At 64.2% G+C, this 115343-nt stretch carries 101 protein-coding genes, 1 other RNA gene and 1 riboswitch (1 of these 103 running past the window's edge); of the genes, 34 read left to right on the forward strand and 68 right to left on the reverse strand.

What is annotated here, in order from left to right:
- Positions 1-129 precede the first annotated feature (129 nt).
- The 4 genes from RN01_RS09995 to RN01_RS10010 form a co-directional block, all read right to left on the reverse strand.
- A complete protein-coding gene (locus RN01_RS09995) occupies positions 130-939 on the reverse strand; it encodes an META and DUF4377 domain-containing protein (protein ID WP_024569589.1) in 810 nt (269 codons plus the stop codon).
- Between the two features lie 139 nt (positions 940-1078).
- Positions 1079-2353, reverse strand: a complete 1275-nt coding sequence (waaA, locus tag RN01_RS10000) for a lipid IV(A) 3-deoxy-D-manno-octulosonic acid transferase (RefSeq protein WP_024569590.1) — start codon at positions 2351-2353, stop codon at positions 1079-1081.
- Entirely contained in the window at positions 2353-3444 is a 1092-nt protein-coding gene (gene waaC / locus RN01_RS10005; protein ID WP_024569591.1) for a lipopolysaccharide heptosyltransferase I, read from the reverse strand. Before waaC ends, waaA begins: the two co-directional genes overlap by 1 nt.
- Positions 3425-4810 (reverse strand): phosphomannomutase/phosphoglucomutase, encoded by a 1386-nt coding sequence (locus tag RN01_RS10010; RefSeq protein WP_017514901.1) that lies wholly within the window; start codon positions 4808-4810, stop codon positions 3425-3427. Before RN01_RS10010 ends, waaC begins: the two co-directional genes overlap by 20 nt.
- Before the next feature lie 211 nt (positions 4811-5021).
- On the opposite strand from RN01_RS10010, the gene RN01_RS10015 reads away from it, so the two are divergent.
- From RN01_RS10015 to RN01_RS10040, 6 genes are all read left to right on the forward strand, one after another.
- Positions 5022-6191 carry a glycosyltransferase family 4 protein gene (locus tag RN01_RS10015; protein WP_024569592.1) on the forward strand — a complete coding sequence of 390 codons (1170 nt, stop codon included), beginning with the start codon at positions 5022-5024 and terminating at the stop codon, positions 6189-6191.
- 1 nt (position 6192) lies between these two features.
- Complete coding sequence (locus tag RN01_RS10020) at positions 6193-7518, forward strand: exopolysaccharide biosynthesis polyprenyl glycosylphosphotransferase (protein ID WP_011517290.1); 1326 nt, start codon at positions 6193-6195, stop codon at positions 7516-7518.
- Positions 7518-8681 carry a glycosyltransferase gene (locus tag RN01_RS10025; RefSeq protein WP_029700118.1) on the forward strand — a complete coding sequence of 388 codons (1164 nt, stop codon included), beginning with the start codon at positions 7518-7520 and terminating at the stop codon, positions 8679-8681. Before RN01_RS10020 ends, RN01_RS10025 begins: the two co-directional genes overlap by 1 nt.
- Positions 8681-9931, forward strand: a complete 1251-nt coding sequence (locus RN01_RS10030) for a lipopolysaccharide biosynthesis protein (RefSeq protein WP_024569594.1) — start codon at positions 8681-8683, stop codon at positions 9929-9931. The genes RN01_RS10025 and RN01_RS10030 overlap by 1 nt, the downstream gene beginning before the upstream one ends.
- The gene (locus RN01_RS10035) at positions 9928-11022 is read left to right on the forward strand and encodes a glycosyltransferase family 4 protein (protein ID WP_017514612.1); all 1095 of its coding nucleotides are present in this window, start codon (positions 9928-9930) and stop codon (positions 11020-11022) included. Before RN01_RS10030 ends, RN01_RS10035 begins: the two co-directional genes overlap by 4 nt.
- Positions 11023-11119: 97 nt before the next feature.
- A complete protein-coding gene (locus RN01_RS10040; protein WP_024569595.1) occupies positions 11120-11977 on the forward strand; it encodes a hypothetical protein in 858 nt (285 codons plus the stop codon).
- A 109-nt stretch (positions 11978-12086) separates the two neighbouring features.
- On the opposite strand, the gene RN01_RS10045 is transcribed toward RN01_RS10040, so the two are convergent.
- The 15 genes from RN01_RS10045 to rfbB form a co-directional block, all read right to left on the reverse strand.
- The gene (locus RN01_RS10045) at positions 12087-14039 is read right to left on the reverse strand and encodes a nucleoside-diphosphate sugar epimerase/dehydratase (protein ID WP_024569596.1); all 1953 of its coding nucleotides are present in this window, start codon (positions 14037-14039) and stop codon (positions 12087-12089) included.
- A gap of 196 nt (positions 14040-14235) precedes the next feature.
- Positions 14236-14829, reverse strand: coding sequence for a sugar transferase (locus RN01_RS10050; RefSeq protein WP_017514196.1), 594 nt, complete (start codon positions 14827-14829; stop codon positions 14236-14238).
- On the reverse strand, positions 14829-15992 hold the full coding sequence (locus RN01_RS10055) for a DegT/DnrJ/EryC1/StrS aminotransferase family protein (RefSeq protein ID WP_017514195.1): 1164 nt from the start codon (positions 15990-15992) through the stop codon (positions 14829-14831). Before RN01_RS10055 ends, RN01_RS10050 begins: the two co-directional genes overlap by 1 nt.
- On the reverse strand, positions 15989-16618 hold the full coding sequence (locus RN01_RS10060; RefSeq protein WP_017514194.1) for an N-acetyltransferase: 630 nt from the start codon (positions 16616-16618) through the stop codon (positions 15989-15991). Before RN01_RS10060 ends, RN01_RS10055 begins: the two co-directional genes overlap by 4 nt.
- 22 nt (positions 16619-16640) lie before the next feature.
- A complete protein-coding gene (locus RN01_RS10065; RefSeq protein WP_024569597.1) occupies positions 16641-17861 on the reverse strand; it encodes a glycosyltransferase family 4 protein in 1221 nt (406 codons plus the stop codon).
- A gap of 18 nt (positions 17862-17879) precedes the next feature.
- Complete coding sequence (gene wecB, locus RN01_RS10070) at positions 17880-19010, reverse strand: non-hydrolyzing UDP-N-acetylglucosamine 2-epimerase (protein ID WP_024569598.1); 1131 nt, start codon at positions 19008-19010, stop codon at positions 17880-17882.
- Between the two features lie 18 nt (positions 19011-19028).
- Entirely contained in the window at positions 19029-20156 is a 1128-nt protein-coding gene (locus RN01_RS10075; RefSeq protein WP_024569599.1) for a capsular polysaccharide biosynthesis protein CapF, read from the reverse strand.
- A gap of 4 nt (positions 20157-20160) precedes the next feature.
- Positions 20161-21204, reverse strand: coding sequence for a polysaccharide biosynthesis protein (locus tag RN01_RS10080; RefSeq protein ID WP_017515153.1), 1044 nt, complete (start codon positions 21202-21204; stop codon positions 20161-20163).
- A 57-nt stretch (positions 21205-21261) separates the two neighbouring features.
- Positions 21262-22080, reverse strand: a complete 819-nt coding sequence (locus tag RN01_RS10085; RefSeq protein WP_024569600.1) for a glycosyltransferase family 2 protein — start codon at positions 22078-22080, stop codon at positions 21262-21264.
- A gap of 100 nt (positions 22081-22180) precedes the next feature.
- Positions 22181-23524, reverse strand: a complete 1344-nt coding sequence (locus tag RN01_RS10090; RefSeq protein ID WP_039016667.1) for an O-antigen polymerase — start codon at positions 23522-23524, stop codon at positions 22181-22183.
- 73 nt (positions 23525-23597) lie between these two features.
- A complete protein-coding gene (locus RN01_RS10095) occupies positions 23598-24899 on the reverse strand; it encodes a flippase (RefSeq protein WP_017511657.1) in 1302 nt (433 codons plus the stop codon).
- 24 nt (positions 24900-24923) lie between these two features.
- Positions 24924-25475 carry a dTDP-4-dehydrorhamnose 3,5-epimerase gene (rfbC, locus tag RN01_RS10100; protein WP_017511658.1) on the reverse strand — a complete coding sequence of 184 codons (552 nt, stop codon included), beginning with the start codon at positions 25473-25475 and terminating at the stop codon, positions 24924-24926.
- Complete coding sequence (gene rfbA, locus RN01_RS10105) at positions 25472-26350, reverse strand: glucose-1-phosphate thymidylyltransferase RfbA (protein WP_024569042.1); 879 nt, start codon at positions 26348-26350, stop codon at positions 25472-25474. The genes rfbC and rfbA overlap by 4 nt, the downstream gene beginning before the upstream one ends.
- 11 nt (positions 26351-26361) lie before the next feature.
- On the reverse strand, positions 26362-27279 hold the full coding sequence (gene rfbD / locus RN01_RS10110) for a dTDP-4-dehydrorhamnose reductase (protein WP_017511659.1): 918 nt from the start codon (positions 27277-27279) through the stop codon (positions 26362-26364).
- Positions 27269-28333 (reverse strand): dTDP-glucose 4,6-dehydratase, encoded by a 1065-nt coding sequence (rfbB, locus tag RN01_RS10115; RefSeq protein WP_017511660.1) that lies wholly within the window; start codon positions 28331-28333, stop codon positions 27269-27271. Before rfbB ends, rfbD begins: the two co-directional genes overlap by 11 nt.
- Positions 28334-28567: 234 nt before the next feature.
- Here rfbB and RN01_RS10120 point away from each other — a divergent pair, with 234 nt between their 5' ends.
- Positions 28568-29428: a symmetrical bis(5'-nucleosyl)-tetraphosphatase gene (locus RN01_RS10120; RefSeq protein ID WP_017511661.1), complete on the forward strand. Its 861-nt coding sequence runs from the start codon at positions 28568-28570 to the stop codon at positions 29426-29428.
- Positions 29429-29471: 43 nt separating this feature from the next.
- Here the strand turns inward: RN01_RS10120 and RN01_RS10125 are convergent, their stop codons facing one another.
- From RN01_RS10125 to RN01_RS10160, 8 genes are all read right to left on the reverse strand, one after another.
- On the reverse strand, positions 29472-30668 hold the full coding sequence (locus RN01_RS10125; RefSeq protein WP_017511662.1) for a hypothetical protein: 1197 nt from the start codon (positions 30666-30668) through the stop codon (positions 29472-29474).
- A 221-nt stretch (positions 30669-30889) separates the two neighbouring features.
- A complete protein-coding gene (locus tag RN01_RS10130; RefSeq protein ID WP_024569043.1) occupies positions 30890-31726 on the reverse strand; it encodes a 1-acyl-sn-glycerol-3-phosphate acyltransferase in 837 nt (278 codons plus the stop codon).
- 36 nt (positions 31727-31762) lie between these two features.
- Positions 31763-33037 (reverse strand): dihydroorotase, encoded by a 1275-nt coding sequence (locus RN01_RS10135; protein WP_024569044.1) that lies wholly within the window; start codon positions 33035-33037, stop codon positions 31763-31765.
- Between the two features lie 41 nt (positions 33038-33078).
- Positions 33079-34050, reverse strand: a complete 972-nt coding sequence (locus tag RN01_RS10140; RefSeq protein WP_008646281.1) for an aspartate carbamoyltransferase catalytic subunit — start codon at positions 34048-34050, stop codon at positions 33079-33081.
- A gap of 50 nt (positions 34051-34100) precedes the next feature.
- Positions 34101-34625 (reverse strand): bifunctional pyr operon transcriptional regulator/uracil phosphoribosyltransferase PyrR, encoded by a 525-nt coding sequence (gene pyrR, locus RN01_RS10145; RefSeq protein ID WP_011517314.1) that lies wholly within the window; start codon positions 34623-34625, stop codon positions 34101-34103.
- On the reverse strand, positions 34622-35059 hold the full coding sequence (ruvX, locus tag RN01_RS10150; protein ID WP_017511665.1) for a Holliday junction resolvase RuvX: 438 nt from the start codon (positions 35057-35059) through the stop codon (positions 34622-34624). The genes pyrR and ruvX overlap by 4 nt, the downstream gene beginning before the upstream one ends.
- A complete protein-coding gene (locus tag RN01_RS10155) occupies positions 35052-35624 on the reverse strand; it encodes a YqgE/AlgH family protein (protein ID WP_008646285.1) in 573 nt (190 codons plus the stop codon). The genes ruvX and RN01_RS10155 overlap by 8 nt, the downstream gene beginning before the upstream one ends.
- Before the next feature lie 96 nt (positions 35625-35720).
- Complete coding sequence (locus tag RN01_RS10160; RefSeq protein WP_017511666.1) at positions 35721-36428, reverse strand: pseudouridine synthase; 708 nt, start codon at positions 36426-36428, stop codon at positions 35721-35723.
- A gap of 65 nt (positions 36429-36493) precedes the next feature.
- On the opposite strand from RN01_RS10160, the gene RN01_RS10165 reads away from it, so the two are divergent.
- Complete coding sequence (locus RN01_RS10165; RefSeq protein WP_017511667.1) at positions 36494-38035, forward strand: deoxyribodipyrimidine photo-lyase; 1542 nt, start codon at positions 36494-36496, stop codon at positions 38033-38035.
- A gap of 84 nt (positions 38036-38119) precedes the next feature.
- On the forward strand, positions 38120-39346 hold the full coding sequence (locus tag RN01_RS10170; protein ID WP_039016668.1) for an acyltransferase: 1227 nt from the start codon (positions 38120-38122) through the stop codon (positions 39344-39346).
- 85 nt (positions 39347-39431) lie between these two features.
- Here the strand turns inward: RN01_RS10170 and RN01_RS10175 are convergent, their stop codons facing one another.
- Genes RN01_RS10175 through hemC form a run of 3 tightly spaced genes read right to left on the reverse strand, consistent with a single transcriptional unit; the run spans position 39432 to position 43724 of the window.
- Positions 39432-40622: a heme biosynthesis protein HemY gene (locus RN01_RS10175; RefSeq protein WP_024569046.1), complete on the reverse strand. Its 1191-nt coding sequence runs from the start codon at positions 40620-40622 to the stop codon at positions 39432-39434.
- 5 nt (positions 40623-40627) lie between these two features.
- On the reverse strand, positions 40628-42709 hold the full coding sequence (gene hemDX / locus RN01_RS10180) for a fused uroporphyrinogen-III synthase HemD/membrane protein HemX (protein WP_024569047.1): 2082 nt from the start codon (positions 42707-42709) through the stop codon (positions 40628-40630).
- 10 nt (positions 42710-42719) lie between these two features.
- Positions 42720-43724: a hydroxymethylbilane synthase gene (hemC, locus tag RN01_RS10185; RefSeq protein ID WP_024569048.1), complete on the reverse strand. Its 1005-nt coding sequence runs from the start codon at positions 43722-43724 to the stop codon at positions 42720-42722.
- 124 nt (positions 43725-43848) lie between these two features.
- On the opposite strand from hemC, the gene ppc reads away from it, so the two are divergent.
- The 4 genes from ppc to RN01_RS10205 all read left to right on the forward strand — a co-directional run bounded on the left by ppc (position 43849) and on the right by RN01_RS10205 (position 51008).
- On the forward strand, positions 43849-46896 hold the full coding sequence (gene ppc, locus RN01_RS10190; RefSeq protein WP_024569049.1) for a phosphoenolpyruvate carboxylase: 3048 nt from the start codon (positions 43849-43851) through the stop codon (positions 46894-46896).
- A gap of 228 nt (positions 46897-47124) precedes the next feature.
- Positions 47125-48534, forward strand: a complete 1410-nt coding sequence (gene argH / locus RN01_RS10195; RefSeq protein WP_008646292.1) for an argininosuccinate lyase — start codon at positions 47125-47127, stop codon at positions 48532-48534.
- Between the two features lie 207 nt (positions 48535-48741).
- Positions 48742-49284: a TRAP transporter small permease subunit gene (locus RN01_RS10200; RefSeq protein ID WP_008646293.1), complete on the forward strand. Its 543-nt coding sequence runs from the start codon at positions 48742-48744 to the stop codon at positions 49282-49284.
- Positions 49284-51008: a TRAP transporter large permease subunit gene (locus RN01_RS10205; RefSeq protein WP_008646294.1), complete on the forward strand. Its 1725-nt coding sequence runs from the start codon at positions 49284-49286 to the stop codon at positions 51006-51008. Before RN01_RS10200 ends, RN01_RS10205 begins: the two co-directional genes overlap by 1 nt.
- Positions 51009-51143: 135 nt before the next feature.
- Here RN01_RS10205 and RN01_RS10210 read toward each other — a convergent pair whose 3' ends face one another.
- The 14 genes from RN01_RS10210 to apbC form a co-directional block, all read right to left on the reverse strand.
- Positions 51144-53408, reverse strand: a complete 2265-nt coding sequence (locus RN01_RS10210) for an arginine/lysine/ornithine decarboxylase (protein ID WP_008646295.1) — start codon at positions 53406-53408, stop codon at positions 51144-51146.
- Between the two features lie 159 nt (positions 53409-53567).
- Positions 53568-54134 (reverse strand): dCTP deaminase, encoded by a 567-nt coding sequence (gene dcd / locus RN01_RS10215; protein ID WP_008646296.1) that lies wholly within the window; start codon positions 54132-54134, stop codon positions 53568-53570.
- A 147-nt stretch (positions 54135-54281) separates the two neighbouring features.
- Entirely contained in the window at positions 54282-55118 is an 837-nt protein-coding gene (locus tag RN01_RS10220) for a formate dehydrogenase accessory sulfurtransferase FdhD (RefSeq protein WP_017512789.1), read from the reverse strand.
- Between the two features lie 62 nt (positions 55119-55180).
- Complete coding sequence (locus tag RN01_RS10225; protein WP_011517328.1) at positions 55181-55756, reverse strand: superoxide dismutase family protein; 576 nt, start codon at positions 55754-55756, stop codon at positions 55181-55183.
- A gap of 97 nt (positions 55757-55853) precedes the next feature.
- Positions 55854-57047: a formate dehydrogenase subunit gamma gene (locus RN01_RS10230; RefSeq protein ID WP_024569051.1), complete on the reverse strand. Its 1194-nt coding sequence runs from the start codon at positions 57045-57047 to the stop codon at positions 55854-55856.
- 19 nt (positions 57048-57066) lie between these two features.
- Positions 57067-57300, reverse strand: coding sequence for a hypothetical protein (locus RN01_RS10235; protein ID WP_024569052.1), 234 nt, complete (start codon positions 57298-57300; stop codon positions 57067-57069).
- Positions 57297-57977 carry a formate dehydrogenase FDH3 subunit beta gene (gene fdh3B, locus RN01_RS10240; protein ID WP_024569053.1) on the reverse strand — a complete coding sequence of 227 codons (681 nt, stop codon included), beginning with the start codon at positions 57975-57977 and terminating at the stop codon, positions 57297-57299. The genes RN01_RS10235 and fdh3B overlap by 4 nt, the downstream gene beginning before the upstream one ends.
- Positions 57978-57991: 14 nt before the next feature.
- A complete protein-coding gene (locus tag RN01_RS10245) occupies positions 57992-61063 on the reverse strand; it encodes a molybdopterin-dependent oxidoreductase (protein WP_024569054.1) in 3072 nt (1023 codons plus the stop codon).
- A gap of 72 nt (positions 61064-61135) precedes the next feature.
- Positions 61136-61351: a hypothetical protein gene (locus RN01_RS10250; protein WP_008651781.1), complete on the reverse strand. Its 216-nt coding sequence runs from the start codon at positions 61349-61351 to the stop codon at positions 61136-61138.
- Positions 61352-61491: 140 nt separating this feature from the next.
- Positions 61492-62133 (reverse strand): molecular chaperone, encoded by a 642-nt coding sequence (locus tag RN01_RS10255; RefSeq protein WP_024569055.1) that lies wholly within the window; start codon positions 62131-62133, stop codon positions 61492-61494.
- A 57-nt stretch (positions 62134-62190) separates the two neighbouring features.
- Entirely contained in the window at positions 62191-64371 is a 2181-nt protein-coding gene (locus RN01_RS10260; RefSeq protein ID WP_017511875.1) for a 4Fe-4S binding protein, read from the reverse strand.
- A gap of 103 nt (positions 64372-64474) precedes the next feature.
- Positions 64475-65095, reverse strand: a complete 621-nt coding sequence (locus tag RN01_RS10265) for a DUF3306 domain-containing protein (protein ID WP_024569056.1) — start codon at positions 65093-65095, stop codon at positions 64475-64477.
- Between the two features lie 9 nt (positions 65096-65104).
- Complete coding sequence (locus tag RN01_RS10270; protein WP_011517337.1) at positions 65105-65641, reverse strand: DUF3305 domain-containing protein; 537 nt, start codon at positions 65639-65641, stop codon at positions 65105-65107.
- Between the two features lie 18 nt (positions 65642-65659).
- On the reverse strand, positions 65660-66748 hold the full coding sequence (apbC, locus tag RN01_RS10275; protein ID WP_017511873.1) for an iron-sulfur cluster carrier protein ApbC: 1089 nt from the start codon (positions 66746-66748) through the stop codon (positions 65660-65662).
- Positions 66749-67101: 353 nt separating this feature from the next.
- Between apbC and RN01_RS10280 the strand changes: the two genes are divergently transcribed.
- Both RN01_RS10280 and metG read left to right on the forward strand, forming a co-directional pair.
- Positions 67102-67737, forward strand: a complete 636-nt coding sequence (locus RN01_RS10280) for an OmpA family protein (RefSeq protein WP_008651772.1) — start codon at positions 67102-67104, stop codon at positions 67735-67737.
- Between the two features lie 345 nt (positions 67738-68082).
- Complete coding sequence (metG, locus tag RN01_RS10285) at positions 68083-70155, forward strand: methionine--tRNA ligase (protein ID WP_017511872.1); 2073 nt, start codon at positions 68083-68085, stop codon at positions 70153-70155.
- Positions 70156-70227: 72 nt separating this feature from the next.
- Here metG and bamE read toward each other — a convergent pair whose 3' ends face one another.
- The 3 genes from bamE to RN01_RS10300 are packed head-to-tail and all read right to left on the reverse strand — an operon-like array spanning position 70228 to position 76930.
- The gene (gene bamE, locus RN01_RS10290) at positions 70228-70776 is read right to left on the reverse strand and encodes an outer membrane protein assembly factor BamE (RefSeq protein ID WP_008651770.1); all 549 of its coding nucleotides are present in this window, start codon (positions 70774-70776) and stop codon (positions 70228-70230) included.
- Between the two features lie 50 nt (positions 70777-70826).
- The gene (locus RN01_RS10295) at positions 70827-74999 is read right to left on the reverse strand and encodes a translocation/assembly module TamB domain-containing protein (protein WP_039016669.1); all 4173 of its coding nucleotides are present in this window, start codon (positions 74997-74999) and stop codon (positions 70827-70829) included.
- Positions 74999-76930: an autotransporter assembly complex family protein gene (locus tag RN01_RS10300; protein ID WP_024569058.1), complete on the reverse strand. Its 1932-nt coding sequence runs from the start codon at positions 76928-76930 to the stop codon at positions 74999-75001. Before RN01_RS10300 ends, RN01_RS10295 begins: the two co-directional genes overlap by 1 nt.
- Positions 76931-77087: 157 nt before the next feature.
- On the opposite strand from RN01_RS10300, the gene RN01_RS10305 reads away from it, so the two are divergent.
- The 3 genes from RN01_RS10305 (at position 77088) to panC (ending at position 79211) form a co-directional block, all read left to right on the forward strand.
- Positions 77088-77279, forward strand: coding sequence for a DUF3460 family protein (locus RN01_RS10305; RefSeq protein ID WP_017514885.1), 192 nt, complete (start codon positions 77088-77090; stop codon positions 77277-77279).
- A 22-nt stretch (positions 77280-77301) separates the two neighbouring features.
- On the forward strand, positions 77302-78207 hold the full coding sequence (locus tag RN01_RS10310) for a ScpA family protein (RefSeq protein ID WP_024569059.1): 906 nt from the start codon (positions 77302-77304) through the stop codon (positions 78205-78207).
- 161 nt (positions 78208-78368) lie between these two features.
- A complete protein-coding gene (gene panC / locus RN01_RS10315) occupies positions 78369-79211 on the forward strand; it encodes a pantoate--beta-alanine ligase (RefSeq protein WP_024569060.1) in 843 nt (280 codons plus the stop codon).
- 104 nt (positions 79212-79315) lie between these two features.
- Here the strand turns inward: panC and RN01_RS10320 are convergent, their stop codons facing one another.
- Entirely contained in the window at positions 79316-80497 is a 1182-nt protein-coding gene (locus tag RN01_RS10320) for a PepSY domain-containing protein (protein WP_017514317.1), read from the reverse strand.
- A gap of 135 nt (positions 80498-80632) precedes the next feature.
- Here RN01_RS10320 and RN01_RS10325 point away from each other — a divergent pair, with 135 nt between their 5' ends.
- Positions 80633-81208 (forward strand): GNAT family N-acetyltransferase, encoded by a 576-nt coding sequence (locus tag RN01_RS10325; RefSeq protein WP_035834616.1) that lies wholly within the window; start codon positions 80633-80635, stop codon positions 81206-81208.
- Here the strand turns inward: RN01_RS10325 and RN01_RS10330 are convergent.
- Together RN01_RS10330 and RN01_RS10335 are read right to left on the reverse strand one after the other, a co-directional pair.
- Positions 81180-81842 carry a ParA family protein gene (locus RN01_RS10330; RefSeq protein ID WP_017514315.1) on the reverse strand — a complete coding sequence of 221 codons (663 nt, stop codon included), beginning with the start codon at positions 81840-81842 and terminating at the stop codon, positions 81180-81182. The genes RN01_RS10325 and RN01_RS10330 overlap by 29 nt on opposite strands.
- 128 nt (positions 81843-81970) lie before the next feature.
- Entirely contained in the window at positions 81971-83422 is a 1452-nt protein-coding gene (locus RN01_RS10335) for a cobyric acid synthase (protein WP_024569061.1), read from the reverse strand.
- Positions 83423-83701: 279 nt separating this feature from the next.
- Between RN01_RS10335 and cobU the strand changes: the two genes are divergently transcribed.
- The 4 genes from cobU to RN01_RS10355 are packed head-to-tail and all read left to right on the forward strand — an operon-like array spanning position 83702 to position 87206.
- Positions 83702-84292 carry a bifunctional adenosylcobinamide kinase/adenosylcobinamide-phosphate guanylyltransferase gene (cobU, locus tag RN01_RS10340; protein WP_024569062.1) on the forward strand — a complete coding sequence of 197 codons (591 nt, stop codon included), beginning with the start codon at positions 83702-83704 and terminating at the stop codon, positions 84290-84292.
- Positions 84289-85269: an adenosylcobinamide-phosphate synthase CbiB gene (gene cbiB, locus RN01_RS10345; protein ID WP_017514846.1), complete on the forward strand. Its 981-nt coding sequence runs from the start codon at positions 84289-84291 to the stop codon at positions 85267-85269. The genes cobU and cbiB overlap by 4 nt, the downstream gene beginning before the upstream one ends.
- Positions 85266-86297 (forward strand): threonine-phosphate decarboxylase CobD, encoded by a 1032-nt coding sequence (gene cobD, locus RN01_RS10350; RefSeq protein WP_017514845.1) that lies wholly within the window; start codon positions 85266-85268, stop codon positions 86295-86297. Before cbiB ends, cobD begins: the two co-directional genes overlap by 4 nt.
- Before the next feature lie 6 nt (positions 86298-86303).
- Entirely contained in the window at positions 86304-87206 is a 903-nt protein-coding gene (locus RN01_RS10355; RefSeq protein WP_024569063.1) for a cobalamin-binding protein, read from the forward strand.
- Between the two features lie 10 nt (positions 87207-87216).
- Here RN01_RS10355 and cobC read toward each other — a convergent pair whose 3' ends face one another.
- Genes cobC through RN01_RS10390 form a run of 7 tightly spaced genes read right to left on the reverse strand, consistent with a single transcriptional unit; the run spans position 87217 to position 94095 of the window.
- A complete protein-coding gene (gene cobC / locus RN01_RS10360) occupies positions 87217-87804 on the reverse strand; it encodes an alpha-ribazole phosphatase (protein WP_017515556.1) in 588 nt (195 codons plus the stop codon).
- Positions 87789-88568 (reverse strand): adenosylcobinamide-GDP ribazoletransferase, encoded by a 780-nt coding sequence (locus RN01_RS10365; protein ID WP_017515555.1) that lies wholly within the window; start codon positions 88566-88568, stop codon positions 87789-87791. The genes cobC and RN01_RS10365 overlap by 16 nt, the downstream gene beginning before the upstream one ends.
- A gap of 16 nt (positions 88569-88584) precedes the next feature.
- Complete coding sequence (cobT, locus tag RN01_RS10370; protein WP_024569065.1) at positions 88585-89655, reverse strand: nicotinate-nucleotide--dimethylbenzimidazole phosphoribosyltransferase; 1071 nt, start codon at positions 89653-89655, stop codon at positions 88585-88587.
- Between the two features lie 23 nt (positions 89656-89678).
- Positions 89679-90308, reverse strand: a complete 630-nt coding sequence (gene cobO / locus RN01_RS10375; RefSeq protein WP_024569066.1) for a cob(I)yrinic acid a,c-diamide adenosyltransferase — start codon at positions 90306-90308, stop codon at positions 89679-89681.
- A complete protein-coding gene (locus RN01_RS10380) occupies positions 90305-91114 on the reverse strand; it encodes an ABC transporter ATP-binding protein (RefSeq protein WP_017512420.1) in 810 nt (269 codons plus the stop codon). The genes cobO and RN01_RS10380 overlap by 4 nt, the downstream gene beginning before the upstream one ends.
- Positions 91111-92118 (reverse strand): iron ABC transporter permease, encoded by a 1008-nt coding sequence (locus RN01_RS10385; RefSeq protein ID WP_017512419.1) that lies wholly within the window; start codon positions 92116-92118, stop codon positions 91111-91113. The genes RN01_RS10380 and RN01_RS10385 overlap by 4 nt, the downstream gene beginning before the upstream one ends.
- 18 nt (positions 92119-92136) lie before the next feature.
- Entirely contained in the window at positions 92137-94095 is a 1959-nt protein-coding gene (locus tag RN01_RS10390; protein WP_024569067.1) for a TonB-dependent receptor domain-containing protein, read from the reverse strand.
- Positions 94096-94229: 134 nt separating this feature from the next.
- Positions 94230-94492: riboswitch (cobalamin riboswitch) on the reverse strand.
- Positions 94493-94698: 206 nt separating this feature from the next.
- On the opposite strand from RN01_RS10390, the gene RN01_RS10395 reads away from it, so the two are divergent.
- The 5 genes from RN01_RS10395 to RN01_RS10410 all read left to right on the forward strand — a co-directional run bounded on the left by RN01_RS10395 (position 94699) and on the right by RN01_RS10410 (position 97328).
- Entirely contained in the window at positions 94699-95019 is a 321-nt protein-coding gene (locus RN01_RS10395) for a hypothetical protein (RefSeq protein ID WP_008644078.1), read from the forward strand.
- On the forward strand, positions 95016-95339 hold the full coding sequence (locus RN01_RS10400; RefSeq protein ID WP_017512417.1) for a cell division protein ZapA: 324 nt from the start codon (positions 95016-95018) through the stop codon (positions 95337-95339). Before RN01_RS10395 ends, RN01_RS10400 begins: the two co-directional genes overlap by 4 nt.
- Positions 95340-95684: 345 nt before the next feature.
- Positions 95685-95902: non-coding RNA, 6S RNA (ssrS, locus tag RN01_RS32960), on the forward strand.
- Positions 95903-95975: 73 nt separating this feature from the next.
- On the forward strand, positions 95976-96455 hold the full coding sequence (locus RN01_RS10405; RefSeq protein WP_008644085.1) for an EVE domain-containing protein: 480 nt from the start codon (positions 95976-95978) through the stop codon (positions 96453-96455).
- A gap of 183 nt (positions 96456-96638) precedes the next feature.
- Positions 96639-97328: an SIMPL domain-containing protein gene (locus tag RN01_RS10410; RefSeq protein ID WP_017512416.1), complete on the forward strand. Its 690-nt coding sequence runs from the start codon at positions 96639-96641 to the stop codon at positions 97326-97328.
- A 73-nt stretch (positions 97329-97401) separates the two neighbouring features.
- Here RN01_RS10410 and RN01_RS10415 read toward each other — a convergent pair whose 3' ends face one another.
- The 5 genes from RN01_RS10415 to RN01_RS10435 all read right to left on the reverse strand — a co-directional run bounded on the left by RN01_RS10415 (position 97402) and on the right by RN01_RS10435 (position 103147).
- Positions 97402-98955 (reverse strand): malonyl-CoA synthase, encoded by a 1554-nt coding sequence (locus RN01_RS10415; RefSeq protein WP_017512415.1) that lies wholly within the window; start codon positions 98953-98955, stop codon positions 97402-97404.
- Between the two features lie 115 nt (positions 98956-99070).
- Positions 99071-99853: an enoyl-CoA hydratase/isomerase family protein gene (locus RN01_RS10420; protein ID WP_017512414.1), complete on the reverse strand. Its 783-nt coding sequence runs from the start codon at positions 99851-99853 to the stop codon at positions 99071-99073.
- Positions 99853-100863, reverse strand: a complete 1011-nt coding sequence (locus RN01_RS10425; RefSeq protein WP_008644089.1) for a tripartite tricarboxylate transporter substrate binding protein — start codon at positions 100861-100863, stop codon at positions 99853-99855. The genes RN01_RS10420 and RN01_RS10425 overlap by 1 nt, the downstream gene beginning before the upstream one ends.
- A gap of 118 nt (positions 100864-100981) precedes the next feature.
- Positions 100982-102403 carry a malonyl-CoA decarboxylase domain-containing protein gene (locus RN01_RS10430; protein ID WP_024569068.1) on the reverse strand — a complete coding sequence of 474 codons (1422 nt, stop codon included), beginning with the start codon at positions 102401-102403 and terminating at the stop codon, positions 100982-100984.
- 42 nt (positions 102404-102445) lie between these two features.
- Complete coding sequence (locus tag RN01_RS10435; RefSeq protein WP_017513946.1) at positions 102446-103147, reverse strand: GntR family transcriptional regulator; 702 nt, start codon at positions 103145-103147, stop codon at positions 102446-102448.
- Positions 103148-103938: 791 nt separating this feature from the next.
- Between RN01_RS10435 and RN01_RS10440 the strand changes: the two genes are divergently transcribed.
- Together RN01_RS10440 and RN01_RS10445 are read left to right on the forward strand one after the other, a co-directional pair.
- Positions 103939-105009 (forward strand): YjgN family protein, encoded by a 1071-nt coding sequence (locus tag RN01_RS10440; RefSeq protein WP_017513945.1) that lies wholly within the window; start codon positions 103939-103941, stop codon positions 105007-105009.
- A gap of 34 nt (positions 105010-105043) precedes the next feature.
- A complete protein-coding gene (locus RN01_RS10445; protein ID WP_017513944.1) occupies positions 105044-106069 on the forward strand; it encodes a M48 family metallopeptidase in 1026 nt (341 codons plus the stop codon).
- A gap of 68 nt (positions 106070-106137) precedes the next feature.
- Here the strand turns inward: RN01_RS10445 and lgt are convergent, their stop codons facing one another.
- Together lgt and RN01_RS10455 are read right to left on the reverse strand one after the other, a co-directional pair.
- On the reverse strand, positions 106138-106950 hold the full coding sequence (lgt, locus tag RN01_RS10450; RefSeq protein ID WP_017513943.1) for a prolipoprotein diacylglyceryl transferase: 813 nt from the start codon (positions 106948-106950) through the stop codon (positions 106138-106140).
- Positions 106951-107002: 52 nt separating this feature from the next.
- A complete protein-coding gene (locus tag RN01_RS10455) occupies positions 107003-107953 on the reverse strand; it encodes a LysR family transcriptional regulator (protein ID WP_008644095.1) in 951 nt (316 codons plus the stop codon).
- A 129-nt stretch (positions 107954-108082) separates the two neighbouring features.
- Here RN01_RS10455 and ilvD point away from each other — a divergent pair, with 129 nt between their 5' ends.
- Positions 108083-109756, forward strand: coding sequence for a dihydroxy-acid dehydratase (gene ilvD, locus RN01_RS10460; RefSeq protein WP_024569069.1), 1674 nt, complete (start codon positions 108083-108085; stop codon positions 109754-109756).
- Between the two features lie 103 nt (positions 109757-109859).
- On the opposite strand, the gene RN01_RS10465 is transcribed toward ilvD, so the two are convergent.
- The 3 genes from RN01_RS10465 to RN01_RS10475 are packed head-to-tail and all read right to left on the reverse strand — an operon-like array spanning position 109860 to position 112363.
- Positions 109860-110354: a hypothetical protein gene (locus RN01_RS10465; RefSeq protein ID WP_017512937.1), complete on the reverse strand. Its 495-nt coding sequence runs from the start codon at positions 110352-110354 to the stop codon at positions 109860-109862.
- Positions 110351-110785 carry a DNA polymerase III subunit chi gene (locus RN01_RS10470; protein ID WP_008644100.1) on the reverse strand — a complete coding sequence of 145 codons (435 nt, stop codon included), beginning with the start codon at positions 110783-110785 and terminating at the stop codon, positions 110351-110353. The genes RN01_RS10465 and RN01_RS10470 overlap by 4 nt, the downstream gene beginning before the upstream one ends.
- Positions 110786-110830: 45 nt before the next feature.
- Complete coding sequence (locus tag RN01_RS10475; RefSeq protein WP_017512938.1) at positions 110831-112363, reverse strand: leucyl aminopeptidase; 1533 nt, start codon at positions 112361-112363, stop codon at positions 110831-110833.
- A 164-nt stretch (positions 112364-112527) separates the two neighbouring features.
- Here RN01_RS10475 and lptF point away from each other — a divergent pair, with 164 nt between their 5' ends.
- From lptF to RN01_RS10490, 3 genes are read left to right on the forward strand one after another with little or no spacing between them, the layout of a single operon-like run.
- Positions 112528-113646 carry an LPS export ABC transporter permease LptF gene (gene lptF / locus RN01_RS10480; RefSeq protein ID WP_017512939.1) on the forward strand — a complete coding sequence of 373 codons (1119 nt, stop codon included), beginning with the start codon at positions 112528-112530 and terminating at the stop codon, positions 113644-113646.
- Positions 113643-114806 (forward strand): LPS export ABC transporter permease LptG, encoded by a 1164-nt coding sequence (lptG, locus tag RN01_RS10485; protein ID WP_017512940.1) that lies wholly within the window; start codon positions 113643-113645, stop codon positions 114804-114806. The genes lptF and lptG overlap by 4 nt, the downstream gene beginning before the upstream one ends.
- Before the next feature lie 2 nt (positions 114807-114808).
- Positions 114809-115231, forward strand: coding sequence for a sirohydrochlorin chelatase (locus RN01_RS10490; protein ID WP_017512941.1), 423 nt, complete (start codon positions 114809-114811; stop codon positions 115229-115231).
- A 65-nt stretch (positions 115232-115296) separates the two neighbouring features.
- Here the strand turns inward: RN01_RS10490 and cobA are convergent, their stop codons facing one another.
- Positions 115297-115343 carry the final stretch of a uroporphyrinogen-III C-methyltransferase gene (gene cobA / locus RN01_RS10495; protein WP_008644105.1) on the reverse strand. The gene runs 718 nt beyond the window's last position, so the window shows 47 of its 765 coding nt (coding positions 719-765); the start codon falls outside the window, past its right edge; it ends in the stop codon at positions 115297-115299.

Consider the following 115343-nt stretch of genomic DNA (forward strand, 5'->3'; position numbering starts at 1 on the left):
AGTGTCCAGTTTGCGCTGGAATGGCCGTCCAGATTGCCGTGGAATCAGTGTCCAGTTTGCCGTGGAATGGGTGTCCAGTTTGGCGCGGAAAACGCAAGCAGGCGTCTCGTCCGACCGGCCCTGAGCCAATCACTTTGGCCGCGAGCGCTCTTCCACATCCAGCAATTGCCAGCGGATCGACGAGGCATCGGCAGGTGGATTCGGCACCTGATACTCCCGCACGCGCAGCTTGTAGCTGACGCCGGGCTCGAAATCGAGCCCCTCGATCGCCCCGTACCAGAGCTGCCAAGGGGCATCAGGTGACTCGCGCCAGCGATAGCACTGCATCTTGCCCACGCCCGAGCATTCCACTCGCTGCGAATCGATATAGACGATCTTTTCCTTGCCGGATGCCGCATCGATCTTCGCACCGCGCCGGCCCACGCCTTCACGCTCGACGAACTGCAGCAGATCACCATCGGCCGTCTTCCAGACGATCTGCCGCCCGGTGGAGCCTGCCGACGGCTGCGTGCCGACCGTGGTGAACGGCGACGCCATCGCCTTGAGCAGCGCCGATTCGAGCTCCATGCGCGGCCCCGGGCAAGCCATTCGCGTGCCGGCGATGCGATCAAAGCGAATGCCGGTGCTGGTCTTGCCGTAGCCGCCCGTGAAGCGGTTGCAGCCGCTGGTGCCGCTTACCGTGCCTTGCGGGGAATCGATGCCGTCGTTGAAGTCGAAGATGATCGGCTGACCATTGTCGCCGTGGGGAATATCGCGCAGCGTGCCATCGGGACGCTGCCACCGCACGAGTTCCCAACGGCTCGGACCGCTCGAGCGCGTTTCACTGAGGCTGGTATTGGCCGATGGTGTATCGGGAGGTTGGCCGCTAGCGCAAGCTGACATGATGGTGGCGGAAGCAAGGGCCAAAGTCATGGCCAGGGGACGAAGAATCTTTTGCATGGGTCGACTCCTTTGCTTGAAACGCCTGCGGCTCGAATGCTTGCGTTCTCTCGCCGTATGGGAGACATACGGGAGAGGACGCAAGCGCTTGAAGAGCCTCAGGCAACACTCAGTCTAGTGGAACGGCGCTTACGCCGCATCAGCGCAACACCGGTGCCAGCGCGCCCAGCGTGCGTGCCGTCGCGCCACGATGGAGGCCGGCGAAGGTCAGCGCGTGCTCGCGCATGTCCGCAAGCCGCGTTGCGTCACCGAGGGTGGCAGCAGCGGCAACCATCAGTTCGTCCGCATCGGCCACGCGCTGGCACGCGCCCGCGGCAATCGCGTCCTCGGTCGCCTGCGCGAAGTTGAACGTGTGTGGTCCCATCAGCACCGGCGTGCCCACGGCGCAGGCCTCGATCAGGTTCTGACCGCCGAGCGGGATCAGGCTGCCGCCGATATACGCGATGTCCGAGGCGGCGTAGTACATCGCCATCTCGCCCATCGAATCACCAAGCACGACGTCGGCAGTAATCGGCGCCGACAGTTGCTCAATATCGAGCGCGCTGCGCCGCTGCACGCTGAAGCCGGCGCGCGTCGCCATCGTGGCCACCTCGTCAAAGCGCTGCGGATGACGCGGCACCAGCAGCAATGCGGGGCGATCCGTGCCCGGCCAGCGCGAGAATGCCTCCAGGATCAACGGCTCCTCGCCCTCGCGCGTGCTCGCGGCCGCCAGCACATGCCGGTTGCCGAAGGCCTGCCGCAGAAGCTGTCCGCGTGCCACGCCGGCCTCAGGCGGTTGCATATCGAACTTCAGGTTGCCCGTGACCTGCACCGACTTCACGCCCAACGCTCGATAGCGTTCGGCGTCGCCAGCGGTCTGGGCCAACACCATTGTGAAGTCGTTGTACAGCGCTGCGGCGGCACTGCCGAATCGCGCGGTACGCCGATAGCTGCGCGGCGACAGCCGAGCGTTGACCAGGAACAGTGGCACGCCCATGCGCCGCGTGACGTGCACCAGATTCGGCCAGACTTCCGTTTCCATGATCAGGCCGGCATCCGGCTGGAAGTAGGCCAGAAAGCGTCGGACCAGCCAGGGCAGGTCATATGGCAGGTAGCACTGCTGGACGCGTGGGTTGGCACCGTAGAGCTGCGCGCCAGTCTGGCGACCGGTCGGCGTCATGTGCGTCAGCAACAGCCGGTGCCGCGGATAGGCCGCCAGCAGCGCGTCGATCAGCGGTTGCGCCGCCCGCGTTTCGCCAACGGACACCGCGTGGACCCACAGCCATGGGCCGGCAGCCGATAGATCTCCATAGCGCCCCAGCCGCTCGCCAACATGCTGGATGTAGCCCGACTCCTTGCGCGAACGCCAGACCAGCCGCAGCAACGCCAGTGGCAAGATCAGCAGCCACAGCAACGAGTAGACGAAACGCAGCATCAAGCAGTCACTCCGCGCACGCGGATCGCTGCGTCATGGACTTCATCGACGGTCGGCACGATGCCATCGTCACCGACATTGGCAATGCGGTCGGACCAGTAGCCCTCGGTTTTCCAGCGCCATGTGGCCGTGTAGATCTCGACGGTCGGACGGCACAGGGCGGCGGCGATATGCACGAGCCCCGTGTCGACGCCGATGACAACCTCGGCGCGATTGATCAGCCCGAATCCCTGCATGACCGAGAAGCGCGGCAGGACGCGCGCGCCGGGAATACCCGCTGCCAGCGCCTCGGCGTCGCGGCGCTCCGCCTCACTGCCCCAGGGCAGCAGCACAGTCAGCCCCTCCGCTTCGAGCCTCCGCCCCAGCGCGTGCCAGTTCTCCACCGCCCAGCGCTTCTTCGCGCCAGCCGTTGCATGGAAGCAGACCGCGTAACGCGCGGGCAGGTCCGCCCACAACGGATCATCGACGCTCAACGTATTGGCCGCGGGGCCGAAGAAGCGTGGCGGCTCGGGCGGGGTAATGCCGGTCAGCGCGGCGCCAAGCAGACGCGAGCGCCGCACCGAGTGAGTCTGGCGCGGCACCTTGATGGGGGCCGTATAGAACAACCGGGCGGCTGGCTCGTAGCCCGATCCCTGCGTGGCATTGCCCAGGCCAATCACCGGCGCCCCGGCCACACGCGCGGCGGTGCGAGCCACGATGGCGGTCTTCAGGAGCCCCTGCGTCTCGAGCACGGCGTCATAGGGCCTCGCCTGGATGGCATCGCGCAGCGCGCCAATCTCCGCCCAGGTCTCGCCGCGCCAGAAGCGCTTGCGCCAGCGGCGCAGCGCGAACGGAATCACGCGGCCCACTTCGGGCAGCAGCCGCACCAGATCAACATAACCTTCCTCGACCACCCAGTCGATCTCGGCATCGGGCCAGCGCGCGCGCAGATCGTGCACGAGCGGCATGTTGTGCACCACGTCGCCCAGCGACGACACCTTGACGATCAGGATACGAGGCCGCGCGGGCAGCCCAAACGGAGACACCGCCGCTTGCGGCGACGGTGTCTCCTGGTTCGATACCTGCACGATGTCAGAACGGGAGCTTCGCATCCGGTTTCTCAGCCAGAATCACACGCTTGAATTCGGCCTGGATACGGGCCAGCGCGGCATCGTTGTCGGCCTCGAAACGCATCACCACCACCGGCGTGGTGTTGGACGGACGCGCCAGGCCAAAGCCGTCCGGATACTCGACGCGAACGCCGTCGATCGTGATGACTTCCTTCGCGCCGTCGAACTTCGCATTGGCGCGGATCTTGTCGAGCAGCGTGAACGCCTCGCCCTCGGCGCACTTTAGCTGCAGCTCGGGCGTGCAATTCGAATTCGGCAGTGCGTTGAGCACGGCGCTGGCGTCGGCGTGGCGCGACAGGATCTCGAGCAGCCGCGCGCCCGTGTACAGGCCATCGTCGAAGCCGTACCAGCGATCCTTGAAGAACACGTGGCCGCTCATCTCGCCGGCGATCGGCGCGCCCGTTTCCTTGAGTTTGGCCTTGACCAGCGAATGGCCCGTCTTCCACATCAGCGGTTCGCCGCCGTGCTGGCGGATCCACGGGGCCAGCTTGCCCGTGCATTTGACGTCGTAAATCACCTGCGCGCCGGGATTGCGCGAGAGGATCTCCTGCGCGAACAGCATCAGTTGCCGGTCCGGGAAGATGACTTGCCCGTCCTTGGTGACCACGCCCAGGCGGTCGCCGTCACCATCGAATGCCAGACCCAGCTCGCAATCCGTGTCGCGCAGGCACTGGATCAGGTCCTGCAGGTTCTCCACGTGGGCGGGATCGGGATGGTGGTTCGGGAAATGGCCGTCGACATCGCAGAACAGTTCGGTCACTTCGCAACCGAGCGCGCGGAACAGGTCGCCCACGAACGCGCCGGCCACGCCGTTGCCGGCATCGAGCGCGATCTTCATGGGGCGCGCCAGCTTCACATCGCCGACGATGCGGTCCAGGTATTGCTGGCGCACATCGACGAGCTTGTAGCCGCCATTACCCTTGGCGAAGTTGCCCGCCTCGATGCGTTGGCGCAGCGCCTGGATCTGCTCACCGTAGATCGCCTTGCCGCCGAGCACCATCTTGAAACCGTTGTAGTCGGGCGGGTTGTGGCTGCCCGTGACCATGATGCCGGACGTGGCGCGGCGGCCGTCCAGCTCGATATTGGTGCCGAAGTAGACCATCGGCGTGGCAACCATGCCCAGATCGATCACGTCGAGCCCGGCGGCGCGAAGGCCTTCGACGAGCCCTCCCAGCAGATCGGGCCCGGACAGGCGGCCGTCACGGCCGACCACCACGGCCCGCTCGCCTTGCTCGGCGGCGGCAGAGCCAAAAGACAGGCCGATGAAGCGGGCCACTTCGGGGGTTAGCGTCTTGCCAACGATGCCTCGGATGTCGTAGGCCTTGAAGATCGAAGGTTCAATTTGCATATGGCTTCCCATGTCTGAAGTTCACGGTGCGATACCGACCGGCAACAGCTAGCCGGACGGGGCGCGGGCAGGGCGCCAAAAACTCGTATTGTGCCGGATTGCGAAGTCAGCGCCAGTTTATAATCCCTCGATCACCCAAACCCGGGCGATCCGTGCGCCACGCCACGGATCTGGCAACGCCCGTTCTTGGCCATGTGCGGGGCGCTTGCCAGTGCTTCTTTACCAACTTTTTCCCGCGTTCGTGCAGAACCTGCCCTCCCCCCGGCCCCGCGTCGCGTACGTCATTACCAATACCGAGATTGGCGGGGCGCAGTCGCATGTCGCAGACCTGCTGCGCGCACTGCGCGGCCGGATCGACGCCACCGTACTGGCGGGCGGGGATGGCCCCCTGTTCGCGACCGCGCAGGCCGCTGGCGCCGAAACCGTCCGGCTCTCGCTGCTCGACAATGCCATGTCGGTAGGCAAGGCCATCGCCACATTTCGCCAACTGAAAGCCGCCCTGCGCCACGCGGCGCCGGACCTGATTCACGTCCATAGCGCCAAGGCAGGCGCGCTGGGACGGATTGCCGCGTGGATGCTCGGGGTGCCCGTTGTCTACACGGTCCACGGCTTCGCGTTCAAGCCAGCGGCCCCGCTGCACCGGCGCATGGCCGCACGCATCGCGGAGTGGTGCCTTGCGCCGTTGACCACGCGGCTGATCTGCGTGGCCGACTCGGAGCGTGCCCTGGCCGCGGCGCTGCCATTGCCGGCGGCACGTGTCTGCGTGATCCACAACGGTATTCCCGACACCGGGGCTCGCGCAGAACCAGGTGGGCCGCTACGCCGCATCGTCATGGTGGCGCGCTTCGCCGCGCCGAAACGCCCGGACCTCGTCATCCGGGCCTTTGCCCGTGCAAACCTGACCGATTGTGAACTGGTGATCGCCGGCGATGGCCCCACCCGCGACGCCATGCGCCAGCTTGCCGACGAACTGGCGCCTGGGCGTATCCGCCTGCCAGGAAACGTCGACGACATCGCCAGCCTGCTGGCCTCGGCACAGATCTTCGTATTGGCCTCCGACCATGAGGGACTGCCAGTCTCGATTCTCGAAGCGATGCGGGCCGGGCTCCCGGTGATCGCATCGGATTTGCCCGGTATTCGGGAGGAGTTCGGCAAGGCGCAGGCTGGCCTGCTGGTGCCTGGCAATGATGAAGCTGCGATGGCCGAAGCCTTGAGCACCCTTGCCCGCGCCCCCGCCAAGCGGACGGCTATGGGCCAATCGGCCCGGGCGCGCTGGAGCGAGGCGTTCGGCGTTGACACCATGGCCGACGCCACCTGGCAGGTTTACCAGCGTGTGCTCGGGCCGGGGCAGACAGCCGCGATGCCGGCCGGGGGTGCCTGAGATGAGCAACAAGCAAGCCCGCCTCACCCATTCTCAGCGAAGCCCGGCCGCGAACACGCGCGGTTCCGAAACCGTGCGTCGCGCCAGCCGGATGCTGTCCTGGGCCCTGGTCGGCCTGGTGCTGTTCGGCATCAATACCGTGGCGGCGGAATACCTGCACCACTCGGGCATCGTGACCTACGTGTTCACGCGCACCCTGCTGTGGGCGATCGTCCCCTACCTGTGCACGTTCGTGCTGCTGCATCGGTCGTTGCATCTTCCGGCAATCGAAGGCAACAGCCTTGTCGGCATGTCCGCGACGCTGCCTTTCGGCCTGCTGCTGATCGTCTTCGCCGCGTTCCATATCGAGTATTCCCGCGGCGCCCTGCTGGTCGGCTATATCACGACGCTGGTGTGGAGCGGCATCGGCTACCGGCGCTTCGTGCAGAACTACGTGCCGGTGTTCGGCTATACCGATCCGCGCACGCTTGAACAGCTTGAAGAAGTCCTGGCCATGCCCGGCGCCACGCCACCTACCCCCACCCGTTTCGAGTTCATCCATGCCATCGAGGATGCCGTCCATTGCGATGGCCTGATGCTGGACCGATCCGCCACGGCGGACCCTGAGCGGACGCGCGCGCTGGCGCGCCTGAAGCTCAGCCATGTGCGCATGTATTCGGTGGAACGGGTTGGCGAGATGCTCACGGGCCGCGTTGGCCTCGATCACATCGACGAGAATTTCCTCGACGACTATGCGCGCCACTATCTCTACGGATACGTGAAGCGCCTGGTGGACATCGCCGCCGTGCTTTGCCTGGCGCCCCTGGCGTTGCCGCTCTCCGCGCTGACGGCGCTGGCGATCCGGCTGGAATCCACGGGGCCGGTCCTGTTCCGGCAGGCGCGCGTGGGCCGCTTCGGCGAACCATTCACGATGCTCAAGTTTCGCAGCATGAGCGTGCAGCCCGACGCCACCGCCCAGTTCGCGCAACGCCACGATCCGCGCGTGACACGCGTGGGCCGCGTGATCCGCAAGTACCGTCTGGACGAACTGCCGCAGCTCTGGAACGTGCTGACCGGCGACATGAGCCTGATTGGGCCACGCCCGGAACAGGTGCCGATGGTCGACATGTTCGCCGACACCATCGCGTACTACCCGTACCGCCATCTGGTTCGCCCCGGCCTGTCGGGATGGGCTCAAGTTCAGCAGGGCTATGTCGGCACGCACGCGGAAACGGTCACCAAGCTCAGCTACGATCTCTACTACGTCAAGCATTGCTCCTTCGCACTCGACCTGCTGATTGCCGTCAAAACCGTGCGCACGCTGCTGACCGGGTACGGAGCGCGTTGATGGCAGGCATGACCGGGGATACCCCACTCACCGGCGCTCCGATGCGCATCCTGCTGGTTACAACCGGCCTGAAGATGGGCGGCGCCGAGCACCAGGTAATAGCACTCGCGCGCGCATTCCTGGCCTATGGCCACGCGGTGGCCATCCTGAGCCTGTCGCCGGGCCGCGAGATCGACGTGCCCGCCGATGCGCACGTCGTCGAACTGAGCATGAGCAAGACGCCGGCCGGCATGGCACGGGCGCTCTGGCAGGCACGCGGACTGGTCAAGTCGTGGCGACCGGACGTGATTCACGCGCACATGATTCACGCCAACGTCTTCACGCGCCTGCTGACTCGAGTCGTCCAGTGCCCGCCAGTGATCTGTACCGCGCACAGCTTTCGTGAAGGCGGCCGCCTGCGGATGATCGCGTATCGGCTGACCGACCGATGGAGCGCGTTGACGACCCACGTCAGCGAGGACGGGCGCGAAGGCATGGTCGCCTCGGGTGCCGTGCAAGCTGACCGCATCACGGTGATGCCGAATGGCATCGACATCGAACGGTTTCGGCCCTCGGCGGCGTTGCGGGGCAGCACGCGCGCGCGTCTGGGCATCAGCGCTGGCACAAGGCTGGCCCTGAATGTCGGGCGACTGGTCCCGGAGAAGGCACAAGCGCTTCTGCTGCGCGCCTTCGCGCAGATCGACCCCGCCACGCTTCCGGTCCACCTGCTGATCGCCGGTGGCGGCCCACTCCATCAGGCCCTGGCCGAGCAGATCACGGCGCTGAACCTGAATTCGCGTGTCACGCTGCTGGGGCCACGCAGCGACGTGCCCGCCCTGCTCAACGCAGCGGATACGTTCGTGCTCTCATCCGACATTGAAGGACTGCCGATGGTGCTCGTGGAAGCGCTGGCCAGCGGCTGCCCCGTGGTAGCCACCGATGCACCCGGCGTTCGGGAAGTCGTGCATGACCAGGGGACCATCGTGCCGCGCGACGACGCGACAGCGCTGGCCGTCGCGCTGGATGCAGCGCTGCGCCACGGGCGAGGTTCGTCCGCGGACGAAGCCGCACGCCGGGCCGCAATGATCGCCAGGTTCTCGATCGACGCCGTGGCGCAGCGCTGGCTGGAGATCTACGCCGGCCTCGCCGGCACGGCCCCCTGCCCCCACGTGGAGGCCGCCTGATGCGCCGGCGCGTGGCGGGCAATCTGCTGTGGATGTTGGCCGAACGCGGCTTCCAGATCGGTATCGGCATCGCCGTGGTGGCCATGCTGGCACGCGCGCTTGGACCGGCGGGATTCGCACACTTCCAGTACGCGCAGTCGATCGTGCTAATTGCCGCATCCTTCGCACTGGTCTGCGGCGCTGAAGTCGTGGTGCCGAGGCTCGTAGCCTCACCGGCACCGGCCACGCAGCACGCACTGCTTGCACACGCCTTCGTGCTACGTCTGGCCGGTGGCGCCATCGGGTACCTGCTGATGTGTGCCTACCTTGGCATCACCTCCCCTGGCCCAGAGGTATGGCACGCAGCGCTTTGGCTGGGCATCGCCATCCTCCTGCGCGAGCCGTTTGGCGTGGTGACAGCCTGGATGCAGTCCCACACCAACAACCGACCCGGCACGCTATTCAGCCTGGCCGCGCTGGCAGTCAAGGCTATCCTCGTGGGAAGCCTGTTTGCCGCCGGCGTTCACAAGATCACCGGCTACGCCGCCGCTTTCGCCATCGAGGCGATCATTCTGGCTGTGCTGCTGACGAGTTACTACTTCGTGCGCGTGCATGATCGCGATTTCGCCTGGCAAGCCCCGCAGGCGCAAGATCTGATCACGAGCGGCGCCCTGTTCTGGATCAGTTTCATCCTGATGATGGGCGCGCGCCGGGTGGACCAACTTGTACTCCAGCCAGCGGTGCCACCCGCCGATTTTGGCGCCTATGCCGCGTGCATGCAGATCCTCGACAACTTCACGATGGTGGCAAGCATTCTGGTGGCTGGCATCGCGCCGGCCTATGTCTATGCGAAAGCCGCCTATGCGGAAGCACATGCCAACATCGGCCGCATCGCGCTGGGCATCGCCGTGCTGGGCCTTGTCGGCGGCATGGCCATCGCTGGCTGCGCGCCCTGGATCGTGCGACTGCTCTACGGCAACGCGTTCGAGGCCACCGTGACACTGCTACGTGTGGCGGCCGTGGCTTCGACACTCGTGTTCGCCGACGTCGCGCTCACGCTGCTTGCGGTCTATCTGCGCAGGCCGCGCTGGGTCGCCATCAAATGGGCGCTGGTGTTTGGCGCCACGCTGACCTTCGATCTCATCGTCATCCCGCGCTACGGCAGTTGGGGAGCGATCGCGGGCTATGCATTGGGCAACGGCGTGGCCGTGCTGGTCGGCCTGACCCTGTGGTGGCGGCACCGACCGGCGCCCGAGGTGGCATCCATATGAGTACGCCGCTGCCGACCATCTGCTTCCTGACCGGGACGCTGAATGCCTTCGCTGGCGCGGAACGCATGACCGCGGTCATCGCCAATGCGCTCGCGGAACGCGGCTATCGCGTGTTCGTCCTGAGCCTGTGGGACCGGACCAGCGTGTTCCCGCTGCACGAAAGCGTGCAGCACCACGCGTTGTTCGAGCAGCGACCGTCGTTCAAGCGTGCCTACGTATCCACCGTGCTCGGGATTCGACGCTTCGTACGGGAACATGGTATCGACGTGCTGATCGAGGTTGACACCATGCTGACCCTGTTCACGCTGCCGGCGACGTCAGGCATGAAGGTGCGCAGGATCGCGTGGGAGCATTGTCATTTTGATGAGGATCTCGGGAGAAGGGCGCGAAGGGTGGCGCGGTGGTTGGCGGCTAAGACGAGCAGCTCCGTTGTGGTGTTGACGGAGCGGGACAGGCAGCGATGGCTAAATGCTCTCGGTCAGCACTGTCGGATTGCAACCATCGGCAATCCGTTGCCTTTTGCATTCCCTGCGGAGCCCGCGCCACGCCATAGCCGGGTCGTACTCGCGGTCGGCCGGCTCGTACGCGCGAAAGGCTTCGATGTTCTGCTCGATGCCTGGGCCCGCGTGGCACCGGCGCACCCGGATTGGCGACTGGTCATCGTCGGGGAAGGCGAAGAACGGGACGCACTGGAGGCGCAGGTACGAAGCCTTGCGCTCGGCCATTGCGTCGACCTGCCCGGCGCCAGCCCGGAGATCGCCAGCTACTATGGCGAAGCCTCGATCTTCTGTCTCAGTTCGCGCTATGAAGGGTTCGGCCTGGTGCTTATGGAGGCGATGGCATTTGGATTGCCAGTGGTGTCGACGAATTGCGAAGCCGGGCCCAAGGCGTTGATTCGGGACGGAGTGAATGGGCTTCAGGTACCGACTGAAGACGCGCTAGCGCTCGGTGCAGCATTATCGCGACTGATGCAGGAGAAGCATCTGTGCGAGGCGCTTTCGTCGCGGGCTCGGGATGATGCACGCCGCCACAAAATCGACGCCATTTGCCCGCTGTGGCAAAACCTGCTGGGTGATATACAGGCTGTGTAACTATTGGTAGCATTTCAAAACATGACCGCCGAGGGGTTGGCGGCAGTAGTCGCGCTAGAATGGTGAAACTCTAAGAGTCCCCCACTGCACGCCACAAATGCCCATTGCAAACTCGAATGCTTTCCCGGACGCTTGGCGCCTCTCCCCTAAATCCATAAAGTTGATTGGCCTGGCAGGCGTAATCGGCGCATTGTGCGGGTTCGCGGTGTTTCATTTTGTTCCACCCCGCTGGACCGCCAGAATCACCGTGCAGGTTGGGCAGATATCGAGCCCCGAGGGTGGCGCCGTGACAAGCCGGCTGGTGGAAAATCAGCTGACGGCGGTGGATCGCTACAATCTGCCCTCATCCCGCCTGAAGGTGCTCAACGAGCTTGGGCTGCAGGCGGGCAGTGACAGTAAGGAATCCAGGCTGATTTTCGAATCATTGCTCGGATCGCCAGGCAAAGGCCCCAATCTGATCAATTTGCAGGTTTCCGCCTACTCACGGGAACAGGCAGTGGCCGCCATGAGTTCTTCGGTCAAATTGCTTGCTGCGGAGCATCAAAAGTTGCTCGCACCGTCGATTAGCAGAATGAGCGGCGATCTCGCCAATCTGACAGACAAACTGAAGGCCGCGGAAAGGGATTATGCCAATAGCTATGCCTGGCTGGTGGCAAATGCAAAACAGAAAAATGATCCCATTAACAGTGTGCGGGATGTGCAGTTGACCAATTTGACTATGCTTGCAGACAGGCAGTCAGTTGAATTGCGGCACAGGATTATGCAATTTCAGGAGGCTCTGGACCCCACATCGAGCTATCCGACGCGACCAATGGGGGAGATTTTCGCCCCCGACCGCCCCAGCACCCCCGGCTGGGCGGTATTTGTCGCAGCCGGCGCCGTCTTTGGTCTGGCACTGGGAACCCTGCTGGTCGTCCAGCGGTTGGCAAGTCGGGCGAGGAAGCCGGACCTCTGAACTAGGCAGATCGTGAAGCGCCCGGCGCCGCGTCGGCACGCGCGACGCGGCGCACCAAGCTGGTTTCGCGCGCCAAAACGCGCGAAACCAGCGGACTCCACGACTCCCCTTACACCAGCAAGGCGTTCGCAGCCTTGCCCTCTGCCTGCGGACCATATCCGTGGACCTGACGGCCCAGGATTTCCTTGATCTGCTTCTCGTCGCTCTGGTCGGCCGCCACGCGCATGGATGCAAGCACGGGCGCAAATTCCGGCCACGGCACGTAATCCTCTCGCGCCTTCATGATCCGCTCATGGGCCGTACCTTCGGGGTTATCGCCGATCAGCAATTCTTCATAGAGCTTCTCGCCGGGGCGCAGACCCGTCACGCGGATCTCGATATCGCCATCCGGATGCTGATCGTCGCACACCGTCATGCCGGAAAGCTGAACCATGCGTCGCGCCAGATCCATGATCTTGACAGGCTGGCCCATGTCCAGAACGAACACCTCGCCGCCGTGCGCCATGGCGCCAGCCTGCAGCACCAGCTGGGCAGCCTCCGGGATGGTCATGAAGTAACGCGTCACCTTCTCGTGAGTCACCGTCAATGGTCCTCCTTCGAGCAACTGACGCCGGAAAAGCGGTACCACGCTGCCGCTGCTACCCAGCACATTGCCGAAGCGAACCATGGCGAACACCGTATGGTTGTGGACCACACCGTTTGCCTGCCCATCCATCAGGCCAAAATCCACGGCCTGACTGGCCGCAATTGCCTGCAGCACAAGTTCGGCCATCCGTTTGGTAGCGCCCATGACATTGGTCGGACGGACAGCCTTGTCCGTGGAAACCAGCACGAAGGACTCGGCTCCGGTCTCCATTGCGGCACGCGCCGCATTCAGCGTGCCATACACATTGTTCAGTACGCCTTCTGACGGATTGCTCTCCACCAACGGCACATGCTTGTACGCTGCCGCATGAAAAACCGTCGCCGGACGATAGAGTTCGCAGATCTCGCGCAGCCTGCCGAGATTGCCCACGCTACCCAGCAGGGGTACAACTTCCACCGCAAGCGCATGCTCGGCACGCAGTCCTTCGAGTTCCCGATGGACGGTGTAAAGACCAAATTCGTTATGCTCTACCAGCAATAACCTTGCGGGATTCTCCAGCAGGATCTGCCGGCAGAGCTCGCTGCCGATACTGCCACCGGCGCCGGTAACGAGCACGGTCTTGCCAGCGAGGTTGCGCGCCAGCAGTTCGGCATCAGGTGGCACTGGAGCGCGCCCAAGCAGATCCTCGATATCGAGTTCTTGAAAATCATGAACGGTGACACGCCCGGAAGCCAGGTCAACCATGCCCGGCAGCGTGCGCACGTGCACGGGGAGTTCGCGCAGCCGCGCAATGATCGCATTGCGCCTGGACCGGTCCAGGGACGGCATGGCCAGCAAAATGTCGGTGATGTCCAGACGCTCGATCGCATCAGGTACATCCTCCGGACTGAGAATGTCCACCCCGTTGATATGCCCGCCGACCTTGGTCTTGTCATCGTCAACGAAGCCCAGCAAGACAAATTGCCGAACCGCACCAAGTGCCGATGCGGTCTGCACACCGGCTTCGCCGGCGCCATAGATCAGCAGACGGCCTTCGGCATGCCTGGACTTGCCCGACCAGCCCTCCAGCCAGAACTTGGCCACTGCGCGGCTGGCTCCGACCAGAAGAAAGAACAGCATCGGCTGAATCAGGCCGACACTTCGTGGCACGCCATCCAACTTGAGGAGCAGAAGCAGGCCGAAGAACGTCACGCCGTAGATGCCGACGGCCTTCGCGGTACTGGCCAGCGCCGCCATGCCGGTGTACCGGAAGATCGCGCGATACAGACCAAAGTACACGAACAACGGGAAAGCAAGCACTGGCGCCAGCAGGTAGACATATTTCTGCTGGAACTGCGGTAGCCCGGACTGGTCCAGGCGCAAGTAAAAGGAAGCCCATACCGCTATCAGCGAAAGGACAAGATCCAGCGTTACCACCACGAAACGCTTGACCGGACGCGTCAACTTCAACAACGGTTGCGTGAATTGATTGGTCATAACTCATTCAAGGCAAGCGCAGCATTGCGAGCCTCTGTTGAACCTGCTCCATGTTGTGACTGCCAAGGCACCGGGGAGCAGCCAGTGACGCACGTGTGTGTGCGCCAACCTTTGCATATAGCCATCTCCAGAAGCGCGGTCTGTCGTCTTCGCCACACTTCTCGATGGTTCTTACCGGTTGGATCGAATCCTTCCTCTATCGCACCAGGCTCTTGATTGTCGAGACAATGACCCACAAGTCTCCAAAGAACGAGCGTTCCTTGACGTACTTGACGTAGTAGCGAAGCTTGATGGGGAGTACCTCGGTAATGTAGGCCTGCTGCGGATCCTTGGCTGCCCCAAGAATCTCGTTCTCGTCCTTGAACTCGATCGACGCCCAGTCAGTGATCCCCGGCCTCACGGAGAGGACGATCTCGCGCACATCCGCGGGGTAGCAGTCCACGTACCGGGGAACTTCCGGCCTCGGGCCGACCAGGCTCATGTCTCCCGCCACCACATCGATCAGCTGCGGCAGCTCATCGAGCTTGTACTTGCGCAGCACTGTGCCAACCTTGGTCACACGCCGGTCGGCGCCCACGGTGATCTGCAGGCCCTGCCGCTCCGCATCCGTTACCATCGTCCGGAACTTGTGAATGCGGAACAGGCGCCCGTACCGGCCGACGCGCTCCTGCCGGAAAAAGACCGGCCCCGGAGATTCCAGCTTGACGAGCAAGGCGAGCGCAAGCAGCAATGGCGCCAGCACCAGGAGCCCCAGAGCGCTGGCGACAAGATCAAAAATCCGCTTGGCCATTAACGTAGCGCTTCTTTCACCGCACTCACGACACGACGGACATCGGCCTCGGTCATCCGCGTGTACAACGGCAACGAGACCGTGTGCTCATAGATTCGCTGGCTGGCCGGGAACATTTCCGGTGTGAGCTTGTAAGTATCACGCCAGTAGGGGTGCAGGTGCATCGGGATATAGTGCACGCTGCAGCCGATGCCTTGAGCGAACATGCGCTCGATGAACTGGTCGCGGCCCACCTTGACCGTGTCGTCGAGTTGAATCACATACAGATGCCACGAGTGAACGTCACCGGGGGCGGCATGGGGAGGACGGACGATAGGCAGATCCGCCAGCAGCTCGTCGTACAGTCCGGCGACCCAGGAGCGCTTCTCGTGGAAGGTGCGGGCCTTGCGGAGTTGATGAATCCCCAGGGACGCGGCGATATCGGTCATGTTGTACTTGAAACCGGGCGCAACGATTTCGTAGTACCAGCTCGGGGCCTTCGACGTGAACCGGTCGAATGCGTCGCGGTTGATGCCATGAAGTCGCATCACACGAGCGCGCTTGGCGAGCTCGGGATCGCGAGTCACCAGCATGCCACCCTCTCCGGTCGTGATGGTCTTGTTGGCATAGAAGCTGAATACCGTGACGTCGCTGTCCAGCGTGCCAATCAGCTTGCCACCACACGTAGTGGGCAATGCATGAGCGGCGTCCTCCATCACCCGCACGCCGTGCTTGCGCGCAATCGCCAGCAACTCCTCCATGTCGGCTGAGCGGCCCGCGAAGTGAACGGGGATGATCGCCTTGGTGCGCGGTGTGATGGCCCGCTCGGTCGCGGCAATGTCGATGCAGAGCGTCTTCGGATCAACGTCCACAAAAACAGGATCCGCGCCCAGATAACGAATGATCTCGGCCGACGCCGTAAACGTATGCGTGGTGGTAATCACCTCGTCACCAGGGCCCACGCCCAGCGCTTCTAGACCCAGATGCAGACCTGCGGTCGCCGAATTGACGGCGATGGCTTCCAGCCCGCCGCCGAGGAACTCAGCAAAATCAGCCTCGAACTGGCGGGTCTTCGGGCCAGTCGTTACCCAACCCGAGCGCAACGCGCTCACGACTTCCGCAATTTCCTCTTCGCCGATTTCCGGAAGCGCAAAAGGCAGAAACTCCTGCTTGACGTCAGTCATTGTTCACCCTTGTAGTCTTGTGTGGGGACACGAATATGCTTGCCCATCAGCAGCATCGGCCGAGCGCCATCCTGCCGAAACTCGGTTCGCACTTCGTAGCCGTTCTTCTTGTAAAAACCAATCGCACGGTCATTGGCATCGGCATCCGTGGTCAACACAACCGCTTCCGCCCCTTTGACCAGTGCCTGCTTTTCGAAATCTCCGAGCAGATCATTGGCCAGGCCTTTCCCTTTCTCTTCGGGCAGGATGCCAATGCTCCTCAGCACGGCCGAGTTATCCGGGTATTCGGGTTGTCCCCGTCCGGAAAACAACTGGCCAAAGATGCGCCTTGTTACCTTGATAGGATTCCGCAAGACTGCGGGGACCAGCGCCGCAACAAAGCTTGGAAAGTACCTTAATGCCAGGCTCCGGTCACCTTCCGATCGCTTCAATGAACCCACGGCAAACCCCTGCAGCCGCCCGCCATCTTCCGCGATGACGAAAACACTACCCGGCTGACTGAGAAATGCACGATACATTACCGTCAGGAACGGACGCCCCAAGGAACTCAGGAAGAAGCCCGGAAAGGCCGCCAAGTGCACCTCGACCACCTGGCTCAAATCATCGGCTTCGGCCAAACGACGCATACTGAATTACCCTCTCTGATAACTAGGCGTTCTCGACAATTTGCCTGAGCATGGAGTCTACCTGCCTGACTCCGTTCTCCATACTCATTTTATCCGTGTAGTAATCGCGTCCGCGGCGCCCCATTTCATCGAGCTCCACACGTGGCAACGCGGACATTTTCAAGACCGCTTCGGCAAGCTTCCGTGGCTGGCAGGGCTCGACAACCACACCCGCCTGCGCATCGGCGACGATGTCAGCCGCCTCGCCCTTTACCGCCATCAGGATTGGCCGCCCGGTCTTCATATAGGCCTGGGTCTTGGACGGAATCGTGATTTCGAACACCTTCGCATCGGCCAGATGAACAAGCAGAACATCGGCCGCTGCAAGGATGCCACTTACCTTATCCACCGTCACTTGAGGCAGAAAACGGACATTGCTCAGACCGAGTTCGGAGGCCTGGCGCTTCAGTGCATCGCACTCCACACCAGCGCCCAGGAACACAAAGCGGATCCTGTCCATGCCCTGCTTCTCGACCAGTGCCGCGGCATCGACGACATGGCTCAGCGCCTGAGCTGCCCCCATATTGCCGGCATAGAGAACATTGAAGTATCCCGGATCGAGAACCGGCTCCTCCGGCTCAGCCACTGCCGCCGTCCGCCCCTCGTCGCACCAGTTGAAGATGCGCTTGATCTTGTCGCGCGGCGTCTTCTTGGATTCGAGTGCCCGCTGATAACCGTCCGACAGCACCACGACACGTGCGGCACTGCGGTAAATGAATCCGCAAAGCCGGTCGACGAATCGTGTGATGCGCCCTTCCCGAACCATGCCGGTTGCCACCAACGCTTCCGGCCAGAGATCCTGGACGTCATAGACGAACGGCGTCTTCCGGAAAAAGCGCACCAGCATTGCGGCGAAGCCCACGATAACCGGCGGATAGTAGGCATAGATAACGTCCGCCTTCCTTGCGAAAAACAGCGCATGGCATGACGACACCACGCCAAACGAGGCATAGCTGAGCATGCGCTTCACCGCCGACCGGCCATGGCTGATGATCGTCGGCAACCGCACGATCCTCACCCCGTCGATCTCCTCGACCTGATGCCATCGCATCCGGTATCCGGGGAAGATCTTGCCTCCCGGATAACTCGGAAACGTTGTAATCACTTCAACCTCGTGGCCTAACGCCTGTAGCCGCTTGGCAAACTCCAGGCCTTTGATTGAGTTTTCAGGGTCGAACAGCTGCGAAACGAACAGGATTCGCAAGACGGTCTCCTTTTCGCTTCAGTATTTTTTCCAGACGACGCGGTTCACATAGTCCGTGTAGCTATGAATGATCCGCACGACCTTGTCGGAGACGTTCGGCATGCTGTAATCGGCCACCTGGCGCAGCAGACGTGTCTCGCCGCGCGGCTGCGTCTGCAGCACTGCCAACCCCTGCATGACGCGATCGACCGAGAGGCCGGTCATCATCACGGCAGCCTCTTCCATGCCTTCCGGACGCTCGTGCGCCTCACGCAAGTTAAGCGCCGGAAAATTCATGATCGACGATTCCTCGTTGATCGTGCCGCTGTCCGACAGTACAGCCCGCGCCGAACACTGGAGCTTGTTGTAGTCCGTGAAGCCCAGTGGCTTCAGCAGGCGCACATTCCCATGAAACTTTGCACCCATGGCATCCACGCGCTTCTGGGTGCGCGGGTGCGTGGAGACGATCACGGGGAGGTCATAGTGCTCGGCAACGGTGTTGAGCACCTGAACCAGCTTGCCGAAGTTGATATCGGAGTCAATATTCTCTTCGCGATGCGCGCTGACCACGAAGTAGCCATTCTCCTGCAGGCCAAGTCGCGCAAGTGCATCGGATTTCTCGATACCTGGCAGGTAATGGGCGAGCACCTCCGCCATTGGACTGCCGGTCTTGATCACCATGTCTGGTGGCAAGCCCTCTCGCAGCAGATATTCTCGCGCAATCGAGCTGTAGGTCAGATTGATGTCGGCCGTGTGGTCCACGATGCGGCGATTCGTTTCCTCGGGCACGCGCAGGTCGAAGCAGCGGTTACCCGCTTCCATATGGAAGATCGGAATCTTGCGTCGCTTGGCCGGGATGACCGACAGGCAGCTATTGGTGTCACCAAGCACGAGCAGTGCTTCCGGTTTCTCCACCGCAAGCACCTCATCCATGGAAATGATGATCTTGCCGATGGTTTCCGCGGCCGTGCCGCCCGCCGCATTGAGAAAATGGTCGGGCTTGCGAATACCGAGATCGTCAAAGAAGATCTGGTTCAGTTCATAGTCGTAGTTCTGCCCCGTGTGCACGAGCAGGTGATCGCAGTGTTCGTCCAGACGCGCAAGCACACGCGACAGACGGATGATCTCGGGTCGCGTACCGACCACGGTCATGACTTTGAGCTTCTTCATCAGCGTCGAATATTCAATTCAAAGGGGACAGGCAAACGTGTCCGGACGTTGCCGGTCGAACACCTCATTTGCCCAGAGCATGACCACCATCTCGTCCTGCCCGATATTGGTGATGTCGTGCGTCCAGCCTGGGACGGTTTCCACGATTTCCGGCTCCGCACCCGTCGTCACCAGTTCATGCGCCTCGCCAGTCTGCATGTGCCGGAATTTGAAGCGCGCCTGGCCCTTGATCACCAGGAACTTCTCCGTCTTCGTGTGATGGTAGTGCCCGCCACGCGTGATTCCCGGGTGAGCCGTGAAATACGAGAACTGGCCACTATCGGAGGTCTTGAGCATTTCGACGAACACGCCGCGCGGATCGCCGTACTTCGGCACCGGATAGGAGAACGTATCCACCGGCAGGTAACTGACATAGGTTGCGTACAGCGCACGGATCAGGCCGGTACCTACTCGATCGATCGTCAAGGTATCACGGCTATCGCGGAATCCCTGGATGCGTTCGGCAAGCTCACCCACCGTGGTGGAGTACTGCGGCGCGACGAGCGCAAATCCCTCCGCATCCACCTGAGCATCGGCGCCATCCAGCAATTGCAGGAAGCGTTCGATGACATCATCAACGTAGACCAGCGTAACGGGCGCCGCCGGATCATTGATCTGGATCGGCAGACCGCGCGCGATGTTATGGCAGAACGTGGCCACTGCCGAGTTGTAGTTCGGCTTGCACCACTTGCCGAACACATTGGGCAGGCGGAATACGTGAACAGGGATTTGCTGGCTGCGCAGTGCTTCGAACAATGCCTGTTCGGCTGAGCGCTTGCTCAGTCCGTAGGGATTATCTCGCGCTGCCTGGGTGGACGACGCGTAGATCACCGGAACCTTGCGCCCCGTGGATTCAGCCTCGGCACGGATCGCCTGCGCCAGGATCTGTGTCAGGTCGGCATTGCCCGTCACGAACTCCTGCGGGTCCTGCGGCCGATTGACACCCGCGAGGTGAAACACGAACCCGACCTCACGCAGCATCGCGGGCAGGTTGGCAGGATCATCGTCACGCGTGAAGGTCACCACCTCCACATCCTTGCGCTCGGACAGATGCAGGCGGAGATTCTTGCCGACGAAACCGTTGGCTCCGGTAATCAGTACCCTCATCGTCTCACTCCTCGGCAACAGCGTGTTCGCCACGGGCGATGCGTTGCATGAAGTCCAGCTTCAGGAGCAGCGTCTTCATGCCTTCAACGTCCAAGCGGTTCGTGTTGTGCGAGTTGTAGTCTTCACCATGCAGGCTTTGGGTAATGCGTTGCTCACCCTCTTCCACGAACTTCGCATAGTTGAGATCGCGGCCATCCGGCGGTACACGGAAGTAATCGCCCATGTCTTCGGCGCACGCCATTTCTTCGCGGCCGAGCAGGGCCTCGTACAACTTCTCTCCGTGACGCGTCCCGATAACGTGAACGGGATGCTCGGGCTTGCCCATCAACTCGAGAATGGCGCGGGTCAACACCTCGACCGTGGCGGCCGGCGCCTTCTGCACGAAGATGTCGCCGTTGTTACCGTGCTCGAAGGCATGCAGCACCAGGTCGACAGCGTCCGCCAGGGTCATCATGAAGCGGGTCATGGTGGGATCAGTCACCGTAATGGGCTTGCCCGCGAGGACTTGCTCAACGAAGAGCGGTATCACGGAACCACGCGAAGCCATGACGTTGCCATAACGAGTACCGCAGATGACAGTGTTGGTACCCTCCAGGTTACGGCTCGCCGCAACCATGACCTTCTCCATCAGCGCCTTGCTGATGCCCATGGCATTGATCGGATACACCGCCTTATCGGTACTCAGGCAGACGACGCGCTTCACCCCTGCATTCACCGCGGCGGTCAGCACATTTTCGGTACCAAGCACGTTGGTGCGCACGGCTTCCATCGGATGAAACTCGCAGGACGGAACCTGCTTCAGTGCTGCCGCATGAAAGACAAAGTCCACGCCACGCATGGCGGACTCAATGCTCCGCGCATCCCGAACATCGCCGATATAGAACTTCAGTTTCGGGTTGTTGTAGCGTTTCCGCATGTCATCCTGCTTCTTTTCATCGCGGCTGAAGATCCGGATCTCAGCGATATCGGTAGAAAGAAAGCGTCGCAGCACGGCATTGCCGAAAGAGCCAGTTCCGCCGGTAATCAGGAGAGTATGACTGTTGAGCATCTTGGAATTTCGTAAGGGACTTGCGTAATGGTTCTTGAGGGCCTGGAATTACCAAGATCAAAGGAACGACCGGTACTTCGGATACGAGGCCTTTGCGAAATCGTATGTTTTCTTCGAAGGCAACTTGGATAGTGTGGCACTTTCGGCATGATGCACGACTACGTTCGAGTCGTAGAACATCCTGCCGCCAACCGCCACCAATTGGCCAGCCAGCAGCGCCTCCTCACCGTACAGGAACACCGAATCATCAAGCCGGTCGTAGTGCTTGAAAAAGCCGGGCCTCAGAGCGTAGACCGCGCCAATACCCATGTAGACAAAACAGGACTCGTGCGCGGCAAGATTTTTTCTCCCACCCTTCAGCGACTTGAGGAAGTTCGCCCCCCAGGTAAGGAAGCGGGCAACCCGGTAGTCGAGGTAGTAAAGGCGATACAGAAATTTCCGCGTCGCCGGTACACGCGTGATGCAATGCGGATTCTGGTGATAGCCATCCTTCGTGATGACGTTCGGTGCGACTACCAGCGTGTCATCGGTGTACACACCCGCGGCGAGCTTTTCGAGAAAGTCCTCGTCAAAAGTCAGGTCATTGTTCCCGACGATGACGCAATCGTACTTCCGCGGATCAATCGCGGCCAGACCAAGGTTAAGCCCGCCGAAGTATCCCAGATTGACATCGGAGCGGATCACCTTCGCGTCTTCCCACGCCTCCCGCACAAGTACCTTGAGCGACTCGTAGTCGCTCGACTCCGATGCATTGTCGACGATGATCGCCTCAACCATCCCAGGTCCGGCCCTCTCGCTCAGGCTTCTAACGCTCGAAACAAACTTCGACGTAACCTGCGAGCCGTTGTAATTGACACAAATAAACGCGCATTTCATATTCTTACCCCTCACTTCGGTCCATCGCGCCTTTCAGCCGTCCAAACATCCTGTCTCCTGGCCTGACTGCAGCGCCTCAAAGGACAACCGACCAGCAATCTCAACCACCAACCTCGCCTACGCGGGCATGCTTCGCGCTCAGCCGAACATTGAAGTAGATCGAAAGGAATGCGACCAGCATGATGAACGATGCCGGAACGGAAGCCCACGTGAACGTGCTGATCACGAACGATTGATATGCAAATCCAAAAAAATAAACAAACGCCACCACAAAAAAGGCACCATTAGCCTTTCTGTAGAGCCCGAAAGATATCCAATTACAGAAGAACCCCGCAAACCAGCCGACCAGCAGCGAACCAGCGAGTGAAAAGTCCGTAATCAGCCCCCGAAAGGCGGTATAGATATTCGTAACCAGCAGGCCTTGATAGTCGTACACCTCTTCGTACACACCAAGAGGCACCGGCCGATCATCACCAAGCATACGAAAGAAGGACATAAAGCTGTAAAAGCCATATGTGGAATCGCTTCGATCGTACGGGACCATCGAATAGTCGAAATACCTCCCGGAAAACCAGTCAGCAAACCCGTATAAGTGTCCCGACGAATACGAAAGCAGGTATTCCCAGAGCGTGTGAAAGATGGAGCCAATGCCCCCTTCCCGGTCGACGCCACGGGACAGGAAAGTCACCATTACCAGCGCAAAACAGGCGAGCCCCCATTTCGCGAGAATCCGCCCCGACTGCTTGTCAATCAGGTAGTACTGCTTGTCGTAGACTCGGGTCACCAGAACGGCGCCAAGAAACATCGCCAGAGACAGAAGGAAAGGCCCTTTCGCGCTCTGCGTGATCATCAGCAGCAACACGGGGGCAAAGGTCGCGCATAGCACGACCCCTCGCAGCCGTCCGCCACGCGCGGCGCCCCAAACCAGTCCTCCCAGGACAATCACGAAGAAATTGAGCAGCACCCCAAGCTTCGAGTAGATGTTCTCCGTCAGAGCGTTGGCATAGCGTAGTGCCGCATAACTGCCCGCGAACTCGAAAATATTACCGTTGAACTCCACACCCTGAAGCCGCATTCCCTGGAAGCTGCACAAGATTGTAAGTACCGACGATACCAGCAGTACCTGCACAAGAAACCGGGAGCCAAACGCGGCGTGAGCCGATACCTTGTTCCTGTTGGCGTGCAAGGCCGCATCCCAGTTGAAGAACACCACACTGGAAGCAAACAGCACATTGAACAGGACAATATAAAAGATCGCGCCAAGATTAATCGGCACGTCCCACGCGAAGACCAGTGGGAATGCCGTGTAGGCGAACCAGAACAATGAAAAGATACTTGCCGCATTGATCCACGAGCCAACAATCCGCTTCGAAGCAATCGCCACCAACAGCAGCAATGCCGCTCCGCCAAGGGCTACGCTCTTCATCATGAAGATCCACATCATGTGTCTCCTCAGACTGCGTCTCTAAGGACGCAAGAGTGCCATCCAGGCGCCGTTAGCACGCGGATCTGCCGGTTCATAACGCGCCCTTGCGGGTCGCCCAGCCTCGACCCGAGACATTGAGCGCCTGTCGTGCGAACCAGTTGAAGACCAGAAAATCGACAATCACCCGCAGCGACCATGCCATTGCAGCGCCGGTAATACCGAACGCCTTGGACAGGCCAACGATCATGAGAATGTAAAGCGGCAACTCGATGAGATGCGATACTGCCGCCAGCTTCGGCCTCCCGACAGCGTGGAGCAATGTCATCGGCATTTGCGCAAGAGAGTTGAACCAGAGTCCCAGGCACAGAACCAAGACAATGGTTTCCGAGGAAGCGGCGAAGGCCGGCGAGATCCAGATGGACAGGACTGGCTTTGCCAGAAGCGCGCACGGCACCAGGATCAGGAACATTGCAACGCCAATGCGCTTCATGTTCCGATGGTACAAATCGGCCAGATCCAGCGAAGAGGACATGCCCGCCATTCTCGGCAGGAGCGCTGTCGCAAGTGCCGCGGGAATGATCAGTAGCCGCTGCAAGCCTTCCTGCGGAATGGCATAAGCAGCCAGATCATGGGCACCAATCACCGCCGAAATAAAGAAGCGGTCGCCAAATACCATCAATGGACTGACAATACCGCTGATCGTCACCCAGACACCAAATCCCAACAGCGGCCGGATATCGCTCGAAGTGACATCAAATCGCGCGTCAATGTGATGGCGCAGCAGAAAGAACGCCAAGCCGCAAACCACCAGGCGGGCAAACACCAGGCCTGTGGCGATGTAATACAGGTCTGCCTTGCCCGCCATCACCACCGCTGCCGGCACGAGGAACATCAACGCGCCCAGGATAACCCGCGTCACGTTCGACGGAGCGAAGTGGCCAAAGCCTTCAAGCGCGCCTCGCAAGCCGCTTGTCACTGTCGTGGGCAAGATTCCAATAGCCGTGATGGCAAATGCCACTTTGGCATCTGCCTGCGTCAAGGCCGAAAGCTTGAACCATGTTCCCGAGAACGGCGCCACCACGAAAAGAACGATCAGACACCCGACCAGCCCTGTGACCGTGGTGATAACAAGGCCTGCCTTGATAACCCGGCGGATCGCGGCTGCGCTATTGTTGTTCTCGTCGGCCAGCCGCCTGCTGACTTCATAGGTCAGGGCGCGCCCGACACCAAAGTCGAAGAGGCCAAAATACCCGATCAACCCCCAGATCAGCGTCAGTACTCCGAATTTCTCGGCCCCGAGCGTCTTGAGCAGAAAAGGGATGGTAATGGCGGCCGCAAGCAGCGGGACGCCATTGCCAATCAGGTTGTAGAGCGTATCTCGTTTAAGCGACATGTGGAGCGCCAATAATTCTCGATCTTAAATATCCTGGAGTCGCCCCCCCTGTTTATCCTTCTCCGATAACTGGGGAACATCGATCTGATACTTCGCAAGCGGCCATTCGATGCCGACCTCCGGATCACTCCATGAAATGCAGCGCTCATGCTGCGGCGCGTAATAGTCCGTCGTCTTGTACAGGAAATCCGCAGTATCGCTCAGCACCACAAAACCGTGAGCAAAGCCCGGCGGCACCCAAAGCTGCCGATGATTATCCTCGGTCAACTCCACGCCAACCCATACCCCAAACGTGGATGACCCCTTGCGGATATCCACCGCGACATCGAAGACGGCGCCGCGCACAACTCGCACGAGCTTTCCTTGCGGCTGAACAACTTGGTAGTGTAGTCCGCGCAGCACGCCCTTGGCGCTACGGCTGTGATTATCCTGGACAAATTCCAGGTTCACGCCGGTCGTATCGGCAAATGCCCGCTGATTGAAACTCTCGAGAAAAAAGCCGCGCGCATCACCAAAGACCTTCGGTTCGATGATAAGGACCTCGGGAATGGCCGTTTTGGTAACAGTCAGGCTCATTTGATTGCCTCCGAAGTAATTTGCTGAAGGTATCTTCCGTAGTCATTCTTGGCCAACGGCGCAGCCAGTCGGGCGACCTGCTCGGCACTGATCCACTTGCTGCGGTAAGCGATCTCTTCGGGACACGCCACCATCAGGCCCTGCCGGTTCTGCAACGTGGCAATGAAGCTGGCTGCCTCCAACAGGGAATCGTGGGTTCCGGTGTCCAGCCACGCATACCCGCGCCCCATGATTTCGACGTCCAGTTGCGCCATCTCCAGATAGCGCTTGTTGACGTCCGTGATTTCCAGTTCACCGCGTGCCGATGGCTTGATATCGGCGGCGATATCGCAGACCTGGCGGTCGTAGAAGTAGAGTCCCGTTACCGCGTAGCTAGAACGCGGCTTGAGCGGCTTTTCCTCAAGCGATACGGCGCGGAAATTGGCGTCGAACTCGACTACGCCGTAACGTTCGGGGTCGTGAACGTGATACGCGAACACCGTTGCACCGCTGTCCTGGGCAGAGGCCCGCTCGAGCTGGCGCACCAGATCATGCCCATGGAAAATGTTGTCCCCGAGAATCAGGGTGGCGGGATCATTGCCGATGAAGTCGCGACCGATAATGAACGCCTGCGCCAGCCCGTCCGGGCTCGGCTGCACCGCGTACTGCAGATTGATACCCCAGTCGCTGCCGTCCCCGAGCATTGCTACGAAACGCGGCGTGTCTTCGGGCGTTGAGATGATCAAAATGTCCCGGATCCCCGCAAGCATCAGCGTGGACAGGGGATAGTAAATCATCGGCTTGTCATAGACCGGCAGGAGCTGCTTGGAAACAGACCGCGTGATCGGATACAGGCGGGTACCGGAGCCGCCGGCGAGAATGATGCCCTTACGCATGGTGTCCTGACTCAGGGAAGGATCTGGTCAAGCAGGAAACGAACGCCCTGCTGCCACTCCGGGAGGTGAATGCCAAAAGTTTCGCGAAGCTTGCGCGTATCCAGTCGCGAGTTTAGTGGCCGCGGAGCCGGCAACGGATAGGCCGTGGCCGGAATTGGCTCGATGCTGGCGGGGTTCACCTTGAGCGCCACGCCCTTCTGTGCGGCGTAGGTGAGCACTTCCGTCGCATAGCCGTGCCAAGTGGTCTCGCCCGCCGCAGCCAGGTGATAGATGCCGGCCGGAAAGGCACTGCGCTCGCCGAACAGCCAGTGACGTGCCACGATTTGCGCCGTCACATCTGCAATCAGTGATGCCGTGGTCGGAGCGCCAAACTGATCGGCAATCACGCGCAAGCTATCGCGCTCGCGCCCGAGCTTCAGCATCGTCTTGGCGAAGTTGCCTCCATGGGCGCCCGCTACCCAACATGTGCGCAAGATAATCGCAGTAGCGCCCGATGCCATGACCGCCTGCTCGCCAGCCAGCTTGCTCTTGCCATACACGGACTGAGGATCGACGGCGTCGGTTTCCATATAGGGGGCATCGCCATGTCCACCGAAAACATAGTCAGTGGAGTAGTGCACCAGTAGGCTACCCAACATCCTAGCCTCCTCGGCAAGCACGCCAGGCGCTTCGCCGTTGATGGCGAACGCTGTCCCCTCGTCGGTTTCGGCCTTGTCCACTGCCGTATAGGCGGCCGGATTAACTATGACGTCTGGCCGGATCTCGCGCACGATCCGACTGATATCGTCCGGGCGAGTCAGGTCACATACGGCGCGATCGAGCGCAATCACGCGACCGAGAGGGGCCAGACTGCGCTTAAGTTCGAATCCGACCTGCCCGTTACATCCCGTCACAAGCACGGTGGGCGTCTTGGGTGCCTCAGGCTGCATATTGCTTGGCCACCCAGTTGCGGTATTCACCGGAAATCACATCTTGCACCCAGGCCTGATTGTCCAGGTACCACTGGACCGTTTTGCGCAGCCCACTCTCAAAAGTCTCGGACGGCTTCCAGCCCAACTCGCGTTCCAGCTTGCGCGCATCGATCGCATAGCGGCGATCATGGCCGGGGCGATCCTTCACGAAGCTGATCTGATCGCGATAGGAACCGTTGGCCTTGGGCTTGAGCTGATCGAGCAGATCGCAGATCGTGTGCACAACGTCCAGATTGGTCATCTCGTTCCAGCCGCCAACGTTGTAAGTTTCGCCAAGGCGACCGAGCGCCAGCACCTCGCGAATGGCACTGCAGTGATCCCCAACGTACAGCCAGTCACGCACGTTCTGGCCATCACCGTAGACCGGCAAAGGCTTGCCCGTGAGCGCATTGGTAATCATTAGCGGGATCAGCTTCTCGGGGAAGTGATACGGGCCGTAATTGTTGGAGCAGTTGGTCGTCAGGACCGGCAGACCATACGTGTGGTGATAAGCGCGGACCAGGTGGTCGGAGGCAGCCTTCGAAGCGGAATACGGGCTGTTCGGCGCGTACGCGGTAGTTTCGGCGAATTGCGGATCGGCTGGACCGAGCGAACCGAATACCTCATCAGTGGAAACGTGCAGGAAACGGAAGTCCGTCCTGGCCGAACCTTCCAGGCCGCTCCAGTAGGCACGCACGGCTTCGAGCAGCGTGAAGGTGCCAACAATATTTGTCTGGATGAATTCGGCCGGACCGTGGATGGATCGATCCACATGGCTTTCGGCCGCGAAATGCACCACTGCGCGCGGCTTGTACTCCGTTAGCAACCGGTCAAGGGCGTCTCGGTCGCAGATATCCGTCTGCGAGAATACGTGACGGGTATCGCCATCCAGCGACGACAACGTCTTGCGATTGCCCGCGTACGTCAGCTTGTCGACATTGACGACGCCGTCCGCTCCCGGCTGGGCCAGCCAGTTGAGCACGAAATTGGCGCCGATGAACCCCGCTCCGCCAGTGACAAAAATGTGCGACAAACTCTTACTCCCTTTTACCTATCAACGTATCCGCGTTCCCGACAAAAGCCACCGCGCCGCTTGATCCCCAGGAAAAGCGGTCATTTATAAGTCTTTCTTGAAGTGGCGGTATTCTAGTGGCGGTATTCTATCTGACCCGCAGTCGGCTCCCGAGACCTTCGGACAACTTTTTGTAGCGCCGTGTAACTATTTACGCAACCCACTGGGAAAATCCACTCAAATGTCTGCAACAGCATGCAATACCCCATAGCCGGCGATTACCACCCATGCTCCACACCAGTTGCCATTGGTGATCTTCAAGGCTGCGCGCCATCGCTTTTCGAGCTTCTGGAGCGCCTGCCGCACGACGCACCGCTCCGCCTGGTGGGCGACCTGGTCAATCGTGGGCCCGCCTCGCTTGAAACCCTGCGCACCATCATGACCATGGGCAGCCGGGTGCGCACGGTGCTAGGCAATCACGATATCCACCTGCTTGCAGTTGCTGCCGGCGTTCGCAAAAAGGGCAAATCGGACACGTTCGACGACATCCTGAGGGCACCAGATAGTGAAGCATTACTCACATGGCTGCGCCATCAACGACTGGCAATCCGTGAGGACGATTTCTTGATCGTGCATGCCGGCATCTTGCCGCAGTGGGACGCCGACCAGGTGATCGCGCTCGCCCAGGAAGTCGAAGCCGAATTGCAGGGGCCCAATTGGCGGGAGTTTCTCTCCGGGGTGTTCGGCAACACCGCTGTCAGGTGGCGCGACGACCTGATCGGCATCGAACGGCATCGGGTCATCGTCAACGCACTCACACGCCTGCGCTACTGCTCCGCGGAAGGCGTCATGGACCTCAAAACCAAGGAAGGACTGGACAGCGCACCGGAGGGTGTCATGCCGTGGTTTGATGTCCCAGGCCGGCGCACTGCCGACGTGACAGTGGTCTGCGGGCATTGGTCGACGCTGGGGTTGGTGATGCGTCCCAACCTGATCGCACTCGATACTGGCTGCGTCTGGGGAGGCAGGTTGACCGCCGCGAAGCTGGCCGCCCGGCCCGAACTACGGACGATCATTCAGGTCGACTGTCCGCAGTACCAGGATCCACTTGCCTGAGCCAAGCCCCCGGTAGCCGGGGGCATCTAAACCGCAACAGTCCTTAAATCTGCACACCAGGCTCGACGAGCCCACCGACAGAACGTTTGCTCCTTCGCGCCTTCATCCAGCCCAGCACCGCCAACGCCGCAGCTGCGAAAACCCCACCGAATACCAGCGAGAAGACCAGCATCATCAGATTCCCCGGACCCGTACGGCGGTCGGGCACAGACGGGCCTGAGACGAAGCGCGCACTCACCAGGTCCTTCGTCTGCAGTGTCTCCGCCAGCAGGTCGATCTTGTTGACGACTTCGCGAGCGCGGTCGTCGTCGAGATTCACATCCTTGAACGTTTCCGCCCGCAAGCTCCTGAAGTCATCCAGCAACTCCTTACCTGACTTCACGGAGGGATTGAGCTTCTCGGCGCCCGCATAGAACTTGAGCCGCAGATCATTCTGCGCTTCGTCGCGTTCCAGCGAGGCCAGCTCATTGCGGATATCCACAATGCTCGACTCCACGCCCACAAGCTGCATCATCGGTGACAAATAACGCGCGCCGTCGGTGTCGGAGGATAGCAGCTGTCGCGACTCGTACTTCGACGCATCGGGATACTTGGCGGCAATCTCCTTCAGCGCACTGAGCTTGCGTGCGGCCTCTTCGAGTTCTACGCGCTTGGCGATCAGCTTGTTATCGAGCTTCTGCTTCTCTGCCCTGACTTCCCCGGCTCGCTGATGGATGTTGTCAAGCAAGTCCTGACGAAGCATCGTGTCCTTGAGGTAGTCACCCATCAGACTCACACGTGCCGCGGCATCGTCCGGCGTCGCACCGGCAAAAGTCATGGAGAAGCCCAGGATGTTGGAATCCAGCGGAGTTTTTAGATCGGCGAGGAACCTGAGGTCGTCCTTCGTATAAGGCAGGACAACCTTCACTTGCCTTTGCATGAGCCCCGGACCGATGGCATGTGCCAGGTACACCGCGTTCGGGGAGTCCGTCAGCTTGTTGGCCCGCAGGAAGCGCTGGAAGCTTTCCTTGTCCTCAAAGGTCGTACGCTGGGCATTGAAATCCGTCAGAGGCCGGGACGCCCGCAGGAAGCCCTCGCTCTGATAGTGGCGAAGAAGGTATGACATCAAGGCAAACAATGCCAGTGAAGCCAGAGCCATCGTCAACAGGAACGGTTTCCTGTTTGCGGAGATCCAGCGGACGATCGACTTTGCCAATGGCGACCAATTCACCGCCTGACTAAACTCTTCCTTCTGACCCATCACAAAACCCTGTATCGCTTCTCGCCGAAACCCCGAACTATCGACTGCCGCCAGCCAATCTCGCGATGCGCCGCTAGCAGCGAAATCAAGTCGCGACAATAAGATTTCAGCGAAAAATTACAAAGCGTAACAATACACGAAGTGCATCAGCAGGGTTTTCATCTATTTACCCCTCGACAGAAGGGCTAGTGGAATCAAAGATTATCTGAAACCGGTACAAGTCAGTGGCCTGCGGCAGGCGCGGCGCCCGTCATCAGGACCGGCGGCGTTGCCGCGACTGGCAGGGAATGAAATGCCTCGGCAGCACCGTGGGCCGCCTCATGCGCGCCCTCCACCAGATGCGTCACCACCTCCCGCGCCGACTCCGCCAGCTCCCTTCGTCCGGCTGAAGCAGCATGCAACTGCGGCCCGATCACCAGCCTCGCCTTGATCGGTGGCGACTTGAGAATAGCGTTCAGGCACTGCACCAGCGATATGTCGTCGATGTAGGCCGGTGCCAGCGTCGGCTTGCCAGTTGCGGCGTCCAGGTAGGACAACCCTACCGGCTGCACCGGCAGTTTCCCGGCCACTGGCGCCTGCATCAAATTCGCGTGAAACGGCAGCACCTTGCTGCCATCGGTGGTCGTGCCCTCGGGGAACACGCACACCAGGTCGCCTTGCTGCATCACTTCGGTGATGTGGTGGAGCACTCGGTGCGCGTCGCGCTTGCGGGCGCGCTCGATAAAGATCGTGCCGGTCTTGTCGCACAGCCAGCCAACTACGGGCCAGTTGCGGATCTCCGACTTGGCGACGAAGCGCACGGGCTGCCAGCTATGGATGACATAGATGTCGAGCCACGAGATATGGTTCGACACCAGCATTGCGCCTTTGGGGGCCGCCTGCCCTGGCGCCAGGCCCAAGACTTCCACCTCGATGCCGCAGATGGCCAGGAGCTTGCGGGACCATGCTCGGATCAGACGTTCGCGCAGACGCGCGCTCGCCCACGGAAAGACAGTGGCACAGAACAGCATCCCACGCAGCAAGTGAAATGCCAGCCGCGCCTTGCGTAACCAGATCATCGTCGACCCCGTGTTGCCTCGATGGTGCCCGGCCTGTCAGCGCTGCTCGTAGACGACCTGGCCGCAGACCAGCGTCGTACGCACGCGCCCTTCCATCTCGTAGCCGAGCCACGGCGAGTTCTTGCCCTGACTCTTCAACACGCTGCGCTCCACCTTCCAGAGTTGCTTCGGGTCGAACACGCACACGTCGGCCATGCTGCCCGTGGTCAGCGATCCCGCATTCAAGCCGATAACCCGCGCGGGTTCACTGGTAATGCGAGCCAGCGCGCGCACGAGCGGCACCTTGTGCTCGCTGGCCCAGCGCAGCGTCAGCGGCAGCAGCAGTTCCAAGCCTGTAGCGCCCGGCGAGGCCTCGGCGAAAGGCAGGAGCTTTTCGTCGTCGTCCACCGGGGTGTGATCCGAGCAGAGTGCGTCGATAGTGCCGTCGGCCAGCGCGGCAACGATTGCGTCGCGATCGCGAGCGCCGCGCAGCGGCGGCGTGAAGCGCATCTGGCTATTGAAGAACCCAATGTCCATGTCGGTCAGCGACACGTGATGGATGTTCACGTCGCACGTGACCGGCAGGCCTTCCTTGCGTGCCTGACGCACGAGTTCCAGCCCGGCAGCGGACGACAAGCGGCACAGGTGCACGCGTGCGCCCGTGGCACGTATCAATTCGAAGATCGTGTGCAGACGCACGGTCTCGGCGATGACGGACACGCCCGACAGACCCAGGCGCGACGCCACGGCACCACTCGCGGCAACGCCTCCGCCGAGGAACGGATCCTCGGGGCGCAGCCACAGCGTGAAGCCGAATGTCTGCGCGTATTGCATCGCGCGTTGCAGCACCTTGGTGTCATGGATGGGCGCCTCGGCCTGGCTGAAGCCGACACAGCCGGCCTCGGTCAGTTGGCCCATCTCGGTCAGCGCGTCGCCCTTCAGACCGACGGTCAAGGCACCCAGCGGGTACACATGCGTCTGGTTGAGCTTGTGAGCGCGGAACTTGAGCATCTCCACCAGCCCCGGCTCATCGAGTACCGGGTCGGTGTCAGGCGGGCAGACCAGGCTGGTCACGCCACCGGCAGTGGCGGCGGCCAGTTCGGATTCCAGCGTCGCCTTGTATTCGTAGCCCGGCTCGCGCAGGCGGGCGGACAGGTCGACCAGCCCCGGGCACACGATCATGCCGCGGGCGTCGATGGTCTTGTTGGCATGGAAGTCAGCGGGCGCGCGGCCCACGCCGACAATCTTGCCGGCGGCGATGTACAGGTCCTGTTCGGCGTCGACGTTCGCGGCCGGGTCGATCAGGCGGCCACCCTGGATATGGATCTTCATGTTCTGTCGGTGTGTGCTGTTCGTTGTATCCGGGGTCCGGCTCAATCGTTATTACCCGCCACGATGCCCATCACGGCCATGCGTACGGCGATGCCGAACGTCACCTGGTTCAGGATCACCGATTGCGGACCGTCTGCCACGGCGGAGTCGATCTCCACGCCGCGGTTCATCGGGCCCGGGTGCATCACAATGGCATCAGGCTTGGCCAGCGCCAGGCGCTCCGGGGTCAGACCGTAGGCCTTGAAGTACTCCTGTGCCGACGGCAACAACGCGCCGGTCATCCGCTCGTTCTGCAGGCGCAGCATGATCACGACGTCCACGCCCTTCAGGCCCTCTTCCATGTTGTGGAAGACCCGCACACCCATCTGCTCCAGCCCGGACGGCAGCAGCGTGCGCGGCCCGATCGCGCGGACTTCCGGCACGCCCAGCGTGGTCAGCGCGTGGATGTCCGAGCGCGCCACGCGCGAGTGCAGGATGTCGCCGACGATCGCCACCGTCAGGTTCGTGAAGTCCTTCTTGAAATGCCGGATCGTATACATGTCCAGCAGGCCCTGCGTCGGGTGCGCGTGGCGGCCATCGCCGGCGTTGATCACGTGCACGTGCGGGGCCACGTGTTCGGCGATCAGGTAGGGCGCGCCCGAGCTGGCGTGGCGCACCACGAACATGTCGGCCGACATCGCCGACAGGTTGTTGATCGTATCGAGCAGCGATTCGCCCTTGCTCGTGGACGACGCATTGATGTTCAGGTTCAGCACGTCCGCCGACAGCCGCTTGGCCGCGATCTCGAACGTCGTGCGAGTCCGGGTGGAGTTCTCGAAGAACAGATTGAACACGCTCTTGCCGCGCAGCAGTGGCACCTTCTTGACCTCGCGGTCGGAGTCGGAGAGCGATACGAACTGGCTGGCGGTATCGAGGATGTGCGTGATCATGTCACGCGACAGCCCCTCGATCGACAGCAGGTGCTTCAGTTCGCCGTTCTTGGTGAGCTGCGGGTTGCGAAACGTCTTGGTCATGGCAGGTCGGGCGCGGGTTCTATCTGTGTGGTACTTGCGTGCTTGCGGGTTCAGCTACGGACTTCAGTGGCAAAGGCAAAGCGGGTGTCCGCACCCTCGCCCTGGCGCGACAGCACCAAGGTCTTGTCCTGGGGCAGCGCGACGGTAACAGCGGCAAATTCGGCGGCGATCGGCAACTCCCGGCCACCGCGATCGGCCAGCACGGCCAGCGCCACGCGGGCCGGACGGCCGTAGTCGAACAGTTCGTTGACGGCGGCGCGAATCGTGCGCCCCGTGGCCAGCACGTCGTCGATCAGCAGAATATTGCGGTCTTCCACCTCAAACGGGAGCGTGGTCGACTGCGCTTGGCTGTGCAGGCCCTTCTTGGCATAGTCGTCGCGGTGAAAGGCCACGTTGATCACGCCGTGCCCGCCCAGTTGCAGGTCGGACGCCAGCCGCTCGGCGATCCAGGCGCCTCCGGAGTAGATCCCCGCGACGGACCAGCGCGCACGCTCGCTGGAGGGCATCAGGGCCTGGGCCTGGTCGCGCAGCGCGTGATACAGCGCCTCGGCGTCGGGTGTAGAGGTCTGGGTCATAGCGGGAGTTCGTCGAAATACTGTTGCAGGATGATCCGGGCTGCCTCGGCGTCGAGCGCGCCTCGCTTGGCGCCCGCCATGGCGGCGGCGCGCGAGGAGTAGCGTTCGTCCACCCATTCCACGGGCAGATTGAAGCGTCCGTTCAACTGGTTGCCAAAGCGGCGCGCAAGCCGCATCGAGGGCTGTTCCTCGTCGTCGGGGCCAGCTTCCGGATTGACCGGCATCCCGACCACGAGTCGCACCGGCGTCCACTGGCGAATCAGTTCGCCAACGGCGTCGAAGCGGGCCTCGACCGTCACATTCGGAAGGATCGTAAGTGCGCTGGCTTGCCGGGTGATGAAATTACCGAGCGCCACGCCGATTTTTTTCTCGCCATAGTCGAAGGCAAGCACCGTGCCGTCGAGGGGCGTCTCGCGCCCCAGCTGGTCAGGCATGTCCCGCGTCACCCGAAAGCATCGAGATGTCGATGCCGAGCAGGCGAATGGCCGCTGCAAAACGTTCCTCGGGGGGCACGCTGAAAATGATCTCGGGATCGGCCTGAACGGTCAGCCAGCCATTGCGGCTCAGTTCGTCCTCGAGCTGGCCGGCGCCCCACCCCGCGTAACCGAGCGTGAGCAGGAACCGGTGCGGGCCGCTGCCGTTGGCCACGGCTTCGAGCACGTCCTTGGAGGTGGTCATTTCCAGCCCGCCGGGCACCGCCAGCGACGACACATAGATGCCGACCGGGTCATGCAGCACGAAGCCGCGTTCGGTCTGCACCGGGCCGCCGAAATAGACCGGCTGATGGGCAACTGGCTGGATTTCGAGCTTGAGATCGATCTTGTCGAAAAGCGTGGCCATGTCGATGTCGATCGGCCGGTTGATCACCAGGCCGAGCGCGCCGCGCTCGTTGTGCTCGCAAAGATAGACGACGGAACCTGAAAACGTCGGATCGGCCATGCCGGGCATGGCAATCAGGAACTGATTGGTGAGATTGATTGGAGCTTCGGACGTCGCCATGGCTTGCATTCTACCAAATCACCGCAGCGACTTCCCGTAAAACTTCGGCGTCCGGCGACATGCCGCAGTGCAACATTTATTGCTGCCTCAACGCCCTCACCCGCGCAGCGCGGCCAGGTCTTCGGGCGTGAGCCAGCGCCATTCTCCGGGGCCCAGCGCGGGGTCGAGCACCAGTCCGCCGATCGCGCTGCGATGCAACGCGGTCACGTGGTTGCCCACCGCGGCGACCATCCGCTTGACCTGATGGTACTTGCCCTGCAGCAGCGTCAGACGCAGGCTGCGCTCGCCGGTCGCTTTGCACGCATCGGCGGCAATCGGCGCCGGTTCGTCGTCGAGCTTCACGCCAGTGCGCAACGCTTCCACCTGCTCCGGCGTAACCGGGTCGAAGGTCGTCACTTCGTAAATCTTCGGCACCTGCTTCTTCGGCGAGGTCTGGGCGTGGATGAACTGGCCGTCGTCGGTCAGCAGCAGCAATCCGGTGGTGTCGTGATCGAGCCGCCCCACAGCCTGGACCTCCCGCTGGCGCAGCGGTACCGGCAGCAGGTTGTACACACTTGGATGATGGCGCGGACGCTGGGAGCATTCGTAGCCCGTCGGCTTGTTCAGCATCACGTAGGCCTTGGTGCACGCCAGCCACTCCTCGCCGTCGACCATCAGGCGCAGCCCGTCCACCTCGAAACGCGCACCCGGGTCCTCGCAGAGTTCACCGTTGACCTCGACCAGCCCGGCTGCCACCAGATCGCCGCAATAGCGGCGGGTGCCGAAGCCTTGGGATTGCAGGATGCGGTCGAGTGTCGTGGCCATGGGAATATCTTTCTGCTGCTTGGATGGGACTGCTGGAGTTCCGGTTGCTATGTTAGGTTACGGCGATGTCTGGATCGCCCTCCCCCGAATCTGAAGCCGACGCCGCGCGCCTGCCTTACCGGATCGACCGGAATTTTACCCGCGGCCTGGTCTGGCTCCGGCGCGACTTGCGCACCGATGACAACGCGGCGCTGCATTATGCCCTCAAGCACTGCCGGCAGGTATGGTGCGTGTTCGTGTTCGACCGGGAAATCCTGGCGCCGCTGCTGGCGCGGGGGCTGCATGCCGATCGCCGCGTCGAGTTTATCCTGCGTTCGCTGGAGCCATTGCGCCGGGCGCTGGAAGATTCGGGCGGCGGCCTGATCGTGCTCGACGGCACCGCGCGGCAGGCAATTCCGAGGCTGGCCGCAGAGCTTGAAGTGGAGGCCGTCTTCGCCAACCATGATTACGAGCCGGCCGCCAACGATCGCGACGAAGCCGTGCGCCGGACGCTAGCCGCCGACAGCCGGGTGCTGCTCACGTTCAAGGACCAGGTCATCTTCGAACGCGACGAGATCCTGACTGGCCAGGGCCGCCCCTTCAGCGTGTTCACGCCCTACAAGAACGCCTGGCTGCGCACGGTGCGGCCGTTCGACCTGCGGCCATATCCGATCGGGAAACACCTGGAAGCGATTGCACCTGTTCCACAACGGTACCGGGGGCAATTGCCGACGCTGGCCGACCTCGGTTTCACTGCCACCAACCTGGCTGGGATCGCCATGCCCACGGGCAGCGACGGCGCTCACGCGCTGTTCGACGAATTCCTGTCCCGCATTGGCGACTACGGCCGTCGGCGCGATTTTCCGGCCGTGCGGGGGCCAAGCTATCTCTCGGTTCACCTGCGCTTCGGCACGATCTCGATCCGCACACTCGCCCGCGCCGCGCATGACGCCATGCTGCGCGGCGGTGCTGCGAGCGAAGGCGCAGGCGTCTGGCTCTCGGAACTGATCTGGCGCGACTTCTATTTCATGATCCTGCATCACCATCCGCGCGTGGCGGAAGGTAAGTCGTTTCACGCCGAATACGATGCGCTGCGGTGGATCGCGCCGGCCACGGGCGACCGGCACTTCGCAGCCTGGTGCGACGCGCAGACCGGCTATCCGCTGATCGACGCAGCGATGCTCCAGATCCGCCAGAGCGGCTACATGCACAACCGCCTGCGCATGGTGACCGCCAGCTTCCTCGTTAAGGACCTGGGCGTGGATTGGCGCCGTGGCGAACAGTACTTCGCCGACCAGCTCAACGATTTCGACCTTGCCGCCAACAACGGCGGCTGGCAGTGGGCGGCCTCGACGGGTTGCGACGCGCAACCGTACTTCCGTATCTTCAATCCGGTCACGCAGTCGGAGAAATTCGATCCGCAGGGGCAGTTCATCCGGAAGTACCTGCCGATGCTGGCCGCGCTGCCCGACAGGTACATCCATGCGCCGTGGACGGCACCCAATGAGGTGCTACGGGCAGCGGGAGTGACACTTGGAAAAGACTATCCACGCCCGATCGTTCAGCACGATGTGGCGCGGAAGGAAGCGCTCGAGCGGTACGGTGTGGTGAAGAGCGCGAAAGCGTGAGCATATGAGCACTTACGTCCCACCTCGGCCAATGGCGCGGGAAAGGGCAGTGGCATAATCGCGCCTTTCCCCCCGACTGATCAAATGGACCTCTACTCGATCTGGCCCAGTGCTGCCGTCATCGCCCTCTGCCTCGCCCTGGTCTGGCCAAAACGGTTGTGGAGGTTTCTGGATGATCCGCCGTCGGGGCAAGGGCAACGGTATGTCACCGTCGATGGATTGCGAGGATTCCTTGCACTCGCGGTGGTCTTGCATCATTCCGTCATCAGCTATGGATTCCACCAGACCGGGGAATGGAAGCTGCCGCCTTCGTCCTTTTACTCGATCATCGGCCAAGTCGGGGTTTCGATATTCTTCATGATCACGGCGTTCCTGTTCTGGGGACGCCTGCTAGATCAAGGGAAGCGGCTCGACTGGTTCGCGCTGTACGTCAACCGCTTCCTGCGCATTGCGCCACTCTATTGGGTGGTGGTCGCACTGATGCTGCTGGTGGTCGCCATCAAGACGGGTTTCACGCTGGCGGTGCCCCCTTCGGAACTGGTAAAGCAGGTCTTCCAGTGGGCGCTGCCGGCCATCGTGAGGGGCATGCCGCCGGTCAATGGCTATCAGCAGACCTTCACGATCACGGCGGGGGTCACATGGACGCTCTACTACGAGTGGATGTTCTACTTCTCCCTCCCGTTCCTTGCGATTGCGGCGATCAAGCGCTCGCCGCTGGCTTTCGTGCCGGCGTGTATCTGGATCGTCTTCGTCATGCCGGAAACGCTGTCCAGTGCGTTTGCCCGTAACCTTGTGGCGATGTTTGTCATGGGCATGGTGGCGGCAAGCCTTGTGCGGCGCTCACCAGGTTTCCGTGGCGATAGCGTGCTGAAATCGGCCATCGCTGTCGCCCTGCTGGCGTTTCCGCTCCTGACCAGGTCCACGGCCTACGAATGGGTATCCATCCTATCCTTGGGCGCGTTTTTCATCCTGGTCAGCAGCGGGGCTTCGTTGTTCGGATTGCTTGCATCAAGAAGCGCCGTTCGCCTGGGCAGCGTGAGCTACGGAATTTATCTCCTCCAGGGGATCGTCATTACCGTGCTCCATTCGCCGCGCGTCCTGGGCGCGTTTGCCAGCAAGGGGCCGGAGCAGTTCTGGCTGACAACCATCGCGGTTGGACTTGTGCTGGTGTGCGTCGCCGCAGCGTCCTATCACTTCGTCGAAAGGCCGTGCATCCGCTTGGGCAAGAAAATCGGGAAAGCTCCCGAGTCCGCGCGACAGACACACGTCGAAATGGGTGACGGCACGCCTTCCGACAAGGCACGGTGCTAATGGCGAAGCCCGTTTTCACTCTGCCACCTGCCCCACACATCCAGGCAGGCGTGGTTGCCAGCCGAGAGGCCGCTCCCCTGCCTCATCAAGCCGCCAGCATCGCACCTTCACGATAGTGCCGCTGCGCATCCTCGGCGCGGTCGGTTTCTTCGAACAGCCGTGCCAGCGCCAGATGCGCGCGAATGCAGATGCGGCGTTGCGCGTCGCGATCCGCATACTTCAGGGTGCGTTCGAAGTTCGATTGCGCCTTGCCCCAGAGCTGTTCGCCCAGGCACAGCACGCCAAGCGTGTAGTACAGGTCGGCATCGGTCGGGTGATCAACCAGCCATTTCTCGGCCTGCTGGATCTGCGGCAGCGCCTTGCCCGGCTCCGCGCAGTCGGCGTAGCGCTGCACCAGCCGGCTGTCCCAGTTGACCTTGAGTGCTTCCTCGACGATGCGGCGTGCCTCGTTCTGCTTGCCGAGCGACGAGAAGTAGCGCGCCCCCAGTTCGGCGATGCGCACCGCGTGGCGTTCATCGGCCGTCAGCGAGCGCCAGAAATGAAACAGCGCCTCGGCATCGTGGCGGCGCTCCTCGAGCATCGCTTCCACGGCCATCTGCTTCAGGCGCAGCGCCAGCACCGGGTGCAGCGCGTTGCGCTTCTCCAGCGAGCGCGCCAGTCGCAGGACCTCGCTCCAGTTCTTCAGATGCTGATGCGCGCGCAGTGCGATACGCTGCACGTGGATCTGGCGGCCACCCTTTTCCTGCAACTGGGCGATCGTCGCCAAGGCACCTTCGGCGTCGCGCGCGTCGACCAGCAGTTCGGCCATCGAGACCAGTCGCGCCTGTTCGCGCTCGGGGTCGGTGACCTGCGCCATCCAGGCGTCGCGGCGTTCCGACTCCTGCATCCGGTGCGCGGCACGGGCGCCCACCAGCGCGGCGGTTTGCGCCTGCTCTGGCCACGCCTGGGCCTCATGGGCGGCGCGTTCGGCACGGGCAAAACGTCCCGCGAACAGATTCTCGATCGACTCGCGCATGGCCGCCTGCGCCTTGCTCATGCGGCTGCGCTCGCGATAGGCGGCGGCACGCTTCGGCATCTCCGACAAGTGCCGGAAGGTCGAAAGCACCGTCCAGACGATGAAGAAGGCCAGTAGCAGCAACGCCAGCGTCAGGTTCAGCGACATTTCCACCCGGTACGGCGGATAGAACAGCACCACATTGCTCTGGTTGAACTGTGTAAACAGTGCCAGGCCGACGGCGCCGCCGAATAAAACAGCTACCCAGAAAAGGAGTCGCATGACGGCTACTCCTTCTTCAGGGCGTGCAGCGCGCCGAGGCTCTCCGCCATCGTCGGCAGGGATACCGTCACCGCGCTGGCCTGGGCCTGCTTGAGCATCGTCAGCACGCCCTGCACACGGCGCGAACGGGTATCGCAATAGCGCGCGATCATGCCCTGCGCGGCGGCGAGGTCGTTCCGGAAGACCGGTTCGTTACGCGACAGTAGCGCCAGCCGCGCATTGAGCAGGCGCAGCTTGATGTTCTCGCGCAGGAACCAGCCCTGGTCACCGGAGAGCAGCAGCGCGTTGGTGTCATCGACCTTGCGTACGCGGATCACCTGGCCAAGCTCGTCAAGCACGTACGTCCACAGTCGCGACACCATATTGCCACCCGTCGCGCTGGCAGCCGCGGGGGTCGAGGCGCCCTTCGGTGCGGCCGGTGCCGGCTTGTTGCCCTCGCCAGGCGTGCGGTCGAGCATCCGCTCGCCCGACAGCAGCGGCAATGAATCGATCTGGTTAATCGCCTCGTCAAGCTTGATCGCCGCCCCGGTCAGGTCGGTATCCGGCACGGCCTTCATCCGACCGATATCCCGCGCAATAGCGCGGCGAAGCTGGTTGTATTGCGGCTTGTCCGAGCGCGCCAGGCGCGCGTCGGCGCTTTGCAGCGCGGCCAGCGCCACCTGCACGTTGCCGGTGAGCTGAAGCTGCTGGCCGGCGTTGGTCAGCAACTGCTGGATTTCGGCGATTTCCCAGTCGTCGCGGTTGCGCATCAAGTCCTGATAGACCTGTTCCAGCGCGGCCTGCTTGTCGCGCGTCTCCGTGATTTGGCCGTCGAGCGCGCCCACCTTGCCCTGCAACGCCTTGACCGTCTCCTGCGCATCGCGCGACAGCACCCGCGTTTCCTGTACCAGCGTGTCCGCGCTCTGCTGGCGGCGCGCCAGTTCCTGGGTCAGATGCTCGACCCGCATCTGCAACCACCAGAAGCCCCCGGCAATGGCGACCACCAGCACGGCGACAAGCAGCCACCATGGACTCATTCGGCGCGCGGGTGCCACAAATGCGCCGGACATGCCGGAACTACCGGGGTTACCGCCCGGATTCGGCGAGGGGGACGTGGTGTCTGTCGTCACGCGTTCGACTTTGGTTGACGTGGGTTCCTTGGGTGCCATTGGCGCCGGTGTCGGCTCCGGTTCCGGCTGCACGACCACCGGAGCGGGTGCAGGCGATACGGGGGCAGGCGCTGGCGTGGCCGGCCCAGCATAGGCTTCGCCCCATTGCGTGCATGCGGCCAGCAGCCCGGCATCTCCGGGCGCGGCGGGCAGCACGTGGGCAAATCCCAGCGACTGAGCCTGCGCGGCAATTCTCGCATGTGGTGCGATGCACTGCATCTGCTTCAGACGTTCGTGTTCCTGAGGCGACAGATGCAAACGCGCCAGCCCGTCCAGGTTGCGAACGGCTTCCGAACTGGTCAGCAGCCACGCGTACGGCGGCGCATCGGGCTTGAGGCTGTCGCGCACGGCCTGCCATTGCATGCCGCTCGGCTCGGGCAGCGTGCGACTGTAGGCTTCCACGGCTTCGACGGTCGCGCCGGCGTCGCGCAGACGATCGGCCAGCCATTCGCGCCCGCCGCTGCCCCGGATGATCAGGACCTTGCGGCCGGCAAACGCGCCCGGCGAGGTGTCGAGTTCGGACCAGAGCGCCTCTGAATCGAAGCGCGCTGCGTCGCCGGCCGTGTCATTGCCCTGCGCGCCAGCAGGCGCGATCACGCGATACGCGGGCGGGGCGATACCCCGTTCCGCCAGCGCGACCACGCTCGATGGCCCCACCACGGCCACCGGCACGCTTTCCGGCCACCGGGCTCCGCCCGGGGCGTTCTGGACCTGGGCAAGGGTGTCCAGTCCATAGGACACCGCGTTCGGGCTCACGAACACCACCAGCGCGTAGTCCTCGATCCGGCCAAGCGCGGCACGCAGCGGCACGTCATCGGCTGCGGGCCCGATCGCCAGCAGCGGGAAACTGAGCACGTCGAGACCCGCGGCCTGTAACGCTTCGGTCAGTTGCCGGGACTGCCCGGCGGGTCGTGTTACTACGACGGTCGGGCGAGGCATTGCGGGTTCCTCAAGCAGGTCCGGCGGCGGAGTCCGTGGAAAGCGCGGCCAGCACGCCGTCCGCGCCCTGGGCCAGCAGATCGCCGGCGACGGCGGTTCCGATCGCTTCGGCGTCGGCTACCGTGGCGACGGGTCCCGTGGCATGGGCACGCACCTGACGCGAACCGTCGGGCAGCGCCACGAAGGCGTCGAGTTGAAGACTGGCGTCACGCCAGCGCGCGTGCGCGGCCAGCGGCACCTGGCACGAGCCGCCCAGGCGGCGCGAGACGGCCCGTTCGGCCGATACGGCGAGCAGCGTGGGCAGATGGTTCAGCGGTGCCAGCCATTCGGCCAGTTCGGGACGATCCGCACGGATCTCGATGCCCAGGGCGCCCTGTCCGGCCGCCGGCAGCGAGCTTTCCGGCGCGATCAGCGCGCGGATGCGATCGCCCAGGCCCAGTCGCTTGAGCCCGGCCGCAGCCAGAATGATGGCGCCGTACTCGCCACGGTCCAGCTTGCCCAGGCGCGTGTCCAGATTTCCCCGGAGCGGCTTGATCACCAGATGCGGAAAGCGACTGCGCAGCGCGGCTTCGCGGCGCAGGCTCGAAGTGCCCACCACGGTTCCGGCCGGCATCTCTTCGAGCGAGGCGAATTGCGCCGAAACCAGCGCATCGCGCGGGTCCTCGCGCTCCATCACCGCCGTCAGCGTGAAGCCTTCGGGCAGCTCCATCGGCACATCCTTGAGCGAGTGAACGGCCAGGTCGGCGCGTCCCTCGGACATGGCGACCTCCAGCTCCTTCACGAACAGGCCCTTGCCGCCTACCTTGGACAAGGTCCTATCGAGAATTTGATCACCCCTTGTCGTCATGCCGAGAATGGACACATCGCAGGAGGGATAGTATTGTTGCAACGCAGCACGAACATGTTCAGCCTGCCACATCGCCAGCCGGCTTTCGCGCGAGGCGATGACCAGCTTGTGCGGCATGCTGCTTGACACTGCAGCGGACGAAGAAGACGGATTGGCGGGTGCTTGCATCCGCGCATGTTAGCACGCAGGCTGGTAGCCTCAGGCCCCTGATAAGCCGTAAAAGTACGATCCGGCAAGGCTTTGCGGCCGGTCAATATAGAAAAGCTACGAAGCGATAAAGAGGAGATTGTTGATGACGCAGCCTGCTGCGCGCCCCACCGGCCGTTCACGCTCTACCGGCCGCAAGTCTGTTACGCCAGCCTCAGGCCAGCTTGACCCCGAAGGCGCATCCCCCAAGACCCCGAAAGCCACGAAAACCACGAAAACCACGAAAGCCCGCTCCAAAGCGGCAGCCAGGCCCAAGCTCGCTGTCGTGGCCGCCGAGGGCGCCACGGCAACCGCCGCGGCCACCACTACCCCCGCCCGCCGCACCGCCGACAAGGACCTGCCGCTGCGCGAGGACATCCGCTTCCTCGGCCGTCTGCTGGGCGACTGCGTGCGCGAGCAGGAAGGCGATGCCGCTTTCGACCTGGTCGAGACGATTCGCCAGACCGCCGTGCGCTTCCGGCGCGAGAACGACCGCGCCGCCGGCACCGAACTCGACCGCCTGCTGAAACGCCTGTCGCGCGACCAGACCAATTCGGTGGTGCGCGCCTTCAGCTACTTCTCGCATCTGGCCAATATCGCCGAAGACCAGCACCACAATCGCCGCCGCCGGGTCCACGCACTGGCCGGATCTCCGCCGCAGCCGGGCAGCCTGGCTCGTGCGCTGCAGGCCATCGACGCCGCCGGCGTGACCGGCAAGCAACTTCGCGAATTCCTCGACGACGCATTGATCGTGCCGGTACTGACCGCGCACCCGACCGAAGTCCAGCGCAAGAGCATCCTGGACGCGGAGCGCGAGATCGCCCGCCTGCTGGCCGAGCGCGACCTGCCGATGACCACCCGCGAGCGCGACCACAACACGGCCCAACTCCGCGCACGCGTGACCACGCTGTGGCAGACCCGCATGTTGCGGAACACGCGCTTGATGGTGGTCGATGAAATCGAGAACGCGCTCTCGTACTACCGCACCACGTTCCTCCAGGGTATTCCGCGCCTGATGGCCGAGCTGGAGGAAGACATCGCCGAAGTCTTCCCGCGCCGTTCCAAGACCGGCGCCACGCCCGCGCCGCTGGCGCCGTTCCTGCAGATGGGCTCCTGGATCGGCGGCGACCGCGACGGCAACCCCAACGTCACGGCGGAAACGCTCGAGCACGCGGCGCGCCAGCAAGCCACCCTGCTGTTCGACTGGTACCTCGATGAACTGCACGCGCTGGGCGCCGAGCTGCCGCTGTCGTCGCTGATGGTCGATGCCAGCCCCGAACTGCTGGCGCTGGCCGAAGCCTCGCCGGACCACTCCGAACACCGTGCGGACGAACCCTACCGCCGCGCGCTGATCGGTATGTACGCGCGCCTGGCCGCCACCTCGCAGTTGCTGACTGGCCATGTCGCGCAACGCCATCCGGTGGCCGACGTCGCTCCCTACGAGAACGCCGAAGCATTCGCAGCCGACGTGCAGATCGTGGTCGATTCGCTACGCACCCATCATGGCGAGGCGTTGGCGCGCGGCCGCGTCGACGCGCTGGTGCGCGCGATCGCGGTCTTCGGCTTCCACCTGGCCTCGATCGACATGCGTCAGGTATCTGACGTGCACGAGGCCGTGATCGCCGAACTGTTCGCGACGGCCGGCATCGAGTCCGACTACGCTGCACTGCCGGAAGCGCGCAAGCTGGAACTGCTGCTGGCCGAACTGCGCCAGCCGCGCCTGCTGACGCTGCCGTGGCACGACTACTCGGAACAGACACGCAGCGAACTGGCGATCTTCGCGATGGCCCGCGACCTGCGCGCCCGCTATGGCGCCCGCATCGCGCGCAACTACATCATCTCGCACACCGAGACGCTGTCCGACCTGATCGAGGTGATGCTGCTGCAGAAGGAAGCCGGCATGTTGCGCGGCACGCTGGGCAGCAAGACCGATCCGGCGCGCATGGAGCTGATGGTCATCCCGCTGTTCGAGACCATCGAGGATTTGCGCAATGCGGCCGGCATCATGGAGTCGCTGCTGGATCTGCCGGGCTTCGATTCGGTGATCGCCCACCATGGCGTCGAGCAGGAAGTGATGCTCGGCTATTCGGATTCGAACAAGGATGGCGGTTTCCTGACGTCGAACTGGGAGCTCTACAAGGCCGAACTGGCACTGGTGAAGCTGTTCGAGGAACGCCGCGTGAAGCTGCGCCTGTTCCATGGCCGGGGCGGCACGGTGGGTCGCGGCGGTGGCCCGACCTATCAGGCCATCCTGTCGCAGCCACCCGGCACCGTGAACGGCCAGATCCGCCTGACGGAACAGGGCGAAATCATCAACAGCAAGTTCGCGAATGCCGAGATCGGCCGGCGCAACCTGGAAACGGTGATCGCTGCCACGCTGGAAGCCTCGCTGCTGCCCACCCAGAACGCGCCGAAGGACCTGGCGACGTTCGAAGGCGTCATGCAGCAGCTGTCCGACCATGCGTTCTCCGCGTACCGTGACCTGGTCTACGAGACCCCGGGCTTCAAGGACTACTTCTTCGCCACGACCCCGATCACCGAAATCGCGGACCTGAACCTCGGATCGCGGCCGGCATCGCGCAAGCTGATGGACAAGAAGCACCGCCGCATCGAAGACCTGCGGGCGATTCCATGGGGCTTCTCGTGGGGTCAATGCCGTCTGCTGCTGCCGGGCTGGTTCGGCTTCGGCAGTGCCGTGCAGGCCCTGCTGGACGCCGCACCGGACGAGAAGTCGCGCAAGGCCACGGTGGCCACGCTGAAGCGGATGGTGAAGTCGTGGCCGTTCTTCAGCACGCTGCTATCGAACATGGATATGGTGCTGGCCAAGACCGACCTGGCCGTGGCGTCGCGCTACGCGGGGCTGTGCGAGGACACCGCGCTGCGCAAGGCCGTGTTCTCACGCATCAGCGCCGAATGGCACCTGACCAGTGACATGCTCGGGCTGATCACCGGCCGGCAGGAACGGCTGGCTGACAATCCGCTGCTGGCGCGCTCGATCAAGAACCGCTTTGCCTACCTGGATCCGCTGAACCACCTGCAGGTGGAACTGCTCAAGCGGTACCGGGCCGGCAAGGATGGCGACGACGTGCGCGTGCGACGCGGAATCCACCTGACGATCAACGGGGTGGCGGCCGGGTTGCGTAATAGCGGTTGATCCGTCGCCGACATGTGCTGTATCCGCCGGTTTTCTCCCTTCTCTCGCAGGCGGGAGAAGGGGCGGGGGAGAGGGTGCGGCGGCCCTGAATGCGGCTAACGTGCCTTGCACGGCCTGCCCTCTCCCCTGACTCCTCTCCCACGTGTGGGAGAGGGGAACCGGTCCGCAGCAGTTCTGCCCGCCTCTGGCGATATAATCGCCGTTTCCGATTTTCCGCCCTGCCCCGCCATGACCTCCCAACTAGCCAAGAAAGGCGAAGCCTGGTCCGCCCGCTTCTCCGAACCGATGTCCGATCTGGTGAAGCGTTACACCGCGTCGGTCTTCTTCGACAAGCGCCTGGCGCTGTTCGATATCCAGGGCTCGCTGGCCCATGCGGCCATGCTGGCAAAGCAGGGCATCATCGCCGAAGCCGACCGCGCCGAGATCGAGCGCGGCATGACGCAGATCCGCGGTGAGATCGAGTCCGGCGCGTTCGAGTGGAAGCTGGACCTCGAAGACGTGCACCTGAACATCGAAGCGCGCCTGACCGCCCTGGTGGGCGACGCCGGCAAGCGCCTGCACACGGGCCGTTCGCGTAACGACCAGGTGGCCACCGACATCCGCCTGTGGCTGCGCAGCGAGATCGACAGCATCGTCGGCCTGCTGGGCGACCTGCGCGGCGCGCTGCTCGACCTGGCCGAGAAGAACGCCGACACGATCCTGCCCGGCTTCACCCACCTGCAGGTGGCCCAGCCGGTCACATTCGGCCATCACCTCATGGCCTATGTGGAAATGTTTACGCGCGATGCCGAGCGCATGGCCGATTGCCGCCGCCGCGTGAATCGCCTGCCGCTGGGTGCCGCCGCGCTGGCCGGCACCAGCTATCCGATCGACCGCGAGTTCGTGGCCGCGCAACTGGGCTTTGACGGCGTGTGCCGCAACTCGCTCGACGCCGTGTCCGACCGCGACTTCGCGATCGAATTCCTGGCTGCCGCGTCGCTGATCATGACGCACGTCTCGCGCTTCTCTGAAGAACTGGTGATCTGGATGAGCCCGCGCGTCGGCTTCATCGACATCGCCGACCGCTTCTGCACCGGCAGCTCGATCATGCCGCAGAAGAAGAACCCGGACGTGCCCGAACTGGCCCGCGGCAAGACTGGCCGCGTGTACGGCCACCTGACCGGTCTGCTGACGCTGATGAAGGGCCAGCCGCTGGCGTACAACAAGGACAACCAGGAAGACAAGGAGCCGCTGTTCGATACGGTCGATACCGTGGTCGATACGCTGCGCATCTTCGCCGACATGGTGCCCGGCATCAGCGTCAAGCCGGACAACATGCGCGCCGCCGCGCTGCAGGGCTACGCCACCGCCACCGACCTGGCCGATTACCTGGTCAAGCGCGGTCTGCCGTTCCGCGACGCGCACGAGGCCGTGGCCCACGCCGTGCGCGCCTGCGACGACCGCCACTGCGACCTGGCCGACCTGACCGTCGAGCAACTGCGCGAAGTCTCGGGTCTGGGCGACAAGGCCTCGCTGATTGGCGACGACGTACACAGCGTGCTGACGCTCGAAGGCTCGGTGGCATCGCGCAACCATATCGGCGGCACCGCGCCGGATCAGGTACGCGCCGCCATCGCCGCCGCACGCAAGGCGCTGTAAGTTTCGCGTAAGTCTCTGTCGTAAAAAAGCCGCTGTGCCGTCAGGCCAGCGGCTTTTTTGTTTCCGGTTTTCTCCGCCCGGCCAAGCGCGGGAAAGGACGGAAAGAGAAGAAAACCCACGCCATGTCCGCCTGTTAGGACAATCCCCTAGCGCCCTTACAAATTGTGACAGATACACTATTTGGCGCAAAAACCGGGGAGACAACCCATGAATTACTTGCTTGGTCTGTCACGACAGATCGACAGGTTGAATCAGCATACGGGCAGGCTTGCAAACATCATGATCCTGCTGTCGTGTCTGATCAGCGCAGGTAACGCCCTGCTCCGCTACGGCTTCAACCTCAGCGACAACTGGCCACTGGAGTTGCAGTGGTACATGTTTGCCATCGCCGTCATGTTCGGCGCGTCGTACACGTTCCAGCGCAATGAGCACGTGCGTGTGGATCTGATCTACGGCAGCGTGTCCGAGCGTGCGCAGCACTGGATCGACATCTTCGGCATCGTCGTTTTCCTGCTGCCCTCCACGATCCTGTTCACGTGGCTGTCGTGGGAATCGCTGTTCCTGCCTTCGTGGCGCATCCTCGAGCAATCGGGCAATTCGGGCGGCCTGCCCCGTTATCCGATCAAGCTCGTCGTGCCCATCGGCTTTGCCCTGCTCACGCTGCAGGGGATTTCCGAACTGATCAAGCGCTTCGCCGCCCTGCAGGGCCTGCTGCGCATCGAATCGAAATACGAAAGGCCGGTGCAATAATGATTCCATTGGAATATATGCCGCCGCTCATGTTCGGCGGCCTGGTGGTATTTATGCTGATCGGGTTCCCGGTCGCATTCTCGCTGTCGGCCGTGGGTCTGGCCTTCGGCTTCCTGGCCATCGAATGGGGCTACTTCCCCGTACAGTTCCTGCAGGCCGTGCCAAGCCGCGTGTTCGGCAGCGTGCTGTCCAATGAACTGCTGCTGGCGATCCCGTTCTTCACCTTCATGGGCGCGATCCTGGAGAAATGCGGACTCGCGGAGGACATGCTCGACTCGATGGGCCAGTTGTTCGGCCCGGTTCGTGGCGGCCTGGGTTACTCGGTCATCATCGTCGGCTTCATCCTGGGCGCGATCACCGGCACGGTGGCGGCGCAGGTGATCGCCATGGCGATGATCTCGCTGCCCGTAATGATGCGCTACCGCTACAACATGAAGTACGCCACGGGCGTGCTGGCCGCATCGGGCACGATCACGCAGCTGGTGCCGCCGTCGCTGGTGCTGGTGGTGCTGGCCGACCAGCTGAAGACCCCGGCCGGTAGCGCCGACGTCGGCAGCATGTACCTGGGCGCCTGGGGCCCGTCGGTGATCCAGATCGCGCTGTTCGCGCTCTACACCTTCGTGCTGACCCGCATCAAGCCAGACTGGCTGCCGCCGGTGCCGGAAGAAGCGCGCACGCTGCGCGGCTGGGCGCTGTGGCGCACGTGCCTGCGCGGCATCATCCCCTGCGCCGTGCTGATCTTCCTGGTGCTCGGCACGATCATGCTTGGCATTGCCACGCCGACCGAGTCCGGAGCGATGGGCGCGGTTGGCGCGCTGGTGCTGGCCGTGATCCGCGACAAGGGCTTCAACAAGATCGACCGCAACATCTATCGGCTGGGCCTGTTGGCAACGCTGGTGGCCGCCGCGGTGGGCGTCTTCGCGTTCGGCTCCCATGCATTCCGCATCCCGCTGGCGATTGCCTACCTTGTGGTGTTGTGGCTCCTGATCCGCGCCGGCCAGCTTACCGACCTGCGGCTGCTGATCGTGGATGCCTACCAGTCCACCGCGCGCATCACCGCCATGGTCGTGTTCATCCTGATCGGCTCCACCTGCTTCTCGGTGGTGTTCCAGGGCGTGGACGGCGGCGCATGGGTGGAACACCTGTTCACGTCGCTACCAGGCGGCTGGATCGGCTTCCTGATCGTGGTGAACCTGTTCATCTTCTTCCTGGCGTTCTTCCTCGACTTCTTCGAGATCGCGTTCATCGTCGTGCCGATGCTGGCACCGGTTGCGGTCAAGGTGCTGGCCCCGGTAGTGGCCGATTCGATGGGCGGCAACCCCGAAGCCGCCGCCACGGCCGCGCTGGTCTGGTTCGGCGTGATGCTGTGCGTGAACATGCAGACGTCGTTCATGCACCCGCCGTTCGGCTTTGCGCTGTTCTACCTGCGCGGCATCGCCCCGAAGGAAGTCAAGAGCTCGGACATCTACTGGGGTGCCCTGCCGTGGGTGGGCCTGCAGCTCGTCATGGTGCTGCTGGTGATGTTCTGGCCGGGCATGGTGACTGGCCTGCTCGACAAGGGATCGCTCAAGCACAGTAATTCCGCCGAGGTCAGTATCCCGCTTGGCGGACAGGACGATGGCAAGCCCGGGGGGGCGTCCTCGCCCGGCACGCTGGAGTTGCCGAGCGGCGGCGACTCGAGTGAACCGGTGGCGCCTTCGTTCCAGTTCGAGAAAAGCAAGTAGCTGGATTGAAGTGGGGCTGGAGGGTGATGCGCTGACCCTCTCCCTCTCCCCACAGATCACGCAAGACACAAAAAACCCCCGGCCTCACGGCACGGGGGTTTTTGTTTGGATCGAATGAAGCCTAACTGTGAAGCCTTACTGCTTCACGCAATCCACGAAGTATGCCTTCTGGCCATCGACCTCGTCCTCGACCAGGCCGTGGATGTCGGTCTCGAAGCCCGGGAAGAGCTTGTTGAACTCGCGTGCGAACTTCAGGTACTTCACGATCGTGCGGTTGAAGCGCTCGCCCGGGATCAGCAGCGGAATGCCCGGCGGGTACGGCGTCAGCAGGATCGCGGTCACGCGGCCTTCCAGTTCGTCGACGGGCACGCGCTCGATTTCGCGATGCGCCATCATCGCCCAGGCATCCGACGGCTTCATCGCCGGCTCCATGTCCGACAGGTACATCTCGGTGGTCACGCGCGCCACATCGTTGGCCTTGTAGACGCTGTGGATCGCGTCGCACAGGTCACGCAGGCCCAGTCGCTCGTACTGCGGGTGCTTGCCCACGAACTCGGGCAGCACGCGCCACAGCGGCTGGTTCTGGTCGTAGTCGTCCTTGAACTGCTGCAGCTCGGTCACCAGCGAGTTCCAGCGGCCCTTGGTGATGCCGATCGTGAACATGATGAAGAACGAGTACAGACCCGTCTTCTCGATGATGATGCCGTGCTCGGCCAGGTACTTGGTGACGATTGCCGCCGGAATGCCGCGCTCGCTGAACTCGCCGTCCACGTCGAGGCCCGGGGTGATGATCGTGGCCTTGATCGGGTCCAGCAGGTTGAAGCCATCGGCCAGATCGCCGAAGCCATGCCAGCGCTCGTTGGCCTTGAGCATCCACTCTTCGCGGTCAGGAATGCCGTCTTCGGCCAGCGCGTCCGGGCCCCACACCTTGAACCACCAGTCGCCATTGTTGGCGACGTCGTAGTCGGCTTCCACCTTTCGCACGGCACGGCGGAAGTCCAGCGCTTCCTGGATGCTTTCCTCGACCAGCGCGGTGCCGCCCGGCGCTTCCATCATCGCTGCGGCCACGTCGCACGAGGCAATGATCGAGTACTGCGGGCTCGTCGAGGTGTGCATCAAGTACGCCTCGTTGAAGCGGTAGCGATCCAGCTTGCGCGTTTCCGAATCCTGCACGAGGATCTGCGAGGCCTGCGAAAGGCCGGCCAGCAGCTTGTGCGTGGACTGCGTGGCGAACACCAGCGCATCCTTGCTGCGCGGACGGTCACGGCCGATCGCGTGCATGTCGCGATAGAAATCGTGGAACGCCGCGTGCGGCAGCCATGCCTCGTCGAAATGCAGCGTGTCGATCTCGGACGTCAGCATTTCCTTGATCTGCTCGGCGTTGTACAGCACGCCGTCGTACGTACCCTGCGTGATCGTCAGGATGCGCGGCTTCTGGTTCTTCGCCTTGCTCGCGAACGGATGGTTCTCGATCTTCCTGCGGATCGTCTCCGGGTCGAACTCGCTCTTCGGAATCGGGCCGATGATGCCGTAGTGGTTGCGCGTCGGCATCAGGAACACCGGAATTGCGCCCGTCATCATGATCGCGTGCAGGATCGACTTGTGGCAGTTACGGTCCACCACCACGATGTCGCCCGGCGCCACGTTGGCGTGCCAGACCATCTTGTTCGACGTCGACGTGCCGTTGGTCACGAAGAACATGTGGTCGGAATTGAAGATGCGCGCGGCGTTGCGCTCCGACGCCGCTACCGGGCCAGTGTGGTCCAGCAGCTGGCCAAGTTCCTCGACCGCGTTGCAGACGTCGGCGCGCAGCATGTTCTCGCCGAAGAACTGGTGGAACACCTGGCCCACCGGGCTCTTCAGGAACGCCACGCCACCCGAGTGCCCCGGGCAGTGCCACGAGTACGAACTGTCCTGCGCGTAGTCGATCAGCGCCTTGAAGAACGGCGGGGCCAGCGAATCCAGGTAGACCTTGGCTTCGCGGATGATGTGGCGCGCCACGAATTCGGGGGTGTCCTCGAACATGTGGATGAAGCCGTGCAGCTCGCGCAGGATGTCGTTCGGAATATGGCGCGACGTGCGCGTCTCGCCATACAGGAAGATTGGCAGATCCGTGTTGCGGCGACGCACTTCGGTCACGAACGCGCGCAGCTTCTCGATGGCGGCCGCTTCGGGCTGGTCGTCGGCGCGCACGAACTCGTCGTCGTCGATCGACACGATGAACGTGGATGCCCGGCTGGACTGCTGGGCGAACGACGTCAAGTCGCCATAGCTGGTCAGACCCATCACTTCCATGCCTTCATTCTCGATGGCCTCGGCCAACGCGCGAATGCCCGAGCCGGAGATGTTCTCGGAGCGGAAGTCTTCATCGATGATGATGACGGGGAAGCGGAATTTCATCGGGCATCCTTGATGATCGTGCTTGGAAAGAACTTGAGCCACATGGCCGGCGGGGATTTCCCCGCAAACGGCGGCATGTGGCTCTTTCGTCAGGTCTGGCGCCTGACCGGTTCATGGCCGGCGGCGCCCCCGGCGACGGACGCCGGCATTGTAATGCGATCAGGTCTTCGGCAGTGTGACACCCTGCTGGCCCTGGTACTTGCCACCACGGTCGGCATACGAGGTCTCGCAGATCTCGTCGCTCTCGAAGAACAGCACCTGCGCGCAGCCTTCACCGGCATAGATCTTGGCGGGCAGCGGCGTGGTGTTGGAGAACTCAAGCGTCACATAGCCTTCCCACTCGGGTTCGAACGGCGTCACGTTGACGATGATGCCGCAGCGGGCGTAGGTGCTCTTGCCCAGGCAGATCGTCAGCACGCTGCGCGGAATCCGGAAGTATTCCATCGTGCGGGCCAGCGCGAACGAGTTCGGCGGGATGATGCAGACATCGCCCTTGAAGTCCACGAACGACTTCTCGTCGAAGTTCTTCGGATCGACGATCGTGCTGTTGATGTTCGTGAAGATCTTGAATTCGTCGGCGCAGCGGATGTCGTAGCCGTAGCTCGACGTGCCGTAGGACACGATCTTGCGGCCGTCCGACTCCCGTACCTGGCCGGGCTCGAACGGTTCGATCATGCCGTGCTGCTCCGCCATGCGGCGGATCCACTTGTCGGATTTGATGCTCATAAAGGCGTGGGCGGAAAAGTCGGGCGGCAGGCTGCCGCAAAAGTCGGGCGGCGGGCTGCCGCTGGAATGGGGCGCATTGTACAACCAATCGCTTCTGGCGCTCTTGTTCCGGCTTCTGTTGCGATCTGGTGCCGCGCAGCGGAATTCCTAGACCGCCGGCGCCAGCGCTTCGGCCGGTGTGTGGAGGAACCGCTTCCGCCCCGTGTAGAGCAGGAAATGCTTGCCGGTGCAGCGCGCGAATAGCGTCATTCCGACACGCTTGGCCATCTGGTAACCCATTTGCGTCACACCCGAACGCGATAACAGGAACGGAATGCCCATCTGGGCGCCCTTGATGACCATTTCCGACGTCAGTCGGCCCGTGGTGTAGAAAATCTTGTCGGCGCCGCTCATGTCCTCGAGCCACATCCACCCGGCGATGGCATCCACGGCGTTGTGGCGGCCCACGTCCTCGACGAAGGTCAGCAACTCGCTGCCCCGGAACAAGGCGCAGCCGTGAACCGAGCCGGCCTGCTTGTAGACCGATTGCTGAAGCCGGATGGTATCGACGATCGCGTACAGCGTTTCCTGGTCGAGCCGGGCGTCCGGGGGCAGCGCGATGGTGTCGACCTCGTCCATCAGCGAACCGAACACCGTGCCCTGCCCGCAGCCCGTGGTCACCACGCGGCGCGCGGTGCGCTCCTCGATGCGATCGACCCCCGAACGGGTGGTCACGGCCACCGACTCGGTTTCCCAGTCCACCTGGACCGAAGCAATCTGCTCGATCGACTCCACCAGTCGCTGATTACGCAGATAACCCAGAACGAGATGCTCCGGCGCGCCGCCCAGCGTCATCAGCGTGACCAGCTCGCGTTTGTCCAGATAGACCGTCAGCGGGCGCTCGCCTGGCAGCCAGGCCGGACGTTCCCTGCCTTGCTCGTCGAGGACAGCCACCTCTTCGATCAGGGGTACGCTGGCATGGGTCAGTTCGGGGCGCAGGGACATGTGGGAGGCGGGCTGGCCCTTCCGAAGGTCGGGCCAGCTACAGCGGAAGCTATCTGGAGGAATCAGGAGGCGGCGATCACACCGCAGGCGATGCGGCCGCCCGAGTTGCCGGTGGGCTGGGTGCGGTAGTCGTCGGCATCCTTGTGGACAACGACGGCGCGGCCAACCACGCTGTTCGGGCCAGGTGCCACGGTCACGTCCGGCATGATGAACTGGACGCGCGCGTTGCCGCTGGAGTCCGCGACGAGGTTGTTCATGTCGCCGGCATGATGATCGGGCATCGTCATCTGGCCGTGCGGCTTGCCCGCCGGATTGAAGTGTCCACCCGCGCTCATCGCGTCGGGCGCGGAGCAGTCACCCTTCTCGTGGATATGGAAGCCATGTGTCGTGCCTGGCGGCAGGCCGGTCACCGATACCACCACCATCACGCCACCGCCCGCCTGCTGGTCGAACGTGACGCGTCCCGCGGTATTCGTGCCGCTCTTGGGGCTCAGCGCTGCGGCGGCCTTCGTGGACGCGCTGGTTGCCGCCGTGCCACTGCTGCTACTGCTGCTGGACGAACCCCAGCCCCAGCTCGAGCAACCCGCCACAGCCAGTGCGGCAGCGCCCATCGTCAAACCGAAAAGTACACGTTTCATGCCGAGCCCTCCTCTTGCGGTTAAAAGCCCGGGCGATTGTACGCCTGACCCGCACACACGACTGCCGCAAACCGCAATCCCGTGCCAATACGCATGATCAAGCCTGCCCCGGACGCTGGCGGGTACGGCCCGCGTCCTCCGGCGGCGTGGAACGCTGCGCGGGGATCTTGCCGGCCTTGATATCGTCGTACCAGTGCTCGTGGTGCTCCTGGGCCCAGGCCTCGTCCACGTAGCCATCACGCATGGCGCGATAGGCCCCCTCCATGCCGATCGTGCCCATGTAGATATGGCCGCAGGCCAGCGCGATCATCAGCACCGCGGCGATCGCGTGGATGACGTTGGCGATCTGCATCGTGGCGCGGTAGTACTCCAGGCCCGGCACGATCATGTCGAGCACCCACCCCGACGCAGACAGGATCAACCCGAAAAAGACCAGTCCGATCCAGAACCAGAGCTTTTCGCCGGCGTTGAAACGGTGACTCGGCACGTGGCTGCCCGTGAGCAGCCCTCCTGCCCGCGCGATCCACGTCAGGTCGTCGCGGCTGGGCAGGTTGTCGCGCACGAAGAGCACGAAGGCAACGACGATCGCGACCGTGAACACCGGCCCGCTCAGGTTATGCAGGTTCTTGAGGATGTATGTGAGCCATCCGAACAGCGTATGGCCGAAGATCGGCAGCAGGACGTGCTTGCCAAACAGGATCACGAGGCCCGAGATCGCCAGGATCGAGAACGAGATCGCCATGGTCCAGTGCACGATGCGTTCCAGCGGCGTGAAGCGTTCGATCATGCGGCCGGTGCGCGGTGTCTTGAGCGGAATCGTGCCCCGCCAAGCGAAGAACGCCAGGATCGCCAGCGGCACGATCAACACCAGCCAGCCACCCCACACCGTGATCACGCCATTGCGGAACAGCCGCCACTTCTGGCCCGTGCGCTGGATCAGCACACCAGCTTCCTTGGCCGGCAGGCTGCTGTAGTTCGGCTGGTCGGAGTTCACCTCGCGCCAGACCGGCGCATTGTTGCCCGGCTGCGTCTGCGAACGTTCCTGCTGGGCGCGCGCCTCCGCGGCCATGTCGCGGCGCGGCACATTGAAGATGTTCTCGCTCGCAATGCCCGCGAACGGCTGCGCGGGGTGCGTGGCCGGATTGTTCGCGTTATCGGACTGCGTGGCGGCCTGCGTGGCGGCCTGTTGCGCCTGCGGTGCCGAAGCTGGCGCCTGCGCGAACGCGCCGGCCATCGCCAGCGTCATCAGCGCGCCGGCTAGCCACCGTCCTGTACGTGAAAGCCGCGTCATAAGCCCTCCTTGCCGGCGCTCACGGCGTCTTGTTGTACTCGTTCTGGTACTGGTTGCGCTCATGGATCTGGCGCACCCAGCTATCCCTGTCGCCTGGCGTCCATCCCTTGGCGACGAACGGATCGCCGGGGGCGCCCTGCCATGCCGGCGTATCCGATTTCTTGAACGAAGCGGTCGATGTCTGCGCCTTCTCGCCGCAGCCGGCGATCAGCAGGCCCGCAACGCTCAGGGCAATCAGTAGCGCGCGGTTCATGATGCGCTCCCCTCGCTGGCTGGCGCGGCGGGCGCCGTGGGTGCGCCACCCGGCGCCGCGGGCGGCGTGCCCGCTGCCGGCTGCGCCTTGACGCCGCCATAGGCCGTGCCCCAGCCGAAGACGTCGCCGCCCTTGCCGCGCTTGATCACGCGATTGCGCAGGATGTCGGCAATCACGTCGCCATCGCCGCCGAGCAGCGCCTTGGTCGAACACATTTCCGCGCACAGCGGCAGCTTGCCTTCGGCCAGGCGGTTGCGGCCGTACTTCTCGAACTCTGCCTCGCTGCCGTTGGCTTCCGGGCCGCCATTGCAGAACGTGCACTTGTCCATCTTGCCGCGCACGCCGAAAGTACCTTCGCTCGGGAACTGCGGCGCGCCGAATGGGCAGGCGTACGAGCAGTAGCCGCAGCCGATGCAAACATCCTTGTCGTGCAGCACCACGCCGTCCTCGGTGCGATAGAAGCAATCGACCGGACAGACCGCCATGCACGGCGCATCGGAGCAATGCATGCACGCCACCGAGATCGACTTTTCCGCGCCGACCACGCCGTCGTTGACCGTCACCACGCGGCGCCGGTTCACACCCCAGGGCACCTCGTGCTCATTCTTGCAGGCGGTGACGCAGCTATTGCACTCGATGCAACGCTCGGCATCACAGATGAATTTCATGCGGGCCATTTGCGTCTCCGTCCTTATGCGAACCGTTCGATCTGGCAAACGGTGGTCTTGGTTTCCTGCATCATCGTCACCGAGTCATAGCCGTAGGTGGTGGCGGTGTTCACCGCCTCCCCGCGCACGATCGGCATGGCGCCCTCCGGGTAGTAAGGCTTGAGATCCTTGCCCTGCCACCAGCCAGAGAAATGGAACGGGATGAACGCCGTATCCACGCCCACGCGCTCGGTCACCAGCGCGCGCACCTTGATCCTGGCGCCGGTCGGCGTCTTGACCCAGCAGTAGTCACCGTTGCGGATGCCGCGTTCCGATGCCGCCTTCGGGTTGATCTCGACGAAGTTCTCCTGCTGCAATTCGGCCAGCCACGGGTTCGAGCGCGTTTCCTCGCCACCGCCCTCGTACTCGACCAGACGGCCGGAGGTCAGGATGATCGGGAATTTCTCGTAGACCTTGTTCTCGATGTTGCGCTGCTGCACGGTCTTGTAGAGCGTGGGCAAGCGCCAGAAGGCCATCTTGTCATCGTGGGTCGGGTACTTGGCGACCATGTCCGGGCGCGTCGAGTACAGCGGCTCGCGGTGTTGCGGGATCGGGTCCGGGAAGTTCCAGACCACGGCCCGCGCGCGGGCGTTGCCGAACGGATGGCAGCCGTGGTTCTTCATCACCACGCGCTGGATACCGCCCGACAGGTCGGTCTTCCAGTTCTTGCCATCGGCCGCCTTCTTCTCGGCGTCGGTCAGTTCGTCCCACCACCCGAGCTTCTTGAGCAGCACCGCGTCGAATTCCGGATACCCGGTGGTAATGTCCGCGCCCAGCGAGTGCGATCCATCGGCCGCCAGCAGACTCACGCCATCGCGTTCCACACCGAAGTTGGCGCGGAAATTGCCGCCGCCATCCATCACGTTCCTGCTGGTGTCGTAGAGGTTCGGCGAGCCCGGGTGCTTCAGCTCCGGCGTGCCGTAGCACGGCCATGGCAGGCCGAAGTAATCACCGGTGATGTCATAGCCGGTGACCGGGTCCTTGCCACCCTTGCAGCGCAACGAGCGCACATCGAACATGTGCATATTGCGCATGTGGGCCTTCAGCCGCTCGGGTGACTGGCCCGTGTAGCCGATGGTCCAGTTGCCGGCGTTGATCTCGCGCAGGATCGATTCGGTCTCGGGCTCCCGCCACGTGCGCCCGGCGCGCTTGACCTCGACCAGCTTGTAGTTCTTCGACAGTTCGTTGGCAAAGCCCAGCTTCTCGGCGAACGCCTGCATGATCGCGTGGTCGGGCATCGACTCGAACAACGGCTCGATCACCTTCTCGCGCCATTGCAGCGAACGGTTCGACGCCGTGCACGAACCCGAGGTCTCGAACTGTGTGCAGGCCGGCAGCAGGTACACGGCACGGTTCGGGTTGGGGGTATCGCCTTCGGTCGCCGGCATGTTGGCCATGGCGGCCGTGGCCGACGGATACGGGTCGATCACGACCAGCAGGTCGAGCTTGTCGAGCGCGCGCTTCATCTCCAGGCCGCGCGTCTGCGAGTTCGGCGCATGACCCCAGAAGAACACGCCACGCACGTTGTGGTCCTGGTCGATCAGTTCCGGCTTCTCGGTGACGATGTCGATCCAGCGCGACACCGTGGTGCCGGACTTCTCCATCATCGCCTGCGAGGCGAACTGCTTCTTGATCCACTCGTAGTCCACGCCCCAGACCGTCGCGAAGTGCTTCCACGCGCCGGCAGCCAGGCCGTAGTAGCCCGGCAGCGAATCCGGGTTCGGCCCCACGTCGGTGGCGCCCTGCACGTTGTCGTGGCCACGGAAGATGTTGGCGCCACCACCCGACACACCGATGTTGCCGAGCGCCAGTTGCACGATGCACGACGCACGCACGATGGCGTTGCCGATCGTGTGCTGCGTCTGACCCATGCACCAGACCAGCGTGGACGGGCGGTTCTTCGCCATCGTCTCGGCCACGTACCGGACTTCGGCCTCGGGCACGCCGCAGACTTCCTCGACCTTGTCCGGCGTCCACTTGGCCAGCACTTCCTCCTTGACCTTGTCCATGCCGTAGACGCGGTCGGCCAGGTACTTCTTGTCTTCCCAGCCGTTCTGGAAGATGTGGTACAGCACGCCGAACAGGAACGCGATATCGGTGCCCGAGCGGATGCGAACGTAGTGATCGGACTTGGCCGCCGTGCGCGTGTAGCGCGGGTCGACCACGATCACCTTGCAGCCGCTCTCCTTGGCGTGGAGCAGGTGGAGCATCGACACCGGATGCGCCTCGGCCGCATTCGAACCGATATACAGCGCCGCCTTGGCGTTCTGCATGTCGTTGTACGAATTGGTCATCGCACCGTAGCCCCAGGTGTTCGCCACGCCGGCCACGGTGGTCGAGTGGCAGATGCGCGCCTGGTGGTCGGTATTGTTGGTGCCGAAGAACGAGACCCACTTGCGCAGCAGGTAGGACTGTTCGTTGCTGTGCTTGGACGAGCCGATGAAGAACAACGAATCCGGTCCGGTTTCCTGGCGGATCTGCTTGAGCTTCGCGCTGATCTCGTCGAGCGCCTGATCCCAGGAGATGCGCTGGTACTTGCCGTTGACCAGCTTCATCGGGTACTTCAGCCGGTATTCGCCGTGACCATGCTCACGCAGCGCGGCGCCCTTGGCGCAATGCGCGCCCAGGTTGATCGGCGAATCGAACACGGGCTCCTGCCGCACCCACACGCCGTTCTGCACCACCGCGTCGACCGCGCAACCCACCGAGCAATGGCCGCAGACAGTGCGGCGCACGACGATATCGCCCTTGCCGCCTGCGCCGCCCTTGCCGTCGTCGGCATCGGCGCGACGCATCATCGTCAGTTGCGTGGCGGCCAGCCCCGCGCCCACGCCGATGCCCGAACGCTTGAGGAAGCTGCGGCGGTCCATGGTCGGCATGGCGCCGGCCAGGCCTGCGGCAAGGCGCGCGGACAAGCGTCCGGATGACTGGGACTGGGATTGCGAACTGGAATCAGCGAGCCGGCTGGTGAGCCGGCCGGTCTGGCCTTGGTCCGCGCGATGGTTGGCGCCGTCGTTCGCGCCATTGTTCGCACGTTTGCGGGTCAGGGGGGTCATGGCTTGCCTCGATCAGAGCGGTTGGCGTGTGCGACAACTCGGGCGCGCGCCAGCACGCCCGGGGCAACATGCCTAAACCAGCGTGGTCCGGTAGTACTTGCGGATATGGGCGGAGACCCGGTAGCCATCACTGCCCGGCGCGGGATCGGCGGGCTCGGCCTTGGCGGCGACGGCCTCGGCAAGCGCGGGCTGTCCGCGCGTGGCCACAACGGCGGCGCCGGCTGCGGCAACCACGCCGGCACCTGCCAGAAAGGTGCGACGTGCGACCCGGGGTTGTTTATCTTCCATGAGGACTCCTCGGCTATGCCGTACCGATGGATGATTTATTTATGACGTGTTTTGCATATTCTAGTTGCAACACCACCGAATGACCACGCGCGCGGCCGCAAAATCGGTAAATATCGGACAAACCCCGACCGCGCCCCCGCTCAGTGCATCTCGAGCGCGACAGCCTCGACGCTGCAAAACGCGCGTAACAGTCCTGCGGCACTGCGGTAGAAGCGGGCCTGCGGATGGTTCTCGAGGGCGTCACACAACCGGTCCACCCAAGGCTGCAGATGCCGGGCGAAGAAGCGTTGCTGCTCGCCGAGGTTCGACACCGCCAGGTCATCGCCGGCCACGAGATAGCGCATCACCTCGCACAGCGCGGCCACGTGGTCCTCGGTTTCGCTGACGTTATCGTGCCGCGTGAGCCCGTAGCGGGCCAGATCGTCACGCAATGCCACCAATGGCCGCTCGTTGAGAAAGCCGGCCTGATAGAACGAGCCGTAGAGAAAGATCTCCTGCTTGCCGACGCCGACGAACAGCTGGGCGTATTCGTCCGCGGCTTCCGCGGCGGTCGTGATCGATGCTGCGTCGCACAACGCATTCCACGCGCGACCGAGCACGGTATCGGCATCTGCACCTGACGCGCGATTGGCCGCGATATGGTGCAACAGCGTCGCATCGGGCGCCTGATAGAACAGCGTGGCCAGCAGACCATAAAGATCGGCGCGCGCGGTGTCCTCAGGATCGGGCTCGCCGTGCGCCGGCGCCTGGGCGGTAAGCTGAATCGGCTGGAAATCGCTCATATTGTGATGCATCCCTTCCGTTTATCCCTTCTGTCGGGCTCTATGCCGTGCGCTGCCCTATTGCAGCGTCGCGCCCGTGGCTGCGCCGCTATCCTTTTCCACCATGTCGATGACCCGGCAGTCGCTGCACATCTTCAGCCGCTCAGCCGCCGCACCGGCAAACGCCGGGTGGCCAGCCAGTCGGACCAGCATGGATTCCACCATCTGCGCCGTGCCAAATGGCTTGCCGCAACGGACGCAATGGAACGGCTGGGTCTCGTTGAGCGTGACGGGCCGGCGCGCGGCATCGCCCGCCAGCAAACGTGGCACCAGCGTGATTGCGTCCTCGGGGCAGGTCTTCTCGCACAGCCCGCACTGCACGCAGTTGCGCTCGACAAAGGCCAGCACGGGCCGCTCGGCGTTGTCGCGCAGTGCCTGCGTCGGACACGCGCCCACGCAGGCCATGCACAGGGTGCAGCGGGCGGTGTCGACCTGCACGGCCCCAAGCGGCGCGCCCGCAGGCAGCGCCATCGTTTCGGCGGGCACCGGAGCATTGCGCGCCAGGTGATCCACAACGAAATCCAGGGTCTCGCGCTTGGCCAGCGCGGCGCGGAATCCCGCGACGGGCAGCGGGCTCAGCGGTTCGGCCGACGTGGAAATTGCGCCCAGCCCCACATCGAGCCCGGCAACGTCGCTCGCCTCGACCAGCGCCAGCCGCTGGCCACGATAGCCGAAGCCTTCCAGGATCGTCCGGGCCACGGCCATCTGCTCGCGCAGCGCCGCACGGTATTGCGGCGCTTCGTCGCCAGTCAGCAGCACTGCCACGCCGCCCGCACCCCAGCACAGGGCAGCCAACCACAACTCGATGCCCGTCGAGGCAGGATGGAATGCCGAAACCGGAATCACGTTCGGCGGCACGCCCCGTGCCTGGCCGGCCCGCGCGGCGCGACCCAGCGCAAGGATGGCTGGCGTACCGTGCTCCGCGCCGTGGATCAGCAATACGGCATCACGGCCGCCGGCACGGCTGTAAGTGGTCACCAGCGTGCGCAGGCGTTCGCCAAACGTCTCCGGGCCAGGGTAGCCATAGCTGATGGCACCGCTCGGGCAAACCGTCGTGCACGCGCCGCAGCCCATGCACAGGTTCGGCGTGACCTCGATACGGCCCTTGCCGTCGCGCCAGTGCGAACTGATTGCCTGCGTCGAACAGATATCGATGCAAGCCGTGCAGCCCGTGGTCTGGTTGCGGCCGTGGGCGCAGAGGCTTTCCTTGTAGCGGAAGAACTTCGGCTTCTCGAATTCGCCGACCAGTTGTTGCGCGGTCAGTGCCAGCGCGTACTGGCGCGCGACATCGCCACCCGCATGCAGATAGCCTTGCGGCGGCTGATGCATCGTGAAAGCCGGTGAATCGTTGAGATCGAAAACGATGTCGAACCGGCCCGATTCGGTCGCAGCCGGGCGATCGAAATCGATAGCCGCCGCCGCACCGCACGCTTTCACGCATTCGCGATGATCTCGGCAACGGTCGAGGTCGATCTGGTAGCTGAAGTCGATCGCCTGCTCGGGGCAGGCCGCAATGCAGGCGTTGCAGCGCGTGCAGAGATCCAGGTCGATCGGATTGCTCTTGCCGGCACCAGTCTCCCAGGTGGCAGTGAACGTGCCCAGCCAGCCGGCCAGCGACGCGAGCCTGCCACTGTGAACCGGCCACGCGCGATCCGCCGGATTCGCGCCGCTGTCCACCACGCCGTCGGCCTGGCCCAGCAGCACGGTCACATCGAGCCCCGCCTCACTGAGGCGACCCGCCCACGGCAGCGCGCGAGTTGCGGGTCCCATGATCAGTACCGTGCCTTCGGAGCGGTAATCGACCGTGGCCACCGGATCAGGATCGGGCAACGCCGCCACCGCAAGCAGCGCGGCGATCTTGGCGTTGGCCGTGGCCGGATCGCGCCTCGCCCCGGCCGACCATCCACCGGTCTCGCGAATGTTGACGAAGCGGACCGGCGCGGTCATCACACCTTGCTCACTGGCCGTTTGCGCGGCCACTTCAGTGAACAGCGGGCTTTCCTGCGTGCACGCGACGATCACGTCGTCCGTGCCATCGAGCGCCTTCCGGAAATCGCCGATCTCGCGGCGGCACAGCAGGCGATGCACCGTCAGCGGCGCGGTGCCCTGCGTCGCATCCTGGTTACCGCCACTGGCTTTGGCCAGCGCCGCGCCGTCGAGCGGCATGGTGTCATTGCAATTGCAGATCAGCGTCGGCATTTGGACTTGCGCAGCGGCCGATGCGCGCCTTCTCGTCGCGGAAGGATCATGCGTCGGCGGATTTGTGGGAGTGGCCTATTCTAGGCCCGTGCCGGGTCAGCGGCTACGCGTGTTTGTCCGCAGCGGGATCTTCGTCCGGCTCGGACGAGGCCGTGGGCTCCTCGGCCATTGCTGCGCGCTGACCCTGTCCGGGTTGCGCTGCCTGCGGAGCCGCCGCGTCATCCACGGCCTTTCCAGCCTCTTCGACTTCCGCGACTTCCGCGACGTCTTCGGCCTCCTCGACCGGATCGAACAGCCCCAGCGTCTCCGACTGCCGCAGCTTGCGCAGGATCTCGGGCGGGATCGGGTCGGGCTTGCTGTAGTCGTCGATGTAAGTGTCCAGCCCGTCCATCACGTTGAAGTGCGGATCGGCGAACAAGGTCTTCAATGCCGCACGTTTGACGGACTCGTCAACCCCCTGTGCCACGAAGCGGGCGATGTTGTCGCCCGGGCGCAGCACGGCCACGTCCGCAAGCGTCGGCATGGGTACAGGGGATGCGGCGGGCGTTGGAACAGCCTTTGCCACATCCGGCGATGTCGCGATGGAAGACGGCAACACAGCCGGTGCCTGTACCTGTTCCTGTACCTGTTCCTGTACCTGTTCCTCCGGCACGGGCTTGCCCTCGCGGACCGCCGCCTTGCGGCGCGACCAGCGGGACAGGAAAGAGCTATCGCCGTCGCTCATCGCCATCCCTCAATAGCGCGCACGTTCTTCGGGCGCCTTGAACGATTCCGGCCGGCGCCGCTTCTTGGGTTCGGGCCGATAGTGCTGGTCCGTGAACGCCTGGAGCCACGCGCGCTGCTCCGGCTCCAGCGGCACGTTCTCGACGTTCTCGCCTGCGTCGAGCCAGCGCCCCGCCTCGTTATACGACAGGCTCACCGTAACCGGCACCGGGCGCGTCTCGCCATCCTCGTCGGGCTCCTCGGCCATGCGCCAGAGCACGAACCAGCATGGCGCGGTGGAGGTCAGGTTCAGGTAGTAGCCCTCACCCTCGTCGCGGTACAGCGTGACCGCATAGCCGGGATGCGCCCAGTGCTCACCGTGCTCGTCCGCGTCGAGCCGCTTCGGCGCCGTGCCGAACTCGCCGAGATCCGGCAGCACGGCATCGAGCTCCCACTTCCAGGGTTGCCAGCGGTTGGTCAGCGCAACGCGGCGCATGACCACCGCCATCGTCACCGACGGCCTGCCAGCGGGCAAGGCTTCCGGCTCGGGAACAGCGGGTTGGTCCACGGCGGGCTCCGGTGAAGGTCAGGTGTTCTGAACGACGATGCTCGGGAATTTGTTGCTCATGTCGCGCGTCTTGTCGGCAACCTTGATCGCCACCTTGCGCGCCACTTCGCGGTAGATCGTCGAGATCGGGCTGTCCGGTTCGGCCACGACGGTCGGGCGTCCGGAGTCGGCCTGCTCGCGGATCGACAGGTTCAGCGGCAGGCTGCCCAGGAGGTCCACGCCATACTCGGTGCTCATCCGCTCCGCGCCGCCCTCGCCGAAGATGTGTTCGACATGGCCACAGTTCGGGCAGCAGTAGACCGCCATGTTCTCGACGATGCCGAGAATCGGAATGCCGACCTTCTCGAACATCTTCAGGCCCTTGCGGGCGTCGAGCAGGGCGATGTCCTGCGGGGTCGTCACGATCACGGCGCCCGTGACGGGCACCTTCTGCGACAGCGTGAGCTGGATGTCGCCCGTGCCCGGGGGCATGTCGACGATCAGGTAGTCCAGGTCGCGCCAGTTGGTCTGGCGCAGCAGTTGTTCCAGGGCCGACGTGACCATCGGGCCGCGCCATACCATCGGATTGTCCTGTTCGATCAGGAAACCGATCGAGTTGGCCTGCAGGCCATGACCCTCCATTGGCTCCATGGTCTGGCCATCGGTCGACTCGGGCCGGCCGTCGATACCCAGCATCATCGGCAGGCTCGGGCCGTAGATATCGGCGTCCAGCATGCCGACGCGCGCGCCTTCGGCGGCCAGCGCCAGCGCCAGGTTCACGGCGGTAGTGGACTTGCCCACCCCGCCCTTGCCAGAGGCCACGGCGATCACGTTGCGCACGCCCGGCAGCAACTTGACGCCGCGCTGCACCGCGTGGGCGACGATCTTCATCGACATCGCCACGCTGACGTTGGTTACGCCCGGCAGATTGCGCAGCGCGCCGATCACGAGCTTGCGGATGGGCTCGAACTGGCTCTTGCCGGGGTATCCGAGCTCCACTTCCACGGAAACGTCGCCGCCATCGACTCGCACGTTACGCGCCGAGCGCGTGGACACGAGGTCCTTGCCCGTGTTGGGGTCGATCACGGTCCGCAGGACTTCGGTTACCTGTTCAATGGTGAGACTCAAGACAGACTCCGCTTCTAATATGGATATGTGGGGTTGAGGCACGCAATGCTAACAAAGTCGCCCACACGATATGGTCTTGTGGCCTGCGCCGCCGGGAAACCCCTTTGCCGAGTGCGGAATTACAGACAATTACATCTCTCACAGTCTCGGGCTTGTGCGCGCGCCGCCATATGCCTATTGTAGTGCGCCAATCCCGGGATCCCGCGTGCCGACAGGCGGTATGCGGGATCGTCCTGAGTGTTTTTGATTGCATGATGAAAGTTGTACTGCCAGTGGGCGGCATTACGCGCCAGGCGTTAACATGCAGGATGGCTTTGGCAAAACATTTACGGGAATCACCAGAAGGAGAAAGCATGAATTTCAAGCTCGTCACCGTCTCGCTCGTCGCGGCTGCGGCCCTGGCGGGTTGCGCCACCGAACAACAGACCAATACGGCGGTCGGCACCGGAGTCGGTGCGGCGGTAGGCGCGGGGATCGGTAACCTGATCGGCGGCAACACCACTGGCACGCTGGTCGGCGCGGCAGTGGGCGGCGCGCTCGGCGGCGCCACCGGTTACAACTGGAATGCCATCCGCGGCAAGCTGAACAAGGACACTGCGGGCACCGGCACCCAGATCACCGAGCAGCCGGACGGCTCCCTGAAGGTCAACATCCCGAGCCAGGTCACGTTCGACACGGACAGCTCGACGATCAAGCCGTCGTTCCGCAACGTGCTCGACCAGGTCGCCCAGACGCTGGCGCAGCACCAGGACGTGTCGGCCAACGTCGTTGGCCATACGGACAGCACCGGCAACCCGCAATACAACATGCAGCTCTCGCAACGCCGCGCCCAGAGCGTGGCCGGCTACCTGGGTGACCGTGGCGTCGCCCGGACCCGCCTGAGCGCCGAAGGCCGGGGCCAAACCCAGCCCGTCGCGGACAATTCGACCGAGGCTGGCCGTGCCCAAAATCGTCGCGTCGAAATTTTCTTGAAACCAATTTCTGGGTGACCAGTCATAGAGTTCAGGTACCGCTTGCCACCGTTGCTGGCTCGCGATGGGTGGCTGACCTCCCGGGCGGTACCTGATTTCTCCTCCTTTTCCGTTGTGGAAAGCTGCGCCGGTGACTAACCGGCGCTTTTTTTTGCCCATTTGCCTCGTGAATTAACGGTTTCCGGGCTGTTTTCGGCGATATTCGCCCCAATTCGGCCCAAGTTCGCCCCCCGTTCGCGCCCAATCCACACGCAAACCGCGCACCGACGCGGGGCAATTGCTAAAATAGCGCCTTTACCCCCGTGCCTCCTGCCGGTCACCGCCGGCGCTCCTGGCGCAAAACCCCTCTGAACGGCTCTTTTCATGACAGCACGCCGCATCCTCGTCACTTCCGCCCTGCCATATGCCAACGGCCAGATCCATATCGGCCACCTGGTGGAGTACATCCAGACCGACATCTGGGTGCGCTTCCAGCGCATGATGGGCAACGAGGTCTACTACGTGGGCGCCGATGACACCCACGGCACCCCGGTCATGTTGCGCGCCGAAAAGGAAGGCATCACCCCGAAGCAGCTGATCGACCGCGTCTGGACCGAACACAAGCGCGACTTCGACAACTTCCTGGTGTCGTTCGACAACTACCACAGCACCGACGCCGAAGAAAACCGCCAGCTTTGCGAGAAGATCTACCTGGCCCTGAAGGCCGAGGGTCTGATTACCGAGCGCGACGTCGAGCAGTTCTACGACCCGGTCAAGAACATGTTCCTGCCGGACCGCTTCATCAAGGGCGAATGCCCGAAGTGCGGCGCCAAGGACCAGTACGGCGATTCGTGTGAGGTTTGCGGCACAACCTATGTCCCGACGGATCTGAAGAATCCGTACTCGGTGGTTTCCGGGGCAACGCCTGTGCGCAAGTCGTCGACGCACTTCTTCTTCAAGCTTTCCGACCCGCGCTGCGAAACGTTCCTGCGCGAGTGGGTGGCCGATCTGGCCCAGCCTGAAGCCAGCAACAAGATGCAGGAATGGCTGGGCGCCGAAGGTGAAGCCTCGACGCTGTCCGACTGGGACATCTCGCGCGACGCCCCGTACTTCGGCTTCGAGATCCCCGGCGCGCCGGGCAAGTATTTCTACGTGTGGCTCGACGCCCCGATCGGCTACTACGCGAGCTTCAAGAACCTCGCCGAGAAGCGCGGCATCGATTTCGACGCCTGGGTCGGCCCGCACTCGACGGCCGAGCAGTACCACTTCATCGGCAAGGACATCCTGTACTTCCACACGCTGTTCTGGCCGGCGATGCTCCGCTTCTCGGGTTATCGCACCCCGACCAACGTGTTCGCGCACGGCTTCCTGACCGTCGACGGCGCCAAGATGAGCAAGTCGCGTGGCACGTTCATCACCGCGCAGAGCTATACCGATACCGGCATGAACCCGGAATGGCTGCGCTACTACTTCGCCGCCAAGCTCAATGCGAGCATGGAAGACCTGGACCTGAACCTGGACGACTTCGTCGCCCGCGTGAACAGCGACCTGATCGGCAAGTACGTGAACATCGCCAGCCGCGCCGCCGGCTTCCTGGTCAAGCGCTTCGACGGCAAGGTGAATGAGGCTGCGCTGGCCAACCCGCTGCTGGAGCAACTGCGCCAGGCCGCACCGCAACTGGCCCAGTACTATGAAGGCCGCGAGTACAGCAAGGCGCTGCGTCTGGTGATGGACCTGACCGACGCGGTCAACGCGTTCGTCGACACCAACAAGCCGTGGGAACTGGCCAAGGACGAAAGCAAGCGCGATGCGCTGCACGCCGCCTGCTCGGTGTCGCTGGAAGCCTTCCGCCTGCTGACGATCTATCTGAAGCCGGTGGTGCCGACCATGGCCGCTGGCGTCGAGCGTTTCCTGAACGTCGATCCGCTCGACTGGCGCGCCATCGACAAGCAGCTTTCCGCCGACCGCCCGGTGCAGCCGTACCAGCACCTGATGACGCGTGTGGATGTCAAACAGATCGATGCGCTGCTGGCTGCGAACCGGGATTCGCTGCAGGCTACAGCGCCGGCCGCCGAAGCTGGCGCAGCAGGCGCTTCGGCCATCGAGCCGGTTGCCGACACGATCTCGATCGACGACTTCGCGAAGATCGACCTGCGCGTGGCGAAGATCGTGGCGTGCGACAAGGTCGAAGGTTCGAACAAGCTGCTGCAGCTGACGCTAGACCTGGGCGAAGGCAAGACGCGCAACGTGTTCTCGGGCATCCAGTCGGCCTACACGCCCGAGCAACTCGTGGGCAAGCTGACCGTGGTGGTGGCCAACCTGGCACCGCGCAAGATGAAGTTCGGCATGTCCGAAGGCATGGTCCTGGCTGCATCGGCCGCGGATGAAAAGGCCAACCCGGGTCTGTACATCCTCGAACCGCACAGCGGCGCCGTGCCCGGCATGCGTATCCGCTAACCGGTAGCAACCTCCCGGCCCGCGTGCCGGCGGTCTCCCCGATCGCCGGCACCACCTCCCCCTCAACCCTGGTTAGCCGCCACCCATCTTCGAAGGATCGTCACTTCGCGACGTCGTGGTAACGATACCGTCGTTGTTGAAGTGGACGTTGAAGAACGCGCGTTCGGTCGGGTTCTCATACCAGCGGTATCCCCACACCTCTTCCTGCTTCAGCGCGAACGCCTCGACCTTGGTCGGCTTGCCGAGCATCCGCCGGATCTGGTCCTTGTTCATGCCGGGCCGCACCTGCGAGAACGACTCGGCGGACAGCACCTGTTCGATCTTGCGCACGGTACCGTCCGGGCCCGTCGTCACCATCCAGGTGGTGGTGCCTTCCGGGCCACGCGGGTACTCCAGCCGGCGTCCGCCGTCTGCCTCTTCCCACACGATCTCGGGCTTGCCGGCCTGACGGCGCACATCTTCCTCGGTGGACTTGCCGATCTCGATGCCCTTGAACAGCAGGCTGTCGGGTTTCACGCTATTCCACGTGCCGCGCGCGGCGTCGCCGGCCTTCTTCATGGCTTCGTCGACCTTCTGCTGGTCGCAACCAAACAGGGCAAGCAGGCTGGCTATCAGTCCCATGGCGGCAAGGCGTCGGCGTGACGCGTCAGTGAGTCGGAGTTTCATGGATGTCATTGCTGGGTAGCGTCGTCCTGGGCTTCGGCGGGCTTGCCCGTATCGGGAGCTGAGGCTGCGGCCGCCGCCGCGGCCGATGCGGCTGCCGCGGATGCTGCCTCGGCGGCGCGCCTGCCGGACCCGCCTCCGCCGGAGAACAGGTTACCCCAGCTATTGAAACGCCGGTTGAACAGCACCGAGAGCCCGTTGATCGAACCGCCCTTGGCAAGCAACGACCATCGTTGCGAGAAGGCCCAGGTCAGTTTGACCACGTTGGATGCCGATGTCAGGCTCTGTTCGTAGCCCACCGATATCTTGTCGGTCACGGCCTTGCCGACGCTCACCACCTGCGTGTCGCTCAGACCGGCCGTGCTCGGTCCGATCGAGAATTCATCGATGCCGAAGTGCGACACCACGTTCTTGCCGGCCCTGCCGCCAATCATGCCCAGCGCCGCGCCGCCGAGCGCCCCGCCGCTCAGTTGCTTCTGCTGGCTCGCCCCGGCGCCCTCGGCGCCGTAGCCGAACATCAGCCATGACAACTTGTCCTCGTCAGGCACGTTCGGCTCCGATACCAGCCGCACGCGCGGCAACCGCACCGTTCCCGTCACCTCGACACCGGCCTCCACCTCCTGGTTGCGGCGCATCGCACGGATATTCATGCCCGGGTTGTCTACCGCGCCGTTGAAGTTGATATAGCCGTACTCGATTTCCAGCTTGCGGCCGAAGGCCTCGTACGTGCCGGTTACCACGCGAACCGTGCCGGTGGCGCGCATTGGCGTCAGCGGCTCGCTGCGCACGCCAAGCTGGCCGGCGAGCAAAAGGTCGGCGCCGGCGCCACGGAAGCGGAAGTTGTCGCCCAGATCCACGGCAAGATCGATCAGCGGGCTGAAACGACTGGCTGGCTTGGTCTCGGGTGCCTGCGTGGCAGCCGTCTTCACTTCGCGCTGGTCGCGCCTGCGCACCACCACGACATCGTCGCCAAGCACCGGCGCGCCGGCCTTGGGCAGGTCGAACAGGCCTCGGTCAACGCGGAACTTGCCGCGAATCGCGATCTTCCGATTCTCGTTGGCAATGCCGGCTTCGCCGGACACGATCAGCGTGCGCTCGGGGCTGGCGAACAACTGCAGCTTGTCGGCCACGATCTTGGCCGTCAGGTTCGGATCAGCCTCGCCGAGCTTGACCGCGCCTGTCGCCGTCACCGTGCCGTCGCCGCCACGGAAGCGCACCTGCTTGAGCTCCACCGTGTTCTGGTCCAGCGCGATCTGCACCACGCCATCCGTCAGGCGGATGCCTAGGTCGTATAGCGTGACGGCGATGTCGCTGCCATCGACCGTCCCGGTCAGCAACGGACTGCCGACCGAGCCGCCCAGGCGCACCGCGGCGGCGATCTTCCCGTCGTACGCGAACTGCGGCCCGCTCAGGGCCTCCAGCGATTTCAGGCGCGGAATGTCGGCGGTCACCGTGCCGGCCAGCGTGGACGCCGACCCAATCGTCAGCAGACCCTGCTCGCTGATCAGCCCCGCCGACGCATCGACATCGAGCTTGCCGATCCGCTGCGAGGTGGTGCCGCCACGCAGTGTCATGCGATTGCCGACGAACTCCGCCCGCAGCGCGGTTTCGCCCAGCCCGAGCGTGGCCCAGCCCCGGCCGGCATTGACCGAGACGTCGCCGCTGCGGCGGCGGATTTCGGCAAACCCGGTCGCGGTCTCGGCGAGGTTCAGATTCCACTTGCCGTCGAGCACGAGATCCGACCGGATCGGTGGCGGCTCGCCCGTCAGCGCCTCCAACACCTCCAGCACATGGGCCACCTGCACGCCGTCAAGGTTGCCCTGCGTGTGGATGCGCCCGTGATCAAATTCGAATCCGTCGATACTCAGCGTCGAGCGGTCCAGCACCAGCCGGGTCTGGCCGAGTCGGATGTGCTGGTCCGCCACCAGCAACTGCGTCGGCGCGGCCAGCCGGAGATTGACGGTGCCGCGTTCCTCGAAGGTGTGGATCGTGCCGTTCCAGCCCTGATCGCCCCGCCACGCGCCCTGCCCGGCCAGTGTCAGTTGCATGGGGTGCTCATGCAGCGAGCCGGCGGCCTTCACGTCGAAGGTGTGATTGACTTGCGTGCCGGAAAGGTTGGCGTCGAGCGTGCGGAGGCTGGCCTGCGGGCCACTGTAGTCACGCGCGCTAAGCTGCGCCGACAGCGTGCCATCGAGCCCACCACGCAGTTCCGCATGGCCGCTGGCGCTCGCCACCTTGTGCGGGCCGATGACCAGCGACTGGGCACTGTAGTCGCCAACGATCTCGGGGCGCTTGAGCGTGCCCGTGATCTCGGCATCAAGCTTCGCCCGGCCCGCCACACCGAACTTGAGCCGATCGAGTTGCGGCGCGTCGACGTTGACCTTGAGCCGGTCTCCACGCGCACCGAAGCTGCCACTCAGGTTGACCTGATTGCCGGCCATCAGCAGCGACGCCTCACTGGGCAACAGGCGCTCGCCTTCGAGCCGCACCTTGCCGCCGCCGGTCATCGGCAGGCCCGCGTACTCGCTCTCCTTGAGCCCGAAATCGACCGCCACGCGCAGCACCTTCGCCAGTGACCCGGTCGTCGAGAAGTCTGCATTGATGCGCCCGGGCGCCACCTTGGCCAGCCGCGCGGGGTCGAAGTCGGCCAGCTTGCCCTTGAAGCTGAACGCCTGCTCGTCCTTGAGACCAAGCTTGCCGTCGGCGGTCAGCGTTCCGCTGCCGAGCCCGGCCCGCAGTGTGGACAGCGTCACCGCATCCTTGTCGACGCTCGCGTTGGCAAAGAGCTTGATGTCACCGCCCGACACATCCAGGGCCACGCTCTGGCGTCCCGGTTCGAGGCGCAGGCTCACGGGGCCGGACAGGCGCGTCGGCATCAGGCTCGTGTAGAGCGCGGCCACGTCGAGCCGGCGCACATCGAGGTCGAAGCCGCCGCGCCCTTCATGCAACGATCCCTTGCCGACGATCTCGGCCTTGCCCAGCAGCGCGATGCGAAGGTCGCTCAGAATCTGTGTCGCTTCGCTGAGCTCGACGCGGGCCTGCACGCTCTGGACAGGCAGGCGTTCCTTGTCGAGCGGCCCTGGTTCGAGGTTGTTCACGGTCACTTCGCCCGCCACGGTCAGCGGCGCGGTCGCGTTTGCCGTGGGCTTCGCGGACGCGCCGCTGGCCGGTGGCGCTGAAGCAGATGCAGAAGCTGAAGCACGGGCAGAAGCAGGGGCGGCTGGCGCTGACACGGGGGGAGCAGCAGCCGGGGCCACCGGACGCAGGTCCGCATGGACACTCAGATTCGCCTGCGGCGCGGTCGCGCTGAACAGTCGTGGATTGATGCGCTCGCCGTCCACCATCAGATGCGTGAATGGCACCTCGCCAAACGGCGTCACATCGGCACTGGCACGGGCACGTATCCGGTCGCCGTTAGCTTCGACCTGCGCGTGCAGCGTCTCCAGCGAGCCATCGACACGCGCGGTCATCTCATACGACTCATCCTGCCAGCGGCCCTCCGCCAACGCCTCGACGGTCAGCGCGAACGGCTTGCGGCCGGCGATCTGACCGTTCGCCTGCAACTTGCCGTAGGGGGTAACCAGTCGATCGATCACGATGCGGTGACGCTGCCCGTCCGAATGCACCGCGCCCGACAAGCCCGACAGCACCAGCGGACTCGACGTAGCGGGCGGGCCCTGCAGTAGCGACAGTTCGCCCAGCGTGAGGGTGTCGATATCGATCGCGAGCGGCAACTCGAGCGTCGCCGGCATTTGCGCGGGCGGCGTGTTGGGTTCGGAAGCCGGCAGTCGGGCGTCGATCTTGCCCACGCGCAGCCATTCCACATGCAGCCGCATCGGCGACCATGTCATCTTCCATCTGCTGTCGATACGGTCGATCGCGACGCGCGTGTCGCCGCTGGCGTACACCACGTCATGCAGACGCAGCCCGCTCGCCACGGTGCCACCATCGAACTGCCCAGCCAGCATTCCAGCCGACAGCCGTGTGGCCAGCCCCCAGAGGTGGCGCGTACCGGTTTCGTTATGCAGCGCGAACGCGGCCGTGCCGATAACCGCGATCACCAGGAACACCAGCAGGCCGACGATCCATGCCAGCACACGCCACACGCGGCGGCGAGGACGTGGTGGTCGCGGCGCATTCGGCGTCTCGCGCGGGACAGGGGGCATGTCCGGGATACTCATCAGAACGCCACTCCCAATGAGATATGCGGACGGAACTGCTTCTGCTGGATGCCGTAGCCGACATCGAGCTGCACCGGGCCCACCGGGCTGCGCCAGCGCGCGCCCACGCCGACGCCGTTATAGATCGTGACACCCTTGATGCTGTTCGACGCTGTACCCGCGTCCCAGAACACGGCGAAACCCCAGTCCGGCTTGAACCAATGCTGGTATTCGAGACTGCCGGTGCCCAGGTAGCGCGCCGGCACCACGGCGGCGCCCTCGGGCGTGCCGATCGACTGGAAGCTGTAGCCGCGGATCGAGTCGGTACCACCGGCCCGGAACCGCAGCGACGCCGGCACCTGCGCCGGATCGGCCTTGGTCAGATCCGCGCCGAGTTCCAGACGGGCCACGAACAGGTCGCGGTTGCCCACGGGCATGTACTGCCGGATACGGCCATAGAGACGCAGGAACGTGGCATCGCTCAGGAAGCCCTTGCCCGCCACGCCGATCTGCGTGCTGATCACGTTGCCCCGGCGCGGAAACACGGGGTTGTCCACATCGCGGCGCGTCCAGGCAAACGCCGGCACCAGTGCCTTGGAGATCTGGGCCGGCTCCCCGAACGGCATCAGGTTGTCGTAGTAGAAATCCAGCGAGAACGTGGTGTCGTACTTGTCGCGCGAGCGCGAGCGCTTCAGACCCGCACGCCAGCTCGTCAGATCGGTGCTTTCGACGTCGATCGTGCGTTCGTAGCTGCCGTAGATGCTGTTGCGGAAGGTACGCGTGTCGGGCGGCATCGCCGTTTCCAGATAGGCGTACTGGCGCTTCTGTTCGATGCTGAGTTGTGAGTCAAATACCCACGCGCGATTGAACAGGTTGTAATAGGAGTACCGCCCGCTCACCTGCGCGCCAGTGTCGGTCGTGTAACCGACGCCGGTATTGAGGCGATGCAGCGGTTGCTCGCGCACCCGCACGCGCACCGGAGTCGTGATGGTATCGGGCTGCGTGGCCTTGGTGGTCTTGGTGGTCGTCGTCGCGCCATCGGCCTCGGTCGCGGCATCGGAGGCAGTCCCTGCTTCGCCCTTGGCCTCGGCATTGGCAGCGGCAGCGGCCGGCTCCAGCAGGTCGACCTGCACGTTCGAGAAATAAGGCTGGTTCTGGACCGCGCGCTGCAGTTCGAGCAGCCGCTCCACGCGATATGGCTCACCAACGTTCAGCGGGTTCACGTTGCGGACGATCTGCTCCGGATAGCGCCGTGTGCCCTCGACCACCAGCGGCCCGAGCATATAGGCCGGCCCGCTCTCATACCGGGCGGACAGATCGGCGGCCTGTTCGTCGGGTTCGACCCGCGCGCGCGACGCGGCCAGCTTCGCACCATAGTAGCTGCGGCTCTGCAGCGTCACGAGGGCGTCTTCCTTGGCCTTGTCCCAGGTGGACTGCCGGAACGGTTCGCCAACGGGCAATCCCCACTTGGCGCGCATCTGCTCCACCTGCTCCGGCGACTGCGTGGCGGCCGGGCCGGTCACCTGCACATCCACGGCGCGGATCAGCGTGCGCGCGCCGGGATCGACCGAAATGTGGACCACCCGTTTGTCGCCCTCGCCTTCCACGGTGGCCTTGGTCACCGGATCGAACCAGCCCTCGGTGGACGCGAACTGGCGCACCTGGTCGTCCACGGTCTCCACCATGTACTGGAACTGGTCGTCGGAAATGTCGGTGCGATCGGTGTAGCGGGCCAGATCGAGGTGTTCCTGCAGGATGCCCTTGAGCGCATCCGGCGCGTCGATCTCCACCTTGTAGGCCGCCTTGGCGGCATGGCCGAGGGGCGCGTGCAGGGCCAGCAGGAGCGTCAGGACGAGCCCGGCCAGACGCGCAACCCGCCCGGCACTCCGGTGGCTAGTCGGCGTCCTGCCAGCAGCGACCATTCCGGCCAGGTGGCCCAAGTCAATCCTCATCCTGTCGGTGTCTACCCGCAAAGTCGCTATTTGACCACACCGCCGCAAGGGCCACGTCAGTCCGACACCAAATTTCAAAATTCTTTTAGCGGCCTCCAATACGGTAAAATCCAGCCCCAACATCCCTAACGCCGCCCAGAGGGCACAAGGTTTCACCATGGCCATGTACGAATCGGAAATCACCCAGTTCCTGAAAACGCTCAAGCAGGAGCGCCCGTCCCTGGACGCTGAACAGCGCGAAGGCCGTGCCCTGCTGTGGGACAAGGCCCCGATCGACCTGGAGGAGCGCGCTCGCGCCGACGCGTCGCGCGTGGCCCAGAAGCCGTACGTGTACGCCTCCGAGAACTGATCTCCCCGCCGGGACGCCCCCGATGCACCCAAGCGATCCGCGGGAACAGGCCGCGCAGGAAAAGCTGAGCCTGCCGGTCGAACTGCCCAGCGTAGCTGGTGCCGGTTCCGCCACCAGCGCCGCCGACATGGTCGACGGCCTGGCGTTCGCGCGCCTGTATGGCGAGCCGCTGTTCAAGCTGCCGCAGGACCTGTACATCCCGCCAGACGCGCTCGAGGTGTTCCTGGAGGCCTTCGAGGGCCCGCTGGACCTGCTGCTGTACCTGATCCGCAAGCAGAACTTCAACGTGCTGGACATCCCGATGGCCCAGGTGACGCGTCAGTATCTCTCGTACATCGAGCAGATCCGCAAGCGCAACCTGGAACTGGCCGCCGAGTACCTGCTGATGGCCGCGATGCTCATCGAGATCAAGTCCCGCATGCTGCTGCCGGTGAAGAAGGCCGACAGCGACGAGGAAGCCGAGGATCCGCGTGCGGAACTGGTGCGGCGCCTGCTGGAATACGAGCAGATGAAGCTGGCCGCCCAGCGCCTGGACACGGTGCCGCAGCTTGGCCGTGACTTTCTGCGCTCGCAGGTATTCATCGAGCAAAGCCTGGCGCCCCGCTTCCCCGAAGTGGAGACGGTGGACCTGCAGTCCGCCTGGGCCGACGTGCTCAGACGTGCCAAGCTGAATCAGCACCACAAGATCTCGCGCGAGGAACTGTCCGTGCGCGAGCACATGAGCCAGATCCTGCGCCGGCTGCAGCACGCGCGGTTCATGGAATTCAGCGAACTGTTCGAAGATGCGATCCGGTCCGGCAAGGGCGTGCCCGTGGTGGTGGTGAACTTCATCGCCATGCTCGAGCTCTCGCGCGAAGCGCTGGTCGAGATCACGCAGGCCGAGCCGTTCGCGCCAATCTATGTGCGATTGGCGTACACGCCCGCGTAGACTTACCCGGATATCGGACAATACGAAGGGCGTCGCGCGGCCTGAAGCCGCGATGATGCTCTACAATCCGCCGACAGCCCGGCCGACGTCTGCCATGAGAGCCAGGCACGGGTGAAGTCCGACTTCGGGACGCTCCCCTACCACGACCGCACACGACATTCATGAAAGTCATCTCCTCCATCCAGGCGCTGCGGGACCAGTTGCGCGGACAGAACCGCGTCGCTTTCGTCCCGACCATGGGTAACCTGCACGAAGGCCACCTGTCGCTGATGCGGCTGGCCCGCCAGCATGGAGACCCCGTGGTGGCGTCGATCTTCGTCAACCGCCTGCAGTTCGGCCCGAACGAGGACTTCGACAAATACCCGCGCACGCTGCAGGACGACATCGAGAAGCTGCAGAGCGAAGGCGTCTACGTGCTGTTCGCGCCGACCGAGTCGGACATGTACCCGGTGCCGCAGGAATACCGCGTGGACCCGCCGCATGACCTGGGTGACATCCTTGAAGGTGAATTCCGCCCGGGCTTCTTCAAGGGCGTCTGCACGGTGGTGATGAAGCTGTTCTGCTGCGTGCAGCCGCGCGTGGCCGTGTTCGGCAAGAAGGACTACCAGCAGTTGATGATCGTGCGCCGCATGGCCAAGCAGTTCGCGCTGCCGGTGGACATCATTCCGGCCGAAACCATCCGGGCCGAGGATGGGCTGGCCCTCTCGTCGCGCAACCGCTACCTCGGCGAGGCCGAGCGCGCCGAGGCGCCGGTGCTCTACAAGACGCTGCACGAAGTGCGGGACACCGTGCTGGGCGGCAATAGTGTGGACCTGCTGGCCGTCGAGGCCGACGCACTGGCCCGCCTGCAGGCCCGTGGCTGGAAGCCCGACTATGTGTCGATTCGCAAGCAGGACAACCTGCAGCCCCCGACCCGCGAGGAATTCGCGGCCGGCGCCCCGCTGGTGGTGCTGACGGCGGCCAAGCTCGGCGCTACCCGGTTGATCGACAACCTTGAGATCTGAGCGCGAATCTGAACGCAAGAGCGATCCGACCCCGCAACAAGAAAAGCCTGCGCACTTGCCGCAGGCTTTTTGCTTCTTGAACTGCTTCTTGAGCGGCTGAACCCTCAGGCCTGCCGCAGCCGTTCGCGCTCCAGATGCCGGCGATGGCCGCTGCGGCGCTTCCACCAGATCAGCACGCCGGTCACCGCGAATGCCAGCGGCACCAGACCAAACACGGTGATGAACGCGCGCCCCCACGAGCCAAACGCCTCGCCCGTGTGCAGCGGGAACAGCCAGTTGATGATGGTATCGCCAGACGCGGCGTTGCGTGGATCGCGCACGGCCAGCGGGCGGCCGGTGTAGGCGTCGAGCCAGAGCCGGGTGGCCCCGGTATCGGCGCGTACCTCGCCTTCCTGGCGCAGGCGCACCTCATAGGCGTCGCCGGGCTTGCGCGGCAGGCTGATGCGCGTCACTGCCGCGTCCGGGAACTGCTTCTGCGCCGCTGTCATCGCCTGAGCCGGCGTGATGGCATGCGTGCCCTCCGGGGCCGGATCCGAAACCGGCTTGATCTGCGGGCTCAGCGTCGCAACGCTTGCGATGATCGGCGTCACCCACTTCGGCAGGTTCAGGTACCAGCCGGAAAACGCAATGGTCGCCAGGACCGGCGCCACGAAGATCCCGCCCGCACGATGGCTCGTGTAGATGAACCGCGACCACGAGCCGCCATGCGTGATGCGCACCGACTGCTTCAGCGAGCGCCACTTGAACTTGGGCCACCACAGCACCACGCCCAGCAGCACGCTGATGAACAGCATCATGCCGGTCACGCCGGTGATCGTCTTGCCCGTATCGCCGGACAGCAGGTAGCGGTGAAGATGGAAGACCGTCGGCATCAGCGCCTGCCGCGACAGCCCCGGCACGCCCCACAGTCGCTCGCCCTTTACGGCCAGCGTGATCGGGTCGATCATCACCTGGCGGAAGCGTCCGGGGCCGGCCTCGGGCCCCTTTATCGGGTAGTACGCCACGAACACATCGTGCTCGTCGGTGGGCAACATCAGCAGGTTCGGCTTGCCGAAGTGCGGATCGGCCATCAGCTTCGCGGTCACGGACTCCACCGTGGCGGCCCCCACCGGGATGCGTGTGGCGGATACGGCCTGCAGCAGGTCCGGATTCAGCCACTTGTCGATCTCGTCACGCCATGAGATGGCGGTGCCGGTCAGGCCCATCAGGATGAAGAGCACGCCAAAGACCAGGCCAATATATAGGTGCAGTTTTACGAAAAACGTGCGCAAACGACCGGAGAGCATTGTAGGATTTGTAGATGCTTGTACGAGGCGCGCAAGGCACTTCAGAAAACAATCCGAATGCCGCCTGGCGCAAGCCTTCGCAAACGCAAATGCGAAAGATTCGCGATTCTAGCAGCGCAAACCCGTCACCGCCCCATGACGCCCAGTTCCATGCCCCATCAGATCGAACTTGTTCAGGCGACGCCAGCCGACGTAGCGCTGATTGCCACCATGCACGCCGAGAGCTGGCGCGACACCTACGCCGGCCTGATACCCACCGAGTATCTCGAACAGCACACGCCGGCGGAGCGCCTCGCCACTTGGCGCGCGCGGCTCGTAGACGGCGCGGAGGCTCCGCTGGAGGTCAATATCCTGCGTGTGGATGGTCAGGCCGCCGGTTTCGCGTGTCTGATGCCGCTGGCGGAGCCGGGCTACGGCATTTATCTGGATAACCTGCATGTGCGGAAAACGTATCACGGACACGGCTACGGCAAGCTGCTGTTAGCACATTGGGCCGACTACACGGCGCGCCGGTGGCCCGGCAAGCCGCTGTTCCTGTACGTGCTGGACGGCAACACATCGGCGCGGGAGTTCTACCGGCGCCTGGGAGGCGTGGAGTCGGACAGTTTCGACGACCCGTTTCCGGGGACCGACATCATGGTGACGATCCGCCGCGTGACCTGGAACGACGTGCCAGTACTGGTCAGCCGACTGCAGCCGGCCCCTCGGTAACGACGTCACCCTTGCCGTCGAGCCAGCGCAGGATCGGCTGCCATTGTTCCCAGTCGCGCGCCACGCGCGACGGCGCCACGTCCCACAGCGTCAGGCCGTGCGCGGCAAGCTGGACGTAGTTCTGCGTATCGCGCAGGTAGCCGAGCACCGGCAGGCCCAATCCTTCGACAAAGCGCTGAAGTTGCTCGGCTGCGCGGGTACGCACGTCCACGCGCATGCCGATCACGCCTACCGGCACCTCGCCGTGCCGCACGCGCTTGTCACCAGCCAGCTTGGCCAGGAAGTCCTGCGTGGCCAGGATGTCGAACATGGACGGCTGCAGTGGAACCACCACGCGGTGCGCCAGTTTCATGACATCAGAGTAGCGCCAGCCATGCAGGCCGGCGGGCGTGTCCAGCACCACGTGTGTGGTGCCCTTCGGAGGGCGGGCGATATTGTCGGCGTCGATGTCCCAGGTCGAGATCGGCGGCGCCGACTCAGGCCGCAGGTTCAGCCAGGCGCGTGACGACTGCTGACGATCGGTATCGCCCAGCATCACGGCGTGCCCATGGCGGGCGAAGTATCCGGCAAGGTTGGTGGCCAGCGTGGTCTTGCCCACACCCCCCTTTGGATTGGCGATCACGACTACCGGCATGAAAGTCCTCCAATGTCCGATTGGGTGCCATGAACAACAACAAGACTCTCGACTTCACCGGGCGCACGGCGTCATGGCAGGCCGCCCCGACTCTCCGACAACTTCGCAAGTGTAGCGTGCCGCCCGGGCTAACGACCCAGCGGCGCGAACAGCGCCCCCAGATCGAGATTGGCGGCCAGGCTGTCGGCCAGCCTGGCCAGCGACGCCTCGCGCAGCGCATCAAGGTCGACACCTTCGGCCTGACCGAGCCCGGCCCAGCGCAGCAGCGCGCCGCACGCGGCGGGATCGTCGAACAGGCCGTGGACGTAGGTCGCCAGTACCTGACCGTCCTCGGATCGGGCGCCGTCCGGCTTGTCGCCCTCTAGCCACAGCGCTGGCCGGGCCAGCGCCGGGCCTTCGGTAACCCCGAGGTGAATCTCGTAGCCGCGCACCGTGGCGTCATTGCCATCGGCAAGCCGCCCCGCCACGCGCCGTAACTGCTTTTCTGGCGCCAGCGTCGTTTCGAAATCGAGCAGCGCGAGGCCGTCGCTCGTGCCAGTGGGCCCCTCCCGTCCATCAGGGTCGTGAATGCTCCGGCCCAGCATTTGCATGCCACCACAGATGCCGATCAGCCTGCCGCCATAGCGCAGGTGCCGCTGCAGCGCGCGATCCCAGCCATTGGCACGCAGGAAGGCCAGATCCGCGCGCACACTCTTGCTGCCCGGCAGGATCACGAGATCCGCAGGCGGAATCGGCATCCCCGGGCCGATGAACTGGAGATCGACGCCCGGGTGGGCTCGCAGCGCGTCAAAATCTGTATGGTTCGAAATTCGCGGCAGCACCGGGACGATCACACGTAGCACTTCGCTCCCGCCCGCCTGCCCGGCCACCTGGGCGCTGACGATCGCATCCTCTGCATCGAGGTGCAGGCCATGCAGATACGGCAGCACTCCGAACACGGGTTTGCCGGTTCGCGCCGTGAGCCAGTCCAGCCCGGGTTCGAGCAGCGCGATATCGCCACGGAAGCGGTTGATGATGAAACCGGTCACGCGTGCGCGCTCTGTCTCGGACAGGCAATCGAGCGTGCCGACCAGGTGCGCGAACACGCCGCCCCGGTCGATATCGGCCACGATCACCACCGGGCAGTCCACGCGCTCCGCGAACCCCATGTTGGCGATATCGCGATCGCGCAGGTTCACTTCCGCCGGACTGCCCGCGCCCTCCACCAGCACCACGTCGTACGCCTGCGCCAGCCGCTCATGGCTTTCCAGCACAGCGGCCATCGCCCGTGGCTTGTAGTCGTGATAGGCACGCGCGTCCAGATCCATGCGCGCGCGGCCATGGATGATGACCTGCGCGCCGGTATCGCTGCTGGGTTTGAGCAGGACGGGATTCATGTCGGTATGGGGCGCCAGTCCGGCAGCCTGCGCCTGCAGCGCCTGCGCGCGGCCGATTTCGCCACCATCGACGGTCACCGCGCTGTTCAGCGCCATGTTCTGCGGCTTGAACGGCGCCACCGGCACTCCGGCCCGCGCCAGCACGCGGCACAGGCCGGCCACGACGGTGCTCTTGCCCGCGTCGGAAGTGGTGCCCTGGATCATCAGGGTGCCGTGCAGGGCACGCCCGGCCGGGAGGAAATCGGTTCGGGAAGCAGGTTCGTCGCGCATCGCGCGATTATCGCAGCATCGTCCTGGCGCGCGGGAGGTCTGGCGCACCAGTCTGCAAGATCGATGCGGACGGCTACAATACGTCGCATGAAGACCAAGGCCATCGCCCAGGCACTCAACATCTCGCCCTCCGCCGAACCAGCATCGGCGGGCGCCACCGTGGCCGGCGAGCCGGAAGCTCAGCCCACCCATGAGCCGCACGCGAGCATATCGATGCCGCGCCAGTTGACGCTCGTGATCGGCGGCGCGCGATCGGGCAAGAGCCATTTCGCGGAGCAGCTCGCCACGGACCATGCGGCACTGACGCGTGGCCCGGTCACCTATATCGCCACGGCGCGCCACGATGTCGATTCCACCGACGAAGAGATGGAATTGCGCATAGCGCTGCATCGCGCGCGCCGGCCGGCCGACTGGACCCTCGTGGAAGAACCGGTGCATCTGGCCGACGCGCTCTACGGCCATGCCCGTCACGACGGCTGCATTCTGGTGGACTGCGTGACGCTGTGGCTCAACAACCTGATCTTCAGCGAAAGCCGCGACTATCCCGAGCACGGTGTCATCACGCCGCCACCGGCCTTCACCGAGGAGATCGACGCGCTGATGACCGCGCTGCCGATGCTGCCGGGCCACGTGATCCTCGTCACCAACGAAATCGGCTTCGGCGTGGTGCCGATGGGCGCCATCACGCGCTTCTATGTCGACGAGCTTGGCCGCCTGAACCAGAAGCTCGCCGCGGCCGCCGATCGCGTGCGTCTGCTTGTGGCCGGCATTCCCGTCGCCGTCAAGGACGCGCCCATCGCATGATCATGCTGTCCTGGCCGGCCTGCGTGGCGGCTGCGATCGCCGGCGTTCTGCTGGATCGCTGGCTGGGCGAGCCGCGCCGCTGGCATCCGCTGGTCGGCTTTGGCCGCTTGGCCACGGCGGTCGCCAATCGCCTCAATCGTCCCGAACGTGGCGCGCTACGCCAGCGCGTGGCGGGCCTGATTGCGTGGGCGGTGGTCGTGCTCGTGCCGGCCGCCATCGCGGTGTGGCTGATCTCGCTGGCGCAGGCCGTGCATCCCGCGCTGGCCTGGGTGCTCCATGCAGTGGCGCTCTATGCGGCGCTTGGCGCCCGCAGCCTCTCTCAACACATCGCTCCGATCGCCGGTGCCCTGACACGCGGCGACCTGTCCGCCGCGCGCCGGCTTACCGCGTGCATCGTCTCGCGTGACACCGAGGATGCCGACGCCGAGGCGCTGGCCCGCGCCGCGTGCGAATCCGCGCTGGAGAACGGCAACGATGCGATCTTCGGCGCGCTGTTCTGGTTCCTGATCGGCGGCGCGCCGGCCGTGATCGTGTTCCGTCTGGCCAATACGCTGGACGCGATGTGGGGCTATCGCACGCCACGCTGGCTGATGTTCGGCTGGGCGGCGGCACGCATCGACGACGTACTCAATTTCGTTCCGGCGCGACTGACCGCGCTTTCCTACGCATCGCTCGGCGCAACGGCGCAGGCGCTGCGCTGCTGGCGCACTCAGGCACGCGCGTGGTCGAGCCCCAATGCCGGTCCAGTGATGGCAGCCGGCGCAGGCGCCGTGGGCGTAGCCCTGGGCGGTGGCGCGCGCTATCACGGCGAGTGGGAAGAGCGACCGCCGCTCGGCGCCGGTGACGCGCCCGCGGCCATCCACATCCGTGCCTGTCTTCGGCTGGTGCAGCGCGCGGTGTGGCTGTGGCTCGGTCTGGCGATGCTGAGCGTGCCGCTGGTCGTCCTGCTCGCCGGACTGCTGGAGCGCACGCCATGACCCACGCACCGATCCGCCACGGCGGCAACCTGCTCGCCGCCGCGCACCGCTATGGCCGCCCGGCGGAAGCGTGGCTCGACTTGTCGACCGGCATCAATCCCGACGGCTATCCGGTGCCTCCCCTGCCCGCCGACGCCTGGCAGCGCCTGCCGCAGGACGATGATGGCCTGGCCGGCATCGCTGCGCAGGCCTATGGCGCCGCGCACGCGCTGCCCGTGGCCGGCTCGCAGGCGGCCATCCGCACCCTGCCGCGACTGCTGCGCCCGGGACGCGTCGGCATCGCCGCGCTCGGCTACAGCGAATACGCGCCAGCCTTCGCACAGGCGGGGCACACCGTCACTCCGCTGGACGAGGCCGACTTCCAGCGTGCCGATCTGGCCGATGCGCTCGATCACCTCGTCGTCGTCAATCCGAACAACCCGACGGCCCGGCTGCTGCCCATCGACACCCTGCGGCACTGGCATGAGCGACTGGCATCGCGCGGCGGCACGCTGATCGTCGACGAGGCTTTTATCGATTGCACCGGTGCGGCATCGCTGGCCGGAAGCAGCGCGGCACCGGGACTGATCGTGCTGCGTTCGCTTGGCAAGTTCTATGGTCTCGCGGGTGTGCGCTGCGGCTTCGTGCTGGCGCAGCCGGCCCTGCTCGACGCCCTGGCCGATCAGCTTGGCCACTGGACCGTGTCGGGCCCGGCGCGCGCCGTGGCACGCATCGCGCTGACTGACACCGCGTGGCAGGCCGCCACACGCACATCGCTGAGCGCGGCAGGACAACGACTGGCGATGCTGCTACGCGACCATGGCCTGTCGCCCGTGTCGCAGCCATTGTTCAGCTGGGTGCCCGACGCGCGGGCCGGCAGCCTGCATGAAGCCCTTGCTCGGCAAGGCGTCTGGACACGCCTGTTCGACGCAGCCGGCGGATGCCCGACCAGCCTCCGCTTTGGCTTGCCACCTGACGACGACGCGGCATGGCAACGGCTGGATGCCGCGCTTGGCCACGCACGCCACGCACTCCCTTCCCTGACCTGAATTCCGATGAAAGCCTTCTACGTAGCGAGTGCAGCAAGTGCCCTGCTGATTGCCGCCCTGCCGGCGCATGCCGCGGTCTCCGTGGTCGACGATGCGGGCGAGACCGTCACGCTAGCGCAGCCGGCACGCCGCATCGTCTCTCTGGCGCCGCACGTGACCGAACTGATCTTCGCTGCGGGCGGCGGCGACCGCATCGTCGGCACGGTCAGCTACAGCGACTACCCGCCGCAGGCGCGCGATATTCCGCGCGTGGGTGACAACAAGGCGCTCGATCTCGAACGGATCGCCGCGCTCAAACCCGACCTCATCGTGGTCTGGCGCCACGGTAACGCGCAGAAGCAGACCGACCGCCTGCGTGCGCTCGGCATGCCGCTGTTCTTCAGCGAGCCACGCAAGCTCGATGGCATCGCCGACAATCTGGAAAAGCTCGGCACGCTGATGGGCACCGCGCCCGTCGCCCACCGCGCCGCCACCGATTTCCGCCAGCAGGTAAGCACGCTGCGCAAAACCTACGCAGGCCGCCCGCCCGTGACCGTGTTCTATCAGGTCTGGCAGCAGCCGCTGATGACGCTGAACGGCGAGCACATGGTCAGCGACCTGCTCGCGCTATGCGGCGGTCGCAACCTGTTCGGGAAGGAAGCGGCACTGGTGCCAACGGTCTCGGTCGAAGCCGTGGTCGCGGGCAACCCCGAGGTCATGCTGACCGCCGGCATGGGTGCCACACGATCTGACAAGCCGCTCGCGGACTTTGCGATGTGGGAGAAGTGGAAGCAGGTCACGGCCGTGGCACGCAACAATCTGTTCGTGATCGACGGCGATCTGGTCAATCGCGCTGGCCCGCGCGTGGCCCAGGGCGCGGCGGAGATTTGCAAGGATCTGGACGTCGCGAGGTCACGGCGGCCGGGCTGATGCCGGCGCGCTACGCCTTGGCGCTCTGGTTCCACCACCCCAGTCGGGCCTGCCGCCTCCCCAGGTGGAAGTGACAGGTCGCCCCGAACTCAAGCTCCCACTGCAGCGTCTGGGACAGCGTCAGCCCAAGCCAGTGCGCGGCCAGCATCCGCATCGGCCCCGCATGGGAGACGACCCAGAGGCAATCGCGCGAGCTTGCGTCGAGCGTGTCAGCCCACGCCGTCACCCGTGCCATCACCTGCTGCGCGCTTTCGCCACCGTGCGGGCGCGCGCCCATCAGGTCCGCCGCCCACAGGTCAAGCGCATCGCGCGGAATCTCGCTCCACGCCTTGCCTTCCCACGCGCCAAAATCAAGCTCTCGCAGCCGGGGCTCGATTTCGCGGACTGGCATCTCGACATGCGCGGACAGTAACGCCGCGGTCTCCGTCGCACGCACCGCCGGACTCGTCACCAGACGTGAGGGCGGCAAATCGTCGAGCAAGCGTACGATCCGCTCCGGCGCCGGACTGACCGGCTGCGCCAGTTTCAGATCGAGCGCGCCGTAGCAAACGCCCGGCGCCACATCGGGCCGGACATGCCGGATCAGGACCACTTCCATGCCGCCGCCACCAGGTAGATCGACAATTCGGCAAGCTGCTGCGCCATGCCGAGGCAGTCGCCGGTATAGCCGCCGATACGGCGCACAAAGTACGCACCCAGCGCGGCACGCAGCACAGCCAGCACCAGAATCGCCACGCCCGCGAATAGCGGCGACAGCCACAGCAGCGGCACGACGCCGCACGTCAGCGCGAAAACCAGTCCGACACCAAACAGGCGCTGCGCCACCGGCTTGGCCTTGCCCTCGGCACGCACATAGTCATGCGTGGCCAGGAACGTGATCGCCATCGCGCGGCTGGCTCCGTGCGCCGCCACCAGCGACGCCAACAGCACCATCGCACCGCCCGATTCCGCCACCGATACCAGCAGTTGCCACTTCAGCAACAGCGCCACCACAATGGCGATCGCGCCAAACGCGCCCACGCGCGAGTCGTGCATGATCCTCAGCACATCCTCACGGCGATAGCCACCACCGAAGGCATCGACGCAATCCGCCAGGCCATCCTCATGAAACGCGCCGGTGAACAGCAACGTGGCCGCCATGCCGAGCACGATCGCCACCGACGGGGACCAGAACGACAGCGCGCCCCATGTCACCAGCGCCCCGAAGGCGCCAACGATCAACCCCACCAGCGGGAAGTAGCGCGACGCGGCATTCAGGAAGTGCGGCTCGAACCCCACCCAGCTCGCCAGCCGCGCCGGCAACGGCACGCGCGTGAAGTAGCCGACGGCAGTGAGAAAGAAGCGGAGTTCGTTGGCCATCATGGCGCCTCAGGTCGCTTCAGGTCGCCGACGCGTTGCTGACGCCCGCGCCGCTGAACGTGGCCATTTCCCGCAGGAACGCCACCGCCGAAGCCACCAGCGGCCACGCCAGCGCGGCGCCGGTACCCTCGCCCAGCCGCAGGTCCAGTGCCAGCAGCGGCTCGGCCCTGAATTCGGCCAGCAGCGCGCGGTGCCCGTGCTCGTGCGAGCAGTGCGAGAACACGCAGTACTGCAGTACGTTCGGGTCGATGCGCGCGGCCACGAGCAACGCCGCCGACGCAATGAAGCCATCCACCAGAATCACCATGCGGCTGGCCGCGGCGGCCAGGTATGCGCCGGTCATCGCGGCGATCTCGAAGCCGCCGAACGTGGCCAGCACATCAAGCGGATCGGTGACGTCCGCATGCCTGGCCAGCGCCCGCGAGAGGATTTCATGCTTGCGTGCCACGCCCGCATCGTCGAGGCCTGTACCACGGCCAATGCATGCCTCCAACGGCAAGCCGGTCAGGCGGCTCATCACGCAGGCCGCGGCCGACGTGTTGGCGATGCCCATCTCGCCGAAGCCGATCACATTGGTACCTTGCTGACCGTGCCGCAGCACGCGTGCGATGCCGGCATTGATCGCCGCGCCGGCCTGCTCCGGCGTCATGGCCGGCTCTTCGACAAAGTTGCGCGTGCCGTTGGCCACGCGGCAGTTCACGAGGCTCGGCGAGGCCGGCAGCGGCGCGCGCACGCCCACATCCACCACCTCGAGCGCCAACCCGTGCAGGCGGGTGAAGACGTTGATCGCCGCCCCGCCATTCAGGAAGTTCAGCACCATCTGCGCCGTGACCTCCGCCGGAAATGCGCTGACGCCCGTGTCCGCCACGCCGTGGTCGCCGGCAAACACGATGATTGCCGGGCGGGTCAGATCAGGAACGGTCTCGCCACGGATCAGCCCGATCTGCATGGCCAGCGTCTCGAGCCGGCCCAGCGAGCCGGGTGGCTTGGTCTTGTCGTCGATTGCGGCCTGCAATGCGGCGCGCAGCGATGCGTCGAGCGGCGCGATCGGTGGCAGGGTCAGTGCGTAGTCGGAAATTGCGGTTGCCATGGTGCTGATTCGAATGACGCGAATTACATTTCCACGCCCGGCTGGGCCTTGATGCCCTGCTCGAACGCGTGCTTGACCGGTGTCATGTCGGTCACGGTATCGGCGGCCTCGATCAGCGCGGACGGTGCGCCACGGCCTGTGATGACCACGTGCTGCTTCGGCGGACGCGCGCGCAGATCGGCGATGACGGTATCGAGATCAAGATAGTGCAGCTTCAGCGCAATGTTGAGTTCGTCGAACAGGATCAGGTCGAACGACGGATCGCGCAGCATCCGGCGCGCCACCTCCCATGCGGCCTCTGCCTTGGCCACGTCACGCGCGCGGTCCTGGGTTTCCCACGTGTAGCCTTCTCCCATCACGTGGAACTCGCATTCCTCCGGAAAGCGCCGCAGGAACATTTCCTCGCCGCTCGGGAACGCGCCCTTGATGAACTGGACCACGCCGGTACGCATGCCATGACCCATGGCGCGCACCACCATGCCGAAGCCGGAGCTCGACTTGCCCTTGCCATTGCCCGTGGTGATCACGATCACGCCGCGCTCGGTCTGCGCCGCGGCGATCTTGGAATCGACCACCTCCTTCTTGCGGACCATGCGTGCCTTGTGACGGGCATCGCGGCCGGCGTCATCGTAGGTATTCGGGGTATCGCTCATGTCTGATTTCCATCTGGGATCAGCGCGGTATGGGTGCCGTCGCTGATGCTGATAATTGGGGTACGCAGCGCATGGGAGCACTGCGCGGGAGTCAGGACCTCGTGCGCCGGGCCGTGCAGCGCGTGACCATCCTCGGCCATCAGCAGCGCGTGGGTGGCATAGCGATGCGCGAGGGTCAGGTCATGCACGATCACGACAACTGCATGGCGGCCCGATCGGGTCAGGCGCTGCAGCAGGTCGAGCACCATGATCTGGTGCCGCAGGTCCAGGTGCGCCACGGGTTCGTCCAGGAGCAGCAGCGGCGCCTGCTGCGCCAGCGCGGCAGCCAGCGACACGCGCTGGCGCTCGCCACCGGACAGTGTCAGCACGTCGCGGCCACGCAGCGGCTCGAGATCGAGCGCGTCGATGACATCATCCACGATCCGGTCATCGTCACGCTGGCCCCAGCCCCAGCCGCTCAGATGCGGATGCCGGCCGATGCGCACGGCATCCTCGACGAGCATCGAGAACGTATCGTGCACAGCCTGGGGCAAATAGGCCCGCTGCCGCGCCAGCGTGGCAGGGGCGATCTGCGTGACCGCAATGTCGTCGACCTCGGCCGCGCCGCTGTCGGGCGCGCGCAGACCGGCCAGCACGCCCATCAGCGTGGACTTGCCGACCCCGTTCGGGCCGACGATGCACCAGAGCTGCCCTGCGCCGATCGACATCGAGAGGCCATCGAGCAGCACGCGGCTCCCGGCGTGCAGGCCGAGTTGCCGCAGCGTCAACTGCGGACAGTCTGTGAGCGGCTCGGACCAATGGCTCATCGCGGTCTCCGCAGCAGCAGGTAGAGAAAGGTCGGCACGCCCAGCAGGGCCGTGATGACGCCCACCGGCAGTTGCGTGGGGGCAACCACGGTACGCGCGATCAGGTCGGCAGCCATCAGCAAGGTGCCGCCCAGCAGCACTGACGCCGGCAGCAGCAGGCGCTGGTCGTTCCCCCAGGCCAGGCGCACCATGTGTGGCACCACCAGGCCGACGAAGCCAATCGACCCGGCCGTCGTGATGGCGGCGGCAATCGAAATGGAGGAAATCAGGAAGGTAGCCAGGCGCACGCGGCCAACGCGAACACCCAGCGATTGCGCCACGGTCTCGCCCAGCAGCATCACGTTGAGCGCCCGCGCCATCGGCATGGCCAGCAGCAGTGCGGCGATCAAGGTGGCCAACGCCGCGCCATAGGTGGCTGTGCCACCGAGGTCACCGGTCAGCCAGAACAACATGCCGCGCAGGCGCGATTCCGGCGCGATGGCGAGGATCAGCGTGATCAGCGCGCCCCACCCCGCGGCCAGGATGACACCGGTCAGCAGCAACCGCGCGCCGGCCTCCTGGTGTCCGCCCTGCACTTTTGGGTTGAGCAGGTCACGGCGGGCAAGCGTGGCGACAAGCAGCATGGACACCAGCGCGCCACCCGCCGCGCTGGTGTGCACGATCCATTGCGGAAGCATCAGCAGCATCGACAGCAGCGCACCCGTGGACGCCCCGCCGGAGACGCCGAGCACGTAGGGTTCGGCCAGCGGATTGCGCAACAACACCTGCATCAATGCGCCGGAAAGCGCCAGCAGCCCGCCACAGGCAAACGCGGCGGCGGCGCGTGGCAGCCGTAGTTCGCGCACGATGGCGCCTGCGGTGCCATTGTCCGCACCGCTCAGCGCCTGCCAGAGTTGCCCGGCATCGAGCGACACGCTGCCGATCGCCAGCGACAGGCCGAAGACGGCCAGCCCCGCCAGCGCGAGGACACCCCAGACGATCAGCGCACGCCGCAGCTCAGCCATGGCTCCCCGCGCGCGGCATCACTTCTGACGCCATCCCAGCGTGATGAAGCCGGCCCGGCCCTGCGTGTTGTACGGGTAGGCCAGCTGGTAGTTCTTGTCGAACAGGTTTTCCACTCGGGCGGCGACGAACCATTGTTTGTCGATGTTGTAGCGGGCGTTCAGGTTGACGATACCGTACCCGCCCAGCGTGCGCGAACCGCTGTCGAGTCGCGCCGAGGATACCAGCCATTCGCCGCCGAAACGCCAGTTTCCAAAATTCCGGCCCACGTCGAACGACGCATGGCGCCGGGCACGCCGCAGAAGCTGCGTATTGTTGGTCTCATCCAGCGGATTCTGGAACGTCACGCTGGCGCCCACGTCGGTGCCCCACAGGCTGGCGCGCCACGATGCCTCGATCCCCTGCACCTTGGCCTTGTTGACGTTCTGCGCCAGGTAGAGGCCGTTGGGCTGCAACGCGGAGACGATCAGGTCGTTGTAGCGCGTCTCGAACGCGGTCACGCGCAGCAGGCCGGCCGACGCCGTCTCCACCTGCACCCCCACCTCCGCCGACTTGGCGCGCTCGGGCTGCAGGTTCGGCTGGCCGTAGTACGGGTAGTAGAGTTCGTTGAACGTCGGCGCGCGGAATGCATTGCTGACGCTGGCAAGCAACTTGACCGCGCTGGTCAGGTAGTAGCCGTAGCCGGCGTAGAAGCTGCCCTGGTCGCCGAAATCGGAATAGTGGTCGTTACGGCCGTTCAACTGGATCTGGTGCTTGCCGATACGGCCCTCGTAGCCACCATAGACCGAAAACACATTGCGCGACGGCGCGTTGTACGAGCTCGAAGCCAGCTCCTGCTGCAGCCAGTCCGTGCCAAACATCAGCGTATGGTCGGGTGTCAGCGCGTACTCGTTCTGCCAGTTGAACTGGCGGGTGCGCGTGCTGAACAGGCTGTCGAACAGGCCGTTGATCGCGCCTTCGCTGCGGTCTTCGCTTTGCGCAACCTTGAAATGCGTGGCCCAGTCAGGTAGCACCTTGCCGTTGACGAACGCGGACAGCGTGTAGAGCTTGCTATCCATGCGGTAGTCGTCGGTCGGCTTGCCGTAGGCGTTGTCGTAGGAAAGCTGGCTGTTCGAGTAGTAGGTCGCGACGCCAGCGTCCCAGTCCTGCGTGAACTGGTGCTTGATCTGGCCCGAGATGCTCTTGTTCTCGTACGGGTTGTTGCCCGGATTCGGGCCGATGCCGCGCGCGGCGCTCTTCGGATTGTCGGCGTTCCACTGCGCCGCATTGATGGCCGAGAAGCCATCGGTCTTGTACATCGAGCCGGTGACATTGAACGAGGTGGCACCGATCTGGCCACCGTAACCCACCGTGCCCTGGCGGGTATTGTTGCTGCCGTACTCCACCTGCGCGTTGGCGGCAGGCGCCTGGCCCGCGCCACTCTTCGTGAAGATCTGGACCACGCCGCCAACGGCGTCGGAGCCATAGAGCGCCGAGACGTTGCCGCGCACCACTTCGATATGGTCGATCTGGTCGGGCAAGATATTGGCGATCTGCGCATTACCGTTGCTGACGCCGGAAATCCGCACGCCGTCGATCATGATCAGCACCTGGTTCGAATTGGCGCCGCGCATGAACAGCGAGGTATTGGTACCCATGCCGCCGTTGGTCGAGAACTCCACGCCCGCCTGGTTGCGCAGCAGCGAGCGCAGGTCCGGAGCCTGGGAGTTGACGATGTCTTCCTGAGTGACCACCGTGGTGTGCGGCAGGGCCTCGGTCACCGACTGCGCGGTTCGGGAGGCGGTGACGACTACGGGCGCCAGCGTCTGCCCGCTGGCCGCCTGCGCGGCGGCCGGTGCGGCTACCGGTGCGGAAGCGGGAGCGGGACCATTGGCCGATGCGCTGGCCGGCGTGGTGGTCGACGACTCATCTGGCGTCGCGTCCTGCGCGAAGACCGATGCGGACGGAAAAAGGGCGATGGCCGCCAGGATGGCGGGCATGGAGGGGCGAACCGACGGCTTCAGCGCGGCGGTCGACCTGGATAGCGTGGAACGCATGAGCAGGGATGGAAGAGAACGGCCAGGCCCGTTCCCCCGCGGGCCATATGGCGATGGGGCATGCCACCTTCGGCGCGGCATACCCTCGTTCTGCAGGCCGGTATCCGGGCTGACGACATCAGGCTGGCCGCCTTCCCGATCAGATCGTGACGATTCAGATTCAGTGGCGTTTGGCCGGCCCTGCGAGCCGCACATGGCGGGCGTTCGCGGTCGCTTACCGTTGCGGGGGCAGCACAGGTTGGCCTGCCCCGATATGGATTTCGGCGCCCGGCTCCCTGTTTCCCGTTGAACTGCAGCCCTGTATGAGCAGGGTGCGAGCACCTGGAACGGGGGCGAGTGTATGGAGTTTCAACTTTGGCGTCAATGCAGCGGGTCAAGCTGCCGATAACCGAGATTTGATATCTGGAGACGGGCCGATCGTTACAGAACGATGCAACTTCGTGGCACCTCGGGCGTCTTAACCGGCTCGCTGGGTGTGGCCGAGCCGCCTGCATCGGCTAGAATCCCGAAACCTGACCTTCACTCCTACCGGACACGACAGGCACTATGCTCAACGAACTCGAACAACTGGCCGCCAAGATCGGGCGCGTGCTGCATCAAGCAGACACCCTGGCGGCGGAAAACCAGCGGCTGCGTGCGGAGATCGAGCGTCTGCAAGCCGAGGCGAGCCAGTTGCGCGCGGATCGCGAAGCCATGGCAGCCGACCGCGAACTGCTCAATATCAAGATCGAAGAAGCCCAGCTTCGCATCCAATCGATTCTCGACAAGCTGCCCACGGCCAGCGACGCGCGCCAGCTCGACCTGCTCGGCGACGGCAAGCGCGCTACATCTGAAGGTACGCAGCAGGCCCCCGGAGAACACGCATGAGCAACAAGCAAGTGGAAGTGAACATCGCCGGCCAACCGTATCGCTTCGCGATCGCGCCGGACAACGAGGCCGCGCTGCTGGAAGCCGTGGCATTGGTCGACGACAAGATGAACAAGCTCAAGGGCACCGTCGCCTCGAAGGGTGTGGAGCGGGTGGCCGTGATGGCGGCGATCAGCATCGCATCTGACCTGCTGGCGATGCGCCGCAAGCAGGAGGAAGAAGGCGCGATTCCCGTCGACGCGGTGCGCGCGCGCATTCGCGAACTGAACGAGCGCGCGGACGAAGCACTGCGCCAGTACGCGCACGTCGGCACGCGCTGAGCGGCCTGCTTGCGGTCTGGCTGCGCTCTGTTTCGCTGACCGGAAGACCCAACCCTTGCATTGCGCGGCCACGGCCCCATCTGCCCGGATGTGAAGTCGATGCCGCGCACCGCGCGCGCCGCGTGCAAGTGTTGTGGAAAATGTAACGACGCCGTACGTCCAGCTTGGTATGACTGTCGTCGCGGTGTATAGTGTAGCCACTGCACGGCGCATGCGACCGATGCAGTTGGATGGTCGGGTTATCGCGCCTGGCCGCCGTTTCCATCCCATCCTTAGTTGAAACGGCAAACGTCTGACATCCCGAGCGTATTGCACGCACAGGAACCAAAAGTCAGACGTTTGACAGTTTCCCTGCCTGGTTCGTGAGGGTCATAAACTCCTTGAACCGATATGCATTGCATGGTGCGGGATCATGTCGTATGGGCGAGCGCGTTACCGCATTCATAGTCTGGGCCGAGCTTGGACTCCCTGAGTGGGCGATGTACCCGAAATACGACTTCCGCAGCCACTCTGAACCTCACTTGGGTTCAGGATGCCGACCCAGCGGCCGAGGCGGGGACCCCCTAAAAGGCGGTGGTTTGATAGAACCACCGCCTTTTTCTTTGACTGCTCATAGACGGACCGATCGGTATCACAATGCCCTCCTCCGCCCAGCGTGCCCGCCAGTACTGGCTGATGAAGTCCGAACCAGACGAAGCCAGCATCGATGATCTCGCCCGTGAAGGCACGTTGCCGTGGACCGGGGTTCGCAATTACCAGGCACGCAACTTCATGCGTGACCAGATGCGCATCGGCGACGGCGTCCTGTTCTATCACTCGTCATGCCCGGAGCCGGGCATCGCCGGCCTGGCCGAGGTCTGCTCCCAGCCCTACCCCGATTCCACGCAGTTCGATCCGAAGAGCGACTATTACGACAGCGCGTCGAAGCAGGACAATCCGCGCTGGTCGCTCGTCGACGTGAGCTTCGTCCGCAAGAGCACGCTGATCCCCCTCCAGGCACTGCGCGAGCACGATGCGCTGGCCGACATGGTCGTGCTCCGCCGCGGCAATCGTCTGTCGATCACGCCGGTCACGCCGGCCGAGTGGCGCTATATCACCGAAAAGCTGATGAAGTAAGCACCGCCGCAGCAATGCGGCACTGCGCGCCCAACAACACTGGGGCGCACCGACGCCGCCGGCGACTTTGATTTGCAGCAACAAGTGCGCGAGACACGCGCGAATGCGTCACGTCCGGGCGAGCCAGGGAACGAACGCCCGCCACGTGCGTCTGATAGCCATCACTTTGATCGGGAGAACAATATGAAGAAACTGCTGGCTGCCTCGCTGCTGAGTACAACCGCCGCCATGGCCGCCGCCCAGACGGTTGCACCTCCCTCGGGCATTCTGTCGCTGTCCGCGCAAGCCGCGACCGAGGTGCCAACCGACGTCGTACACCTGACCCTGGCTGCCGAACAGGAAGGCCCCGAGCCGACGGCCATCTCCAATGCGCTGTCGTCGCGCACGCAGGCCGTGCTGGCACAGGCCAAGCGCACGTCAGGCGTGGAAGCCCAGTCCGGCGGCTTCACGATCCATCCGAATACCGACCGCAATGGCCGCATCAGCACGTGGCGTGGCCGCTCGGAGGTGATCCTGAAGTCGAAGGATTTCGCCGCCGTGTCGAAGCTGGCCGGCGAACTGGCCAGCCAGATGCAGGTGCAGAACATCGCGTTCTCGCTGTCGCGCGAGACACGCCTGGCTGCCGAGCAAAAGCTCGCCGACCAGGCCGTGGCCGCGTTCCGCGACAAGGCACAGGCCACGACCAAGCTGTTCGGCTATAGCGGCTACACGATCCGCGAAGTCTCGCTGAACGAATCCGGCGGTGTCATGCCGATGCCGCGCATGTATGCCGCGAAGGCCATGTCGGATAGCGCTGGCGCGCCGATTCCGGTGGAAGGTGGCAAGAGCCAGGTCACCGTTTCCGTGAACGGCTCGGTTCAGATGGTGAAGTAAGCGGGTCGCTCCCCTCTCCCGTGGCGTATAGACCAGGAAACGGGTGAGGGGGCCGAGCCCCTCTCGGTTCAACTCAGAGCGCGCCGAACTGCTGGCGCAGCACGTTCTTCTGCACTTTGCCCATCGTATTGCGCGGCAACTCATCGACTACGTGCACACGCTTGGGTACCTTGAAATTGGCGATGCGGCCCTTCAGCGTGCCGATCATGCCAGCCTCATCAATCTCCACGCCCGGCTTGCGTACGACCACGGCCACGACGGCCTCGCCGAAGTCAACATGCGGCACGCCGATCACGGCTGACTCCACCACGCCCGGCATCTCGTCGATAAAGCTCTCGATTTCCTTCGGATACACGTTGTAGCCGCCCGAGATGATCAGGTCCTTGCTGCGACCTACGATGGTCAGGTAGTTGTCCGGCACGACGCGCTCACCTGCCTGGCTGACGATCGCGCCACCAAAGCGGCCCACGTCCCCAGTCTTGAACCAGCCATCGGCCGTGAATTCCTCCGCCGTCTTCTCGGGCATCCGCCAGTAACCCTTGAACACGTTCGGGCCCTTGACCTCGACGTTACCGATCACACCCGGCTCGCACAACTTGCCTTCGCCGTCCGTCACGCGCACCGACACGCCCGGCAGCGGCCTGCCCACGGTGCCACCGATCCGCTCACCCAGCGCCGGGTCATACGGATTCGATACCAGCATCACGGTCTCGCTCATGCCGTAGCGCTCCAGGATCGTGTGGCCGGTGCGCTCGCGGAATGCGTCGAACGTCTCCAGCAGCAGCGGCGCCGAGCCCGAGACGAACAGGCGCATATTGCTGCACAGTTCCTTGTCGAAACGGGGCTCCTGCAGCATTCGCACGTAGTACGTCGGCACGCCCATCACCACGGTGGTACGCGGCAGGTACTTCAGGATCTGGCCCATGTCGAGCTTTGGCGCCCAGATCATCTTGGCGCCCGCGAGCAGCGCGCCATGCGAGGCCACGAACAGGCCATGCACGTGGAAGATCGGCAGCATGTGCAGCAGCACATCATCGCTGCGCCAGCCCCAATACTCGTTCAGCGTTTGCGCGTTCGATGCCAGGTTTCGATGCGTCAGCATCGCGCCCTTGCTGCGGCCGGTGGTGCCCGACGTGTAGAGAATCGCGGCCAGATCGTCGTCTGCGCATTCGACCGTCTCGAACGTGTCAGGCTGCACTGCCGCGCGTTGCAGCAGCGAACCCGTGCGGTTGTCGTCGAGCGTGAAAACATGGGCGGTGCCGTGCCGGAACGCCACTTTCGACACCCAGCCGAAGTTGTTGCTGCTGCAGACCACCACGGCAGGCTCGGCGTTGCCGACGAAGTAGTCGATTTCGGCCTCCTGGTACGCGGTGTTCAGCGGCAGGTACACATAGCCGGCGCGCAACGTGGCCAGGTACAGGAACAGTGCTTCCGGCGACTTCTCGACCTGCACCGCCACGCGCGAGCCGGCGGGCAGCTTCAGCGCGGTCAGCAGGTTGGCCAGCTTGGCGGTGGCGCGATCGAGGTCGTCCCACGAGTAGTAGAGCCCGTCATGCGTTTCGATGCAGCATGCGGTGCGGTCGGCGGGAAAGCGGGATTCGAACAGGGCGAACAGGTTGGCGTTCATGGTGCGGGACTAGTACGAAACAAGTACGGGACAGGTACGGAATGCTGGGAAAAGCGGACCCGGGGAGCCTTGGCGATACGGTGCGGCCGGTAATGATAGCCCGGCCGCCACCCGGTTACTCTCCAGTGAAATCCGGAGGTCGATGCGCCAGGAACGCGGCCACGCCTTCGGCATGGTCGCGACTGGTGGCGTAACGGAAATGGGCGTCGAATTCGGCGTCGGTCAGCAGCGTGGGATCTGGCGACAGGCGACGAATCGTCGTCTTGTTGATGCGTGCCGCAAGCGGCGCGCCGGCGCTCAGCCGCTGCACGGTTGCCGTCACTTCGTCGTGCATGGCCGCCGCAGGCACCACTCGCGTGAGCAGCCCCTTGCGCTCAGCCTCCACGGCATCGAACACACGGCCTTCGAGCAGGATCTCGAGCGTCACCGCCCGCCCCACCAGCGCAAGCAGGCCGCGCAACTCGCCGGGCGCCATCGGAAAGCCGAGCCGGTTGATCGGCACGCCGAAGCGGCTGCCCGCAGCGGCCACGCGCAGGTCGCAATTGCAGGCGATCTCGAGGCCACCGCCAACGCAAACGCCCTCGATGGCGGCCAGCGTCGGATGCGGGCATTCTGAAATCGCCCGCAGCGCCGGTGCGATGATCTCCGTGTGGTAGCGGCGGACAGCCGACTCGTCGCCGCGCACGGTCGGAAACTCCGCGATGTCGGCGCCGGCGGCGAAGTTGCCGTCGGCACCGCGCACGAGCACGCAGCGCAGCGACGTGTCCGCCGCCAGCGTGGCGAATCCGGCGGCCAGCGCCTGCCACATGTCGACCGAGATTGCATTGAGCTTGCCCGGGTTCGACAGCGTGACGACGGCCGTCGCCCCTTCGCGCGAGAACGTGACGGTGCCGCTCATCAGTCGATCTTCGCGCCCGAGCGCTGCACCACGTCTGCCCAGCGCTTGATCTCGGCGTGCTCGAATTGCGCGAACTGCTCCGGCGTGTACTGCGGGATGTCCGAACCGTTTTGCAGCCAGATCTGCTTCATCTCCGGGTTGTTCAACGCCTTTGTGGTCTCGGCGTAGAGCCTGTCGACGACTTCCTTCGGCGTGCCCTTGGGCGCCCACAGCGCATACCAGGTGGACACGTCGTAGTTGGGCAAACCGGCCTCGGCGGCGGTCGGTACGTTCGGGAACGCGGCGGAACGCGTCTTCGATGCCACGGCCAGCGCCTTGATGCGCCCGGCGCGAATATGTTGCGACGATGAACCGAGGCCATCGAACATCAGATCCACCTGGCCGGCGATCAGGTCCGACAGTGCAGGGCCCGCGCCCTTGTACGGCACGTGGATCAGATCGGTCTGCGTCTGCAGCTTGAACAGCTCGCCCGCCAGATGGTGCGAGGAACCGTTGCCGGCCGAGGCGTAGTTGAGCTTGCCCGGATTGGCCTTGGCATAGGCGATCAGGTCCTTCACGCTGGTGGCCTGCACCTTGCCCGAATTGACCACGATCACCTGTGGCGGCTGGGCAATCACCGTGATGGGAATGAAGTCCTTCTCGATGTCGTAGTCGAGCTTCTTGTAGAACGACGGCGCGATCGCGTGATGCGCGCCGCCAATGAACAGCGTGTAGCCATCGGGCGCCGCCTTGGCGGCGATGCTCGCGCCAACGGTGCCGCCCGCGCCACCACGATTGTCGATGACGAACTGCTTGCCGAGCTGCTTCGACAACTGCGCGGTAAGCGGCCTCGCAAACGCATCGGTGCCGCCGCCGGCCGGGAACGGCACGATGACGGTGACCGGCTTGCTCGGCCATGTATCGGCCTGCGCGGCCGGTGCGTAAAGACTGGTGACCCCGGTCCCGGCCATCAGGCCAGCCACTGCAAACACGCGTGCAAATGTGGTCAGATTCCGCTGACGACGATTCATGTACTGTCTCCTCTCTCTTCTCTTTGGAAAGTCAATCAAAGTACTGCTTGCTACGACTCATACACCCGACGAAAAATTGCCCTGGCGCTCTCCGTGTCCGCTCGTTCTCGACCCTCGATCACAGAAGCTTTGCTACCGCCCGACTGATGCGGGGATTGCCGTCGCCAAGGCGAGCCAGATTGTCATCCAGCGCATCAGGCACGTAAAGGTAATTGACCATCATGCCGCACGATTGCGCACGCCCTTTGCGCGACATGTCGGCGCCCCAGTTGACGCGCTCCACACATGCGCCGTTGCCGAGGTGAAAGCGCGCCACCGGATCGGCGGGCACGCCTTTGCCACCCTCTCGCACCAGATAGTGCGCGGCCAGTGTCATGGCCGTATCGCGTATCACGGTATCTTCAGTGTCCGCTGACAACGCGCTGAACCATGCTGCGCCATCGGCGGGCACCTCTCCATGCTGCTCGCGCCAGCGTGCAAGCCGCTTGACACCGAGCACGCTGTCGATGGACTCACCGTCCCGCTTGCGCAGCCAGTCCGCAAACCCGGGGATCGGCGACAACGTGGCGAACTGCTTGAGCTTGGGATGCTCGCGCTGCAATTCCTCGATCACCCGCTTGAGCAGGAAATTGCCGAAGCTCACGCCGCGCAACCCCGCCTGCGTGTTCGAGATCGAATAGAAGATGGCCCACTTCACGCGCCGCAGGTCTTCCAGCGGTGCGGCTTCATCGAGCAGCGCCTGCACGTTGGCGGCCATCTCGGGCACGAACGCAACCTCGACGAAGATCAGCGGTTCGCGCGGAATGCGGGGGTGGAAGAACGCATAGCAGCGGCGATCCGAATCCAGCCGGTTGCGCAGGTCGGTCCACGACGAGATCTCGTGCACGGCCTCGTAGCGAATCAACTTCTCGAGCAGCGACGCGGGCGAGTCCCACGTGATCGGCTGCAGTTCGAGCAAGCCCACGTCGAACCAGTTCGAGAACAGCGCCTCCAGGTCCTCATCGAGTTCGCGCAAGCCCGGAATGCGCTTGTGCCAGCGCAGCATGTCCGCGCGCAACTGGATCAGGAAGTGCAGCCCGCAAGCACTGTTGCCACGCTGCCCATGCAGTGCGGCAAAGCGCTTGAAGAAGCGGATGCGTGCATTGGACAGCGCCTGCGACAAGCCGGACGCGGTAGCCGGCTGGCTGCCAGCCGCATCGCGGACGGCGGCCACCTCGGCCAGCACGCCGAGCATCGCCTGGCGAAGCGGCTCCACCGCGGCCTCGTATTCGTCCTGCCACGCCTGGGCGGCGGCGTTGGCGGCGACATCGGTCAGCCGCGCGTCGAAGCACTGACGCAACTGGTCGCGCTGACGTTTGGTTGCGCGCGTGGACAGGGCGGGCGTGTCATGCACCTTCGCAGGACCTGCCGCGGTGGCATCCGCATCGCCCTTCCGGTTCCACCAGCGGCCGAAGCGCGACAGCAAGGTGTCGGACACGGGTTCTGCGGCATCGAGCGGTGCGCTGACTTTCTGTTGATCTGCGGTGTCGAGGGCGGTCATGGGGATTCCTGCGGAGGGGGCGAGCGGATCGATCACAAACCTTCAGTCCTGTCCGGCCAGGCGAAGCTGGCCCGGCGCCACGGCGGGCGGCTCCGGATCGGCACGATCCAGCGCGCTCAACGCGCCGCGCTGGCGCAGCACGTGGGTTTTCATCAGCGCTTCCGCGCCTTCCGGATCGTGGGCCTTCAGCGCGGAGAACACCGACATGTGCTCGGCGCACGACTCCTGAATGCGGCCCGGCAGCTTCAGGCTCTTGTGCCGCGACAGGCGCAGCACCTTGCGCAGGTCACTGACCACGCCCGACAGCCAGCGGTTGCCGGCCAGCCGCTGGATCGCCTCATGAATCTGGTAATTGGTCTCGTAGTAGGCGTCGATATCGCCCGCCGCCGCATGGCGGGCCAGCTCGGCATGCAAGCCTTCGAGCGCATCGAGATCGGTCTGGGTGACGTTGCGCGCGGCCTCGTAGGCGCAGCGCCCTTCGAGCAGGGCCATCAGCGGAAAGATTTCGTCGAGATCCTGCTCGGTGAGTGCATTGACGAAACATCCGCGACGCGGCTCCAGCCGCACCAGCCCTTCCGCGGCCAGGACCTTCAGCGCCTCGCGCATCGGCGTGCGCGACGTGCCCAGTGTGGCCGCAAGCGCCACTTCGTCGATCCACGCGCCTGGCAAGAGCGTGTGATCGTCGATCATGGCACGCAGCCGATCGGCAACTTCGAGGTAAAGCGCCTGCTGGACGATCCGCATGAAGCCCTTTCGATGACATCACCGAGCGGCGCATAGACCGCAATAATTCATAATTATGAATAAGGACGCGTGCGCCGCAAGGAGTTTCGATGCTGCAAAGCGGCATCAAAGTCGTGAATCGGCCATGCGCCACACGGTGATATCGGATAGTCCCGTGAGATGAAGGCGGTAGACGACGATGGGATGCGGATAGAGGGGATAGAGGTGCGGCGGGCAATGTTCCTGCCTCCCACAGGAAAATTGCCCGCGCCAGAAAGAACCGCTACTGGACAACATCATCGACGCCGGACTGGATGCGCCTGGCGCGCGTGGGTCAGATTTGACATGCTGGCGCTGGCCCAGCGCCTGCCCCCGTTCAAGCACCCAAGCGTGGGTGCAGATTTTCCCGTTTGGCTTTTCCGTCGTTTTCGGTCGCATCCGCGCATCTTTCGTACGCGCTCTCCCTTCGATACGTCCGTGGACATTTCCTGTCCCGACCTGATTCTTGTAACAGACTGTATAGCGAGGACCATGCCACGCTGGCTAAGTTATTGATTTTATTGAGGAGGACGATTCGAGACTTGTTACAAGTGCCCGATCATGTAACAGGATGTTTCTCCTTCGTTACGACCGCGACTACCCTGCTGGTTGTCGCCAATATGCCGCAGCGAGCGATTAGTGATGGCGGCGGTACGCCGCGATGCGAAAATGCGCCGCGCACTGCACGAAAGCCGGCGTTCAATCGGTTGCAAACATGAAACATGGGCTGGAAGCGACATCCAGCCCTGCCAAAACTCTCGGAGAGGTCAGGCATGGAAGGCAATTTTCAGGGAAGCCACTACATCGGCGACGGAACGCAGGCCGCGCCGCGCAATCTGCCCCTGTCGTTCACGGGCTCGGGGTCCGAGTACTTCCGCATCTGGATCGTCAACGCATTGCTGTCGATCATCACGCTGGGCATCTACTCCGCGTGGGCGAAGGTCCGTACGCTGCAGTACTTCTATCGCAATACGCGGCTCGATGGCGCCACGTTCGACTACCACGGCAGTCCGACCGCGATCCTCAAGGGCCGCGCGATCGTCTTCGTCCTGGCCCTGGCGTACAACCTGGCCAGTCATGCATCGCCACTACTGGCTGTCGGGCTTGCCGTCGTGCTGGCTGCTGTGTTTCCGTTTCTGCTGGTTCGCTCGCTGCGATTCCGCATGGCGAATTCGAGCTATCGCGGTCTGCGTTTCGCCTTCATCGGCAAGGATGCCGAGGGTTATCAGGTCTTTCTGCTCTGGCCGATCCTGACCGTGTTGTCGCTCTATCTGCTGGCGCCGTTCGCGCACCAGCGTTTCAAGCGCTACCAGCACAACCACACGCTGTTCGGCACGGCGCCATTCGCATTCGACGCCACGGCCAGCGCCTTCTACGGTGTCTACCTCCGCACCGCAGGCATGGTCGCGATCTTCCTGATCGGCGGCGGTCTGGTGGGCGGCTCGCTGGCCAGGGCGGTTGGGCAATCGAAAGGGGCGGTCGGCGTTGTATTTGGCATGATGATGATCGGCCTGTACTTCGGCCTGATGATGATCGGCCCCTATTTCACGGCCCGGTTGCAGAACCTGGTGTGGAACAACACCACCCTGCTGCCGCACCGCTTTCGCAGTGACGTGCGGGCCGGCAAGCTGTTCTTCATCGTGCTGACCAACTTCATCTTCATCGCACTGACGCTGGGCCTGTTCTATCCATTCGCGCGCGTGCGCTCGACGCGCTATCGCGTGGAAGCGATGACGATGATTGCCGTCGGGCCACTCGACGAGTTCGTGGCTGGCGAGCAGCAGCACGTTGGCGCGCTCGGTGATGCCGCGGTCGACTGGTACGACATCGACATCGCGCTCTGACAGACACCACCAACGGACACGCCCGAAAACAGTCATGGTTGCCGCGCAATACTTCGACACCCGCTCATCACGCGCGCACGCGGTGGTGCTGATCGTCACGGACGGCGAGGCCATCCTGCAGGATGCGAATGGCGCTGAGTTGCGACGGGCACCACTCGCATCACTGCGCGTGTCGGAACGCATCAAGCGCGCGCCACGGCTTGTCACGTTCGACGACGGCGCCTATTGCGAGATCGCGGACCAGGCCACGTTCGATGCGATGCTCGCGGCAACCGGGCATCGCGAAGGCCTGGTTTCGCGTGCGCAGAACAGCTGGCGTCTGGCCGGGCTGTCGCTACTTGGGCTGGTTGTATTCGTGGTGTTTTCGTATTACTACCTGCTGCCTTGGACGGCCACGGTGGTGGCGCGATCGGTGCCGCCGTCGATCGAGGCTCAGTTGGGAAAGGCCACCCTCGACAGCCTGGACCAGGGGCTGGTGGAACCTACGAAATTGCCACAGGCCGACCAGCAACGCATTCGTGACAACTTCGCCGCGCTGCGCCGCCCGGACGATCCGGGCCACCACTATCAGATCCTGTTTCGCAAGGGCGGGCGGCTTGGCGCCAACGCCGTGGCACTACCGGGCGGCACGATCGTCGTCACCGACGAACTGGTCAAGCTGATTGGCACGGGCGCGGGCATGATGGGTGTGCTGGCCCACGAGGCCGGCCACGTGGCCGAGCGCCACGGCCTGCAGCAGGTATTCCAGGCATCGGTGGTCGGCGCGCTGGCGGCGTACATGGTCGGCGATGTTTCGTCGCTGCTGGCCACCGTACCCGCAGCGATGATGTCGATGCGCTATTCGCGCGAGCACGAACGCGAGGCGGATGCCTATGCGGTGAAAATCCTGCGGGACAACCGGCTACCGGTGACCGCGCTGGCAGACGCGCTACAGCAACTCGAGGATGCGCACCGCAAGGGCGACGGCAAGCAGGCTGCCGATGATGAGGAGAGCGGCTTCTTCTCGACCCACCCGCTGACGCAGGAGCGGATCGAAGCCATCAGGAATGGTGGGGAGTGATTGTCTTGCATCCCTCTCCCAATGAGGGAAAGGGATGCAAACCGAGAGTCAGCCTGACGGCCTGACGATCAGCGCGCCGCTGACGTCGCCCCATTGCCACGACGGTAAGCCCAGACCACCATCACGGCGCCGATCACGATCATCGGCAGGCTCAGCCACTGGCCCATCGAGAGCTTGAGCGCCAGCAGGCCCAGGAAGTTATCCGGTTCGCGGGCAAACTCGGCCAGGAAGCGGAACGCGCCATAGCCGATCAGGAACACGCCCGATACCGCGCCCATCGGCCGCGGCTTGCGTGAGAACAGCCACAGGATGATGAACAGCGCCACGCCTTCGCCAGCGAACTGGTAAAGCTGCGACGGATGACGCGGGATGTTGTCGCCAGCCTGCGGGAAGATCATGCCCCACGGCAGGTCGGTCGGACGCCCCCACAATTCGCCGTTGATAAAGTTGCCGATCCGCCCGGCCGCGAGTCCGCAAGGAATCATCGGCGCGATGAAGTCGGTCACCTCCATCCAGTGGCGACGGCGCACTTTCGCGAACACCCACATCGCGATCAGCACCCCGAGGAATCCGCCGTGAAACGCCATGCCACCCTCCCAGACCTTGAAGATCTCGAGCGGGTGCGTGAGGTAGTAACCCGGCTTGTAAAACAGCACGTAGCCCAGGCGGCCGCCCAGGATGACCCCGAGTACCCCATAGAACAACATGTCGTCGAGGTCCCGCGCCACCCAGCCACGCGCCGCGATATGCGGCTGGCGGATACGCAGTCGGCCGAACCACAGGAACATGATGAAGCCGGCCAGGTACATCAGGCCGTACCAGCGGATGGCCAGCGGCCCGAGGTGAATGGCGACCGGGTCGAATTGGGGATGAACGAGCATGTCGGATCGAGTGAGTATCGGTAAGTATTCTGGACAGCGAGGAGTAGCGGAGTCAGGCCTTTATGCCATTGTCTTGCGTCAGTCCGATGGCGCCGGCGAGGTCCATGGCGATATCGATGAAAGAGCGCAGCACGGGCGCCACGCCAGCCGCGCCTTCACGCCAGACCAGACCGGTTTCGATTTCCGGCCCGGCATCGCGCAACGCCAGATATGACACGCCAGTCCGGCGCAGGTTGCATAGCGATGCGGGCACCAGTGCCACCCCCATGCCGGCGGAGACCAGACTGACGATCGTCTGCATCTGTATCGCCTCCTGGGCAATCATCGGTGTCAACCCATCGCGCGCGTAGTAGCCCGTAATGATGTCATAAAACGCTGGCGCGCTTCGGCGCGGGAAGATGATCAGCGGCTCGTGTGCGGCGTCGCGCAGGGCCACGGTCTGCGGTGGCGCGCCATCGGCCTGCCCCGCCGGACGCCAGCCATCGGGCACGGCCAGCACAAGCGGTTCGCGTACCAGTGGCAAATAGGAGAGTCCGTGCGGCATCACGGTCAGTTGCGGCCGGATGACCAGTCCCGCGTCGATCGTCCCCTCGACCAGCGCCTCGAGTTGGACGTCACTGGTTGCCTCGCGCAGTTGTAGCTGGACTTCCGGATGCCGGGCCCGGAAATGCCGCAGAAGGTCGGGCAGGATGCCGTAATCGGCCGTGCTGACGAACGCCAGCGCCAGCGAGCCGACCTCCCCGCGCGCAAGCCGCTGGGCCAGCCCGGGTAACGCGGCCGCATCGGCCAGCACGCGACGCACCTCCGGCAGCCATTGCTGGCCGGCCGGCGTAAGCATCACCGAGCGGCGCGTGCGCACGAACAGCTGGACGCCGATCTCCTCTTCCAGCGCCTGGATCTGCTGCGACAGCGGCGGCTGCGTCATGGCGAGCCGCCGCGCGGCGCGGCCGAAATGCAACTCTTCGGCCACTGTGACGAAATAACGTAGCTGGCGCAGGTCCACGGGTTAGTTTGATATTTTTATCGACTCAATAAAGGTCGAATCATATATTTGACACGATAAAACGCAAGCGCCATTCTTCTGACCACAACACGGCCACCCGCCACCAGCCCCCCCCCGGAGACACCCGCCATGCCTTTCAACAAACGTTCCCAGCACATCACGCAAGGCGTGGCGCGCTCCCCCAACCGTTCGATGTACTACGCGCTCGGCTACAAGAAGGAAGACTTCGACAAGCCGATGGTGGGTATCGCCAACGGCCACTCGACGATCACCCCCTGCAACGCCGGCCTGCAGCGCCTGGCGGACGCGGCCGTGGATGCGATCAAGGCCTCGGACGCCAACCCACAGATCTTCGGCACGCCGACGATCTCCGACGGCATGTCGATGGGCACCGAGGGCATGAAGTACTCGCTAATCTCGCGTGAAGTCATCGCCGACTGCATCGAGACGGCTGCCCAGGGCCAGTGGATGGACGGCGTGGTCGTGATCGGCGGCTGCGACAAGAACATGCCGGGCGGCATGATCGCGCTGGCGCGCACCAATGTGCCGGGCATCTACGTCTACGGTGGCACCATCCGCCCGGGTAACTGGAAAGGCAAGGACCTGACCATCGTGTCGTCGTTCGAGGCCGTGGGCGAATTCACCGCCGGCCGCATGAGCGAGGAAGACTTCGAGGGCGTGGAAAAGAACGCCTGCCCGAGCACCGGTTCGTGCGGCGGCATGTACACCGCCAACACAATGAGCTCGTCGTTCGAGGCGCTGGGCATGTCGCTGCTGTACTCGTCGACGATGGCCAACCCGGACCAGGAAAAGGTGGACAGCGCCGCCGAATCGGCCCGCGTGCTGGTGGAAGCCATCAAGAAGGACATCAAGCCGCGCGACATCATCACGCGCAAGTCGATCGAGAACGCCGTAACGCTGATCATGGCCACGGGCGGTTCCACCAACGCCGTGCTGCATTACCTGGCCATCGCCCACTCGGCCGAAGTGGAATGGACCATCGACGATTTCGAGCGCATCCGTCGCCGCGTGCCGGTGATCTGCAACCTGAAGCCGTCGGGCGCCTACGTGGCCACCGACCTGCACCGCGCGGGTGGGATTCCGCAAGTGATGAAGATCCTGCTGAACGCCGGTCTGCTGCACGGCGACTGCCTGACGATCACGGGCCGCAGGCTGGCCGAGGAACTCGAGCACGTTCCCAATGAGCCGCGCACCGACCAGGACGTGATCCTGCCGATCTCGCAGGCCCTGTACAAGCAAGGCCACCTGGCCATCCTGAAGGGCAACCTCGCCGAGGAAGGCGCGGTGGCCAAGATCACCGGCCTGAAGAACCCGGTCATCACCGGCCCGGCCCGCGTGTTCGAGGACGAGCAGAGCGCCATGGAAGCGATCCTGGCGGACAAGATCAACGCTGGCGACATCCTGGTGCTGCGCTACCTTGGCCCGAAGGGCGGCCCGGGCATGCCTGAAATGCTGGCGCCGACGTCGGCGATCATCGGCAAGGGTCTCGGCGAATCGGTTGGTTTCATCACCGACGGCCGCTTCTCGGGCGGCACCTGGGGCATGGTGGTTGGCCACGTTGCGCCGGAAGCCCATGTGGGCGGCACGATTGCACTGGTTCAGGAAGGCGACTCGATCACGATCGACGCGCACCAGCTGCTGCTGCAACTGAATGTGGCCGACGACGAGCTGGCCCGCCGCCGCGCTGCCTGGAAGCAGCCGGCTCCGCGCTACACGCGCGGCGTGCTGGCAAAGTTCGCGAGGCTGGCCTCCACGGCCAGCAAGGGTGCCGTGACGGACTGATCCGGCTGGCATAGCCCCCTGCAATGCAAAAGGCCTGCGATTCAATCGCAGGCCTTTTTACATGGGTGCCGATACCGGCGCGGGCCGGTGGCAAGGCCCAGGCTCACATCCCGCCCGGGTCCCGCTCGATTTCCTCCAGCGTCGCGTCGAGCCACTCCACCAACCGGGCCTCGAGCGCCTGGGTCAGTTCATTGGCCAGTTGCGCCGTCAGCGGCGCCAGCCGCGACTGCAGCGTGGCTTCGGTATGGGCTTCCACCACCTGAGGCCACTCGGTACGGAAGCGCATCATCACGCGCGTCAGCAACTCGGTGCGCACCGCGCGCAGGTCGTCAGCACCCGGCATGAACGGGGCCGTGTCGACCACGTCGGACGCCGCAGCCGGCGCGTCCTCTCCCGCCGATCCGAAATCGCCGACCGCGGTGACCACGCCAGATTCTGGCATGTCCGCCGTGTCGATCACCGTGGCCTGGGCTGGCGCGGGTGCCGGCGCAGGCGCCTCGAACACAGTGTCCGGCAACTCGACCACTTCGGTCAGCAGCGGCACACTGTCATTGGGATCCAGCCGCGGAATGACCCGCGAAGTCGTGCGTTCGCTCATGCCGCATCTCCCTTGGCCTGGCCAATGTCATGGTGCGTGAGCGGATAGCCGCGCTCACGATAGAAACGATACCGCTCCCGCCCGGAATCCCGGGCTTCGGGCGTGGCGCCGACCACTTCGATCAACCGTTCGAAGCTGGCGAACTGCGCCGGGGCCTCCGGCGCCAGGTTCACCAGCAACTGATGGTGCGGCACGGCGTCGAGCGCGGCGGCCAGGATGATCGGCGTCACCGCCGCATTTGGGCTGTCGACCCCGCAGTGCGGCAGGAAGTCGAGCGGCGAAAACGACCACAGCCGCGCGTCGAGCTGCGCCAGCTGCTGCGGCGCGCCGTGCACCACCACCTTCTGCCCTGCCCCATAGGCCTTGCGAACCAGACGGCAGACATATGTCAGCGTGTCCGGCACATTGCTATGGAAGTCGATGCGCGTCATCCCGGCTACCTTTCCCTGAACCTAAAATCCGCCCGATACGCCCGATTACGCCGCGCGGTCCATCAGGAACTGCGTCAGCAGCGGCACCGGACGGCCCGTGGCGCCCTTGGCCGCGCCGCTCTTCCACGCTGTGCCGGCGATGTCGAGGTGGGCCCAGTCGTACTTCTCGGTATAACGCGCCAGGAAGCAGGCCGCGGTCACGCTGCCGGCCGGACGGCCACCGATATTGGCCATATCGGCAAAGTTCGACTTGAGCTGGTCCTGGTAGTCATCGTCCAGCGGCAGACGCCAGGCCGTATCCATGGCCTTGCGGCCGGCACCCAGCAACTGGTCCGCCAGCGCGTCGCTGCGGGCGTACAGGCCGCTGTTGACGTGGCCGAGCGCGATGATGCAGGCACCGGTCAGCGTGGCCACGTCGATCACGGCGGCCGGCTTGAAGCGCTCCACGTAGGTCAGCGCGTCGCACAGGATCAGGCGGCCTTCGGCATCGGTATTGAGGATTTCGATGGTCTGGCCGGACATGCTGGTCACCACGTCGCCCGGCTTGGTGGCGATGCCGCTCGGCATGTTCTCGCAGGTCGGCACCACGGCGATCACGTTCTGCTTCAGGCCCATTTCGGCCACGGCCTGGATCGTGCCCAGCACCGATGCCGCGCCGCACATGTCGTACTTCATCTCGTCCATGCCCTCGCCCGGCTTCAGCGAGATGCCACCCGTATCGAACGTGATGCCCTTGCCCACCAGCACCACCGGCGCCTGCTTGGCGCTCGCGCCGTCATAGCGCAGCACGATGAACTGCGGCGGCTCGACGCTGCCCTTGGTCACGGCCAGGAAGGCGCCCATGTTGAGCGCCTCGATCTGCTTGCGGCCCAGGATTTCCACCTTGAGCTTGTGGCGCTTGGCGATGCCACGGGCGGTATTGGCCAGATAGGTCGGCGTGCAGATGTTAGACGGCAGGTTGCCCAGGTCGCGGGTCAGTTCCATGCCGTTGGCGATGGCGGTGCCACGCACGGCGGCCTGCGAGGCGGACTTGGCGTCGCCCACGTCCACGGCCAGCACGATCTTGCGCAGCGACGCCTTTTCGTTGGCGCCGGCGCCCCGGGGCGCGCGCTTGAGCTCGGGATGGCGCTCCAGCAGGCGATAACCGGCCTCCCGGACCAGCGTGATCGTGGTGATGATGGCCCAGGCCACGTCGCGCTGCTGCGGTGGCTGCTGAACCAGGCACCAGAGCGCCGAGGCGGCGCGCGTGCCGCCCAGGGCACGCGTGGCCGTGCGCACGGCTTCGGCAAAGGCCTTGTCGTTGAAATCGGCTTCCTTGCCCAGGCCCACCAGCAGCACGCGGGCGGCGCCAACGCCGGCCACCTCGTGCAGCATCAGTTGCGTGCCGCGCTTGCCTTCGAAGTCGCCTTGCTTGACCAGACGAGCCACCAGCCCCTTGGTGGCAACGTCCAGCGCCTTGGCCACGCCGGCCAGACTTTGGCCCTCGAACAGGCCAACCACCAGACAGTCCGTCTTCGTGGCCAAGAAACCATTTTGGCCGGCTTTGCTCAGATCCAGGGCTTTTGTGCTAAATTCCATCGCGCTTCCTTCAAGGGGCTCGTCGAAAAGAAACCCCCATTATCCGCGATTTTCATCCGCGATCCGCCGCCGCCGATCCAGAAAGCTGACAGCCCGCGGTCCTGCCAGTCCATCGGCCCCCGGCGCATCGCCCGCTCCGGCCGGCAGCCGGAAGCGTGTCTTGCATGATCTTCCAACAAGCCCTGCGGCGCGAACTCGCCTACACCGCCGGTGCGGTGTTCCTGGTGATGCTGACGTTCATGCTGACGTCGCTCGTGATCCGTATCCTGGGAATGGCCGCCAATGGCAAGGCCAGCCCCAACGACGTGCTGATGCTCATCGGCCTGGCGACGATCGGCTATCTGTCGATCCTGCTGTCGGCCACGCTGTTCATCTCGACGCTGATCGTCCTGACCCGGTGGTACAAGGACTCCGAGATGGTGGTGTGGTTCTCGTCCGGCGTCTCCCTGCGCGATCTGGTCAAGCCGGTGCTGCAGTTCGCCGCGCCGTTCTTCGTCATGGCGCTGCTGCTGGGCCTGTTCGCGTGGCCGTGGGCCAACCAGCAGAGCGCGCTGTTTCGCGACCGCTTCGAGCAACGCGGCGTGCTCTCGATGATCGCCTCGGGCCGCTTCATCGAGCCGGCCAATGGCAACTACGTGCTGTTTATCGAAGGCATCGACGCCGACATGAAGCACGCGCGCAACGTCTTCGTGGCCAATGCCGAATCGGGCAAGATCGGTGTGGCGCTGGCGCATCAGGGCCAGTTCGAGACGATGCCCAACGGCGACCGTCTGGTGGTCATGGAACATGGCCGCCGCTACGCCGGTATTCCCGGCCAGCTCAATTACCGGATCGTCGAGTTCGACAAGTACGCGGTCAAGGTCGACAACAAGCCACAGGATGCCGCCGCCGACCTGCCGACCAAGAGCCGCGACACGATCGACCTGATCCGCGACCCGACCCGCGAGAACCTGGGCGAACTGCTCTGGCGGATCTCGCTGCCGATCCTGGCGTTCAACTTCGTGATGATCGCGATCCCGCTGGCCTACGTGAATCCGCGTCTGGGCCGGTACACCCCGCTTGTCTTTGCCGTGCTGATCTACCTGACCTACAGCAACCTGATCAACCTGGCGCAGGCCTGGGTCCGTTCCGGCGCGATGTCGTTCTGGATGGCCATCTGGCCGATCCACCTGGCCGTGTTCCTGTGCGCGCTGGTGATGTTCCGCTACCGCGCCAACCGTAGCCTGGGAGGCTGGCGTGCCGTCTTCGGCCTGCGCCGCAAGACCACCGGGGGCCGCGCATGAGGGTGCTGAGCGTCTACGAGCGCTACTTCGCTCGCCTGATCTATGGGGTTTTCGCCTTCATCCTGTTCGCGGTGCTGGCCCTGTTCGTGTTCTTCGACATGCTTAGCGAGCTGGAAAGCGTCCAGGGCAAGTACACGTCGCTGATCGCGTTCTTCCACGTCATGCTGGAGGCGCCGACGCGTATCTACGAGGTGCTGCCGATCGCGGTGCTGATCAGCGCGATCTACGTCTTCTCGCAACTTGCCAGCCAGTCCGAGTACACGATCTTCCGCGTGGCCGGCCTGAACACGCGGCAGGCGCTGTTCTCGCTGTTCAAGCTGGCGGTGCCGCTGGCGCTGGCCACGTTCATCTTCGGCGAGTTCATCGGCCCGGCGGCCGAACAGTACGCGCAGAAGATCAAGCTCGAGGCAATCGGTGCCACCGTGTCATCGGGCTTCCGCTCGGGCGTCTGGGTCAAGGACCGCGATCGCGATCCCGAGGAAAAGGGCGCGGGAGAAATCACCCGCTTCGTGAACGTGCAAGGCCTGAGGCCCGACCAGTCGATTACCGGTGTCACGATTTACGAGTTCGACAAGGACTACCGCCTGCACGTGATCCGCGTGGCCAAGGAAGGCAAGTACCAGGGCGGGCAGTCCTGGCAGCTCAACGACGTCAACGAGACGCGCTTCATCGAGCTGCGTGACGGCCAGCCGGCCGCCAATCGTGACGCGCTGGCGCCCGACTTCCGCGGCGAGCAGGTGCAGTTCCCGAACGTCCTGATGCACTCCGAGCTGACGCCGCAGATCCTGTCGGTGCTGCTGGTGCAGCCGGAGAACATGTCGACGGTCAACCTGTTCCGCTACATCCGCCACCTGCGCGACAACAAGCAGGACACGCAGCGCTACGAGATCGCGTTCTGGAAGAAGGTGGTGTATCCGCTGACGCTGTTCGTGATGGTTGCGCTGGCGCTGCCGTTCGCATACCTCCATGCCCGTGCGGGCGCGGTGGGCGTGAAGGTGTTCGGCGGCATCATGCTGGGCCTGTCGTTCCACCTGTCCAACACGCTGTTCTCGCACGTGGGCCTGCTGCATACCTGGCCGCCGATTGTCTCCGCGCTGGTGCCCGGCACGCTCTACCTGATGATTGCGCTCGGCGCGCTGCGCTGGGTCGATCGCCACTGATCATGGGTGCTGGGCGACAAGGGCTCATCCTGTTCGGGCACGGCGCGCGCGACGCGCGCTGGCGCGATCCGTTCGACCGGCTTCACGAAAAGCTCGTGGCGTTGCTGCCGGACTGTGCGGTTCGACTGGCTTTCCTGGAACTGATGACGCCGTCGCTGGAGGACGCCATCGACGAGCTGGCGGCGACTGGCGTTGGCGCGATCACGGTCGTGCCGGTGTTCTTCGGCCAAGGTGGGCATCTGCGGCGCGATTTCCCGCTGCTGATCGACGCGTGCCGGGTGAAGTATCCGGGGGTGGAGATTCGCGCTTCGGATGCGGTCGGCGAAGTCGACAGCGTGCTCGATGCCATCGCGGCATATTGCGCGCTGACCCTTTCCCCCGCCCCCGCCCCCGCTCCCGCTCCCGCTCCTGATCCTGGACAATAGCCCGGGACTCAAAATGCAAAAAGGCCAGAGTCAACCTCTGGCCTTTTTTCCATCGGGCAAACCGATCACGCCGCGCGTTCGGCTTCCACGTACTCCGTCGCCCTGCTCCCCA

It is taken from the genome of Cupriavidus sp. SHE, from assembly GCF_000812445.1.
Taxonomy (GTDB): domain Bacteria; phylum Pseudomonadota; class Gammaproteobacteria; order Burkholderiales; family Burkholderiaceae; genus Cupriavidus; species Cupriavidus metallidurans.

Excerpts from the sequence above, each read along its gene's own strand:
- RN01_RS10075 (WP_024569599.1), bottom strand. The coding sequence starts at position 20,156 with ATGAGGGTACTGATTACCGGAGCCAACGGTTTCGTCGGCAAGAATCTC.
- RN01_RS10160 (WP_017511666.1), bottom strand. The coding sequence starts at position 36,428 with ATGGCCACGACACTCGACCGCATCCTGCAATCCCAAGGCTTCGGCACC.
- wecB (WP_024569598.1), bottom strand. The coding sequence starts at position 19,010 with ATGAAGAAGCTCAAAGTCATGACCGTGGTCGGTACGCGACCCGAGATC.
- ruvX (WP_017511665.1), bottom strand. The coding sequence starts at position 35,059 with ATGCCTGACCAGCTGGGGCGCGAGACGCCCCTCGACGGCACGGTGCTT.
- RN01_RS10310 (WP_024569059.1), top strand. The coding sequence starts at position 77,302 with ATGCACCCAAGCGATCCGCGGGAACAGGCCGCGCAGGAAAAGCTGAGC.
- RN01_RS10025 (WP_029700118.1), top strand. The coding sequence starts at position 7,518 with ATGGCAGGCATGACCGGGGATACCCCACTCACCGGCGCTCCGATGCGC.
- RN01_RS10395 (WP_008644078.1), top strand. The coding sequence starts at position 94,699 with ATGCTCAACGAACTCGAACAACTGGCCGCCAAGATCGGGCGCGTGCTG.
- RN01_RS10490 (WP_017512941.1), top strand. The coding sequence starts at position 114,809 with ATGGGTGCTGGGCGACAAGGGCTCATCCTGTTCGGGCACGGCGCGCGC.
- RN01_RS10355 (WP_024569063.1), top strand. The coding sequence starts at position 86,304 with ATGAAAGCCTTCTACGTAGCGAGTGCAGCAAGTGCCCTGCTGATTGCC.
- RN01_RS10470 (WP_008644100.1), bottom strand. The coding sequence starts at position 110,785 with ATGACGCGCATCGACTTCCATAGCAATGTGCCGGACACGCTGACATAT.
- RN01_RS10430 (WP_024569068.1), bottom strand. The coding sequence starts at position 102,403 with ATGACCGCCCTCGACACCGCAGATCAACAGAAAGTCAGCGCACCGCTC.
- RN01_RS10400 (WP_017512417.1), top strand. The coding sequence starts at position 95,016 with ATGAGCAACAAGCAAGTGGAAGTGAACATCGCCGGCCAACCGTATCGC.
- argH (WP_008646292.1), top strand. The coding sequence starts at position 47,125 with ATGACCTCCCAACTAGCCAAGAAAGGCGAAGCCTGGTCCGCCCGCTTC.
- RN01_RS10140 (WP_008646281.1), bottom strand. The coding sequence starts at position 34,050 with ATGACCAAGACGTTTCGCAACCCGCAGCTCACCAAGAACGGCGAACTG.
- fdh3B (WP_024569053.1), bottom strand. The coding sequence starts at position 57,977 with ATGGCCCGCATGAAATTCATCTGTGATGCCGAGCGTTGCATCGAGTGC.
- RN01_RS10235 (WP_024569052.1), bottom strand. The coding sequence starts at position 57,300 with ATGAACCGCGCGCTACTGATTGCCCTGAGCGTTGCGGGCCTGCTGATC.
- RN01_RS10415 (WP_017512415.1), bottom strand. The coding sequence starts at position 98,955 with ATGAACGCCAACCTGTTCGCCCTGTTCGAATCCCGCTTTCCCGCCGAC.
- cobU (WP_024569062.1), top strand. The coding sequence starts at position 83,702 with ATGCCGCGCCAGTTGACGCTCGTGATCGGCGGCGCGCGATCGGGCAAG.
- RN01_RS10060 (WP_017514194.1), bottom strand. The coding sequence starts at position 16,618 with ATGCGTCGTTTGGCCGAAGCCGATGATTTGAGCCAGGTGGTCGAGGTG.
- RN01_RS09995 (WP_024569589.1), bottom strand. The coding sequence starts at position 939 with ATGCAAAAGATTCTTCGTCCCCTGGCCATGACTTTGGCCCTTGCTTCC.
- RN01_RS10280 (WP_008651772.1), top strand. The coding sequence starts at position 67,102 with ATGAATTTCAAGCTCGTCACCGTCTCGCTCGTCGCGGCTGCGGCCCTG.
- cobO (WP_024569066.1), bottom strand. The coding sequence starts at position 90,308 with ATGAGCGATACCCCGAATACCTACGATGACGCCGGCCGCGATGCCCGT.
- RN01_RS10120 (WP_017511661.1), top strand. The coding sequence starts at position 28,568 with ATGCAATACCCCATAGCCGGCGATTACCACCCATGCTCCACACCAGTT.
- RN01_RS10385 (WP_017512419.1), bottom strand. The coding sequence starts at position 92,118 with ATGGCTGAGCTGCGGCGTGCGCTGATCGTCTGGGGTGTCCTCGCGCTG.
- RN01_RS10050 (WP_017514196.1), bottom strand. The coding sequence starts at position 14,829 with ATGGCCAAGCGGATTTTTGATCTTGTCGCCAGCGCTCTGGGGCTCCTG.
- RN01_RS10305 (WP_017514885.1), top strand. The coding sequence starts at position 77,088 with ATGGCCATGTACGAATCGGAAATCACCCAGTTCCTGAAAACGCTCAAG.
- RN01_RS10245 (WP_024569054.1), bottom strand. The coding sequence starts at position 61,063 with ATGACCCCCCTGACCCGCAAACGTGCGAACAATGGCGCGAACGACGGC.
- RN01_RS10335 (WP_024569061.1), bottom strand. The coding sequence starts at position 83,422 with ATGATCCAGGGCACCACTTCCGACGCGGGCAAGAGCACCGTCGTGGCC.
- hemC (WP_024569048.1), bottom strand. The coding sequence starts at position 43,724 with ATGCAAGCACCCGCCAATCCGTCTTCTTCGTCCGCTGCAGTGTCAAGC.
- RN01_RS10320 (WP_017514317.1), bottom strand. The coding sequence starts at position 80,497 with ATGCTCTCCGGTCGTTTGCGCACGTTTTTCGTAAAACTGCACCTATAT.
- pyrR (WP_011517314.1), bottom strand. The coding sequence starts at position 34,625 with ATGACCCAGACCTCTACACCCGACGCCGAGGCGCTGTATCACGCGCTG.
- rfbA (WP_024569042.1), bottom strand. The coding sequence starts at position 26,350 with ATGCGTAAGGGCATCATTCTCGCCGGCGGCTCCGGTACCCGCCTGTAT.
- RN01_RS10255 (WP_024569055.1), bottom strand. The coding sequence starts at position 62,133 with ATGAGCGATTTCCAGCCGATTCAGCTTACCGCCCAGGCGCCGGCGCAC.
- cobT (WP_024569065.1), bottom strand. The coding sequence starts at position 89,655 with ATGGCAACCGCAATTTCCGACTACGCACTGACCCTGCCACCGATCGCG.
- bamE (WP_008651770.1), bottom strand. The coding sequence starts at position 70,776 with ATGGGACTGATAGCCAGCCTGCTTGCCCTGTTTGGTTGCGACCAGCAG.
- lgt (WP_017513943.1), bottom strand. The coding sequence starts at position 106,950 with ATGCTCGTTCATCCCCAATTCGACCCGGTCGCCATTCACCTCGGGCCG.
- RN01_RS10365 (WP_017515555.1), bottom strand. The coding sequence starts at position 88,568 with ATGATGGCCAACGAACTCCGCTTCTTTCTCACTGCCGTCGGCTACTTC.
- RN01_RS10155 (WP_008646285.1), bottom strand. The coding sequence starts at position 35,624 with ATGGCGACGTCCGAAGCTCCAATCAATCTCACCAATCAGTTCCTGATT.
- RN01_RS10325 (WP_035834616.1), top strand. The coding sequence starts at position 80,633 with ATGACGCCCAGTTCCATGCCCCATCAGATCGAACTTGTTCAGGCGACG.
- RN01_RS10090 (WP_039016667.1), bottom strand. The coding sequence starts at position 23,524 with ATGATGTGGATCTTCATGATGAAGAGCGTAGCCCTTGGCGGAGCGGCA.
- RN01_RS10250 (WP_008651781.1), bottom strand. The coding sequence starts at position 61,351 with ATGGAAGATAAACAACCCCGGGTCGCACGTCGCACCTTTCTGGCAGGT.
- RN01_RS10125 (WP_017511662.1), bottom strand. The coding sequence starts at position 30,668 with ATGGGTCAGAAGGAAGAGTTTAGTCAGGCGGTGAATTGGTCGCCATTG.
- RN01_RS10165 (WP_017511667.1), top strand. The coding sequence starts at position 36,494 with ATGTCTGGATCGCCCTCCCCCGAATCTGAAGCCGACGCCGCGCGCCTG.
- RN01_RS10475 (WP_017512938.1), bottom strand. The coding sequence starts at position 112,363 with ATGGAATTTAGCACAAAAGCCCTGGATCTGAGCAAAGCCGGCCAAAAT.
- RN01_RS10435 (WP_017513946.1), bottom strand. The coding sequence starts at position 103,147 with ATGCGGATCGTCCAGCAGGCGCTTTACCTCGAAGTTGCCGATCGGCTG.
- RN01_RS10040 (WP_024569595.1), top strand. The coding sequence starts at position 11,120 with ATGCCCATTGCAAACTCGAATGCTTTCCCGGACGCTTGGCGCCTCTCC.
- RN01_RS10330 (WP_017514315.1), bottom strand. The coding sequence starts at position 81,842 with ATGCCGGTAGTCGTGATCGCCAATCCAAAGGGGGGTGTGGGCAAGACC.
- dcd (WP_008646296.1), bottom strand. The coding sequence starts at position 54,134 with ATGAGCATCAAATCCGACAAGTGGATCCGCCGCATGGCGGAGCAGCAC.
- ilvD (WP_024569069.1), top strand. The coding sequence starts at position 108,083 with ATGCCTTTCAACAAACGTTCCCAGCACATCACGCAAGGCGTGGCGCGC.
- RN01_RS10380 (WP_017512420.1), bottom strand. The coding sequence starts at position 91,114 with ATGAGCCATTGGTCCGAGCCGCTCACAGACTGTCCGCAGTTGACGCTG.
- rfbC (WP_017511658.1), bottom strand. The coding sequence starts at position 25,475 with ATGAGCCTGACTGTTACCAAAACGGCCATTCCCGAGGTCCTTATCATC.
- RN01_RS10210 (WP_008646295.1), bottom strand. The coding sequence starts at position 53,408 with ATGAAATTCCGCTTCCCCGTCATCATCATCGATGAAGACTTCCGCTCC.
- waaC (WP_024569591.1), bottom strand. The coding sequence starts at position 3,444 with ATGCGAAGCTCCCGTTCTGACATCGTGCAGGTATCGAACCAGGAGACA.
- RN01_RS10225 (WP_011517328.1), bottom strand. The coding sequence starts at position 55,756 with ATGAAACGTGTACTTTTCGGTTTGACGATGGGCGCTGCCGCACTGGCT.
- RN01_RS10130 (WP_024569043.1), bottom strand. The coding sequence starts at position 31,726 with ATGATCTGGTTACGCAAGGCGCGGCTGGCATTTCACTTGCTGCGTGGG.
- cbiB (WP_017514846.1), top strand. The coding sequence starts at position 84,289 with ATGATCATGCTGTCCTGGCCGGCCTGCGTGGCGGCTGCGATCGCCGGC.
- RN01_RS10080 (WP_017515153.1), bottom strand. The coding sequence starts at position 21,204 with ATGCTCAACAGTCATACTCTCCTGATTACCGGCGGAACTGGCTCTTTC.
- RN01_RS10265 (WP_024569056.1), bottom strand. The coding sequence starts at position 65,095 with ATGAGCGACGGCGATAGCTCTTTCCTGTCCCGCTGGTCGCGCCGCAAG.
- RN01_RS10420 (WP_017512414.1), bottom strand. The coding sequence starts at position 99,853 with ATGAGCGGCACCGTCACGTTCTCGCGCGAAGGGGCGACGGCCGTCGTC.
- RN01_RS10445 (WP_017513944.1), top strand. The coding sequence starts at position 105,044 with ATGGTTGCCGCGCAATACTTCGACACCCGCTCATCACGCGCGCACGCG.
- RN01_RS10020 (WP_011517290.1), top strand. The coding sequence starts at position 6,193 with ATGAGCAACAAGCAAGCCCGCCTCACCCATTCTCAGCGAAGCCCGGCC.
- RN01_RS10035 (WP_017514612.1), top strand. The coding sequence starts at position 9,928 with ATGAGTACGCCGCTGCCGACCATCTGCTTCCTGACCGGGACGCTGAAT.
- RN01_RS10425 (WP_008644089.1), bottom strand. The coding sequence starts at position 100,863 with ATGAATCGTCGTCAGCGGAATCTGACCACATTTGCACGCGTGTTTGCA.
- RN01_RS10260 (WP_017511875.1), bottom strand. The coding sequence starts at position 64,371 with ATGCCGACGCTGATCTGCAATTGCAATGACACCATGCCGCTCGACGGC.
- RN01_RS10405 (WP_008644085.1), top strand. The coding sequence starts at position 95,976 with ATGCCCTCCTCCGCCCAGCGTGCCCGCCAGTACTGGCTGATGAAGTCC.
- RN01_RS10390 (WP_024569067.1), bottom strand. The coding sequence starts at position 94,095 with ATGCCCGCCATCCTGGCGGCCATCGCCCTTTTTCCGTCCGCATCGGTC.
- cobC (WP_017515556.1), bottom strand. The coding sequence starts at position 87,804 with ATGGAAGTGGTCCTGATCCGGCATGTCCGGCCCGATGTGGCGCCGGGC.
- RN01_RS10170 (WP_039016668.1), top strand. The coding sequence starts at position 38,120 with ATGGACCTCTACTCGATCTGGCCCAGTGCTGCCGTCATCGCCCTCTGC.
- RN01_RS10220 (WP_017512789.1), bottom strand. The coding sequence starts at position 55,118 with ATGTCCCTGCGCCCCGAACTGACCCATGCCAGCGTACCCCTGATCGAA.
- RN01_RS10410 (WP_017512416.1), top strand. The coding sequence starts at position 96,639 with ATGAAGAAACTGCTGGCTGCCTCGCTGCTGAGTACAACCGCCGCCATG.
- rfbD (WP_017511659.1), bottom strand. The coding sequence starts at position 27,279 with ATGCAGCCTGAGGCACCCAAGACGCCCACCGTGCTTGTGACGGGATGT.
- RN01_RS10300 (WP_024569058.1), bottom strand. The coding sequence starts at position 76,930 with ATGAGGATTGACTTGGGCCACCTGGCCGGAATGGTCGCTGCTGGCAGG.
- RN01_RS10175 (WP_024569046.1), bottom strand. The coding sequence starts at position 40,622 with ATGCGACTCCTTTTCTGGGTAGCTGTTTTATTCGGCGGCGCCGTCGGC.
- waaA (WP_024569590.1), bottom strand. The coding sequence starts at position 2,353 with ATGCTGCGTTTCGTCTACTCGTTGCTGTGGCTGCTGATCTTGCCACTG.
- cobD (WP_017514845.1), top strand. The coding sequence starts at position 85,266 with ATGACCCACGCACCGATCCGCCACGGCGGCAACCTGCTCGCCGCCGCG.
- ppc (WP_024569049.1), top strand. The coding sequence starts at position 43,849 with ATGACGCAGCCTGCTGCGCGCCCCACCGGCCGTTCACGCTCTACCGGC.
- RN01_RS10205 (WP_008646294.1), top strand. The coding sequence starts at position 49,284 with ATGATTCCATTGGAATATATGCCGCCGCTCATGTTCGGCGGCCTGGTG.
- RN01_RS10230 (WP_024569051.1), bottom strand. The coding sequence starts at position 57,047 with ATGACGCGGCTTTCACGTACAGGACGGTGGCTAGCCGGCGCGCTGATG.
- lptG (WP_017512940.1), top strand. The coding sequence starts at position 113,643 with ATGAGGGTGCTGAGCGTCTACGAGCGCTACTTCGCTCGCCTGATCTAT.
- RN01_RS10045 (WP_024569596.1), bottom strand. The coding sequence starts at position 14,039 with ATGACCAATCAATTCACGCAACCGTTGTTGAAGTTGACGCGTCCGGTC.
- lptF (WP_017512939.1), top strand. The coding sequence starts at position 112,528 with ATGATCTTCCAACAAGCCCTGCGGCGCGAACTCGCCTACACCGCCGGT.
- RN01_RS10055 (WP_017514195.1), bottom strand. The coding sequence starts at position 15,992 with ATGACTGACGTCAAGCAGGAGTTTCTGCCTTTTGCGCTTCCGGAAATC.
- RN01_RS10440 (WP_017513945.1), top strand. The coding sequence starts at position 103,939 with ATGGAAGGCAATTTTCAGGGAAGCCACTACATCGGCGACGGAACGCAG.
- RN01_RS10030 (WP_024569594.1), top strand. The coding sequence starts at position 8,681 with ATGCGCCGGCGCGTGGCGGGCAATCTGCTGTGGATGTTGGCCGAACGC.
- RN01_RS10465 (WP_017512937.1), bottom strand. The coding sequence starts at position 110,354 with ATGAGCGAACGCACGACTTCGCGGGTCATTCCGCGGCTGGATCCCAAT.
- RN01_RS10135 (WP_024569044.1), bottom strand. The coding sequence starts at position 33,037 with ATGAAGATCCATATCCAGGGTGGCCGCCTGATCGACCCGGCCGCGAAC.
- RN01_RS10085 (WP_024569600.1), bottom strand. The coding sequence starts at position 22,080 with ATGAAATGCGCGTTTATTTGTGTCAATTACAACGGCTCGCAGGTTACG.
- panC (WP_024569060.1), top strand. The coding sequence starts at position 78,369 with ATGAAAGTCATCTCCTCCATCCAGGCGCTGCGGGACCAGTTGCGCGGA.
- RN01_RS10010 (WP_017514901.1), bottom strand. The coding sequence starts at position 4,810 with ATGCAAATTGAACCTTCGATCTTCAAGGCCTACGACATCCGAGGCATC.
- hemDX (WP_024569047.1), bottom strand. The coding sequence starts at position 42,709 with ATGCCTCGCCCGACCGTCGTAGTAACACGACCCGCCGGGCAGTCCCGG.
- RN01_RS10295 (WP_039016669.1), bottom strand. The coding sequence starts at position 74,999 with ATGAGTATCCCGGACATGCCCCCTGTCCCGCGCGAGACGCCGAATGCG.
- RN01_RS10200 (WP_008646293.1), top strand. The coding sequence starts at position 48,742 with ATGAATTACTTGCTTGGTCTGTCACGACAGATCGACAGGTTGAATCAG.
- RN01_RS10095 (WP_017511657.1), bottom strand. The coding sequence starts at position 24,899 with ATGTCGCTTAAACGAGATACGCTCTACAACCTGATTGGCAATGGCGTC.
- metG (WP_017511872.1), top strand. The coding sequence starts at position 68,083 with ATGACAGCACGCCGCATCCTCGTCACTTCCGCCCTGCCATATGCCAAC.